This window comes from Streptococcus sp. CL9.43 (assembly GCF_049737935.1).
In the GTDB taxonomy this organism is placed as follows: domain Bacteria; phylum Bacillota; class Bacilli; order Lactobacillales; family Streptococcaceae; genus Streptococcus; species Streptococcus infantis_I.
The window spans coordinates 516,983-627,644 of sequence record NZ_JBKOTS010000001.1; the positions used below are offsets into that span (position 1 = coordinate 516,983).

Here is a 110,662-nt window from a genome sequence, read left to right on the forward strand (position 1 = left end):
TTTTCTTTTTAGCCTCTAGGGCTTCTGCATTGTCTAGCTTGATATAAGCGCCCCGGCCATTAGCCTTGCCTGTCGGGTCGATAAAGACCTCACCTTCTTTGTTCTTGACAATACGAAGTAAATCTCGCTTGTCAATCACATCGTTGGAAACAACAGACTTGCGCAAAGGGATTTTTCTTGTTTTCATCTTTCCCTCCTCTAGCAGATCTTATTCTTCAGTCAATTCGTCTGTTTCAGCGTAATCCACTTGACCTGCTTCTTCCATAGCTTCAAATTCACTTGCAGACTTGATATCAATACGGTAACCAGTCAAATGTGCTGCTAAACGAACATTTTGTCCACGACGACCGATTGCAAGAGATAGCTTGTTATCTGGAACAACCACCAAGGCACGTTTGCTATCATTTTCATCAAAGATAACTTGGTCAACTTCGGCAGGAGCAATGGCATTGTAGATAAACTCAGCTGGATCTGCTACCCATTCGATAACGTCGATGTTTTCTTCTACCGGAATCATGCGGTCGCTCTTAGCATCGTAGCGAGCTGGGTGGAATTTGCTAGTGATTTTCTTGATGTTTGCACCACCACGTCCAACGATTGTTCCGATAGCATCCACGTTAGGATTGTGGCTACGAACAGCAACTTTCGTACGATCACCTGCTTCACGGGCTACGCTCATGATTTCAACAGTTCCATCATATACTTCAGGAATCTCTTGTTCCATCAAACGTTTGATCATCTCTGGGTGGCTACGGCTGACAAAAACGTTAACTCCACGAGGGTTGTCTTCCACTTTGTAGACATAAACTTCGATACGATCGTGGGAAGCAAACACTTCTCCAGGAATTTGGTCTTGTTTTGACAATTGGGCTTCAATGCTGCCAAGATTGACATAAATGAAGCGGTTATCAAAACGTTCAACTGTACCTGACATGATTTCTTGTTCATGCTCTTTGTAAGTATTATAGGTAATGGCACGTGTTTGCTTACGCATTTTTTCCATGATTGTTTGTTTAGCAGATTGGGCTGCTACACGACCAAACTCTCCTGGTGCTTCTTCAAATTTGATTTTGTCACCAAGCTCATAGGCTGAATTAATAGCAAGGGCATCTTTTAAACTGATTTCCAAACGGCTATCAAATACTTCATCAACAACTTCACGGACAGTATAGACAGTAAAGTCCCCTGTCTTTTCGTTAAAATCAATAGCTACACTATCAGATTGACCATAGCGTCTACGGTAAGCAGAACGAAGTGATTCTACTACTGCGTCGATGATATCTTCTTTCTTGATTCCCTTGTCTTCTTCCAAAATGCGGAAGGCCTCTAGCATTTCTTTACTCATGTTCTTTTTACTTTTGAATTCTCAAAAGCTATCCTTTCTTTCTATAATTTTACTGCTAAACGTGCTTTTGATACCAAGTTATATGGAATTTGGACTGTTTTCTTGCGAGTTTTATCCATATATTCCATAGTCAACTCATCCTCTTCAAAGGACAACAAGGTTCCTTCAAAAACCTTTTGCTTATCGATGGCTTGATAGAGCCCGACATGGATGTATTTCCCAACCGCTCCAGCGACTGCTTCCTTGGTTTTCAAAGGACGCTCCAATCCTGGACTTGTAATTTCTAGGAAATATTGTTCTGGGAAGGGATCCGGCTTGATAGTATCTAGGACCGGACTGATAATTTCAGTCAAGTCTGCCGTATCATTCAAGGTGATTCCTTCAGGCTTGTCTACAAAAATACTAAGAATCATGTCACTGCCAATCTTTCCGTACTCGATATCTACGAGTTCAAAAGGAGCTTCAATAACAGGTTCTACGACTTCTCTGACTAATTCAACGATAGTTGCGATTGCGTCCACCTCCTCATAAGCAAGAGGCGAAGATATCTCCCCGCCTCTCTTTCTTATATTCTTATTATTAAGTATAGCACTTTTTAGTAATAATGTAAAGCATAAGCACTCAAATAGCCTGACTTCAAGCTTTTTCTTAAAATTCTGCTTCAACTCGGTAGATGACTTGACCCTTGCTTGAGAACTTTTGCTCATACTCAGTCATGACATTTCCCTCAAAGCCACTGGCATGTAAATCTAACCAAACACCATTGAGTTTCATGCCATATTGTGAAAAGCTCACCAAGCTATATTCAAACAAGCCACGATTATCTGTCTTGAAATGAATTTCACCATGTTCAGGCAAGATTCGTTTGAAAGTATCCAAGAAGCTCTTATAAGTCAAACGACGCTTCGCATGGCGTTTTTTAGGCCATGGATCCGAGAAATTCAAATACAAGCGATCAATTTCACCATCTTCAAAATAATTGGTCAATTCTGAACCATCAACCCATAGAAGTTTGATGTTGGGAACTCCAACTTCTAATACCTTGTCCAAAGCATAGCTTAATACAGATTTCTGAATATCAATCCCGATATAGTTGATGCCAGGGTTTTGTTTGGCCATTCCTGTTACGAAAGCACCTTTGCCACTACCAACCTCTACATGGATTGGATTGTCATTGCCAAACAAATCTCGCCACTTACCTTTAGCTTCTGCGGGGTTTAAGACAACATACTGCGGATTAGCCTCTAACAGTTCTGTTGCCCCTTTACGATTTCTAACTCTCATTTTTTCTTTCCATACTTATCTCGGAAGCTACGCAAAGCATAGATTTCCCGATTTACATTATCCAAATCTTGATTTTCATAGTATTTGGTAATGAGGCTCAAAAATGACAGTTGAGCATACCAATATAACTTATTCAAGACAGTTTGATTATACTTATAGCCATAATTAGTTAGCCATTCTTGCCACTGATACTCTGGAATATAGTGACAGAGCAGATAGGCCACATCAAACATACGATCAGTCAAGCGAACAGAATCCCAATCTACCAAATAAATCAAGCCACTCTCTGTCTCAAACCAGTTGCTATGACGAACATCCCCATGGACTATGGTTGCATAGTCTTCCCTAAAGCCAGGAAGATTCTCACGCAAATCACCTAAAACCATACGTAGATACTGGTTGTTTTTTAAAGCATCCGGAGCCTTGTTTACCCATGACTGAAGTAAATCCGAAGGTGTTTCCATTGCATATCCCAATCGTGTCAACTGGGTCATTAAGGGACGTGAACAGTGTAAACGTGTCAAAATATCGATAATTTGTTTACGGTTCATATCACTTGGCGTCAAAATTTTTCCTGTCAACCATTCCTGAGCGGACATATCACGGCCGTCTGGTAAACGACGGCTCCAGAGCAATTGTGGTGCAATTTGCTCTCTAGCTAAACCAGGCAGGATTGGAGAAGTATTCATTTTTATAAAAACACGTTTTCCATCAGGATAACTTCCCATATAAGCTTTTCCGCTCTTCCCAGATATCGGGGTTAGCGTTAGCTCAATATCACCCAAGTCCATTTCTTTCCTCCGAATAAAGTTTCCTTATTATTCTACTAATTTTTATACTATTCGTCAACCAATCTTCTCAGTTGATACGGCAAATAAAGAAATTGCAAGACAAGACTTGCTCCCACAAGTGCTAGAACAAGAATTTTGTCCTTAAAAACAAGCAATCCTATGAGACTTTCCAAGATTAAGACAAATATTCCAATCGCTCTCAAAATTTCCTTCAAGCCTTTCTCTTTTTGCCCCGTACCTACTGGGAATAATTGCGTCAAATATTGATAGTCAAAGGCATGATAGAGAGCTAGAAGCTGGAATAACAAAAGATAATTGAATAAAATTACAATTGCGACTGCAATCCAAGATTGCTCAATGAAGATGAGAGCGGTCAAAGATAGGATTATGAGTCGCAGACTAAGGGCAAATAAATCTCCATTTCTAAGATAGGAGCGGAGATAAAGATTCTGCCAGATTTTTCCTGGCACTTTCTGAACTCCCTTGAGGATAAAGTCCAGATAAGCTCGACGCTTAACACTATTTGAAATTCCCTTGACCTGGGTAAAGAGAGCAAAAAATCGAAGCAAGAACTGCTTACGTTTACTTTCTTGTGCAATGACATAATCCCAGTCAAGTCCATTTCCAAGGAAAAAGTTGCTAGACTTTTGGCGAAAAATCACATATTTTACTATCCCCAAGACAAGGAGATAGACTCCAAAAATCGGCAAACCAAGACCCATGGCTAAGAATAAAGGCGCAAAAAGGAGCAAAAAGAGAGTCTGTACACTGACCCAAAAGATGAAAGAAATCAGACTTTGCTTCTGGATGTGTTCTCTCACTTCTTCTTCAGCAACTAAAAGAAATAGTTTGTCAGGTGCTTCTAGATAGGTCGCAATACCACCCCAAAGCAAAAGTAAAATAGATATCATCCCAATCAAAATTAGGATTGGGAAATGATTCTCAGGAAAGTGTTGGAGCAACTGGTTGTACTGGTAGGCCAAAAATCCTAACAACACCAACAAAAATAAGACAAAATGATCATTGAGCACATAACGGAGATAGCCCAAGCATTCCTTGCGAAATTCCTGCTTTCGTTTTAAAAACAAGTCCTTCATAGCTCCTCCTCTTTGGTCAGAGCCAAATAGATATCATTGAGGCTTGCTTCTGGCATATCAAAGGCTTCTCGGAGTTGTTGGAGATTTCCTTTGGCTCTTACTTGACCTTTGTGAAGAATGACAAAAGAGTCACACATCTTTTCAGCAGAATCAAGAACGTGGGTACTCATAAGGATAGACTTTCCTTTTTTCTTTTCCGCTTCTAGAAGTTGAATCAAATCTGAAATCGCTAAAGGATCAAGACCAAGGAAAGGTTCGTCTACGATAAAGAGACTAGGATCCACGACAAAGGCACAGATAATCATAACCTTTTGCTTCATCCCTTTGGAAAAATGAACCGGGAACCAATCCAATTTTTGATCCAAACGAAACATTTTTAAAAGCGGCTCTACACGTTCAAAAGCTAGATTTTGCTCGATACCATAGGCCATAGCAACCGTCTCAATATGCTCTCTGAGGGTCAATTCCTCGTACAAGCTAGGAGTTTCAGGGATATAACCAATTTTCTTACGATAGTTCGTAGCATCCTCTCCTAGAGTCAATCCGTCAATCTTAATCTCCCCACTATATGGCGTCAAAAGACCAATAATCTCATTGATAGTCGTAGATTTTCCCGCACCATTCAAACCTATCAAACCTACCAACTGTCCGCTCTCAACTGTAAAGGACACATCTTTCAAGACAGGGACATGAACATAGCCTCCTGTCAGATTTTTAATTTCTAACATATTTTCTCCGAATCTGGTATAATGTAGCTATATTATATCAAAATTCAATACACTAGAGGTGGTTTTTATGTCAGATTGTATTTTTTGTAAGATTTTAGCAGGAGAAATCCCTGCAGCCAAGGTTTATGAGGATGAGCAAGTCCTTGCCTTTCTTGATATTTCTCAAGTAACACCTGGACATACCTTGGTCGTACCTAAAGAACACTATCGCAACCTTTTAGAAATGGATTCGACGAGCGCTAGCCAACTCTTTGCAAGGATTCCAGTCATTGCTCAAAAGGTTATGAAGGCTACCCAAGCTGAAGGCATGAATATCATCGCCAACTGCGAAGAAGTCGCTGGACAAACCGTTTTTCATACCCATGTCCACCTTGTTCCTCGTTATAGTGCAGATGATGACCTAAAAATTGACTTTGTTGCCCATGAACCTGACTTTGACAAACTTGCCCAAGTCGCTGAAACGATCAAAAACGCTTAAGGAGTTCCTATGAAACTATCAAATTTACTACTTTTTGCTGGATCAGCAGTCGGATCTTACCTCCTCGTTAAAAATCGTGAAGTTATCACTGAAGAAGTTATAGATACAACTGATCGCGTTGAAGCAATCAAAGGTGATTTAGATGTTATCCAAAATAGCTTACAAATTATCAATCAACAAAAAGAAGTCATCAAGGAATACCAAGAAGACCTAACCTATAAATTTAAAGTCTTAGAGAAAGACCTCCAAGCAAGACTTGCTGTGATAAAAGAACTACGAGAAACTGAAGAAAACTAAAAAAAGAAAGCATCCAACTTTCCTTAAATCCATTTTGGGTTACTAGATTCGAACAGAAACGGGAGGGAATGAAAATGAAACAGTTTTTAAAAGTCATCTTGATTATTTCTGGTTGCTTCTGTCTTTTTGTAACCCTAGCATTTCTACTAGTGGCCAATCTTTTCAAGGCTTCACCGAGTGACATCCGAGAGGGGAAGGAAGCCTTAAAACAAATCTTTATCTCCATTGACCTCCCTCCTGAAAAAGTAGAATCAAATGGTAGCTATCAATTCGAAGGGGGAGGATTGGATTTTTATGTGACTTTCTCAGATGAGGTCATCAATAGCCACCCTGTCCTTAAAGAAAGTCCAAACCTCACTAAAAATCGACTCAAAGTCTATGTCCTACAGACAGGAGATATTTCTTACTATAAAGTAGGGGATAACTTGTTCAATCACGGTTTATTGCAATTTTTAGAGAAAGAAAGTAGGAATTATTTACAAGAAATCGGAAAGAAACCAAATCCTAATTACTCAATTTTATATTGGAAGGATCAGGAGAGCCTAAAAAAGGGTGTCGCATTCTATGAAAAAGCGTTAATCTTGGTAGATATTCAGGATAATTCGGCGATTAAGCATATTGATACTGTCACCGTGAAACCTGGTAAAGAAGCGGAAATCAAGCAACTCATTCAGGAAATGGATGAAGCCGGCTTGCTCACTCAAAAGTATAAATAGTAGACTAACTGGAAAATGATTTTCTGAAGCTAAATTTTTCAAGACAACACAAAAAGAGCCAATCGGCTCTTTTTGTTTTATTCACCCTCAAAGGCATCTTTTATATGGTCAAAGAAGCCTTTTTTCTTTGGATTGACTTTCAAGTCACCTGCAGCTGCAAATTCTTTCAAGGCTGCTTTTTGGCGATCGTTCAAGCCTGTAGGCGTCACGACATTAACAGTGACATATTGGTCACCAACAGCACCACCACGTAGGCTCGGAGCTCCCTTACCACGTAGGCGGAATCGTTTACCAGTTTGAGTCCCCTCTGGAATCACCAATTCAACATCACCGTGAACGGTTGGGATATCGACAGTATCACCAAGAGTTGCTTGGACGATATTGAGGTTTAACTTGTAGAAAATAGTTGTTCCTTCACGTTCAAATTTGTCGCTCGGTTCAACATTAACAACAACATACAAGTCTCCATAAGGACCACCGTTAAAGCCTGCCTCCCCTTGACCAGCTAGACGAATTTGTTGACCAGTTTCGACACCTGCTGGAATTTTCACATGGACACTGTGGGCTTGTTTTTCATGACCTGTTCCATGACATGTTGTACATGGATCTTTGATTTCTTTTCCGCGACCATGACAGACATCACAGGTTACTTGGCGACGCATCATACCAAGCGGTGTTTGAGTATCGACGTTGATAACACCAGAACCGTGACATCGTCCACAAGTAACTGGACTTGTTCCAGGCTTAGCACCTGATCCGTTACAAGTACGACAGCTTGATTCACGATTATATTTGACTTCTTTTTCAGTACCAAAGATGGCTTCTTCAAAAGTCAAATTGACGCGATACTGGAGGTCATCACCTTGACGAGGAGCGTTTGGATTGCGAGAAGAACCGCCTCCGCCGAAAAAACTTGAGAAGATATCTTCAAATCCACCAAAACCGCCTGCACCATCGAAACCACCGAAACCACCTGCACCACCAAAGCCACCGTTGGCTCCAGCCGCACCGTATTGGTCATAGGCAGCCCGTTTCTGTTCATCGCTCAAAGTCTCATAGGCTTCTTGAACTTCCTTGTACTTGTCCTCAGCACCAGGATCCTTGTTAATATCTGGGTGATATTTTTTAGATAATTTCCGATAGGCCCTCTTGATCTCATCTTGAGATGCATTTTTCGAAACGCCCAAACGGTCGTAAAATTCAGTATTGTTCATACAAGATACTAAGAGCGAACAGAAAGCGACTGAAATTTAGGAAACCGACAAGAAATCCTGATTTCTTAAGCGGTTTATCTAATTTCCAAGCTTTCCGCTCGAGTTCAATTCCCCGAACGCTCTTTGTTCCTTTCTTTTATATTAAATTAGAAACTTTGGAACCCATGTTCAGTTGCGAACACTCTTTGTTCCTTTCTATTGTTATTGTGAATCAAACCACGATTTAGGTCGGGTTCAGTTCCTTTCTTTCATATTGAGTAAGAAACTTAAGAGCTCGAGTTCAATTTCTCGAACACTCTTTGTTCCTTTCTATAATTTTCATGTAAAACTTTAGAGGATGTTTTCTATACTTTGCTTCACTTGATCAAACTCTACATCTGATAGAGTAAATATCAAATCCTCTTCTGCATACTCGTTTTGTTCTTTAAAATAGTTGTCCGTATTCTCTGCCAGCCCTAAACTTAGAATCACTTTTCTTGCAAACTCTTGATGTGCAAAACCGATAGCCGTAATGATTTGTTTATCTTGCACAAGAACTTTCGGTTTGAAATTTTCTCGTGGAAGAAATTCAAAATAGTCAAAGAAGTTTTGCCAAATCCCACCTGTGAATTTCGTGTCCTTCAACAAGCCTGCTTTCGCCAATAAAAGGGGCGCTGAAGAAATAGCTGCAATTAGGATATCTTGCTCACCAAGGTCCCTCAAAAACGAAATCAATTTCTCATCCTGTAGAGCAGGCCCTATATTGACCATTCCTGGCAAAATCACACAAGAATACTCTTCTATACAGATTTGATCTAGTGTTTTCGTCGGTTGACAGGGCAAACCATCCTCAGAGACCACTATCGAATGCTCAGAAGCAACATAATCAATCGTGATATCAAAAGACAGAGCTAAAGTACTCGTTAAAGCAGTTATCTCATAAAGAGAAAAATTAGGATAAATCAAGCAAAGTACTTTTTTCATACGTAACATCCTCTATTTTACCGAAAAACAGAGGCTGGGTTGCAACCTCTGGATTTCTTCTTATCATTACGACGTTCTAAAACAAAGTCGATTATATTTTGTTTTTGAACTAGTAAGGCTGAATTGAGTTTCGGCTAAAAACTTCGGAAAAAAGATAAGCCATCTTTTGTGCATCGCACAAGGCGATGGCTTCCTATTTTTCTTTCGTTTTCTTAACGCCTCAACATCTTACTTTTCAGTAAACTCTCCGTCTACGACGTCATCGCCTGCGTTTCCTGTTGCTTGTGCGCCTTCTGCTCCTGCTTGAGCTTGTTGCGCTGCTGCGGCTTGTTCGTAGAGTTTAACCGCAAGTCCTTGAGCTTTTTCGTTCAAGGCTTCAAGTTTTGCTTTCATTTCGTCCAAGTTGTTGTCTTCTTGAGCTTTCTTAAGATCATCAAGGGCAGCTTGTGCAGCATCACGTTCTGCATCGAAGCCTTTGCCTTCAGTTTCTTTGATTGTCTTTTCAGTCGCAAAGATAGCTTGGTCTACTTCGTTACGAAGGTCTACTTCTTCTTTACGTTTCTTATCTGCTTCAGCGTTTGCTTCTGCATCTTTCATCATGCGGTCGATTTCTTCGTCTGTCAAACCTGAGTTAGATTGGATAACGATTGTTTGTTCTTTTTGAGTTCCAAGGTCTTTAGCCTTAACAGATACGATACCGTTCTTATCGATGTCGAATGTTACTTCGATTTGTGGGATACCACGAGGTGCAGCTGGGATATCTGTCAATTGGAAACGTCCAAGAGTCTTGTTATCCGCTGCCATTGGGCGTTCCCCTTGAAGAACGTGGATATCAACAGCTGGTTGGTTGTCTGCTGCAGTTGAGAAGACTTGTGATTTAGATGTTGGAATCGTAGTGTTGCGGTCGATGAGTTTTGTGAAGACTCCACCCATTGTTTCGATACCAAGTGACAATGGCGTTACGTCAAGAAGGACAACGTCTTTAACATCACCAGTGATGACACCACCTTGGATCGCAGCACCCATAGCAACTACTTCATCAGGGTTAACTGATTTGTTTGGTTCTTTACCAGTTTCAGCTTTAACAGCTTCTACAACGGCAGGGATACGAGTTGAACCACCGACAAGGATAACTTCGTCTATTTCTGACAAGCTCAAACCTGCATCTGAAAGGGCTTGGCGAACTGGAACTTTTGTACGTTCTACAAGGTCACGAGTCAAATCGTCGAATTTAGCACGAGTCAAGGTCATTTCCAAGTGAAGAGGTCCAGCCTCACCAGCAGTGATAAATGGCAAGCTGATTTGAGTTGAAGTCACTCCAGAAAGGTCTTTCTTAGCTTTTTCAGCTGCGTCTTTCAAACGTTGAAGAGCCATCTTGTCGTTTGACAAGTCGATACCATTTTCTTTCTTGAATTCTGCTACTAAGTAGTCGATGATTTTTTGGTCAAAGTCGTCACCACCGAGTTTGTTATCCCCTGCAGTTGCCAATACATCAAAGACACCATCACCGAGTTCGAGGATAGATACGTCGAATGTACCACCACCAAGGTCGAATACCAAGATTTTTTCTTCTTTGTCAGTCTTATCCAAACCGTAAGCAAGAGCTGCTGCAGTTGGTTCGTTGACGATACGTTCTACTTCAAGACCAGCGATTTTACCAGCGTCTTTAGTTGCTTGACGTTGAGCATCGTTAAAGTAAGCTGGAACTGTAATAACAGCCTTGGTTACTTTTTCACCAAGGTATTCTTCAGCATAACCTTTCAAGTATTGAAGAATCATAGCTGAGATTTCTTGTGGAGTGTATTCTTTACCGTTTGCAGAAACTTTTTCAGAAGTTCCCATCTTAGATTTGATAGAGATAACTGTATCTGGGTTTGTTACTGCTTGACGTTTTGCAGCGTCACCAACGATGATTTCACCGTTTTTGAAAGAAACTACAGATGGAGTTGTACGGTTTCCTTCTGGGTTTGCGATGATTTTTGATTCAGTTCCTTCAAGAACTGCTACTGCTGAGTTTGTTGTACCTAAGTCAATACCGATAATTTTAGACATGTGTTTTTCTCCTTAAATTTTATATTCTATTTTCTATTTTTCTTTTTGATACTCTTCTTAGGTGGCGGCGCCGTCAGAGCTTAACTTCGTTAATCTCTTTGATTAAACTTTGTGCCTAAGGTCTCAAAGTTTGTGCAAATAGCGCCACGGTGAAGAGTATCGCCAATGGTTCGCTTCGCTCACTATTGCAAAGCTGAATAATTTTTTATCTTTCTTCATAGTTTAGTGTCGTTTCGGACAAGGTTTTTAAGTTCTCTAGCCTAGTTATATACAACCACCATGGCTGGGCGTAGGATGCGGTCATGGAGTTTGTAGCCTTTTTGGAAGACTTGTGCGATGGTGTCTGCTGGATGCTCATCATCAGCTGGAACTGTTTGAATAGCCATATGGTAGTTATGGTCAAATTCACCGTCCGCTGGAATCTCTTCGATTCCTTCTTCTTTCAGAGCGTGAATCAAACTTTCTTGCACCATCTCCAAGCCCTTCTTCACATCATCTGTCAAACCTTCGACAGCAAGAGCACGTTCTAGGTTGTCAAGTGACGGCAAAATTGCTTTTGCCAAATCTTGGCTGCGATAACGTTGCAAAAGTTGGCGTTCTTCATTGGCACGACGCTGAATGTTTTGCATTTCTGCGTGGGCACGAAGATATTTGTTTTCAAATTCTTCGGCACGTTCATTGGCCAAGTCCAATTCAGACTTCTCAGGAGTTGTTTCATCAGCTGTTTCCACAACTTCCTCTTCTTTTACTTCTTCATTTTTTATATCTTGGGCCATTTTCGCCTCCTTTAATGATTTCAATCTTAATTCACTTCATAGTGATTACTGCTGAGATAGCGGTAAAAATCCGTCAACTTCATGGTTAGAACTCGATTGACAACATTGAGTTGATTGACCAATTTTTGATAATCCAGATTAACCGGACCTATAATCGCAAGGATTCCAAACCCACGATAGGGAATCAGGAACTTACTGCTAATTACTGCTAAGTCAGCAAGACAAGATTCTTGGCTATCCGCAACTCGGACACTTTGCATCTGGTCGCCAATCAGATTCTCTCGAATTTCCAAAGCTACCTTTTGTGGCTGATCAAAAAATTGATAGGCCGCTAAATTAGCGAAATTCAAAAGATTGACTTTGCCAGAAACCACGATATTTTCATTGAACATTTCTTTGAAGATATGCTCAATAAGATCCATAACGTTATCCGTTGTTGTGAAGTAACGTTGGATAATTTGCGGAATCTCTGTCCGAATCTTGTAGTGAATATCCAAAACAGTCTGATCCAGGAAACGTTCTTGAATCATGGTCTTGAGGCGATTTAAATCCTCCTGCAAGAAATTTCTCGGAATCAAAAACTGACTGGTAACTGTTCTAGACTCATCAAGCGTAAAAACAGCAAGAGCTGTATGTTGCCCGAGGACAACAATATCAAAAGCTGTTAGCTTCTGCCTACTTGGTTCTACATCCAGCGCTACAACCGTACAACCACTCAAGTCTGACAAAATTTTCGTTGCCTCTTGAAGAATATCCTCAAGCTTGAAGAATTCTTGATCAAAGGCTTTTACAATCTCATAAACTTGATTTTCAGCTAAACGGTCAAAGGATAGGGAGTGTTTGACATAGTATTGAAAACCAGCCACACTCGGCATCCGACCACTGGAAGTATGAGCCTTTTCAAGTAAACCTTGCTTTTCTAAAACTGCCATATCATTTCGAATGGTAGCACTACTAGAGTTGATAGACTCTTGCAAGGCCTTAGATCCAACAGGTTCGTGCGTTTTGGTAAAGATGTCAATAATCAGATTTAAAATATTCTGCTGACGTTCTGTAACCATCTCGCTACTCCTCTCTGATAGATCTTTTTAGCACTCGACACATCCAAGTGCTAACTTATGATTCTATTATACACCCTTAGTAAAGAATGTCAAGACAAAAACTCAAAAAATTAGCACTCTTTTGCCAAGAGTGCTAAAAATCAGTCTGAGGACCTAGAAAATCATCTTACATTCTCAAGATATTTCTTTTTAAGTCTGTAAAAACTATAGATTAGGTAAGAAATCATGAGGGCATAAAGGGCAAAAATAAGGAAGAAAGATTGAGAGAGACTTTCGCGAAACAAGCTCATACAAATAACTAGACCGCCAGAGATAGAAACTGTAGATGTACGAAATCTAGATTTCACATCAGCCCATTGAAGACGATTGTCCATGAAAGATTGATCATTTAAATCTACATCACAAGTTGCTTTTCTAAAAACAGTATAAGAACAATTTTCCACAAATTCCCATTCTCTATCCTTCATACTTTGTAAATCTACATCATTTTTTCTAAGGTAGCTAGTATTCCACACACGGTAAATCACATCATCTGGTTGGCATGGTTCAAAATAGAAAAAGCCAAAACGATTCGATTTAAATTTCCAACCTTTCAAATGCATCTCATGCAAATAATCTTCTACCTTATCCAAATCAAAAATGGTAAACATTCGAAATTGTACATTGCTTTTCATTGTCTAACCTCCAAAATGGTTTTATTTATCAGATAATTCTTTCCACTTTTGAAACAATCTCCAAAAAACATATGAAATCTGAATCGCAAAAACTATCAATAAAACACAATCTATTATGACAATGAAAAACATTCCCCAACTGAAATGACTACCTCCACTGACAAACTTTGATAAAACCGGTAGTAGAGCTAAAAAGAGAAGCAAAATAGGAAGCATCCGCATTGTTAAAATCTTCTTGACCATTGCTAATTTCCCAGCCGCGTCATTATAAATTTCAAACTCGGCATCCAACTCAACACCAGAATAAGGCTTTCTAAAGTAGGAAAAACCATTAAAGTCTGTAATATGTTCCCACCCACAATCTTTAAATAGTTGTAAATAGGAAGCTCTCTCTGACTTTTTCATAGGATAAAAGTCCAACTGATAAACCACCTGCTCCGGTTGGCACTTTTCAAAAGTATACTTAACTGCAACTACTAAGTTAGAATAACTTACTTCCTTAAGTTTCCAACCCTGAGCATGCATTTCTCCGAGATAGAGAGCCTCTCTATCATAATCTGCAATGGTAGCAATTCTATAAACAACTTTCTTTTCCATCAGAGTTCCTCCCGACTATTTCTGTAGAGCCGCTCAATACGTTTCAACTCAATCTCTAAAACTTTTCGACCCAAGTCTGTTATCTGATAGATTTTACGCTTTTCCTCTTCTCGGACAAAGGAAACCAAACCATCCTTTTCCATCTTCGATAGGGTTCCATACATAGTTCCAGGACTAATGGATACTTGCGAATCTGTCATCTCTTTGACCTTTTGTGTAATACCATAACCATGGTTCTCCTTTTGCAGACAGAATAGAATATAAAAACCCGTTTCAGTCATGGGAAGGTAGACACGCCTAATCTTATCTGTTAATTCCATTTAATCAGACCTCCTATTTAGTTCGATATATCGCACCTCGTTATATAAAATATATCACACCTCGATATAAAATGCAAAAAAAAAAAGATCGTCCTCACGGACAATCTTTCTGATTTATCATTAGTATAGATCTAGGTAGTTATCAATTTCCCATTGTGAAACGAAGGTTGCATAGCTTGCCCACTCAATTCGTTTGGCTTCAAGGAAGCTAGTGTAGATGTGTTCGCCTAGAGCTGCTTTAACCACTTCGTCTTCTGTCATGGCCTTCAAAGCGTTGTGAAGAGTTGATGGAAGATCTGTGATACCAGCCTCTTTACGCTCTTCTGCAGTCATGATATAGATATTTTCTTCGATTGGCGCTGGTGCTTCGATTTTGTTTTCAATACCGTGCAAACCAACTTCCAAAAGAACAGCCATTGCGATATATGGATTTGCCATTGGGTCTACTGAGCGCAATTCCAAACGTGTTCCCATTCCACGAGTAGCAGGAACGCGGACCAACGGTGAACGGTTACGACCAGCCCAAGCGATGTAAACTGGTGCTTCGTAGCCTGGAACCAAACGTTTGTATGAGTTAACTGTCGGGTTCATGATAGCTGTGTAGTTGTAGGCGTGCTTGATCAAACCACCAAGGAAATGATAGGCTGTTTCTGACAATTGCATTCCTTTTGGATCATTTGGATCAAAGAAAGCGTTGTTCCCTTCATCATCAAACAAGGACATATTACAGTGCATTCCTGAACCAGCGATACCAAATTTAGGTTTAGCCATAAAGGTTGCATACAAACCATGTTTACGCGCAATTGTCTTTACAACAAGTTTAAAGATTTGAATCTTGTCACATGCACGAAGAACTTCATCGTACTTAAAGTCAATCTCATGTTGACCTACGGCAACTTCGTGGTGACTGGCTTCTACTTCAAATCCCATTTTAGTCAAGACATTTACAATCTCACGACGGGTATTATCAGCAAGGTCTGTAGGCGCCAAATCAAAGTAACCACCCTTGTCATTCACCTCAAGAGTTGGGTCTCCATTTTCATCAAGCTTGAATAGGAAGAATTCTGGTTCCGGACCAAGGTTGAAAGATTTGAATCCAACTTTCTCCATGTGATGAAGAGCTCGTTTAAGGTTGCTTCGAGGATCTCCAGCAAATGGCTCTCCTTCTGTTGTATAGACATCACAAATCAATCCTGCGACACTACCGTTCTCATCTCCCCAAGGGAAGACAGTCCATGTGTCCAGGTCAGGGTACAAGTACATATCTGATTCATTGATACGAACAAACCCTTCAATAGAAGATCCATCAAACATAGCCTTGTTTGACAAGACCTTGTCTAGTTGTTCATCTGTAGCAGGAATTTCGACGTTTTTCATGGTTCCCAAAATATCTGAAAACATGAGACGGATAAAGGTTACATTTTTTTCCTTAACTTCACGACGAATATCTGCAGCTGTGATTGGCATGGTTTTTCTCCTTATATATGACGACTTGCGGTTGCCTAACCGCGACCAAAAGGTGATTGTTGAGAAGCAAAGCGACTTTGTTGAAGAACTTCATTCCGAAGTGCTCGGCGCACCTCAGTTTGACTAACTGGTTTCTTGGCTTTCGCCTCACGTTCGGCATATTTTTTCTTGATAGCAGCAATGTTCAGACCTTCAGAGATATAGTCCTTAATCTCAAGTAACCGATCCATATCATTTAAAGAATACATCCGGCGGTTACCTTCGTTTCGATCAGGTTTTATCAACTCCTGATCTTCATAATAACGAATTTGACGCGCCGAAAGATCGGTCAGCTTCATAACACTACCAATGGGGAAAACTGCCATATTGCGACGAAATTCTTTTTCCTTCATGTGCACTTCCTCTTCTTTCTGTCTATTATAGTCTAAAAAAATTCAATCGTCAATTGTTTATGTCATATCTTGTGACATAATTTTTATTTTTTCTGCAAAAGGCTCCGTAAACGATCGATATCGTAATTGACTAGAATTGCCACGAAAACACCCATAAATGTTTCAAAAACTCGGGCAAATACGTACAAAACGGTCTCACCAGTTGGGATTGATAGGGTAATAATCAACATAGCTGCAACTCCTCCAATGACCCCTGACTTGTTGTTCATAGCAACATTTGTCATAATGGTTAACATGGTGCAAATCGGAACAACAAGAAGGGTTACCCAGAAGGCGCCGTGAAAAAGATTATTTAAGAGAAAGAAAATCAAAGCAAAAAAGCCACCAATACTATTTCCCAGAATACGAGATGTACCAAAGTGGACACTCTTATCAAAGTCCTCTCTCAAGCTAAAAACAGCTGTTAATGCTCCGATTTGAAGTCCCTTCCATCCAAAAAAGCCAAAAATCATGAGAACCAAAAAAACAGCAATTCCTGTTTTAAAGGTTCGCATTCCTAATTTAAACTTAGATTTGTCAAATGTATATTTTTTAAAGTAACTCATAATCTCATCTTTCTTTTCTCCATTTTACCATAATTTTACTTTTTTGAGAAAAGGATTCATCAATTGAAAATAATAGGAAATAAAAAGAGAAGGATCTAAGTCCTTCTCTTTTTATTGCAATATTCTCTTTTAGAACAAATACATGAAAGCTAAAGTTAGGAGACTGGCAAGTAAACCCACGCCCCAGAAGAAGAAATCGACTTTCCACTCACTCCAGGCTTGACCGTTACCAGAAAAGCCACCCAACTCAAAATGGTGATGAACTGGTGTCATTCGGAAGATACGTTTGCCACCACTCAACTTAAAGTAGGTAACTTGCATCATGACAGATGTTGTTTCAAAAACATACACTATCCCAATCAAGAGCAAGGTCCATTCTTGGTGTAACGCCATAGAAATAGCGGCCAACATTCCTCCAAGAGCAAGACTTCCGACATCTCCCATAAAAACTTTAGCAGGCTTATGGTTAAAGACAAAGAAACCAAGAAGACCACCAATCATGGCAAGAATCACTAGGAGAATATCCAATTGGTTTTGTACATAAGCAATGACTCCATAGGCAGATAGGCTAATCACTACTGAGATACTTGCCAAACCATCAATCCCGTCAGTCAAGTTAACAGCATTTGAAAAACCGACTAGCCAAAAGAGAGCAAAAAGGATGTAAAGAACGCCTAAGTGTAAAGGATAACCAAATACATTTAAGATATCTCCTCCTCTTTCATAAAAGAAATAGAAAATAACCCCTCCGACCAACTGAAGCAAGAGTTTTTGTTTAGGATTGAGTCCTTCATTGATTTTACGGAAAACCTTGAGGAAATCATCTAAGAAACCGACCAAACCATATAAGACTAGGATAAAGAGGATCATTCCAACATTATTGGTTAGTTGATTGGTCAAAAGAGCAAGAACTAAACTAACTAAAACACTTGTTATAAGGAAGACGATTCCTCCCATTGTCGGTGTCCCAGCTTTAGCCTGATGTTGTTTCACATCCTCATGCATCTGCTGACCGGTAATTTGTGCTTTATGATAAAAACGGATAAATGCTGGAATTCCTACTACTGTAAGAACAAAAGTAAGAACTCCAGGAAAGATAGAAACTAACATCCTAATCTCCTAATGTTATTTTTATTTTCTGTAAATCTTTTAAAGCCGTATTGGCACGAACACTTTGTTTTTTAACAGTCTGTCCTGAGCCTTCAAATTCGACTTCGATATTTAACCATTTTGCAAAGGTTTCAACGTTCTTCTTAGACCAACCATACAAATCAGGCATCTCTTCTACCTTATCAGTGAGTAATAGAATTTGTTCATTAGCATCGAGATTAGTTCCTTCTGATACTGAACTTTCTTTAATTTTTGTTCCTGATCCGATAACAACTGGTTGAACAAGATTACGTCGCAGTTCCTCTGCCATATCTCCCGGACTATAGTCCTTGGTCGCTGGCATTGCATAACTAGTTGTTGTTGTAACTTGATCCAGATTTTTAGCTGTAGACTGAAGATTAAGAGATTCTTTCATGGCAGAAGCTCGTTCAAGAATAGGATTAGCAAATTCTCCAAACCAAGGGTTAGAAAAGTGTTCTGGCTGTTGAACTGTTACGTAAAGAATAAAATCAGGATTTTCAGAAGGATGCATGGTTACTACAGAAAAGATATAATTGGTTTTCCCAACTAAATATCCTCCGTTTTGCTCATCGGCAATTTGAGCTGTTCCTGATTTTACAGAAACAGTCTGACCAGGTACAGTAACGATTGGTTTACCGGTAAGTTTATTGTACATTGTACCATAAACAGGATCTGTACCAACCAAAATCATATTTTCTCGAGTCAGACTAGCCGCTTCTTTAGAAACAGGATTCCCTACAACCTCCCTCTGCGATTTACGAACAGTCTGATCATTTGGATCATAGAGGGCACTAATAAACTTCGGCTCTAGCATGACCCCATCATTAGCGATTGCTGTAAAGGCACGAAGCATCTGGGTCTGAGTAACAGAAATCCCTTGACCAAAAGAACTCATGGCAATATCGACAATATTATCTGCAGGCAATTGACCTGAATACTCATCAGTCAGACCAAAACGCGTCGGCACCCCAAACTTAAAGCGATTGAGATAATCCAACCAAGTGGCATCCCCCATTTTTTGCTGGAGCAAGGTCATACCGACATTACTCGAGTGATCAAAACCTTGTGAGTATGTCATTATACTTCCAGCTGATAAGCCATCATTCACATCCCAGTCCTTAATAGTTGCATCTGCTATTTTTAATTCGCTACTATTAAAGTATTCTCCACCAGGGAAGGTGTTGTTATCTATAGCTGCTGCTAAGGTCATGACCTTCATGGTTGAACCTGGTTCATAGTTACTTTGGTAAAGGATATCACGCCAGACAAAGTCCTCTGTAATCCCTTCTTTGGTATCAGCATCAAAGGTCGGTCTTTGAGTCGTGGCCAGAATTTCTCCTGTCTTGGCACTAACCAAGGTCGCAGTCATATACTTGCCTTTTAGTTTTCCTTGGAAGGCATCCATTTGACTTTCCATAAAGGACTGCAAAGGACTAGATAGGGTCGTATAGACGTCTTTCCCGTTTACGGTCTGTTGGGTGACTTGTTCTGTACCAGGAACAATATTACCTAGACGGTCTTTTTCATAAGTAATAACACCATCTGTCCCTGCCAATAAACTATTTAAGGAACTCTCGATACCCGATGTCCCAATTAGACTTTTCGTGCCATCTTCATTTTCATGTAACTGTGCTAAACCAATAAAGGATGAGGCAAATTTCCCATTTGGATAACTTCGATTTGGACTAGTCGTAAAATTAATACCCTCAACCTTAGCAGATTCTAAGTCTTGTTTAATGGACATCATATTAGCATAGGTAATCCCATTCCCTTTAGCACCAAAAGAAACCTGTTTGAGATTTGGTTGAGAGAGTTGATTTTTGACGTAAGTCTCCTCCATATCTAAGTATTTATGAAAAATTTCTGCCACTTTGTTGTACTGAGATTCTTCTACATAAAGAACGTCACCATTAGCTGACTTATATTCTTTATCTATAACAGCATAGACATTATAGGAGGTCGCATCTTCTGCTATGGGAGTTCCATTACGATCATAAATGGTTCCTCTTTTAGCAGGAACAGTCAGAGTCGTTTGATGAACTTTTTTTGCTTCTTTAACCAGATTGACCCCAAATTTTGTGCCTGTACCAATAATCACCGCAAAATTAACCAAAAAAACAGCAAAGAGAAAGACGGCCAAGAGGCTCAGACTCTTCCCCACTCGTCTGCGGTTTTCCATTGGAGATTTACGATTCTTAATGGCAAAGCGTATGATTCTTTCTTTCATAGTTTTCATCTACTACTCCGCCGATCGAATATTTTCATTATTCAATTGCAAGTCTTGTGAATTTGCAATTTCGGTCAAACGTTCTGATCGGATCAATTCATTAACTTCTTGTTTAGCATCATCCAGCTCTGTCTTTTTTTCCTCGATTTGTGCATTGACTCTTGTCAAATCACTCTGAACCTGAAAAAGTTTTGTCTGCATATAGACTACACTGATCGCTAAGACAAGGGCTGTGATGGCAATTGAAAGGTAAAAGGCCTTTTCAACACGTGAAAATTTTTTTATACGAGCTTGTAGCAATTGGCTCGTTGTTCCTCTGTTTTCTACCATGGTTTCCTCTTACTTGTGAATTTTTCTTGCCACTCGAAGCTTGGCTGAGTGGGAACGATTATTGGCTTCCAATTCTTCCTTGCTTGGTAAAATCGGTTTACGAGAGACTAATTCCATCTTGGGCTTGAGATCGTCTGGGATGAAAGGCAAACCTTTAGGAACTTCAACTGTGGAAGCTTCCTTAAATAACTGCTTAGTCAAGCGATCTTCCAGCGAATGAAATGTGATGACTGAAATTCTTCCATCAAGAGCTAGAAGTTCAATCGCCTGCTGGATTGATTCATCCGCAGCCCCCAGTTCATCATTGACCTCTATACGGATAGCTTGGAAAATTTGTTTGGCTGGGTGACCCTTTTTCTTGAGCTCCTTAGCCGGTTTGGCAGATTTAATAATCTCTGCCAATTCCGTCGTGGTCTCAATCGGTTTCTGTTCACGCGCCTGTTCAATTTTTCGAGCAATCTGTTTGGAAAACTTGTCCTCTCCATATTTGAAAAAGATTCTTACCAAATCATGGTAGTCGTAGTGATTAACGACTTCATAAGCGGTCAAACTAGCTTCCTGATTCATGCGCATATCCAGTGGTGCATCCTTCTTATAGGAAAAACCACGTTCACGCTGATCTAACTGCGGGCTTGACACACCTAAATCATAACAAATTCCATCAATTTCAGTCACACCTAAGTCATGTAAGCGGTCCTTCAAATGACGGAAATTATCCTTGATGAAGGTGACCATGCCCTTTTCAATGTAAGGCGCCAAACGTTTTTGTGCATTATCAATAGCGTTTTGGTCCTGGTCAAAGGCATATAAATGCCCCTTCTCACTTAACTTACTTAATAAATACTCGCTGTGTCCTGCTCCTCCCAAGGTCGCATCAACGTAAATACCATCAGGTTTTACATCTAGCATATCAATGGTCTCATGGAGCATGACCGTTACATGATGAAATTCTTTTGTCATATCTTATCTATTTTACCACAAATCCGACTAGCTTGCACTCACTAAAGCTAAAACATTCCACTGTTGCTTTATTCCTTATACTCGACAGGCTTCTCAGCTACTTGAGCTAGCCCTGAGTCTACTTCTGGATTCAGGTGATGATGAACTGCCTCTGCCACTGCTCTTGGTATACCAACAGCGACAATCTCATCCACACTGGCTTCCTTGATTTTTGTCAGAGATTTGAAATATTTCATCAAATTCTGCTTGCGTTTTGGACCCAAGCCTTCAATTCCATCCAATTGAGAGGAGAAGGAATTTTTAGAACGTAGTTGTCGGTGGAAGGTAATGGCAAAGCGGTGGACTTCATCCTGAATGCGTTGCAGGAGGAAAAATTCTTGAGAATTGCGAGACAACTCTACCACCTCAAGTGGGTCTCCAAAAAGCAATTCATGGGTTTGGTGCTTGTCATTCTTTTGCAGGCCTGCGATCGGAATATCTAACCCCAACTCTTCTTGAATGACCTGTTTAGCGATATTGACCTGACCCTGACCACCATCGATGACGATTAGATCTGGCGGTGTCAAACCGTCACGCTGGACCCGTCCATAACGTCTACGAATAACCTCTCGCATACTTGCATAGTCATCTGGTCCGACCACAGTCTTGATTTTATACTTGCGGTAATCCTTCTTACTCGGTTTTCCGTTGACAAAAACAACCATAGCAGAGACTGGACTAGTCCCCATAATATTAGAGTTGTCAAAAGACTCGATACGGACTGGGGTTGGAATTTGTAGAAGTCGCCCAAGATTTTCAATAGCTCCTTGAGTCTTTTCAACTGATTTTTCCAACAGATTAAACTTCTGCTCTAAACTAACACGAGCGTTTTTGATAGCCAGATTAACCAGTTGCTTCTTCTCCCCTCGTTGGGGTTTGAGAATTTTGGTATCCACCAAGGCCTTAACGGCTTCTTCATCAATATCCTGAGGAATCAAAATCTCATTGGGAACCAGATGAGATTTTTCTTGATAAAACTGTCCTACATAGGTCAAAAAATCCTCATCTGGATCATTGTAGTAAGGAAAGAGATTGACATCGCGTTCAATCAGCTTACCCTGACGGACAAAGAAAACCTGTACACACATCCAGCCCTTATCCACATAATAACCAAAGACATCACGGTTTTGGAGGTCTTTAGCCATGACTCGTTGCTTAGTCCGAAGGGTGCCAATAGCCTGAATCAAATCACGGTATTCTGCGGCACGTTCAAACTCCATACTTTGGGCTGCTAAAGCCATCTTACTCTTGAGTTCATCAATGATTTTATCGTCTTGTCCCTTAAGAAAATCAGAGACTTCTTGCGCCATAGCTTTGAAATAAGCCTCGTCTTTCTTACAGATGGTGTGAGCCATACACTGGCCGATATGGTAATAAAAACAAACCTTGGAAGGAGGATTGGTACACTTGCGAAATGGGAAAATCCGGTCCAATAGCCGTTTGATTTCATTGGCCGCACCAACGTCTGGATAAGGACCAAAATAGAGACCTCCGTCTTTTTTGACCTGACGTGTGATAATCAAGCGAGGATAGCGCTCATTGGTGATTTTGATGAAAGGATAGGATTTGTCGTCCTTGAGCATAATATTGTACTTAGGCTTGTTTTCCTTGATGAGATTAATCTCTAAAAGAAGGGCCTCAATATTAGACTCCGTAACAATAAACTCAAAGTCTACAATTTCAGATACCAAGGCTTCTGTCTTTGTATCATGACTTCCACGAAAATAGGACCGTACACGGTTACGTAGATTTTTTGCCTTCCCTACATAGATAATAGTGCCGTTTTTATCTTTGTGAATGTAACAACCAGGGCTAGTCGGCAAAAGCTCTAGTTTTGATTTAATCAAGTTATTCATAGTTCCATTATAGCAAAAACCCCGTATCATTGCTGACATCAAGGAGCTACAGTTTCGTTTAAAAACACTTATTCTCCAGATCTGTAAAGTTCCTGGACTGCTTGAACATCTTGAGCCTGAATACCATAGTATGACCCTGCTGGCTGCATGACCGAAACTTCATTGGTATGTTCCAAACCAATGGCATGCCCTAACTCATGTTCTGCCGTATGCAAAATGCGATCGTAGGTATAGCCATAGTTTGTGTTGGATAGATAATAATGATTTAAACGAACCGTTACTGAAGTAAATTGTTTGGTTAGGAGATTTGTTTGACTCTCCGCTTCGCCCGCAACGGCTGTCGAACCATCATTCATTTCGGTAGCGAAAATATTGGCCTTATCCGCTTCTGTTACAAGCTCAAAGTTAAAAGACCCTGTCTGATTCCAGTTAGCAATAGCTTCACGGTAGGCCTTTTGGAAAGTGGCATCCATTTGAGGATCAATATAGATAGTTGCTTGCGCCTTTGACCATTTTGCTCCTGAATCTTGATGATGATCTGTCTGAGATAAACCTTGCAACTTGCCAGTTTCTTGCCATTGATCCCAACCTGCTTGGCCGACTTGAACCACTTTGCTAACTTGATTTAAAGTAGCAGGTAAATCACCTGTCACATACCAGAGAATCCCAAAAGTGATGAGAATGAAGAAGATAAGCGTCCATACAAGGCGCCAAAACATACGTAAAATCCCTAGTAAAAACCGACATAACACACGAATAATCCAGCCCATAATTGCCCACCTTTCTAAAAAAATAAGAACCCATCTTTAAGCCATGGATTCCCATTCTAAAGATAGATTCTTTATTCTACTAAAACAAACTGAAAGAAAGCTAAAATTAAGACAAGCGTTCTTCCAACACAAAATCAATTGGCAAGGTAGTTAAAAAACGTTCCAATTGCTTTTCCCAATAATACCACTCATGGGTTCCTGCACTATGGCTATAGGTCACATCGAAACCAAGTTTCTTAAGATTTTTAACTGCTAGATTATTGGCAGAATAGAGATAATCTTGTTCGCCACACCAAACCCACAGTTTAGTCTCCTTGTCTGACTTTTTGGCAAGGGTCTCCAGCGAGTAAGGGCTATTCACCCAATCATTAACTTTGCCAAAAACACCTCGCCAGTAGGCACGCGTTCCTAAATCTTGACTCTCAGGAGAAAACTCCTCGAAGCTAAGCGCTCCAGAAAAGCTAGCCGCATGAGAAAAACGGTCAGTTGACAGTGCTAACTTAAAGGAACCGTAGCCACCCATTGATAAACCAGCAATGAAGGTTTTATCTCGCTCGTTGGTCATATTGGGGAAGAAGCGTTTGAGCACCTTAGGCAATTCTTCTGCTAGAGCTGTGTAGTAGTTATAGCCATACTGAGTATCTGTATACCAGCCGTTGTTTGTATTTGGCATGACAACTATCAGATTGGTCCCACGTAGCAAGCGCTCCACATTGGTTCGCTTGAGCCAGCTATTATGATTTCCTGACATCCCGTGAAGGAGATAAAGAACAGGGATATCTGTTGAATCTGGCTCCTCAACTCGAGACGCATCGGGGTAGAGAACATTCACACCCCACTCCATATCTAAAATTTCTGAGTAGTACTCAATCTTCATTACTGCCATAACTTGCTCCTTATTCGTTTGAGATAAGAAAAAGCCGAAACTCGACTTTCTCTCTTGCTATTTAATCCTTATTTTGCTTCCATGACTACTGGTAAAATGGCTGGACGACGTTTCGTTTGTTCAAAAAGGAATTTAGCCAAATTGTCACGAACCTTACCTTTAAGATCAGCCCAGTCAAAGTCCTCCCCTTGGAGATAGTCTTCAACTGTTTGGTTCACCAACTCTGTACTTTCGCGCAGAATATCTCGACTCTTCTTGAGGTAGACAAAGCCACGTGTATGCACTCGTGCTTTGGCAATGATTTTCTTCTCGCGACGGTTAACAGTGATAGCCACGATGAAAATACCATCTTCTGACAAGACCTTACGGTCACGAAGAACAACATTACCAACATCCCCAATGGCATTTCCGTCAATCAAGACATCACCTGCAGCAACTGCACCAGACGGGACAAAGTCCCCATGTTCATAAGACATGGTTGTGCCCTTTTTCGGGATAAAAATGCGTTCTGGCAACAACCCAACAGCCATAGCAGCCTTGGCATGAGCGTCCAACTCACGGTATTCACCCTGGATTGGGAAGAGATACTGAGGTTGCAAAAGATTAATCATCAATTGCAGATCACGCGCATTCCCATGTCCTGATACACGCAAGCTTTGAGTGATCGGTTTAACGACACCACCTGCTTGGTAGACCATATTTTCTACACGTGCCATAACAGCTTCTTTAGCGATTGATGGCGTTGTAACGATATAAACCAAGTCTCCATCCTTGATTTCAACATAGCGGTGACGACCGATTGACATTTTACGGAGTCCATTAATTGGTTCTCCCATACGACCGGTTTCAAGGATGATTAACTCGTGGTCTTCAAAACGAGACATATCTTTAGGTTTAATCAAGAGACTTTCGTTAGCCAATGACAATTTTTTCAAGCGAATAGCTGTACGAACGATATTTTCAATATCAAATCCAGTCAAAACAACACGACGTCCTGTCTCTGCAGCAGCATCAAAGACTTGCTGAATGCGAGAAAGGTTACTTGCAACAGCAGCTACAATGATACGTCCATCCCAGTCAGAAATGGTTTGTGTAATTTCATCACCAACTTCACTTTCGCTAGCTACTTGAATATTACTGTCTGCGTTTGCTGAGTCGCTTAGAAGAGCTAAAACTCCTTCGCGACCAATTTCTGCTAAACGACCAAAGTCAGTTGCATATGATTCGCTAGCCGTTTGGTCAAATTTGAAGTCCCCTGTATAAACGATACTTCCTTCAGATGTTTTCAAAACGACACCCAGACTCTCTGGGATAGAGTGAGTTGTGCGGAAGAAGGAAACCTCCGTACCGCCAAAGTCGATTTCTGTATTTTCATCAATAACATGGAAATCATCGAATTTTTTAGCACTATCATTTCCTTTAACAAAAAGCTTAGCAAGCTCAATTGTCAACTCTGAACCAAAAACAGGAACTTTCACTTCTGACAAGAGATAAGGAAGTGCTCCAATCGCATCCGCATGTCCGTGCGTTAAAAAGACTCCTGCAATACGGTCGCTGTTTTCAAATAGATATTCCATATTTGGAATAACGACATCGACACCCAACTGTTCATTTTCAGGATATTTCAAGCCTGCGTCTAAAACGAAGATAGAGTCGTTAATTTCTGCGATGTACATGTTCTTCCCGTTTTCACGAACACCGCCCAAAGTTGTTAATTTAATATTGGTCATTTTCCCTCCGAAGCATTACTATAACGTGTTTGTAGAGTTTTCACAACTCTCTTTTTTTAAAAGTTCAATTTACTTTTATCCGAATCTTTTCCTCTCATTATACCATTTTTTTACTAATTTTCAAAATGAAGATAGGATTTTAGCTAGAGTTCATTCACCACTGATAAAGGAAGTTACTCAGAAATAAAAAAAGATTTAGAAATTCTAAATCTTTTTTTATTTTTAGTTTGGATAAATGTATCTTACAGTACCTTTTGAAGCTGTTGGATTAAACCATCCACGGTAATTTCCGATTGGTTGAGTACCACTACCATCATAGTTTGCTTCCAATACCTGGATAGAATTTTCACTTTGTACATCTGTCACATAAGCAACGTGTCCATATTCACCACCGTCCCAAACGGCGATTGCGCCTACTACTGGAACATCTCCTACACGATAACCTTGAGCACTAGCATAAATCGCCCAAGTATTAGCATTTCCCCACCAGTTGCTAGCCCAAGGTGCCAATTCTTTTACGCCCCATGTACACTGACCAATAGGGTATGAGTTCCCGTAGTTTGTAGGAGTATTTATGACAACATCATCAGCTGCTACCCCATTCACAGTACTTGTTGCTTCATAAGCCGGAGCATTGTATGAATAGCTAGCTTGAGTTAGACCACTCACTTCTAGCACATCACCTGGGTGGATGGTGTCAAAAATGCTTTTTCCATTATTTGCCGCCAACACATAAGGATCCATACCACTTGCAGCAGCAATACCAAAAAATGAATCACCATCTTGAACAACGTAAGAGTCTGCGCTAACAGTCTGAGCACCAACTGTAGCCAAAATAGCTGTAGATGTTAAACCAAGAGTCAGTTTAGCAACTGTTTTTTTCATAACAATTTTCTCCTAAAATTTTATTGATAATTTTTAATTTTTATGTTGATAAGAGAATCATACCTGATTTACATGTCAGTTGTTTTAGATTTATGTTGTAGTCATGTTACAAATCTGTATACTTTTACTACATAAAGTTAAAAATCACTTACAAAAAGAGACTGAAATAGGTTACTTCAGCCTCCTTGTATTTATTTTTTCATCAAGAAATCATAGATTTCCTGTACTGTACCTAGTGCCATCATTTCTTGGTCTTTAACAGTTTGCTTAAGATTTTGATAAATCTGACTTTCAGCAATATCCCGTTTAGTCGCATCTTTATTAACCCTCATTACACCATTCTCAATTGTGACAAAACCAAGTTCTTCAAAAATCTGAATCATTTTGACTAGCAAGATCTGTTCTATCTTCAAATAAGCTGATAAGTCCTTGAGCTTATAACGAATATCAAATTCTGGGAACTGGTAGATTGTCTTATAAAGCTTAGCGAATTGCTCTCTTGTACCATAACCTGTCAAATAGTATGCTTTAGAGATATCATTTTTAAAGTAAATAGCAGAGAAATCCTGTTCTTGCAACACTTGTTTGAGAAGACTGAGATCCTCGGGAATATTTTTTACAACGATTGCTGGGCTAGAAAGCATTTCTGGTAAATCACTGGTAAAATCTAGGACAGGCACTCCCTCTGGTAGCTCTACACTCTTACTACGGATGTTAAAAAGTTGAACACCGTCCACACGGGCATCTACCATCATCAACTGGAGGGTTGTTTGCCCATTCCATTGGTTAACAGAAAGGGTAACTGCCAATTCCAGTTGTTTTACCTGAGAAAACTCTGTAGTCTTTGATCCTTGACCAAAAGCTACTACCTCAAAGCTCGCGGTCCCTTTGGCAATCTTTAATTTTAGATGACTATCTCCCGCTCCCATAGAACGAGCATTTTCAACTTGAAAATCTCGAATATAAAAAACAGGTTTTTGGTTATCCATTCCAAAAGGGGCTAATCGTTCAAAGCTTTTAACCGTCTCTAAACTTAGGCTTTCCAAATCTAATTCTTCATCTAGATATAATGTATTCTTGCCCTTGGCATCTATCCCTTTGTCTTTTACATAGGTTTCTAAAATTTCCGATAAGGCGTCTAGCTGTTCCGCTTCAAGTGTCATACCTGCAGCGCCTGCATGCCCACCAAAGGCGATAAAAAGTTCCCGATGCGGATCCAAGGCTTCAAAGATATCGACTGCTTCAATACTTCGAGCACTCCCCTTGGCACGGCCATCTTCAATATTCAGAACAATAACTGTCTGCCCTAATTCTTCCAACAAGCGACCAGCTACAATCCCAAGAACTCCCGGGTTCCAACCTTCTTTGGCTAAAACTTGAACACTTTTGTTAGAGTCTACCAAACTTTTAGCTTCTTCATAGATAGCCTGAACAATTTCCTTGCGTTCTTCGTTTTTAACTTGAATCATGAGGGCAATCTCACGCACCTCTTCATCATCAAAGCCAGTTAGTAAGTCAATAGCAGGATTAGGATCATCCAAGCGTCCTAGCGCATTCAAACGAGGAGCTAGTTGAAAACCAACCGTCTCTTCTGTAACATCACCGCTAGAAATCCCTGCTATTTCAAATAACTCTTGGAGACCAATTCTTTGGGTATTGCGTAAAACTTCTAAACCATATTGAACCATGATGCGATTTTCATCTGTCAAACTGACCATATCGGCAATGGTCCCAATGGCAACCAAGTCTAGTAATTCAACCTGCACCTCTTCCAAGAGGGCGCAAGCTAGTTTAAAAGCAACTCCACAACCTGCCAAATGTTTAAAAGGATAATCTGCTTCTTGGTGTTCAGGATGGACAATCGCATAGGCATCTGGCAAAACCTCTGGCATAGAATGGTGGTCGGTCACAATGACGTCCACTCCCATAGACTGGGCCAAGTCAATGGCTTCATGCCCTGCAACTCCATTATCTACGGTTACAATCAAAGATATCCCTTGTTGCTCAATGAAGTACTTGTAGACACTGGCATTAGGACCATAACCATCTGTAAAACGATTAGGAAGATAGACTAAACACTCGGCTCCTAATTGTTCTAATGTTTCTTTAAGGATAGAAGCTGATGTCATCCCATCTGCATCGTAGTCTCCATAAACGAGAATAAATTCCCCCTGCTCTATAGCACGACGAATGCGATTCACTGCCTTATCCATATCGTGGAGAAGATAGGGATCATGTAAATCATCTAGACTTGGTGCTAAAAAACGTGTCAGACTATCTTCATCCTTAATACCACGGCTAAATAATAAACGAGCAGCTTCAGGCCCTAGCCCAGCTTTCTTGGCGATTTTTGTAAAATCTGCATCCTCAACTTGAGGTGCAAATTGCCAATTATAAGTCGGAATAATCAAAATTCATCCACTCTTTCTTACGATTCTTTCGTTTTATTATAACATGATTTTTAGTTTTTCTCTTGCTAATCTAACCACATTCCTTGCTAAATTTTCAGGCCACTTCAGCTAACACCCAGCATATTTAATTACGAAAAAAGCACCTAAACAACCAAGCTTTTCAGCTTAGCAATTCAGGTGTACCTTATTTTAAAATTTATTCTTTTATTCTCGCTTCTGCATCTGCCACTACTTGAGCAAGACTGGTTTTGCTCAGCTCCTGCTCCATAGCTAGCTGAATCTTTTGTAATTTCTCATCTAAAACACCATGGATATTGGCTCCTACTGGACAGTCAGGATTAGGATTATCATGGAAACTAAAGAGTTGTCCTTTCTTCCCTAAACACTCAACTGCTTGGTAAACATCTAAAAGACTGATGTCCTCTAAGTCTTTGATAATCTCCGCTCCACCAGTTCCACGCGCGACTGAAATCAAGTCTGCTTTTTTCAGTTGGGACAAAGTTTTTCGGATAATAACAGGATTGACTCCAACACTACTAGCTAGAAAATCGCTAGTCACCTTGCTTTCCTTCCCTTTCAGGGCAATGACTACCAACGTATGTGTCGCAATGGTAAATCGGCTTGAAATTTGCATGCAGTCCTCCTTTATTATCAACAAAGCTCATTCTTCTCTTATATTTATTATATCTCCTAGAGTTGTAATGTCAAGAGTTACGACTAAGCCAGTCATCCAATTCTACGTCGTGTCCCTGACTTTGAGCAATTTCGTGCAACAAGTCCTGATTATGGGTATGGTGAATTCCATTGACTAAGCTTTCATAGTATACCTCATAATAGGGCAATTTCAAATCTCTAGCCAATTGTAATTCTGACTCAACATCGTAATCAACGCGACGAAAATCTATATCCTTCAAACCTTTGTTATCAAATTCCAAAATCATATATTGGGCTCGCAAATCCTCACGTAGATTTGCAGATAAAAAGAATGGTTGCCCAATCGAACCTGGATTTAAAATAAGTTGCCCACCACTTCCATAGCGAAGAAACTGCTGATGAATGTGTCCATAGATTGCAATATCACAGTCAGGATTGGTTACCAAACGGTCAAAATCCTCCTGCTTGCCAAGATGGATCAGTTCTCTTCCCCAATTTTTATCCGGCAAATGATGGCTTATCCCTACCTTCAGATTTCCAAACTGGCGGTGTGTGTGCATGGGAAATGCCTGTAGAGCTTCAATATCATCTAGACTAATTTCTTCCATAATATACTGGCATTGGCGCAAGAGGTAGCGATGGCTAGGTCTACTTGTATCTAATTTTCGATGAGCAGCCCGCCACAAACTCTCTTCCCAATTCCCCAAAACTCGAACCGTTATTGGCAAGTCCTCTAATCGTCTGAGAATATTTTTTCGTCCTGTTCCTGGCATGAGAATATCGCCCAAGAGCCAATATTCTTCTACTCCTGCCTTCTCAGCATCTGCTAAAACAGCTTCCAGTGCTCTTGTATTTCCATGGATATCTGAAAGTACCGCAATTTTTGTCATATAATCCCCTCTTGCCTTCTCTCCTTTAATTATAGCACTCTCAAAACTAAAGTCAAAAGCATCTTGTTTGCTATCATTTTTTACTTTACTTTTTTAGTGAAAAGGATTACAATGAAGGTGATAAGAAATGAGGAGGTTTTTGATATGACACAACGTTACGAAAACATCATGGTAGCAGTCGACGGTTCTAAAGAAGCTGATTTGGCTTTTATCAAAGGAGTTCAGTCAGCATTACGTAACCAGGCTAAATTAACCATTGCGCATGTAATCGATACTCGTGCTCTTCAAAGCATTTCAACATTCGATGCAGAAGTTTACGAAGAGTTACAAGTCGAGGCACAAGAGTTGATGGCAGAATATGAAAAGCGTGCAAGAGACGCTGGTCTTAAAGATATTCAAGTTGTCATCGAAATGGGAAATCCTAAAACTCTTTTGGCTAAAACAATCCCTGATCAAGAACACGTTGATTTGATTTTGGTTGGAGCAACTGGGCTTAACGCCTTCGAACGTTTGCTTGTCGGATCTTCATCAGAATATATCCTACGCCATACAAGTGTTGACCTTCTCGTTGTTCGAGACAAGGATAAAACTTTATAATGAGAACAAAAGAGGTCGGGAAAATCCCGGCCTCGCTTTTTATTAGTGATAGCCTTTTATACAGCGAGGACTATATTCGTCAAAAAATCCTAAACTAATCTGTAAAGTAAAGGAGAGGATGTTCAAAATTGACGGCGCTTTCAAAAAATGCTATACTAAAAACAACTGAGAATGTAATCACAGTTTAGAAAAGGAGACCCATTGTTTTGCCACTTGTTATAGACAACTTGGCATTTTTACGTCTAAGGGTATCATACATTTTGTTTTGAAACTACTTACTCCATTTTCCTAGTTCTCTATTAACAATCCCTCGGGGAGATGAGCCCTTCGTTAACTAAATTAGCTAACCTCATCTATCATAGTAGCACTTTTCAAAGTCACTAATTCCGTATTCTTCTATCTTGAAGATGATAGATTGTTGTACACCTGCCTAAACTATTACAATAATCTATGAGCTTAATTCGAAAGGATTGTATATGTCAAAAACAAAGAAAATACTTTTACTTATTTTCTGTATTCTTATCTTGACAGTCTTTCTCCCCATCTTGGTTGATTACCAACAAGCAAGTGACCTAGGCATTCAATTGTTTAGCTGGAGAGAATGGAGTTTTGCTGCATTCATTTCTAAATACATCTTTTGGGGGACATTAATCCTATCAGTATTAGTTTTATCATCAATCCTAGTTATACTATTTTATCCTAAGCAATATCTGGATATTCAATTAGGTACTAAAGATGATAAGCTTAAACTAAAAAATTCAGCTATTGAAGGGTTCGTTAGATGTGTTGTTGATGATTATGAGTTGATTAAAAATCCAACTATCCGTGTAAATGTCAGAAGAAATAAATGTTTTGTTTACGTGGAAGGTAGAATAATTACATCAGACAACGTCTCTACTAAGTGCCAGTCAATTCAAAATGAAATAACTCAAGGATTAAGGCAGTTTTTTGGTCTTGACCGTGAGGTAAAACTTGAAGTTTTGGTTAAAAACTATCAACCTCCAACTCAACACAAAAAAACTACAAGTCGTGTAGATTAAGGAAGTGAAAAGATGGAATTACTTAAAAAGTATCAGTATCCAATTTTATCAGGCTTAATAGGTATTATTCTAGCTTGTTTAATTATTTCCTTTGGTTTCTTCAAAACACTATTTGTTTTGATTTTCGGAGCTTTAGGAATTGTAATTGGATTATATATCCAAAAAAACTATATAAATAAATAATAAGGAGTCGCATATGTCAAACTTGGAAAAAAACGTTTCTACAGAAAAAAATGAATCTACTGCTACTACTCATGAAGTAAAAGGAAGCCTTACTTATGAAAATAAGGTTATCCAAAAAATTATTGGTCTAGCATTAGAAAAAGTACCTGGTCTTTTGGACGTTGATGGAGGATTTTTCTCTAATTTAACTGAAAAAATTATTAACACAGATAATGTTACTCGCGGAGTTAATGTTGAAGTCGGTAAGACACAAGTTGCTGTCGATTTGAATGTTGTTGTAGAATACAAAATTAACGTTCCTGAACTATACAACAAAATTAAAGAAGTTGTCACTTCTGAAGTTTCACAAATGACAAATCTTGAAGTTGTTGAAGTAAACGTGAACGTTGTTGATATCAAAACAAAAGAACAATTTGAAGCAGACTCAGTGAGTCTTCAAGATAGAGTAACTGACGCAGCAGAGTCAACAGGTGAATTTGCATCCGAACAATTTGAAAAAGTTAAAACTGGTTTCAGTAGTGGTGTATCAACTGCTAAAGAAAAAGCAAGTGAAGGTGTCGAAGCTGTAAAAGATGTAACATCTAAAGAAAAAAGTCGTGTAAACTAGCTCTAAAATCTAATATGAACAAAAATACCTATTGAATAAATCCAATAGGTATTTTAATTTTTCATCTTGGAGCTTCTAACTCATTCTATTTTCTCTTTCCTTATGACGTTCATAAGCCTTGATTTGGCGCTCTATTTCCTTTTTGATTGCAGGCTCTGGAGCGTACTTTTCTTTCCAGTTATCTGGTTTCAAGATTTTGTGGGTTACTGGATCAAAATGAGCCTTACCATCTGGGAAGATTTTACCCATGTTTGCTTGATGGACAATCTCAAAAATTCTCTCTGGGTCTACCCCCATTAAAACGAAACTTCCATAAGTAAAGTAGAGTGTGTCAATCAAAGCATCCACTTGACCAACGAGGGTTTTCTCAGCTGGTGTTGACTGAGATACTTTTTCGGCAGCTATATCAAGTGCTTGGTGTAAATCCTGCACAGCTTGTTGGAATTCCTCTTCAGAATTGCTGGCAGCACGGACAAATTCAACTAACTCTTCAATCTTAAAGCCAGCACGGTGGGTCGCCCCTTCTAAATCCCAAGCTATAGGTTCTTCTTGAGTTCGCTCATCCATCATACGATGGAAGGTCTTAACCTTGTTGAAATGATAGTCACGACTGACAAAGACTTTTTCAGAAGCCAAGACTCCAAAATATTCCAAAGCCTTGTGAATCCCATCATCTTGGTTACTGGCAGTAATATGCTTAGCAACTTCTTTTACACTGCTACTACCATTTCCCATGGCAACAGACATACCAACACCAGCCAACATTTCCAAGTCATTATCCGAGTCCCCAAAGGCCATGACTTGATTGAGTTCAAAACCATACTCTTTTCCGACACGACGAATCCCCTCTAACTTGGAATTCCCTTGATTGATAATATCGGCCGCGAATGGATTACTTCTGGTGAACTTCAGATTGTTTAATTCTTCAGCAGCATGGTTAGTCTCCTCAGGCGTCATCAACATAAGCACCTGATAGATCGGTTGATTGATTAAGTCCAACAAATCATCTTCCTTCTGAGGAAGGGCCTTACTGACCATACGATTAAAGGAATGACTAACAGTACGAGTCAAAAATTTAGGTACAAATCGACTAACTAGCTGTGAAAGAGGGCTGAGTCCAAAGGACATAATCCGAGAACCGACAACGTCTTGTCGCGTTCCCATGGCAATCTCTTTTCTATTTTTCTTAGCATAAGAGATGATTTGTCTGAGGCTTCTCTTATCAATAGGGCTAGCAAAAAGAACACGATCTTTGTTAAAGATATATTGGCCATTGTAGGTCACTGCAAAATCCAGATCCAAATCATCCATCAAATCCTTAACAAAAAAAGGTCCTCGCCCTGTTGCTACACCAACAAGCACCCCTTGTTCTTTCACAATCTTGATAGCTTCCTTTGTGGACTTCAAAACACTCTTACTGTCATTTACAAGCGTTCCATCAATATCAAAAAACACAGCTTTGACTTCCATTCTATCTCATTCCTTTCTTTTATGATACAATGATTATACCACATTTCAGAAAAAGTGAGTGAATCATGACTAAGAAAATCCTTGTTTTACATACTGGTGGCACGATCTCCATGCAGGCAGATGAATTTGGAGCTGTAAGAACTAGTGCTGATAACCCTATGAATCATATCTCTAATCCTCTCGAAGGTATCGAAGTCCATTCCTTGGATTTTTTAAATTTACCTAGTCCCCATATCAAACCTAAGCATATGTTGGCCCTCTACCAAAAAATTAAACAAGAGGCATCGGCCTATGACGGTATTGTCATTACACATGGGACAGATACACTAGAAGAAACGGCTTATTTCCTCGACACCATGGAGGTACCTCATATGCCTATCGTCCTGACAGGTGCTATGAGAAGTTCCAATGAACTGGGAAGTGATGGTGTCTACAACTATCTTAGCGCCTTACGCGTTGCGAGTGATGATAAGGCTGCAGATAAGGGTGTGTTGGTCGTTATGAACGATGAAATTCACGCCGCCAAATATGTCACAAAAACGCATACTACTAACGTTAGTACCTTTCAAACACCAACTCATGGACCACTCGGACTCATTATGAAGCAGGAAATTCTCTACTTCAAAACGGCAGAACCTCGTGTTCGTTTTAACCTTGAGAGCATTCAAGGGTTGGTCCCTATTATCCCTGTTTATGCGGGCATGACCGATGAACTTCTCGATTTACTTCCTGTTGACCAACTAGATGGATTGATTATTCAGGCTTTTGGTGCTGGAAATGTACCAAAGGAAACAGCTGAAAAATTAAAATCTCTCAGTCAAGCAGGACTTCCTATTGCACTAGTCTCACGTTGTTTCAATGGAATTGCAGAACCTGTTTACGCCTACGAAGGCGGTGGTGTTTGTCTTCAGAATGATGGTGTATATTTTGTAAAAGAACTAAACGCTCAAAAAGCACGACTGAAGCTTCTTATTGCAATCAATGCTGGACTTAAGGGCGATGAGCTCCAAGCTTATATGGAAGGATAAAAAAATCCTAGGAAATCATCTGACTTCCTAGGATTTTTTTAGTCTTTTCGGGTTGATTTGCGCTCTGTCAAACCATGAGGTAGGAGGACTTCACGTTCTTCTAATTCCTCTTTATGCATAATTTTAGTTAACATACGCATACTAATCGCACCTAAATCATACAAGGGTTGTGCGATAGTTGTAAGGCTTGGTCGAGTAAAGCGAGCGATTTGAGAATCATCACTCGTAATGATTTCAAAGTCTTCTGGTACTGAAACTCCATGATCAGCCAAGCCGTTCAAGAGACCAGCTGCCAATTCATCACCAGTCACAATCGCTGCAGTTGCTTTTGAAGAAACTAAGCGCTCTGCCAGAGCATAACCATCATCATAGCGATATTTAGATTCAAATACAAGTCCTTCACTATAGTTGACTCCTGCTGCTTTCAAAGCTTCTTTGTAGCCAACCAAGCGAATTTTACCGTTAATATCATCTACCAACGGGCCACTCACAAAGGCAATTTTTTTGTTACGCTTCAACAAATGGCGAACAGCATCCGCAGTAGCATTCTTATAATCAATATTAACACTTGGAAGCTGGTGTTCTACATCCACTGTTCCTGCAAGAACTACAGGGGTACGTGAACGTGAAAACTCTGAGCGAATTTTCTCTGTTAAGTGATAGCCCATAAAGATAATACCATCAACTTGTTTTGAAAAGAGTGTATTCACTACTGCCACTTCTTTTTCATCGTCCTCATCACTATTCGCAAGGACGATGTTATACTTGTACATCTCTGCAATATCATCAATCCCTTTTGCTAGCGCAGCAAAATACGTGTTAGTGATATCTGGGATGACAACCCCAACAGTTGTTGTTCGTTTGCTTGCCAAGCCACGAGCTACTGCATTTGGGCGATAGTCTAGGCGATCAATCACCTCTAGAACTTTCTTACGAGTGTTTTCTTTGACATTCTTGTTGCCATTGACTACACGACTGACAGTTGCCATTGAAACTCCTGCTTCTCGGGCAACGTCATAAATTGTTACTGTATCATCTGTGTTCATACCGTTTCCTTTCTAATGTTGAAAATTTTGTTTTCATGTTTACACCACTACTAGTTTACCACTAATTGTAAGCATTTTCAAGGACTAATTAGACTTTCTTTGAAAAAATTTCACATATAATCATATTTTTGTAAATTAGTTTACTTTTCTTGATTTTTAGGCCAGTTTGCAGTATGATAATAAAAAATTAAGTAGGAGGCATGGATGGCTTTTACGGATTCACATAGACGTTGTGCCAGCTTTGGTGTGGTAACAAATCTTCCAGACGATGTGATTGACTCAATCTGGTACATTATCGATCATTTTTTAAAGCATGTTTTTGAATTAGAAGATGAGTTGGAATTTCAGCTCTTAAACCATGACGGCTCCATCACCTTCCGTTTTTCAAGTCAACATCTACCTACAACGATTGACTTCGATTTTAGTCACCCCTTTGATCCATTATATCCACCAAAAGTACTTGTCATGGATATGGACGGCAAGGAAACGATCCTTCTCCCTGAAGAAAATGACCTATTTTAAAAACTCTAGTCTCCTGACTAGAGTTTTCTTTTTCTAATAAATGGAGCGACTAACAACCAGACCATTGGGTTTTGTATACTCTAAGTCAAGGTAATCCTGGTAAGTCCCTGGCACAATGAAACCTTGGGGACTCAATATATCAGTCCCAGCTTTTCCCACGATAGAGTCTGCCAGTAAAACACAATTGGTACTGAGAACAAAGTAGGTTTTAAATTTAGATGATGTGAACTTATAGAGGGTTGCATCAACCTCGTGTTTCAGCTGATAAGAGTAGGTATGTTTGACTTCTCCTTCCCTTCTTTTCAACAGTTGTGAACTTGGCTCCCAAGGTATCAAGAGGCTTTCTATCTCTCTCAATCGTTCTTCGATGGCCTTTTTCTGTTGTTCAGACAGGCTTAAACCATAGGCGAATAGGGTTTTCTGGCTTTCTCTCTTACAAAGTTCAATATATTTTTCACGATTGGCCTTAAATAAAACCCCGTCGCCGATTGTCCCAAGTAAGCGCTCTGAGTGAGGGTCATAAGAGCCGTAGGAAATAACCTGACCTTGATAGCAGATATCTACATGACCCATTGCCAAGAAGAAGGATGATTCTGAAGCATGGATAAAAATTTCCAAATCAACTGATTTTTCATTTTTTCTCTCCAAATGAACTTGGTTTTCTTCCGTCTGATGGGTAGCTAAGGTTTCATTCCATCTTCGTAAGGTACTAATGGGAATCAAAGCCGTCACAAATATAGGCAGTGTCATTCTAATTCTGCGCTTCAGCTTGGGATTACTTCTCCCTTTTTCAAAAAAGAGTCCATCTCTGAGGTTGCTTGCCCCCAACATAATTAAGTAAAAACCTAGCAGGATCAACTCAAAATTTGTTGCATCATGAAAAGGGGAGATACTATAGAGACCAAATCCCATCATCCACAAAGCATCAAATAAGTAATTAATCCTTGGATGAATATGATTTTTTCGGTATAGCAACCAGGTAATCAGGCTAATTAAACCTGTAAATAATTGATAACTTCCAATAGCAACGACTAAGACATAGAGGGCAATCCCCTGCAAGATAACAGAGTCAAATAGGATAACTGCAATCGAGAGCTTGGCTAGAGTTACAAAAATATTTTCTCTCCGGGACTTTTCTTGAAACCATCGTGTCAATAAATGCCAAACGGCAGACAAAGAAAAATAACCCATTAATAACTGGTAACCTAACCTCGGTACCAACTGCCCAAAACAAATCAGGAGAAGACCAAGGATAATAGCTAGCGCTCCCTCCCCTAGACTTCTCCATTTACTATAAGTTTCGGAAAACTTAGGCATTTTCTTTCTCCAATTGACTATATAAGTGACGAATCGGTTGTCCTAGGACTGGATGGATGAAATGAGGTGCAATTTCCTGCAGCGACTCTAAGACAAAGAGTCGCTCAGCAACATAAGGATGCGGCAAGATGAGATTATCGTTATAAATGACCTGATCCTCCATAAAAAGCAAGTCCAAATCAATCAAACGAGGTCCCCAATGCACTTCTCTGACCCGTCCCATTTCAGACTCAATAGCTAATAAGTTTTCTAATAAAATTGGAGCTGGCAACCAGGTTTCTACTTCAATGACCTGATTAGCAAAATTATCTTGCTCTACCCCGCCCCAAGGCTCAGTCGTAATTACGCTAGACTGTTTGAGAATACGAATCCCTCGAGTACACATCTTGTCAAGAGCTAGTTCGAGATTAGCCGTCTTATCCCCCATATTGCTACCTTGAGCAATAAAGGCTCTTTGTTTGCGGCGATGGATGGCTACTGAACAGGTGTCTAGTGGTAGATGAATAGGCGCCCATGGTTTTTTGAGTTCCAGTTTAATTTCTTGAACTATTGGATAGGTTTCAAAAGTGCGCTCTACTAGTTTGTAGGCAACTGTTTCAATCAAGTCTTCAGTGGTTTCCTGAAACCAAGTCGTCCATTGCTGACAGAGCTCGCCATAATGGACAGAAGCTTCTAAATCTAGGTCCGTAGCAGCCTTGGTCATATCATAGGATAAGCTTGCATCAATGATAAATTTTTGGCCCAGTTCCTTCTCACTCGGGAAAAGACCATGATAGGCAAAAATTTCCAAGTCCTTAATGCGCAATTGATCCATAACTAGTCCTTTCTAGAAAAAATTGTTTGAATCGATTTTTATAACCCCATGAGACGGTATGCTTGATCTCGAAGATCTTTGTCTGTCTCAAATACTCCACGAGCTACTGTTGTCAAGGTTGCAGTTCCTGGTTTTCGAACACCACGCATGCTCATACACATATGCTCTGCTTCAATAACAACGAAAGCACCTTTGGCACCTAGATATTCCATCAAAGCATCTGCCACTTCGATATTCAAGCGTTCTTGAATCTGTGGCTTTTTAGCATAAACTTCAACTGTACGTGCCAGCTTTGACAAACCTGCCACGCGTCCATCTGGAATGTAGGCGATATGAGCTTTCCCATAAAAGGGCAAGAAGTGATGTTCACACATAGTATGGAAAAAGATATCCTTTTCCACTACCATATTATCGTCGATAATTTCAAAGGATTTTGACAAATGCTCCTCCGCAGTTTGACCAAGTCCTGAAAAAATCTCCTGGTACATGCGAGCTACACGAGCAGGAGTCTCCTGTAATCCTTCGCGGTCAACATCTTCACCGACCGCTTCGATAATCATTTTTACAGCCGTCTCAATTTTTTGTGTATCCATTCTCTAGTTTTTCCTCTCCATCAGATAGGCTCTCACCTGGCTCAAGAAATACAAGGAGCCCGTAACTATCCTAACTGTTTTTTTCTCTTCATTTTCTGTCATTTTTTGATCTAGAAATTCCTTCCAACTTTGATAGTTGAGATTTCTAGAACGGGCTTCTTCTTTTAGCACCTCTTCGTCGGTCGCTCGACCATCATCAAAGTGAGTCAATGTCAGCTCAGTATCTGGCAAAGTTCCTAACAAGTCTAACATATCCTCCAAGGCCTTGGTTTTGATACAAGTAAAGAGGATTTCCTTATGGTAGTCGGCAAATCGTTCTTCCAAGGTAGCTAACAAAGCCTTGACAGCATGGGGATTGTGAGCCCCATCTAAAATCATCAAAGGTCTTCTAGAAACAACTTCAAAGCGTCCTGGCCAACTTGTTTCTTCTAAGGCTTGAGCCAACAAGTCATTTTCTGGTAATTCTCGTCCACTCTCCTGGCAGTACCTATCTAGTAAAGCTAGTGCCATCCCAGCATTCTCTACCTGGTGCAAACCCAGCAATCCTGTCTGAAAGCAACCTTGTCTAAGCGGGCTTGTATAGTCAAAGACTTCTCCCGTCCCCACACTCCCTTGATGACTGACTTGATAATCTTCCCCATAAACAAGCCTAGGAGCCTCTTTCGCTTTCGCGATTTGGTTGATAACTGCTAAGGCTTCTGGGACAATATTTCCTGTTACCAGGGGAACTCCTTGTTTGATAATTCCAGCTTTCTGCTCTGCGATGGCTTCCAAGCTATCCCCTAGTAAAGCTACGTGATCCAGGCCAATGGTCGTAATACCTGTTAAGATAGGCTGACAAACATTGGTACTATCCAAAAGTCCACCCATACCGACTTCCATAATGGCCACATCGACTTGCTCAGAAGCAAAATAGTCATAGGCTATAGCAGTAATAATTTCAAACTCTGTCGTCCCCTGCAAATCATGAGCATGCTCCCCCTTAAGTAGTGAGCGATAGTCTACCATCAAGGTCTCTAATCTTGCTTCTGGGATAGATTCCTCATTAATGGCAATCTGATCGGTATAATGAATCAGATAGGGTGAGCTAAAGACTCCAACTCTTAGCCCCATCTTTTCCAACATATTCTTCAAAAAGGCTATAGTAGACCCCTTACCATTGGTTCCTCCGACATGGATAACCTTGAGTTTCAGATGGGGATTGCCACGTAGGGCTAATAGCTTCACCATCCTCTCCAAACCAAAATGCGGTTGGTCTGTCCGATAGTTAGCTATCCACTGATTCGTTTCGTTTTTATTCATCTTATTTATACTGTTTCAAATTTAAATTTTCCGCATCATCTGCCAGACGGATGGCTGATGCGATTTCAACTGCCATCTTGTGGCTGGCTACATCGTGTACACGCACCACTTCTACACCCTGTCTAGCAGCGATACTAGTCACATGAGCTGAAGCCGTATCACGATTGCGGAAACCTTCTTCAGTTTCCGGGTTTACTTCAAAACCATTTTCTTCCAGAATATTGATGACAAAGCGCTTGCGAGAGACTCCTAAAAAGATAGGATAGCCCATCTCGTGTAATTTATCAAGGTCACGTAGAAGTATGAGATTTTCCTTTTTGGTCAAGCCAAAGCCAATCCCAGAATCTAGCATGATCTTTTCTTTCGAAATTCCTGCTTTTTCCGCTCTTACTAGAGCACGGTCAAAGAAAGCTGTCATCAATTCTTCTACTGGTAGTTTTTCAAACTCATCTAAGTCTTCCTTTGTAAAAGGCTCTCCAAAGCCAAAATGAGGGAAGATAAGTGAACTAGGATGCTGAGGGCGTGCCATTACTGGATTAAACATGATGACTACCTGAGCTCCAGCTTTGGCAACAACTTCCGCCATCTTCTCATCCCCCATAAGACCTGTAATGTCATTGACTATATGGGCCCCAGCCTTTAGAGCTGCTTCTGCAACTTGACTTTTCCAAGTGTCTACCGAAATCAAAACATCACTTTCTTGACGGATAGCCTCAATGACTGGGACGACACGTTGGATTTCCTCTTCTATCTCAACATAGCTACTACTTCCAGGCCGAGTAGATTCACCGCCGATATCTAAGATAGTAGCACCTTCAGCTATCAATTTTCGAGCCTGTTTTAAGGCTTCTTCAATAGCAAAGAATTGGCCTCCATCAGAAAAAGAATCTGGGGTGACATTGATAATACCACAAATAGATGTTTTAGTAAGATTCCCTCTTTTTTCCACGATTATCACTCAAATTTCATTTAGATTTGTATTCCTCTATTTTACTATTTTTTTTGGATTCTGTCCAATTATCCATCGGTACTCCCAAACTTTAAAAGAGCGCAAAAAAAGGAGAACTTAAGTCCTCCTTTTTCTATGTTCTTATTTTTCAGTCAAAGCTGCAAGACCTGGAAGTTCTTTACCTTCGAGGAGTTCCATTGAAGCTCCACCACCAGTAGAGATCCATGAGAATTTGTCTGCACGACCAAGGTTGATCGCAGCAGCAGCTGAGTCACCACCACCAATGATTGATTTAACGCCTGGTTGTTTCACGATAGCATCCATCACACCGATTGTACCAGCTTGGAAGTCAGGGTTTTCAAATACACCCATAGGACCATTCCATACAACTGTTTTCGCACCAGTCAATTCTTGGTCGAATTTAGCGATTGATTTAGGACCGATATCAAGACCAAGGAATCCTGGATCTACTGCTTCACCTTCAGTGTCTTTCACTTCAGTGTAGTCAGCAAATGCGTTTGCTTCTTTTGAGTCAACTGGCAAAATCAATTTGCCGTTTGATTTTTCAAGAAGAGCTTTCGCCACATCCAATTTGTCTTCTTCTACAAGTGAGTTACCGATTTCGATACCTTGAGCTTTGTAGAATGTGTAAGTCATCCCACCACCAATAAGAACTTTATCAGCTTTTTCAAGCAAGTTTTCGATAACACCGATCTTGTCAGATACTTTTGAACCACCAAGGATAGCTACGAATGGACGTTCTGGAGCTTCAACTGCTTCTTTGATGTAAGCAATTTCGTTTTCAAGAAGGAATCCAGCAACGGCTTTATCAACGTTTGCAGAGATACCAACGTTAGATGCATGTGCACGGTGAGCTGTACCGAAGGCATCGTTTACAAAGATACCATCTCCAAGTGATGCCCAGTATTTACCAAGTTCAGGATCATTTTTAGATTCTTTCTTGCCGTCAACATCTTCGTAACGAGTGTTTTCAACCAAGAGAACTTGTCCATCTTCAAGAGCGTTAATCGCTGCTTCCAATTCAGCACCACGAGTAACACCTGGAAGGAAAGTAACTTCTTGACCCAATTTAGCAGCCAAGTCAGCAGCTACAGGAGCAAGTGATTTACCTTCTTTGTCTGCTTCTTCTTTCACACGTCCAAGGTGAGAGAAGAGGATTGCACGTCCACCTTGTTCAAGGATGTACTTGATTGTTGGAAGAGCAGCAGTGATACGGTTATCGTTAGTGATCACGCCATCTTTTACAGGTACGTTGAAGTCAACACGAACGAGAACTTTTTTCCCTTTCAAGTCAACGTCTTTAACAGTCAATTTTGCCATTAGATATGACTCCTTCTTTTTTTTTACGTGTTAATTATATCACAAAATCAATAAAAGAGATAGCAAAACCTTAAACTTTTCTCTTTCTCGATTAGTCTGTTACTTTAAAAATAAGAGTATAAAACTAGTGATTATTAGATAATCGGAACTCTCACTAATTTTAAATTTTCATCCAAAAAATCATTAAATGCTTACTAGTTGGAATAATGATATCCCAACTAAATGATACTTTTTAATAAAAGATTCATTACATTTTTATTAAAATTTACTATTTACTACTTGTTAGATTGCTTAGAATCCTTTAAAATAGAATGGGAGAAATTCCGCGATTAGTTTTCGGAGGGAAAATAAAATGTCCATTAATTGGCAGGAAATTGCATTTCACTTTTTAGGTGGCCTGGGACTATTCTTATATAGTATCAAAACCATGGGGGACGGTTTGCAACAAGCAGCTGGAGATCGTCTTCGATATTACATTGACAAATATACTAGCAATCCTTTCTTTGGAATTTTAGTTGGAATTGGGATGACTGCCCTGATTCAATCGAGTTCAGGTGTTACGGTTATTACAGTTGGTCTGGTTAGCGCTGGACTATTGACCTTACGTCAGGCCATTGGGATTGTTATGGGAGCCAATATTGGAACAACTGTCACATCCTTTATCATTGGTTTTAAATTGGGAGACTACGCATTACCTATGCTCTTTCTCGGAGCAGTCTGTCTCTTCTTCACAAAAAATAGAACCATCAATAACATCGGACGGATTGTCTTTGGTGTCGGTGGTATCTTCTTTGCCCTCAATCTTATGAGTGGCGCCATGGAACCCCTTAAGGATTTACAAGTCTTTAAAGACTACATGGTAGAACTTAGTAAAAATCCAATCTTGGGTGTTCTTGTCGGAACAGGTTTAACCCTTCTGATTCAAGCCTCCTCAGCGACCATCGGGATTCTACAGAATCTATACGCTAGCAATCTGATTGACCTTCAGGGTGCCCTACCAGTTCTCTTTGGAGATAACATTGGAACAACCATCACTGCTATTATCGCTTCCTTGGGTGCTAATATTGCTGCCAAACGTGTGGCGGCAGCCCATGTGGCCTTTAACGTTATCGGGACTGTTATCTGTATTATCTTCCTCGTTCCATTTACAGGCTTAATCCAATGGTTTGAGAGCTTCTTAAATCTAGCTCCAGAAATGACCATTGCCTTCGCCCACGGAACCTTCAACATTACCAATACAATCATTCAGTTTCCATTCATCGGAGCTCTTGCCTTCTTGGTAACCAAACTTATCCCTGGAGAAGACGAAGTTGTCAAATACGAGCCACTTTACCTTGATGAGCAACTGATCAAACAAGCTCCATCTATCGCTCTTGGAAATGCTAAAAAAGAACTTCTACACTTGGGTAATTATGCTGCGAAAGCCTTTGACCTCTCTTACGACTATATCATCAATTCTAATGAAAAAGTTGCAGAAAAGGGACATAAGACTGAAGAAGCTATCAATACCATTGATGAAAAATTGACTCGTTACCTCATTAGTTTATCTGGTGAAGCTTTGAGCCAAAAAGAGAGTGAAGTCTTAACAAATATCCTTGACTCTTCACGAGACTTGGAACGTATCGGAGACCACGCAGAAGCCCTGCTCAATCTTAACGATTATTTGCAACGCAAGAATGTTCAATTCTCTGAGGCTGCCTTAGAAGAACTAGCAGAGATTTATCTTAAAACTAGTGATTTCGTCAAAGATGCTCTTGAGAGTGTGGAAAACAACGACCTCGAGAAAGCTCAAGCTCTTATCGAGCGACACGAAGACATCAACAACATGGAACGTGTCCTTCGTAAGACTCACATCAAACGTCTAAATAACGGAGAGTGTTCTACCCAAGCAGGTGTCAACTTTATCGATATTATTTCACATTACACTCGTGTATCAGACCACGCTATGAACCTTGCTGAAAAGGTTTTGGCAGAACAAATTTAAAACGAAAAAAATGCTTTGATTCTTTCGAATCAAAGCATTTTAAATAGCTCTCCAATCATAATGGAAGATGCGGCTGCGCCCTTGTACCTAGCTTCTTCCTTTTTGATAAAGCGGGCCAGATTGACTAACTCAGGTGAAGGTGTTCTAGGATTCTTGAGTAGTTCAAGTGTGACTAGCCCTGAAAGTCGGACTGCTAGCAATCGCTCATTGGTACTGGGTAATTTCTTAGCAGTCTCTAGCAGTGCATTCACTAGATCTTCACTCAGGTTTTGACGGGCATGATTGTAAAGATCCCGTATCAAGGTTTCTAGGTTTGGTTCTTCCATACCTATCACCTCCATCTTTTATGTTTAATAATTTTTGATTAAATCTACTGTAGAACGATCCAATTTTTTAACCAAGGCTTGTAAGAAAGCTTGAGCTTCAAGGAAATCGTCCATAGCATAAAGGGTTTGGTGAGAGTGGATATAACGGGCACAAACACCGATTGTTGTTGATGGGACACCACCATTTTTCAGATGAGCTGCACCTGCGTCAGTTCCACCTTTTCCACAATAGTATTGGTATTTGATACCAGCTTCTTCGGCAGTTGTCAAAAGAAAATCTTTCATGCCTGGGAGGAGCAAGTGACCTGGATCGTAGAAACGAATCAAGGTTCCATCACCAATTTTACCCTGACCACCATAAACATCACCAGCAGGTGAACAGTCAACTGCCAAAAATACTTCTGGATCAAATTTGGTTGTTGAGGTATGAGCACCACGAAGTCCAACTTCTTCTTGGACATTAGCCCCAAGATAAAGTTCATTGCCTAGTTTTTGGCCTGACAAGTTTTCTGCCAATTCACTCACCATGAGAACTCCGTAGCGGTTATCCCAAGCTTTGGAGATGATATTTTTTTCGTTAGCTGTTAGGATTGCGCTACTATCTGGAACGATTGTGTCTCCAGGGCGGATACCAAAACTTTCGGCCTCAGCCTTATCCGCAAAACCACCATCAAAGACGATATCTGAAATAGCTGGCATGGTTGGCCCGCCTGTCCCACGAGTCAAATGTGGAGGTACTGAACCTGAGATGACTGGAATTTCACGTCCTTGGCGCGTAAAGAGTTTAAATCGTTGGCTGCTGACAACCATCGGGTTCCAACCACCGATTTCAACTACTCGGAAGGTTCCATCTGGTTTGATTTCACTCACCATAAAACCAACTTCATCCATGTGAGATGCTACCAAAACACGAGGTGCATCGACTGCTTCTGAGTGTTTGATACCAAAAATACCACCTAGGCCATCAGTCACTACTTCATCCACGTGAGGAGTTATCTTCTCACGAAGATAAGCGCGTACAGGTGCTTCATGACCTGAGATAGCAGAAAGTTCTGTTACTTCTTTGATTTTAGAAAATAATGTTGTCATTTCTATCCCTTCTTTCTTTCAACCATTTTACCACTTTTTATAGGAGAAGTGTAGTGAAAATCATCAATCTATAGATCTATCTACACCAAAAAAGAATCACGACTGTGATTCTTTTTATTTTGAATTTCTCTTTAAAGAAAAGTGATCTGGTACGGGGTCTTTACCTATTTCAGACCAAGGATGACATCGTAAAATCCGTGCCAATCCCATCAGAACCCCCTTAAATCCATGCTTTTCAATAGCCTGAATCATGTAATTTGAACAAGTAGGCTCAAATCTACAAGAAGGTGGGAATGCAGGGGATATAAAGCGTTGGTAAAAGCGCACAGGCGCAATTAAAATTCGTTTCATTATTTATTAGTTGTTACAGCCATGGTGTGTAGTTGGCTGATTTCTTTTTTGTTAAGACGACGGGATTCTCCTGGACGGAGACCTGTCAAGTCTAAGTGTCCAAAACGTGTCCGAGACAACTTATCCACTTGAAGCCCAACTGCTTCAAACATCTTTTTAACCTGGTGGTTACGTCCTTCATGGATGGTCAACTGTACAACAGAACGGTTTTTAACAGGATCTACTTTGAGAATTTCGTAGACGGCCGGCTTAGTCTTCTTACCATCAATCTCAAGACCACGGGTCAAGGGGCGGAGATTTTCTTTGTTAGCAATTCCTTTCACACGCGCCACATAGACCTTGTCAATCTCATTTCGAGGGTGAATCATCTCGTCTGTAAAGTCACCATCATTGGTCAAAATCAAGACACCTGATGTATCCCAGTCCAAACGTCCTACAGGATAGATACGCTCTTTCACATTAGGCAAAAGATCAACAACCGTCTTACGTCCCTTATCATCTGTTACACTTGAAATCACACCGCGTGGTTTGTTAAGTAGATAGTAGACTTTTTCTTCGTTATAGATGGGTTGGCCTTCAACTTCGACCTTATCACCAGACTTGATAGTTGTCGCAAGTTCACGTACTACCTGACCGTTAACAGTCACCAAGCCTTGCTTGATCAACTCTTCTGCTTTTCTCCTACTGGCCACACCTGCGTGGGCAATATATTTATTGATTCTCATCTTCTTCTATCCTTTCACCAAATAATTGGCTTTCTTGTGCTTGAATTTCAAGCTCGTCAATCACAGGCAATTCTTCCAAATGGTTAATACCCATGTAATCTAGGAAATAATCCGTCGTTACATAGAGATTAGGGCGACCAAGAACTTCTTTCTTTCCATCTTCTCGTATCAAGTCAAAGGCCTGTAACTTTGCCAAAGCTCCACTCGAATTAACCCCACGAATAGCATCGATTTCTATACGTGTGATAGGTTGCTTATAAGCAATAATGGACAAGGTTTCAAGGGCAACTCGAGATAGACTCTGGTTAATGGGCGCCTTAGAATATTCCTTCAAAACATCAGCAAATTGAGGCTTGGTTACCAATTTGTAAGCCCCTCCTGTCTCAATCAGTGCTAAACTGGAATCCTGGTCTTTTTCATACTTGTGGGTTAACTTTTCTAAGCTTTGCTGGATCCCAGTCGGTGGAAGCGATAGGACCTCAGCTAGCTGACGGACTCTAATGCCATCCTCCCCCGCTACAAACAGGAGTGCTTCTATTTCTGCTAAAGTACTCATATTTCCTCTCTATCAAGCTTGACTCTGCTCTACTTGATTTTCTTCATTCTTTTTCATGAGATAAATATCTCCAAAACTCTCTTTTTGAATCAAGAGAATTTCTTGGGTTTTAATCAACTCCAAGGTTGCTAAAAAGAGTGTAATGACCTCGTGTAAATCCTTGGTTTCTTTAAACAAATCCTGCAAGCATAATTGTTGACCTTCAACCAAGGCTTCTCGAACGATGACCATCATATCTTCAATCTTATACTCATCTCGTAAGATTGTTGTGTGACTTTTCGAGAATTCTTCCTTTTTCTTGGTCAGTAAGGTTGAAAAGGCTAAGAAAAGATCAATCGTCGTCTTATCATGCACAAGTTCTGCATCTTCGTAAATTAACTCTGTAGGTGCTTTTGAGTAATATTGAGCTCGTTCCTGGTGCTTCACTTCCAACTGCTCTCCCAGAAGTTTAAATTTACGGTATTCCTCAATCTGAGAAAGGAGATCCTGCTCTAGGTCATCCTCTAAATCCGTCACTTCTGCAACCTTTGGCAAGAGCTTGCGACTCTTAATCAGCATCAGTTGGCTAGCCATCACCATATATTCACCTGCCACTTCTAAACGCATGGCTTGTAAGGTTGATATGTAGGCTAGATACTGCTCAATAACTTCTGTAATCGGTACATCATAGATATCCATCTGATACTTTGAAACCAAGTGTAAGAGCAAGTCCAAAGGCCCTTCAAAATCTTTTAATTTAATATCCATTATCTATATTTTTCTAAGGTCATGACTGTTTTTAATCCCAATTTTTTGGCGATTTCATATAAGTCAACCTTCTCTTCAATTTGTCTCAGTATAAACTGTTCTCTCAATCCTTGAGCCGATAAATCTGCAAAACCTTTTTCCTTTAGAAAGGCTTCTAACTGACGAAAGGCCCATTGACGAGAGTATGACCTACCAGCTTTTTCAAAGAGGTAGGTCTGTCCCATCAAGGGTTCTAACTCTGCAAGTAATTTTGTGGGAAGACTCAAGATTCTTTTTTGAGAAGCTTTATTGATTCTCAACACTTGAAAATCTAGATTCACATCACTTATTTTTATGGCTAGAATTTCACTAGGCAAGAGGCCCAATTCAACTATCAATAAGGCTATTAAACGCCCTTCTGGATATGTACTTTCTTGCCAGAAAGAACTTAAGTCTAAAAGCTCTGACTTGACTTGTTTTTTCTCAGCCTGTTTCGGCAATTCCAAACGATAAAAGGCGCCAATCTTTCCTTTCTGGTATAAAAAGTAAAGAAATTGATTGCAGGCAGAAACTTTACGCTTTTGGGCACTGATTTTAAAATTTGATAGCTGGGCTTGGTAAATTTTTAAACTTGTCTCAGAAATTCGTTCTCCAATAAGATCTAAAAACTGCTCCAAGTCATATTTATAAGACTGTTTAGAATTACTAGATAGATTTTGCTTTTCTTCTAAAAATGTTAAAATCCATTCTCTCATTTGCTTCGAATCTCATATTCCTTACTAAAGTCATGCAGGAGGGCATTGACAGCCTTGAGAATTGACTTCCGCGTGATAATCCCTTGGAAAAGGCCATCCTTACCAACGACTGGCAGGAAAGACTCATCCACTAGCTTATGTAAAACATCCGTCAATGTATAGTCTGGATTAACTACCGCGACATCCTTCTTTGTCATGTGAACAATATCCATATCCGCCATGACTTCCTGACTCAAACCCTGCTCCATTTGATATGCAAAGATATCTCTAAGCCCTATGGTCCCAACAAATTTTTTCTCAGCAGTCACTACTGGAACTCGTGTATAAGTCATCTGGCTAAGGAGGAGAATTGCATGATCTGCATTGTGAGTATCAATGAGCACAGCCAAATTTTCAGCAGGAGTCAAAAAGGTTTCCTCTTGCTCCAGCAAAAAGAGTTCAAATTCTTTGGCAATCATCGAGCAAACTCCTTGGATAAGCCAGGATAAACCTCATGATTACGTGTCAAAAAGTCCACTTTGAAATAGCTGTCATCAATCTCTACACGAGCGTAAAGACATTCTCTGATGGTTCCACGTGGTTGGCTGATAGAACCTGGATTTAGAAAGAGGGTCTTCCCTTCCATCCAAGCATTTGGCACATGTAAGTGACCATAGAGACAGATATCAGCATCTTCCTCTTGGGCCCAGAAATCTAGTTTTTGGAAATTGAAGTTAATGTCAAATAAGTGTCCGTGAGTCTGGATAATCTTGGTAGGACCCAGTTGAGTCACTAAGCGTTCTGGATAATCTGAATAGAAATCCATGTTTCCTCTAACTACCTGAATTCCTTCCCAGAGTGGTGAATCTGGGCGAAGCTCCGAGTCACCATCGTGAAAAATGGCATCAACTTTCCCAAGATAGCGATCACGTATTTCTTCTACAATCAAGCTATCTCCATGGGAGTCGCTCATTACAATGATGGTTTGCTTTGCCATGATGGAAATACCTCCAAAAGTTTCTTAACGGCTAAGGCACGGTGAGATTGACTATTTTTTTCTTCAAGAGTTAATTCAGCTGATGACTTGCCTGTTTCTCCTACTAGGAAAAGAGGGTCATAGCCAAAACCATTTTCACCCTTAGGTTCAAAGTTAATGTAGCCTGGCCAATCGGCTTCGACCACCAAGCTTTCCTTACCTGGGCTAGCCACAACCAAAGTGGTGTGGAATTGTGCCGAACGATCCTTGAGTTCAAAGACCATGGCTAATTCGTGCAAGAGTTTAGCATTGTTTTCCTGGTCAGTGGCTCCCACTCCTGCAAATCGAGCTGACCAAACGCCTGGCAATCCACCGAGGACATCGACTTTAAGACCTGAATCATCTGCTAGAACCATCTTGCCTGTCAATTTGGAGATGGTTTCAGCCTTAAGGCGAGCATTTTCTTCAAAGGTCATACCAGTTTCAGCAACTTCAGGCAGATCTGGGTAATCATTGAGATTCTCCACATCATATCCAAGTTTATCAAATATAGCACGAAATTCCTTGGTCTTCCCTTCATTACGAGTCGCTATCAACAAGGTTTCTCTGACTTTGCTAGTTTCAAAGAAGGCTTCAACATCTACTCCTTCTTTAGGTAATTCCACATGCAAGAGTTGTCCATTTTCAACTAAGAGCAAGGCACCTTGGCGTTGAATGACTTCCAAGTTTCGACCGGCTTCTGCATTTAAAATCTCAACGATAAAAGAGAGTAAACGGACGTTGGAAGACCAACGCATTACCGTAATCGTGATTGGAAAACCATTTTCCTCATCACTGAAAATACGAGCCAAATCCATAAAATCGAGATCAAGAGGATCTTTTATGAGGCTATAGATTCCACCGTAGACGTCCCAGACACCTACATACCAGTCCTGGTCATCCTTGTATTCATAAATTTTGTTTGTCATAATGTTACATGCTCCACATGAATCTCTTTTTCTAGCCATTCCGCTCCAATCTGAGCAAAACTATGGCTATTTGCAGTCGTATAAAAACGGTGTTGTAGAGGGCCGGCATCCCGGCTACGATTAATCTCGAAATAATTAAGTAATACAGAAATATCCCGTACACACTCTGCTCCACTATCAATCAGTTTTACCTCTGGTCCCATCACATTTTGGATAATGGGTCTGAGGAGCGGATAGTGGGTACAGCCCAGAATCAAGCTGTCTACCTTGCCCACTAATGGACGCAAGGTTTCATAAACTACTTTCTTGGTCACACTGGTTGAAAGGGCACCAGACTCAACCAAGGGAGCAAACTTAGGGCAGGCCAAACTTTCAACTTGCAAATTTGGATCTAGGTCATGAATTTTTTGACGATAGATATCTGATTGCACTGTCATCGGTGTTCCAATCACACCGATTCTCCCACCCTGACTTGCTTTGATAGCAGCTGAAGCACCCGGTAAAATCACTCCAAGAGCAGGAATATCGAGTTTGGATTTAATTTCTTCCCAAACAACTGCTGTTGCTGTATTACAAGCGATGACAATCATCTTGACATCCTTAGTCAAAAGAAAGTTGACCAACTGCCAAGTATATTCACGAATTTGCTCAGCAGGACGAGGCCCATAAGGTGCCCGTGCCGAATCTCCAATATAGACGATTTCTTCATGAGGAAGCTGGCGCATGAGCTCACGTACAACGGTCAAGCCTCCAACGCCCGAATCCAAAAAACCAATTGGTCGATTATCCATACAGTCTTCTTTCTAGTCTTATTTTTCTGATTGATAGTTCATTATCATTACATTTCTCGCTGAAATTTCTGATAGACTGGTAAACTCCAGACTATCTCCCTCTTAATCATAATCAAATATCAATAGAATGCAAGGAAAAAGTCTTATCCTTAAATATCAGTTGAATATAGTGAGAAGTCTGGAATTTTCATCCCAGACTTTTCCTATTTATTTCTTTTTATTGTTAGCAAGGGCTGCTTTTTGTTGGCGAATGATTTGGTGGTAAACTTGTTGTACCTTAGCTTCGCTTGGTTTTTGACCATTTGCACTCAACAGAGTACGAACTGCTTCTGCATTCAAACGTGGGTTATCAGCAAATTCTTTTTCGATTTGCTTACGTACCAAGTACATTCCTCCAAGTGCTCCACCAAGAAAAGCTAAAACAATCAAGACAATTGCTAAAATAAGGTCCATAATATTTCTCCTGTTTCTTTTTGAATCTTCTATATTATACCATAAAGTCCCACGCCTGACTAGTTTGATTTACGCTTTCAAAAGGGTAGGGTATTCCTCAGATTCTTTTTCAGCTCTAATCTTTTTTAATTCAATAAGATTAAAAAAAAATAACTAAAATATGGTAAAATAATTCAGTTTTTCCTAAAAAACCTTGCATTGGATTGATTTATTTGCTATATTAAGATTATACAAAACAAAGAAACAGCTTTTTGCAAGACTTATTTTTTTACAGAAAAATGTATGCGCTTACAGAATCGAGAAAGGAGTTTTTATGGAGAAGAGCTATTGGGAAAATCCTGTAAGTATAGCATCCGAAAATTGACCGTTGGAACTGCTTCTGTTTTTCTAGCGACACAGAATGTAGCTTCCGATGGCATCGAAGTGAAAGAAAATCAAGCAAGTGTCAGTGAGAATACGGTTCAAGTGAATACAAAAGTAGGGGAACCCACTCAAGAGGATAAGAAAAATCAACCAAGCACAGAAAATCAAACTTCTACTGAATTAGCTGCCAAAGAGGTAAAACCTGAAAAAGAAACACCTCAAATACATCATCAATCAGAGACTAACGCTGTAGTTGAACCTTCTGAAAATAAGGAGAGTGAAAAACCAGAACTTCCTATGACTAAGCAAGAAAACTATCAACTTCATTACGACCAACCAACTGCCCCTTCTTATGACGGCTGGGAAAAACAAGCCCTGCCAGTCGGAAATGGAGAAATGGGGGCAAAAGTTTTTGGGCTCATCGGTGAAGAAAGAATCCAATACAACGAAAAAACTCTCTGGTCTGGAGGACCTCAACCTGATAGCACTGACTACAACGGAGGGAACTATCAGTACCGCTATAAGGTTTTGGCAGAGATACGTAAAGCATTAGAAGAAGGAAACCGCCAAAAGGCTAAACAACTAGCAGAGCGTAACCTAGTAGGACCAAACAATGCTCAGTATGGTCGTTACCTATCTTTTGGTGATATCTTCATGGTCTTTAACAACCAAAAGAAAGGCTTAGAGAACGTTACCGACTATCATCGTGACTTAGATATCACCGAAGCTATGACGACCACTTCTTATACTCAGGACGGGACAAACTTTAAACGTGAAACCTTCTCTAGCTATCCTGACGATGTCACTGTGACTCACTTGAGTAAAAAAGGAGATAAAACACTTGATTTTACACTTTGGAATAGCTTGACAGAAGATTTACTTGCGAATGGTGACTACTCTTGGGAATATTCGAAGTATAAACAGGGAGCAGTCACTACTGATTCCAATGGTATTTTGCTCAAGGGTACTGTCAAAGACAACGGCCTGAAATTTGCTTCCTATCTTGGCATTAAAACAGACGGACAAGTCACTGCTCAAGATGGCTACTTGACTGTTACAGGGGCCAGTTATGCAACCCTTTTACTCAGTGCCAAGACCAACTTTGCACAAAATCCAAAAACCAATTATCGCAAGGATATTGATGTAGAAGCAACTGTCAAGTCTATCGTCGAAGCTGCCAAGGCCAAAGACTATGAAACTTTAAAAAATAACCACATCAAGGATTATCAAAGTCTCTTTAACCGTGTTCAACTAAATCTTGGCGGTAGCAAGTCTAATCAAACGACAAAAGAAGCTCTTCAAACCTATCATCCCGAAAAAGGGCAAAAACTAGAAGAACTCTTCTTCCAATACGGCCGTTACCTACTCATCAGTTCTTCTCGTGACCGGACAGATGCCCTTCCTGCCAACTTACAAGGAGTCTGGAATGCAGTAGATAATCCACCTTGGAATTCTGACTACCACCTCAATGTCAACCTACAGATGAACTACTGGCCTGCCTACATGAACAATCTTGCAGAAACGGCTAAGCCAATGATCAATTATATCGATGACATGCGCTACTATGGTCGTATCGCTGCTAAAGAATATGCAGGTATCGAGTCCAAAGAAGGCCAAGAAAACGGTTGGCTGGTTCACACCCAGGCGACACCATTTGGCTGGACTACTCCTGGTTGGAACTACTATTGGGGCTGGTCTCCGGCTGCCAATGCTTGGATGATGCAGAACGTCTATGACTACTACAAATTCACCAAGGATGAAACTTATCTTAAAGAAAAGATTTATCCAATGCTCAAGGAAACAGCCAAGTTCTGGAATTCCTTCTTGCACTACGACAAGGCTAGTGACCGTTGGGTTTCTTCTCCATCTTACTCGCCAGAGCATGGAACCATCACGATTGGGAACACCTTTGACCAATCTCTAGTTTGGCAACTCTTCCATGACTATATGGAAGCAGCTAATCATCTCAATGTCGACCAAGACTTGGTAACCGAAGTAAAGGCTAAATTTGACAAGCTCAAACCACTTCATATCAACCAAGATGGCCGAATCAAGGAATGGTACGAAGAAGACAGTCCTCAATTCACTAATGAAGGAATTGAAAACTATCACCGTCACGTTTCCCATCTAGTTGGGCTCTTCCCAGGAACTCTATTTAGCAAGGATCATCCGGAATACCTGGAGGCTGCACGCGCAACCTTAAACCATCGTGGAGATGGGGGGACTGGTTGGTCCAAGGCCAATAAAATCAACCTCTGGGCTCGTCTCCTAGATGGAAATCGTGCCCATCGTTTGTTGGCTGAACAGCTTAAATCTTCAACTCTAGAAAACCTCTGGGATACACACGCGCCTTTCCAAATCGATGGGAACTTTGGTGCCACTAGCGGGATGGCAGAAATGCTCCTTCAATCTCACACAGGCTACATTGCTCCATTACCAGCTCTTCCGGATGCCTGGAAAGATGGGCAAATTTCAGGTCTAGTCGCTCGTGGCAACTTCGAAGTCAGCATGAAATGGAAAGAAAAAAATCTTGAGTCATTAGCTTTCCTTTCCCATGCTGGGGGAGATTTAGTGGTCGATTATCCAGACATCGAATCGAGTATTGTCAAGATTAATGGCAAGGAAGTTCAAGCTAGTCGCCTCAAAGATAACCGTATCCAGCTTGCTACTCAAAAGGGAGATGTCATTACCTTTGAGAACTTTCCTGTGCCTATACCGTCTGAATTTGATTAGACTAAATCTAATCTATATCATAGACTCTCTACGAATCTATTATTTGCATCAGCTTTTTAAAACTTCGCCTTAATCTTATTGCTATAAACAAAAAAGATGGAATATCTTCCATCTTTTTTGTGATAATAAAGTTATATATGAGTATATATATGTACGTACTTCCAATTTCTAGTCTCTAAAATAAACTAAAAAGCCAGTTATAAATCCAGTTAAAAATCGAATATAACAAATTCAAAAGGAATTCATAAAAAAATAAACAAATGTGATACCAAATAAATTCTACAATCGTAATCAGTGGCTTGACTAGGATATAAAATAAAATATCCCAAATAAATTTCATTTTTTATCTTCCTTTCTAGGAAGTCCCGCAATCCAAGGCAGAGCAGATAACATTTTATAAGCCGCAAGAAATTTAGCAACCTCTAGGGCTTTTGGCTCAGATTCCTTCTTCTCAGTCAGTACTCCCATTCCTCTTACCCAGAGGCATGTTCCAATAATTCTAGCCATTCCTGTAAAAAAATTTGGTTGGTTGTCCATATGATTCTCCCGTAGTTCATATCATTTCTAACAGATTAGTTCTTATTGTATTCAGTATATCAAATTTATATAGTTTATCAAGTTTTTATCTGCAAAATAAAAAAGTTTCATAACCTTTCTAGAATAATACTAGGAAGATTATAAAACTTTTCATTAGTTCATATCTTTTTTATAGCGTTCCAATTCTGCTTGGTTAGCCCAAACATAATGTCCTGGACGAATTTCAACCATAGACGGTTTATCAGTTTCGTAGTCGTGTTGGTCTGGATCATAGACTTTCAAAACTTTCTTACGTTCCAAGATTGGATCTGGAATCGGTACAGCTGATAAAAGTGCTTGTGTATATGGATGAACTGGATTGTTAAACAATTCTTCAGTTTCAGCCACTTCAACAATGACACCCTTATAAATTACCGCGATACGATCAGAGATAAAACGAACTACTGACAAATCGTGGGCGATAAAGAGATAGGTCAAGCCCAATTCTTTTTGGAATTTCTTGAGCAAGTTCAAAACTTGGGCACGAACAGAAACGTCCAAGGCTGAAATTGGCTCATCCGCGATAACGAAATCAGGTTCCATAACCAAAGCGCGGGCAATCCCGATACGTTGACGTTGTCCACCTGAAAACTCATGAGGATAACGCGTCAAATGCTCAGACAAAAGTCCAACTTCACTGATAATCTTTTTAACTTTTTCTTGTCTTTCTTCCTCATCCTTAAATAGGTGATAGTTATAAAGACCTTCAGAAATAATATAGTCAACTGTTGCACGTTCATTCAAACTAGCAGCAGGGTCTTGGAAAATCATTTGGATTCGGCGGACTAATTCTGACGCTTGAGTACGTGATTTTTTACCATTAATTTTTTGACCATCAAAGATGATATCACCTTTGCTGGTATTATTCAAACCGATAATTGCACGACCAATTGTTGTTTTACCACTACCTGATTCTCCAACAAGTGAGAATGTTTCACCTTTGTTGATAAAGAAGTTAGCATTTTTAACAGCTACAAACTTTTTACTTCCTTCACCGAAGGAAATCTCTAAGTCTTTAATTTCTACTAATTTTTCAGACATTTCCTTCCTCCTAGTTTTCCAGATGAACAAGACCCATTCTCTCACGAATCTTGTCATGTAAATTTGCAATTACTGCTGGTTTTGCAACTTTTGGTGCTTGCTCATGAAGTAACCATGTTTTAGCCCAATGAGTATCTGAAACAGCAAATTGGGGTGCTTTTTCTTCGAAATCAATTTTCATTGCGTAATCTGAACGAAGAGCAAAAGCATCTCCCTTCAATTCTGTATAAAGTGATGGAGGTGTTCCCGGAATTGAATACAATTCCCCTTTATCGTCAGCCAACTGTGGCAAACTTGATAAGAGGCTCCATGTGTATGGGTGACGTGGATCGTAGAAGATTTCCTCAACTGTACCATACTCAACGATTTCACCAGCATACATAACCGCAACTTTGTCAGCAATACTTGCTACCACACCAAGGTCGTGTGTGATAAAGATTGTTGTAAAGTGGTATTCATTTTGTAGAGACTTCAACAAGTCAATAATCTGAGCCTGAATCGTCACATCAAGGGCAGTTGTTGGCTCATCACAGATAAGAACATCTGGACGACACGCAAGAGCAATAGCGATAACGATACGTTGACGCATCCCTCCAGAATATTGGAATGGATACTCCTCAAAACGCTTTTCAGCATCAGGAATACCAACCTTATTCATGTAGTCGATAGCCATTTCTTTTGCTTCTTTTGCTGTTTTACCTTGGTGTTTAATGATAACTTCAGTAATTTGGCTTCCGATTGTTTTGATTGGGTCCAAACTAGTCATAGGATCTTGGAAGATAGTTGCAATCTTGGCCCCACGAATTTGTTCCCAATCTTTGTGAGACGAAAGTGCTGTTAGGTCTTGTCCACGGTAATCGATGCTCCCCTGAGCAATACGCCCGTTTTCTTCTAACATTCCTGTAAAAGTTTTTGTCAAAACTGATTTACCCGAACCAGATTCTCCAACCAAGGCAAGAACTTCTCCTTCAATCAACTCAAGAGAAACTCCGCGGATAGCGGTCAAAACTTTGTCACGAACATCAAATTCCACGACAATATCTTGAGCAGATAAAATTACATTTTTATTATTTGTCATTTCTACTCCTATCTGTGTGTACGTGGATCACTAGCATCGGCTAAATTTTGTCCAACAATGAAAAGTGATAAGGAAACCAAAACCAAAGTTGTCAATGGAATCCAGAAGAGGTAGGCATTTGTAGTTACGTTCTGAGAATAATCTGAGATCAAACGTCCCAAACTTGGAACTGTAATCGGCAATCCGAGTCCAAAGAATGAAAGGAAAGCTTCATATGAGATAAAGGCTGGAAGCATTTGCGTCAAAGTCGTTACGATAACAGATACCAACTGAGGCATAATATTTTTTACTATAATTTTATATGTCGGTGTCCCCAGTGTCTGAGAAGCAAGGTTATATTCCAAATCACGATAACGCATGATTTGAATACGGATAGAATAAGCAATACCAATCCATGTAGTTACACTCATGGCGAAAATCAAGTTCCAGAAACCTGCACCGATAGAGTAAGTCAAAACGATAACGATCAATAACGATGGAATATTGTTGATAACGTTGTAGACTTCCATCATGATACGGTCTACTGATTTTGAAATACCCCAAATTCCACCTACAATCACACCGATAACAAGGTTTATAAAGGTCGCAATTACAGAAATCAAGATAGAGTTACGAGCTCCAAACCAGACACCATCAAAGAGAGATTTCCCGTTACTATCTGTACCAAACCAATGTTCACCATTCGGTTTGATATAGCGAGCACTAAAATCATTTACCTTACTTACATCGTTAAAGTCAAAATCTGAGAACATTGGATAGATGAAACTCATCAAAACGATGGCAATCAAGATACCGAGCATGATGACTGTTGATTTTTTCTTCAAAAACTGTCTAAAGACAGAACCCCAGTATGAATAGGCAGGAGTATCAATTGCTTCAGAGGCATAATCATCACGTTTTACAAATTGAAATTTATCATTACTAATTGTAGACATTATTTGCCTCCTTTCTCTGTCAATTTAATACGTGGGTCAATCATAGTCATCCAAATATCCCCTACAAATAATGAGAAGATAGAGATACATGTAAAGATAAAGACAAGACCAACAACCATATTGTTGTTTGATGCTTTTACAGAGTCAATCAGCATTTTACCCATACCAGGGAAAGCGAAGACTGTTTCTGTAAGAGTTGCTCCACCGATAACACCAATAATAGAACCTGGAATACCTGAAACGAGCGGTACCATAGCGTTCTTAAAGATGTGTTTATTTGAAATTTCTTTCTCAGATAGACCTTTTGCACGTGCAAAACGAACAAAGTCTTGAGATTGTAAGTCAATCATGTAACGACGAATCCAAATTGCCATACCAGGTGCACCCAACAAGCCCAAAATCACTGCAGGAAGGACATAAGAACGCCAATCTCCAGCACCCAAAATTGGGAATGAATCAGGAAATCCGATAGATGAACCAATCAAACGAATGATATAAACCAAGGCAATGGTTGGAAGGGCAAGCAAGAAAGTCAAAATTCCTGTAGAGAAACTATCAATCCAAGTATTTTTGTAACGAGCCATTGCAGAACCAAGTGGAATTGCAATCGCGTATGAAATAGCAAGACCAATCAAACCTGTGATAGCAGAACTTGCAATCATTGATGGATACTGATAGTTACTTTCAGTAGCTGTGTATGGATCATCCTTACCATAGTTTGCTACTTCACGTGCATCTGCTTGACTTGGAGATTTATAAGTTCTTGAGTAGATATTGACTGATGATGTTTTCTTACCAGTTGGGAATTGAACTTCAGAAGTCTTGGTTTGTCCTTGTCCTTGTGTGATAACTTGAAGCACAGGAGTATTGGCATAAGTTGGATAAGAATCTCCTAAGTTTAAGTTCACAAAGTTTTGATGAACAAATGGGAATTGACTGTTGAAGTACAAGAGGTATTTATGTTTAGTCCCTGAACCTACCAAAGACCATCCAATAGCTGGATCGTTTTCAAATCGCAAATAACGCTCTAAATTAGGATTTTCTGGATCTTGAATCTTGTTTGTATGGTCAATATCAAGCAAGTTTGCATAGAATTTGAACACACGCTCAAAAATAGGAATTTCACGAGTCGCATAGAATTGTCCGCTCTCTGTGAATACACCCAAAGTCCAACCGTTACCAAGTTGTTGGATATATTTTTCGTAGATAGCTTTATTTGTATCGTTTGCATCAACGGTTACAGAAGGGTCAATGCTACTAGCTTTTTCCTGCAACTCTTTCGTATCGTAATATTCGATATAACCCATACGCTCAAAAACGGTATTTTCATAGTTATCACGTTTATCAGCTGTTGTTGCAATTTTATTGTAGTTAGTATCTTGTTTGAAGATCAACTTCCGTGGAACCATCGTATAGATGATTGTGTAAATCAAGGTCGTTACTAAAAAGATAGAAACTAACGACCGCAAGATACGCATAAAAACATATTTTTTCATATTATTTCCTTTAAAATCCCAAAAGAACCTTCTCCTTTTGGAGAGAAAGTTCTGATGAGCATTATTTATTTCACGTGGCTCGCTAATTCTTTTTGAGCTTTTTCATTTGATTCAGCTTTTTCTTTGAGCCATTTTTCACGAGCTTTTTGGTATTCTTCTTTTGTAATAGGTTTTTCACCAACTTCAGTGTACTTCAAGTAACCTGAGGTTTCTCCTTTAAGACCCGCAACTGAGTATGAAGAAGTAAATGGAATAACTTTAGATACAAATGATACAGCAGTTTCTTTCGGACCTGCCATTACAGGAATTGTCAAACCGTTGTCTGTTAACCAAGCTTGTGCAAGGGCATATTTTTCATAACGTTTTTGAACGTCTTGATTTTCTTTGTTTGCTTCATCAAGTAATTTTTCATAGTCAGACAAACCAAGTTTTTGGATAACTGATGCATCAGTATCTTTATCGATACCCATAATCAAACGAGTATTACCACCTTTAATCGTGAACTGGTCTAAGAAAGTTGATGGATCTTGGTAATCAGGATTCCATCCAGTCAAGGTATGAATATCCCAGTCTTGTTCTTTAGCTGTTGGAGCACTAAATGAAAGTGGTAAAGCTTCTGCTTGGGTCATTTGTTGAAGATCGATGACAACATTGTCAGCTCCAAGTACGTTTTCAATAGACTGTTTAAGTGATTGAACACGGTTTACAACTGCTGTAGACTCTTGGATTGTTAGAGCATCCAAGTGAATTGGGAATTCTACCCCTTCTGCTTTCAAGCTTTCTTTTGCTTTAGCAAAGGCAGCTTTAGCTTTTTCTTCGTTGTAAAGACCATTTTGCGAATCAGCAAGCGATACGTTTGACCATGTGCTTGAGTTTGTCTTCGCAAGACTTTCTTCTACAAGTTTACCAAACTGTTTGTCTCCAACTTGAAGATTATATGGTGAGAATGTATTACGGATTGCAACTGCAGCACCATCTGTACCATTTGTCTGAGCTGAGTAAGAATTACGGTCTACCGCAAAGTTAAGGGCTTGACGGAATTCTTTGTTTAGCAAAGCTTTTCTTGTAGATTCTTTTTGGCTATCTGTTGTTTTTGAGGTATGGTTATAAGTTGTACGACCATAGTTCACACTTACAGTAGCGATAGCTGATCCTGGTTCGTTAAAGAAGATATTATCTTTGAACTCAGAAGCATATTTTTCATACGTTGAGCTAGTAGGATAGATCCGAGCTTTACTGTATTGTCCTTCTGAGAATCCTTTAGCAACGATATCTTGGTCTTTCCCATCCCAGTAAGTAAATTTGATGTTTTGAATTTTAACAGCGTCTTTATCCCAATAAGCATCGTTCTTAGCCATCTCAATCGAAGACTTAGCAGTGATTGATTTCAAAACAAACGGTCCATTATACAAAATAGATGATGGATCTGTAGGTGCACCAAAGCCTTCCCCTTTTGATTTAAGGAAATCTTCGTTGATTGGCATCATCACGCCATTTGTTGTTTTGTCATTCCAGAAAGTCTCTGGCTGATTCAATGTATACTCAAGAGTGTTATCGTCAACTGCTTTTATACCAACAGTTGAAAAATCGTTTGTTTCACCGTTAATGTAAGCACTAAGTCCTTTGATTGAAGAACTAATAACTGACAAACCTTTTGATTTGCCTTCTACCGCGTGTTTCAAACCTGTCACAAAGTCTTGGGCTTTAACTGGAGCATATTCTTCTCCTTCAGCAGTAACCCACTTAGCATCCTTACGGATTTTATAAGTATAAGTCAAACCGTCTTGTGAAACTGTCCATGATTCAGCAATCGATGGTACAAGGTTTCCATATTTATCGTTAGCAAGCAAACCATCTACCGCATTTGTCGTCACAAAAGAAGTAGAATCAACGTTGTTAACAACGTAATCCAATGTTTCAGGATCAACTGAATAAACGTATTTATAATCTGATGCTAATTTTGTATTGCTTGAGCCTGCATTTGAATTTGAATTTGAACATGCAGCAAGTACTCCGACTGCAAGCAAGGATACTCCCGCTACCGCAAGAATCCGACTTTTTTTCATTTTTTAAACTCCTCGTTTTAAATAGTGGATATTGAAGATTATACCACAGTTTTTTTAAAAAGTAAACGAATTTTCAGAATATTTTGTCGCATGTTTTTTTACACATTTGAATCTTATGTTTTCAGAAAAGAAAACTATTGACGAGAAACAATTTTCAAGGTATAATAATAAAAGTTAAGGCGGTATAGCCAAGTGGTAAGGCACGGCTCTGCAAAAGCTTGATCGTCGGTTCAAATCCGTCTACCGCCTTTTTTATACTATTTTATAGGAATTTATCCGAAAAAAAGCCCATTTTTATGGGCTTTTTTATTTTTATTTTCGTATAAAAAAGATAACTTTAAAAACTTTTGGGGCGAGGGTGTTTTTTAGAGCTTGGATTTAAAATCCAAGCTCTCAGGGTAAACAAAAAAAGACCGCTCAAAAAAGCTTTATCAGTTTTCTCTGATAAAGCTTTTGTTTTATTCAGTTTCTTCTTCTGATTCAAGTTCTTGAATTTGAACCTTAAGCTTGGTGACACGACCATTTTTGACCTTGTCATTTGTCAAGGTGATATGCTTGTTGCCACTATCTAACTCATAACTGAGTTTCTCAGATGTTGGAATAGTTCCCACACCAGTCAAATAGTACCCAGCAATGGTATCTACATCGTCACTTTCAAGAACAACATCAAAATAGTCATTGAAATCGTTCAAATTCATTGTCCCTTGGACAATATGAGTGTCCTCGCCGATAGTATGAACATAGACTTCAGCACGGTCAGTTTCATCATCAATCTCACCAACAATCTCTTCAAGGAGATCCTCAAGTGTTACCAAACCAGCCATTCCTCCGTATTCATCAAGAAGAATTGCCATCTGTCTTTGTGAATTTCTTAGTTCTTTTAACAAATCGTCCACAAAAATAGTTTCTGGTACAAATAGAGGTTCCTGTAATATCTTTCTCAATACAATATTATCAAAACCATCGGTAAACCCTGCTTTTAGCAGACTCTTTGTATGAATCAAACCAATAACATTGTCCTTATCGCCGTCATAAACAGGAATTCGAGAAAAATTTTGTTTTAAGATACTTTCGATAATAGTCTGAGTGTCATCTTTGATATCTACCATAAAGGCATCTGTTCGAGGAACCATGACTTCACGCGCCATAAGCTCATCTAGTGAGAAAATCCCCTGCAACATCTCGATTTCATCAGCATCCAAAGTTTCTTCGCTCTTAGTCAGCATGTACTCAATCTCATCACGAGTCATTTTTTCGTCTGCATCGTCAAATGTCATCGGCGTTAAACGGCTCAAAAGATTGGTTGATGCAGATAGCATCCAAACAAAGGGACTCACAATCTTACCGAGAGCAATAATAAATGGTACAGTTCGGATTACCAAGGCATCCTTAAGATTTAGAGCAATGCGTTTAGGATAAAGTTCACCAAAAACGATAGAGATATAGGTCAAGAAAGCAAGTGACAGGAAGCTTGCGATTGCGTGCGCAGTTTCGCTATTTCCCATCCATGAGGCTATCAATTGTCCTAGAGAGTCTGCTAGTTTAGCCCCTGACAAGATTGTAATTAAAGTAATACCAACTTGAATGGTTGATAAAAAGTGATTGGGGTTTTCAAGTACCTTTAGCAAACGGATATAGCGTTTATCCCCCTCTTCAGCCTTTTGTTCAACACGTGAGCGACTAAGAGAAACCATAGCCATCTCTGTAGCAGAGAAAAAAGCATTTAAAAAGGTCAAAACAACTAATAATACAAATTGCAGTAACAAATCCTGACTGCTCGGGTCTTCCATTTTCCTTCTCCTAAAAAGTATAATTGTGACTATTATACCATATTTTTCAACTTCTACACATTAAATTGTGATTTCTATAGTAAATCCCCTACCGAAACAATAAGGGACCGACTATCTATTAGTTCTTTGTAACAGTTACTTTTCCTGTTCGGTAATCTAACTGAATTCCCTTTTGAACGTTAGGAACTACGACGTTAAACTCCAATTCACCATCAGATGATTTGGCTTCAATCTGAGATGCAGAAGGAACCAAATCTTCTTCTGTAGCGTAGAGCAATGTGACACGGTAACGCACGCGCTTATTTTGATCCAAAGCCTTTCGAACTAAACTTTCATAGTAGTTTTGTCCAGTCGAATCTTCTGCGCGTGCTTGGTTGGCCCAGGCTGTTTGTACAGCGATATTTTTGGGATTGCTAGTAGATGCATCAAAACCATCTAAACCACCAATCAAGGCATAGCCTAATAAATGTCCTCTATCTACAGCGTGATTATAAGTCCCTTTTAGGTTTTTGACTTGATGCCATCCTGCTGGGGTCCAAGAAGTTGAACCATTACCGGTTTCTTCACGGTCTTTGTACTGTCTTGTTGCTTTTGACATAAGGGCATTAGCCACAGTTGGAACCGTCTCCCCACCTACAGTTTTTGTCTTGTTATCAGCATAGGGTTTACTTGAAACCTTTGCATCTAAGTTCGTTTTGTTCCCATTTACGATAAAGGCACCTGCTCCATTCCACTCAATAGTACCCTTTATTTGTTTTTTTACCGAATCAGTCAGTACACTCTCGGCCAGTTCTTGACTTGGAGCATCAGACGACTGGGATTTTTCTTTTACTCGTGTTTGTGGTGCAGTGTTGGAATACTGCATTTGTTTAATATAGTAGCTTCCTGCTGACAAGAGCAAAAAGAGCAAGAGACCAATTAGGGCCTGCCTTGTTTTTTTGTTCATACTTTCTCCTTCATTTCACTTCCTAGAAAAAGACTGGTCTCCCAGCCTATTTTCCTGTAAATTTCGCAATTAACTCATGCCATTTTTCTGGAGCTAAAATCGCCCATGGATCTTGCCCCTTGCCTAAGATACCGTAGCCAATCATCAAGCCAATTCCAAGTGCTAAGAGACCTAAAAGTAAAACAATGATGACTAAAAGAAATCGACGCAGCACATAAGCTACTTCTTTATTCATCTTCATCTTCATCAGCTTCCACACTTACCCGTTCAATATTAGCTCCTAACTGAGCTAACTTTTCATGAAAACGATAATAACCTCTATCCAAATGGACAAGTTTTCCAACAACAGTCTCACCCTCGGCCACTAAGCCTGTCAATATCAAGGCTGCACTTGCACGAAGGTCCGTAGACAGCACTTCTGCCCCTTGGAGAGGTTGCCCGCCAACAATACGAGCAGTGTCACGGATAATCTCAGAATGCAAGCCCATGCGACGCATTTCCTCTAGATGTTGGAAACGATTCTCAAAAACTGTCTCAACCATAGTTGATTCTCCTTGAGCAACCGTCATAAGAGCAGTAAACTGCGCCTGCATGTCCGTAGGAAACCCTGGATGTGGTAAGGTCTTGACATGAACTGCTTTTAGTTTGTCCCGTTGAGAACGGATGCGGATACCTTCATCCTCATCGATGACTTCAACACCCATTTCTTGTAATTTCGCCAACAAGGGACGGTTGTGTTCCCAGATAGCATCTTGAATCAGGACATCTCCACCTGTCATTGCAGCAGCAACCATGAATGTCCCTGCTTCGATGCGGTCTTGAACAACGTTATGGGTTGCACCATGCAAGTTTTCAACACCAGTGATGGTAATGCTCTCTGTTCCTGCGCCTTTGACTTTAGCTCCCATTTTATTCAAGAGGACAGCCAAGTCTACAATTTCAGGTTCACGCGCAGCATTTTCGATAACAGTTACGCCATCAGCTAGCGTTGCAGCCATCATCAAGTTTTGGGTTGCCCCAACACTAGGAAAGTCCATATAGATATGGGCCCCATGCAAGCGTTCTGCCTTAGCTTCGATATAGCCAGCTGTTTGGGTAATCTTAGCCCCCATTGCTTCCAAACCTTTAAGGTGAAGGTCAATCGGACGACTACCAATTGTACAACCACCTGGCATCGAAACTTTAGCGTGACCAACCCTAGCTAGGATTGGACCCAAGACTACAATAGAAGCACGCATCTTGCTAACATACTTATAGGGAGCTTCTTCTGTGATATCATCTGTCGCATCCACTTCAACAATGTGTGCATCTTGATCAAAATTAACTTTCGCATTTAATCCACGAACTACTTGGTTCATGGTAAAGACATCCGATAGGATAGGAACATTTTTTAAAACTGTTTTTCCTTCGCTTGCTAAAATTGTCGCCGCAAGTAGTGGCAAAACTGCATTTTTCGCGCCCTCAATGGTAACACTTCCGACAAGGCGATTATCGCCACCTCGAACTACAATTTTTTCCATAAATATTTTCCTTTACTTTCGAATTTAGAATAATGTCCGTACAGCTTCTTGCCATAATTGGTAGAGATTTAGGAAAAAAGAACTGATTAGATATCCTAAACCGATACTACACAATACTACCAAAAGTCGTACCTTCCTCGCATTGTCCTTGGTCACCTTCAAAATTTGATCCCATTTGACTAAATCTTTCAAAAGTTGAAAAACTAGGTAGACAAAAAACATATGACTACTGAGAGTAAAAAACAATTGAATCATCTGCCTATTATACCATCTTCTTTTTTTCTACGCTAGTCTATGGACTTGCACTATATTCTATGGGTTGTTTTTCAAGTAATCAATTGCATCCTGAAGTGTTTTTACAGGAACAATCTTCATGTCTGTTTTAATCATTTCAGCCGCTTCTACAGCCGTGTCATAATTACTTTTAGCATTAGGATTGGCCTTTTTAGCTTCTTCAGTTACTGGATTGTTAGGAGCAAAGAATACAGTAGCTCCTTTTTTTGCAGCAGCAACAACTTTTTTGTCAATTCCACCAATATCACCAACATTTCCATCTCTGTCGATACTTCCTGTACCAGCAATGATACGTCCATTTCGAAGAGTTGGATCTGCAATTTGCGTATAGATGGATAAACTAAACATCATTCCAGCACTCGGACCACCAATGCCAGCAGTTGAAAACTTGATTGGCACGTCACTTGACACTTCTGTGCGGTCAATCAAACCGATTCCAATACCGTTTTTCCCATTTTCCAGAGTAATGATTTTTCCTTCAGCGGTTTTGACTTTCCCGTCTTCTTGGTAAGTAACCTTAACCTTGTCACCTAGCGTTTGAGAATTAACGTAGTCGACCATCTCCTTAGAACTCTCAAAAGTCTTATCATTGACAGCCGTTACTGTGTCAGCGATATTGAGAATACCCTTGAAGGTTGAGTTATCTGTTACGGTCAAAACATAGACTCCCAGGTATTTGAGTTCTATCTCCTTGCCCGCTGCCTTCAGACCTTGATATTTGGCCATGTTCTGCGAAGTTTCCATGTAAAACTGGTTGATTCGCATAAATTCCGCATCTGACGAACCACCAGTCATCTCTTTAGCACTATGTATGTCCGTAAAAGGTGTTAGCCAAGCATAAACCAAGTCAACCAGTCTAGCGTGCTTAACTCCAACTGTTACAAATTGGTAGGAACCTTCTTCTTGGTCAGATTGGTTATTTACTTGTAAAACCTTTCGAATATCTTCTGAAGTCCCTGGCACCTCAATGTAATAAGGAAGTGGTACCGTAAAAGATATAAAAGTGATAATGAGCCCGATGATTAAATATATGGGCCATCTAGTTTTTTTCTTCATTCTTTAACTCCTCTAAGACAGCATTTGGTACATACTTGCTAATATCTTGACCAAACTTCAATAGTTCTCTCACAGCTGAAGAGCTGATGTAAACATGCTCTGGGCGACTATGGAGATAGACTGTCTCAATCTCTCCTGCTAATTGATGGTTGTAAAAATCAAAACTGGCTTCATACTGAAGATCCGCAGCGTTACGCAAACCACGAACAAGAACATGGACACCCAGTTTTCTAGCAACATCAACGACTAATTCATCATGAGAGGCAATGACTTGGACATTTTTAAGGTGTCCCACCGCTTTTTCAACCGTCTCTAGCCGACTTTCTATCGGTAAAAATCCATTTTTGTGTGGATTATAAAAAATTCCCACATACAATCTATCAAAGAGCTTACTTGCGCGTTCAATAAGGTCCAAATGACCATTGGTAATTGGATCAAACGAACCTGTAAATAGCCCAATTTTATCTGACATAAACCGTCACCTTACTAATCCCATATATTTTTTCCTTCCAGATGCCTAAACAGGCGATTTCTTCTGGAAGCTCTACTGATTTATCGGTCTCGCAGACCACCATGACATCTTCTGAAAAAAGATTTCTCTCAGCCATTTTTTCAATGTCGGATACGATCTGTTCCTTTGCATAGGGAGGGTCCAAAAAGATGAGATCAAAGACACCATCCACTTGCTCCAATGCGCGACTGGATTCCATTTTCAATAATTGAAATTTAGAGGTTTCCTTGGTCATCTGAATGTTTTCTGCCACAATATTCTGTGCTCGGCGATCCTTCTCAACTAGGACAGCGCTGGACATCCCTCTTGAAACTGCTTCAATGGATAAGCCCCCACTACCAGTATAGAGATCTAGCACACGCCCTCCTTCAAAGTAAGGGCCAATCATATTGAAAATAGCCCCTCGGACCTTGTCCGATGTCGGCCTCGTTGTTTTCCCGTCCAAGGTCTTTAAAGGACGTCCTCCGTAGATTCCTGATACGATTTTCATAAGGTATATTATACCAAATTCTGATGAAATAAGAAAATCGAACCTCTCGGTTCGATTGATTAAAGAATATTCTCGTAAGTATCTCTAACTTCTTGTGGCCAAACACTGGTTTGAACTTCACCGATGTGCTTCTTACGAAGTAAGAACATGGCCATACGAGACTGTCCAATTCCTCCACCAATTGTCAATGGGAAGAGTCCATTCAAGAGAGCCTTATGCCATTCAAGAGATAAGCGGTCTTCATCTCCTGTAATAGCTACCTGACGACGAAGAGTGTCTTCATCGACACGAATCCCCATTGAAGACAACTCAAAGGCTGCACCAAGATTCTCATTCCAAACTAGAATGTCCCCGTTCAGACCCTTATAGCCATTTTCAGATTCTGTTGTCCAGTCATCATAGTCCGGTGCACGTCCGTCATGAGGTTTTCCATCTGACAATACACCACCGATACCAATCAAGAAGACTGCACCGAATTCCTTACAGATAGCATTTTCACGTTCTTTAGGTGTTAAGTCTGGATAGCGTTCAACCAACTCTTCAGTATGGATAAAGGTAATTTGCTTCGGCAAGATTGACTCAATATCATAGCGGGCTTCGACTGCCAACTCTGTCAAACGAATGGCCTTATAAATCTTTTCAACTGTCTCTTTAAGATATGCAAGATTGCGATGTCCGTTTGGAATGACCTTTTCCCAGTCCCACTGGTCAACATAAACTGAGTGAGTCGCATCTAGTGAGTCTTCATCTGGACGAAGAGCCTTCATGTGAACGAAGAGACCTTCTCCCTCACCAAAACCAAAACGAGCCAAGGTATGGCGTTTCCACTTAGCAAGTGAATGCACCACTTCATAGGTCTCATTAGGAATCTGCAAAACCTTAACTGAAACTGGATGTTCAATACCTGAAAGGTTGTCCTGCATTCCATCACCAACCTTACTCAAGATTGGTCCTTGCACTTCTACTACTTCTAACTTATCTTTTAAATATTGGGTAAAGGTATTTTTTACAAAGGAAATCTCTTCTTGCTGATGGATAAAACTTTTCTTCATACGTTCCTCCTTTTGAATAATAAAAAGATTATACCTTTTTGTTATTAAAAATGAAAGTAAAAATTAAAAAAGAGCTCATTTGAGCTCTAAAAGTATTAATCGTCACGTCCAAAGATTCGTAGGAAGCTAAGGAAGAGGTTGATAAAGTCGAGGTAGAGGCTAAGTGCTAAAGAAATTGCCCAACCTGTAGCGACCTGACCATCTGACTCTTCGTAAACATAACGAATTTTTTGATTATCCCAAGCAATGAGACCTGCAAAAACAAGCACCATAACAATACTAATAATGTAATCCATTAGGTCACTATTTAAGAAGATATTGACAACCATAGCTAGTATCAAACCAAATAGGGCTGCAATCAAAGCACGACCGATTCCACTCAAATCCTTTTTAATGACTACTCCTATGATAGCCATCACGAAGAAGAGGGCTGCACTGGAGATAAAGGCTGTCAAAACTGTCCCAGGAAGATAGAGCGACACAATGAAGCTTAGTGAAAAACCATTGACCGCTGAATAGAGCAGGAATATTGGAAAGGTTGCTGGACTATTCTTTATCGCTAAACCACTCGCAAAAATCACTAGAGCTACTTCTACAATTCCTGTGACAATTAACCATATGCGGGCGTTAAGCATTAACTGAACCAGAAGATCTTGGAAGGTTGTTAACATCAAGGCTGAAACGATTGCAGATAAAGCAATCCCGATCCCTACAAAAGCATATACTTTTGCATAAAATTGATTCAGACCAGAACGTTCTTGAATAATTGTTTGATTCATATCTTTTTCTCCTTATGAAATCTTTTTACTGATTATAACAAAAATAAACTATTTTAACTCAAATAAAACATGAGTATGCCTGCAGCAATGGCAACGTTGAGACTTTCCGCTTGCCCTTTCATGGTAATATGAACCAGTTGGTCTGCCTGGTCTGTCATGAATTGACTGATTCCTTGACCTTCATTTCCCATGACCAAGGCGAAATCTTCTAGCTGAGCAAGCTCACGATAATCTTTAGAGTTTTGGGACAAAGTAGTTGCCAGAATTGGTAAATTGCTCTTTTTAGCCTCTTCAACAAAAGTTTCAACAGGCATCCGATAAATCGGCAAATGAAAATGGCTGCCCTGCATGGATCGGAGAGTCTTCAAGCTATAAATATCTGCTGACTTGCTTGAAACAATGACTCCAGAAAAACCTGCCGCATCTGCCGTTCGGATCATTGTGCCAACATTTCCAGGATCCTGCACGTCTTCCAAGAAAAGATATTTTCCAGAGGTGAAATCCGGCAACTGCTCTTCTTCCTTTTGAACAATGGCTACAATGCCCTGAGGAGTTTGTGAATCTGCTAAATCAAGCAAGATTTCTTCGGCCACAAAGACGGTCTGAGGATAGTCCGTTAATTTTTCACCATACTCTGACAGGGCAAATATTTTCTCTATAATTGCACCTGCTTGAACAGCCTCTTCAAACAAATGCCATCCTTCAATTAAATAAGAAGATTTTCGATATTTTTTTTGATGCAATTTCTTGGCATTTTTTACCACAGAATTGGCTTTAGAGGTTATAATAGTCATAGGAGTATTATAACACAATCAAGGAGGTTTGGTATGCAAAAGGTCAAAATGATCGCACAGGGTCGCGTTCAAGGCGTTGGTTTCCGCTGGGGCGTCTATACCCTTGCCCTCGAAATAGGTGGAATCACTGGTCGTGTCTGGAACAACGATGACGGAACCGTTGAAATTCTTGCCCAAGCAGAGTCTTCAGCTATCATGGCTAAGTTCATCCAAGAAATCCGAAAAGGACCTACTCCCTTCTCAAAAGTAACTTATCTAGATGTTCAATTGAGCAACTTCCCATCCTATTCAGATTTCAAAGTAGCAAATTAGGTCTCTAGAACTATTGTATATTTTCAAAAAAAAAAGTAGAATAGAAAGGTATAATTTTTAAAGAAGGAATAAAAACAGTGAAATCAATTAAACGAATCGCCCTCTCTATCATGGGAGTGGCTATGCTATTAGTCTTGACAGGCTGTGTCCAGGTTGATAAAGCAACTGGACAACCAACAGGATTTATTTGGAATACAATTGGAGCACCTATGGCTGAAGCTATCAAGTACTTTGCTACTGATAAAGGGCTAGGCTTCGGGGTCGCTATTATTATCGTAACCATTATCGTCCGCTTGATTATTTTGCCACTTGGTATCTACCAATCATGGAAGGCAACGCTTCATTCTGAAAAGATGAACGCCCTCAAGCATGTTCTTGAGCCACATCAAACTCGTCTGAAAGAAGCAACGACTCAAGAAGAAAAACTTGAAGCCCAACAAGCTCTCTTTGCTGCTCAAAAAGAGCACGGTATCAGCATGTTTGGCGGAGTAGGATGTTTCCCTCTCCTCATCCAAATGCCTTTCTTCTCAGCGATCTACTTTGCTGCTCAACATACAGAAGGTGTTTCTGAAGCTAGCTTCTTAGGAATCGCACTTGGTTCTCCAAGTTGGATTCTTATCGCCTGTGCAGGTGTTCTCTACTACGTCCAATCGCTCCTTTCACTACACGGAGTTGAAGACGAGACTCAAAGAGAACAACTTAAGAAGATGATTTACATGAGTCCAATGATGATTGTCATGTTCTCAATTTTCTCACCAGCCAGCGTTACGCTTTACTGGGTTGTCGGTGGTTTCATGATGATCCTTCAACAATTCATCGTCAACTACATCATTCGTCCAAAACTTCGTAAAAAAGTACGCGAAGAATATGCCAAGAACCCACCACAAGCAAGCAAAACTTCAGCTACTCGTAAAGATGTAACTCCTGAATCAGCTGCAGTTATCTCAACTTCTGCTAAGAAGAAAAATAAAAAACGCAATTCTGGAAAACAACATTCTAGATAAAGCTACGTGTGCTATCCAATAATTAAAAAAACGAATGAATGACAATTAGTTTTCATGAACTAGGTATCATTCATTCGTTTTTATTATCTACTTTCACATCTTAATTTATTTAAATCCTATGACAACAAATTAGTAAGTAAATCACTTTGATTTAATACAATTAAGAGCCATTAAAACTTCTGCTCCCTCGTCTCTATTTCTAAGCTCAACTCGGCCTTTGTGCAGTTTTGCAACTCTACATACAAAACTAAGTCCAATACCAAAATGTTGCTCTTTAACCGTTCTAGCTTTATCCATACGATAAAAGAGCTTCCCAAAATTAGTTAAAACTTCATCTGGAAATTCAGAGCCATTATTCCATATCCCTATTTTCAATTCCTTCCCCTCTTGCTCTACCCTAATTTTAATTTTAGGATTCTGTTTATCTGCATACTCCAAAGCATTTGTTAAAATATTTTGTATTGCACGAATCAGAAGAGATGGATTTATATAATAGCTTTCAGTTCCTTTCAAATTTTGTTCAAAAGAAAACTTCATCTGATTTTTTATCAAAAAAGAGACTTCTTTCTCTAATTCATTGATAAAATCTGAAGAAGAATACTCCGTCCAACCTGTCTCATCATCATAGTAAGTTTTAGAATAATGAATCAACTGATTAAAATAATCAAGCAAGCGTTGACTAGCATGAACTATATCCGCTAAACATTCTTTAGACTGCTCATCTTTAGTGGAAATGTGCAAAAATTCTGCATTCCCTTTGATGATAGTTAGAGGTGTCTTTAAATCATGAGAAGCTGCTGAAACCTGAAACATCAAATCTTCTTTCTGTTGCTTCTCATCATCTAATAGCTGTCGAATACGATTTTGCATCACAATAATGCGATTACCAGTCTCACGAAACTCCTTAACCGTTAATCTTTCTGTACATTCGCTTTCAAGCCACATACTATTTTCATAAATCAAATTCATTTCATAACTTAGTTTTTTCAACAATTTACCAATGTGATAACTTATTAGAATAATCAATAAAACACAAATATATATCCATGATGACACATTAAAAAAAATTGATTGAACATCATTATTTTTAAGAGGCTTCCCATCTTCATTTATTTGTATAGATACTGAAGCTAAGGGAATAAGATAGGCCATTAGTAAGCCAAGACTAAACTGCCAAATAATTCTCCAGCAGGTTTCTCGAATTAATTGTCTAAAACTTTTGATTCTACCCATTGATATCCTCCACCGTACAAGGTTTTAATTGGATTTAATTGATAAGGTTTCAGCTTTTGACGAATTTGATAAATGTACTCTGAAACCGAACGTAAAAGAGCTTCTGAACTTTGTGGATATAAATAATTATAGATTTCCTCTATAGAATATATTTTACTTGGGTTACTTGCTAAAAGATTCACTATATCAAATTCCCTCCTTGTCAAGGCAATCTTATCTTCGTTTACAAATAGTTCCTTACTATCCGTATATAGTATAAGCTTCCCAATCTTTATTTGATGAACATTTCCTTTAGTCCGTTCTTCACGACGTAAGTGCATTTTAACACGTGCTAAAAGCTCTGGCATACTAAAGGGCTTGATAATATAATCATCAGCTCCTGCATTGATTCCAGCCACCAAATCTTCATCCATATCCTTAGCAGTTATAAAACAGATAGGAACAGATATCTGCTCGCGAATCATCTGACAGACTTCTAAACCACTAACAGGCATCATAATATCTAATAAAATCAAGTCAAATCCTGTAAAATCACAAAGATCAATCTCTTCTATGTTATCTCGTATGACTACTTCATACTTTTCATACTCTAGTACCTTCTTTATTAGGCGAAGAATAGCAAGATCATCATCTACAACTAAAATTTTATAAGCCATAACTCACGCTCCTAAGTTATATTATATCATTAACTGAGAAAAAGACAGGATAGCCCCTGTCTTTAGCGTACATTTCTTCCTATAAGTATCAGTGTAGCAACTACAAAAACAATTAATAACCAAACTATTTGTATCCCCAGACCTTGCCAAACTGGGTAATAAAGTGATAAAGGATGGATATAGTAACAGTTCATACTAGCTAGTAATGGTAAATTTCTAAAAAAAGAACTGAATTGTAGTAGCATTTGTCCCAAGCCCAATAAAAGAGATAAACTTATTCCCAAAATTAAGGTAAAAGATCGGAAAATAAATACAAAAATACCACTTAAAAGAGAGAAGGTTAAAATAGAAATACAAACTGGAAATAGGATTGTTAGAACATTTTTAATATTGCTCAAAAGATTGATATTGTAGTATCCTTGGGCAATTAGTATACATACTGATATTAAAGCTAGCAATAATACAATTTCCACACATAACACAATAGCTAGTTTACATATTATAAATTTTAAACGATTTGGACATGTAAGAAAACTTGTACGAAGGCTAGAACCTGTAAATTCTTGACCTATAAATAGTATAGCTAGACTAATAAAACCTGCCTGTCCTAAATAGAGACTTTGCAGTAGCTGTTCCAAAACAAAGTGTAGGGTCAACTGATCTGGTTTACTATTTAAAAAAATAACCATCGGCGGAACACAAAGTAATAGAGCACCTATAATCAACCAATGCCAAGGATTCATAATAAACTTGAGATACTCACTTTTAAATTGCTCTTTCAACTCATTCCCCTCCTCCAACATCTGACTTAAGTAACCGGTAAATTGCCAAAACCAAGAATGACAAATTCCAACAAAGTAAAAGCAAAATATTTTGTAAACTATTCTGTTCTAACATTTGAGGAGATGTAGCAATCAGTCCATAGCTCAATGAAACTGGAAGAAATTTCGCAATTGATATATGATCGGCTAAGAATGTTCCTAAATTGTAGACTTGAGGAAGCAAAAACAATAGGGGAACAAGGGCTTTTTTAAATGTTAAAGCCAGAATATAGGCTAAAAGCCCCAACAACGTCCAAGCTATACTGTCCAAAAACATATAGAACCAAACTGTCCCATTTAGTGAAAAAAGTAATAAACCATCTTGTCCTAAAACATAATGTGTCATGTTAATCGTCAGAAATATTGATAGGAAGGAAATGACAAAAGAAAATACCAGCCAAACTAATGTTTTTGAAACTAGGAAAGTACTTCTACTCGTATTAGAAAGGAGGCTTGTGCGAATAGCAGAGCCTTTATACTCTTCAGCTCCGTAGATTGAGCCTAAGATAATCATAAAAAAAACGCCAACTAAAGTAACATCAAAACCTAAAAATTCAATAGGGGGAATAGCTTCTACTAACTCTGGGGTTGTCTCTGGGGTAGCATGGATACCAACTGAAACAATTTGAGATGCACCAATATTTGCTAAAAACGTTTGAAATACTAGTATCAAGAATAGTACAACATGAGTAGCTCTCTTATAAAGTAATTTCAATATTTCAGAATGAAGAGAGTAAATAAGTGCCATGTCACTTTCCTCCCTCTGTTAATCTAAAGAAGACTTCCTCCAGTGAAGAAAGATTTTTCATCACTTCTTGTAAAGTCCCTTTTATAAGAACTTTGCCTTTATTTATGATGACCACATCATCTGTCACTGCTTCCACTTCCGATAATATATGAGATGATAGCAAGACGGTCTTTCCTTCTTGAGCTTGTTTTTTTATAAACTCTCTAAACCACCGAATTCCTCTTGGATCCAACCCATTTGTCGGTTCATCCAATATCAAATACTGAGGATCCCCTAATAGAGCTGTTGCAATTCCCAAGCGTTGTCCTTCTCCTAATGATAATTTTCCTATTTTAGATTTTTTCTTATGGCTAATATCCACCATATCCAAGACTTGCTCAATTCGCTGGCTGGATATTCCATTACTAGCAGCAACAATTTTCAAATGTTGATAAACAGTCCGATCATCAGGAGCTCCGACACTGTCAAATGAAGCTCCTACAGTCTTTAGAGGAAATTTTAATTCCTTATAAGTTTGATTTCCAATTTTGGTAAGACCAGATGTTGCTTTGTCTAATCCTAATAAGATACGTAAGGTTGAACTTTTACCAGCTCCATTTGGACCAAGGAAAGCAGTCACTCTACCTGCTTTTGCTTCAAAAGAAATATCTTTTAAAATTTGAGTGTGACCATATGACTTACATAGATTTTTAATGGTAATACTTTGTTCCATAGATGTCTCCTGTTCAATTTTTTGTTTTATCGTTTTAAACAAGTATATATTAACCAATAATTTTCGGATTTTTTTCAGAATTTTAAATCTTTATAAAATCTGTATTGTCATATAAATCATAAAAATTTTGTTTAATTTAATCTTATTTGTATTTATTTGTGTAAACTTAAAAGCCCGATGTTTCCATCAGGCTTCTTTTTATCCATGTACACGTTTCATGTAATCTTGATAGCTTTCTGTATCCATCAATTCCTTAGCGTTCTTCACACGATCTGCTGTTGGAGGTTTAACCCCTTCAAGTGAATACGGAATCCCAAGTTCACGCCATTTGAATTCTCCCATAGTGTGGTAGGGTAGGATTTCAAACTTATCAACGTTTTTAAGAGTTTTTACGAACTTCCCAAGTTCAATCAAATCTTCATCACGGTCTGTCAATCCAGGCACAAGAACGTGACGAATCCAAACAGGTTTCCCAATATCTGACAAGTACTGAGCACAAGCCAAGATGTTTTTATTGGTTTGACTGGTTACAATCTTGTGTTGTGCTTCGTTGATTTCCTTGATATCAAGAAGAACCAAGTCTGTCACGGCCATTAGTTTGTTGAATTTCTCTAAATAACGTGGTTTATTACGGAATGGAAGGGCACAAGTATCCAAGGTACAGTGGATTCCTTTTTCTTTTGCTTTTGTAAAGAGAGCAATCAAGAAATCAATCTGCAAGAGAGCTTCTCCTCCACTGACTGTGATACCTCCCTTGTCTCCCCAGAAACCACGATAACGAAGCGCTTCTTCTAGAACATCATCTACTGTTCGTACACGAGATTTATTGGTTTCCATCGCCCATGTGTCAGGGTTATGGCAATACTGGCAACGCATCTGACAGCCCTGCAAAAAGACAATGAAACGAATTCCAGGGCCATCTACCGCCCCAAAACTCTCTGTCGAATGCACCATTCCTGTCACTTGTCCATAGTCAATTGTTTCTTCAGACATCACGTCACCTTCCTTGAAACCGTTTTATAGCTTTATTATATCATGCCTGAAAAGAAAAACCACAGATTTTGTCTATTTTTTAGAAAACAAACTGTTTTTCACTTTCAACTTTCATGATTTTCAAAAATTCTTCTAATCCTTGTCAAAGTCGAATCCATAGAGAGTCGCAAAATAGTCCTCAGGTCGCTCTGCTCTGCGGATTAGTCGTGCACCACCGTCCTCTGTGTAGAGAATCTCTGCTGAACGAAGTTTCGCATTGTACTGGTAACCCATAGAGAATCCATGCGCACCTGTATCATGAATGACTAACAGATCACCAATTTCTGTTTGAGGTAGTTCACGATTAACTGCAAACTTGTCGTTGTTTTCACAAAGTGAACCAACAACATCAACGACTTCCGTCTGACCGTCAGGATTCATCATATTGGTGATGTGGTGATAGGCTCCATACATAGCCGGTCTCATAAGATTGACAGCTGATGCATCTACTCCGAGATAAGTTCGGTAGGTTTTCTTTTTATGGGTTACTTTAGTCACTAGAATTCCATGAGGCGCTAACATAAAGCGACCTAGTTCTGTAAAAATCTTAACTTGACCGAGACTTGCTGGCGTAAGAACTTCTTCATAAACCTGACGAACCCCCTCACCAATTAAAGCAATATCATTTGGCTCCTGGTCCGGACGATAGTTGACCCCGATTCCTCCCGAAAGATTGATGAAGTCCAGCGAAATACCTAACTTTTCCTTGATTTCTACAGCCAGTTCAAAAAGCTGGCGCGCCAATTCTGGATAATAGAGATGAGTCACAGTATTAGAAGCTAGGAAGGAATGAATCCCAAAAGTTTTTGCTCCCTTTTCTTTCAAGATAGCAAAGGCTTCAAAGAGCTGTTCCTTAGTCATCCCGAACTTAGCTTCACCAGGATTATCCATAATATCCGTTCCGAGTTCAAATACGCCACCGGGATTGTAACGGCAAGAGATGATCTCAGGAATCCCCGCAGCGCGCTCTAAATGGTCGATATCTTCAAAGGCATCCAAGTTGATAGTCGCCCCTAATTCACGGGCATAAGCGTACTCCTGGTCTGGTGTATTGTTAGATGAAAACATCATCTCCGCCCCTGTAAACCCAAGCTTATGACTCATCAAGAGTTCTACATAACTAGAACAATCCACTCCACATCCTTCTTCTTGCAAAATCTTCAAGATAGCTGGAGTTGGGGTTGCCTTAACTGCGAAGTATTCTTTAAAGCCTTTATTCCAAGAGAAAGCCTCATTAACTGCGCGTGCTTTCTCGCGAATACCTTTTTCATCGTAGAGATGGAATGGAGTTGGAAACTCTTCAACAATCTTTTCTAAGTCTTCACGTTTAATAAATGGCGTCTTCATAGGGCTCCTTCATATTCATTATCAAAGAAAGGCTGGGACGAAAGTTCCAACCTTTAAGCATCTTATTCTCTCTTATTTTTCTGTTTCGAAGATGTTCCCAACTTCAACTTCAATTTGTTGGTTCTTCACATCAATATTGGTAACTTTTAAGAGCGATTTATAGTCGAACTGCTGTTCACGATCTTCCTGCGCATTATCAGCAAAGACAGCTACACCAGCTAGCTCAGAATCAAACTCTGTTAAAAGGCTAATCATACCGTTAATCGTTCCTCCGCCTTTCAAGAAGTCATCAACAATCAAGACACGACTTCCTGCTTTAAGGCTACGTTTTGAAAGGAACATTTTTTCAATACGGTCACTAGAACCTGAGACGTAGTTAACACTCACAGTTGAACCTTCTGTGATTTTCAAGTCACGACGGACAATGACAAAAGGTACGTTGAGAACATTTGCTACTGCATTTGCAAGTGGAACCCCTTTGGTCGCTACCGTCATAACAGCATCAATCTTTTGGTCCATAAAGCTCTTAGCAATAATACGTCCAATATTTTTCAAAATAGCTGGAGTGCTAAGGAGATCAGACAAATAAATGTAGCCTCCTGGCAGAATGCGGTCGCTCTCTGAAAGTTTATCGCGAAGCTCTTGGATGATTGTTTTAGATTCAAGGGTAGAGATAGAAGGTGTGAAAATAACCCCACCACCAGCACCTGTCACCGTTTGAATATGGCCGATTTCAATTTCTTCAAAGGCGCGCTTAATAATGACAATATCTTCTGAAATAGAAGATTTGGCAGATTCATACTTTTCCGCAAAGGTATTGAGACTGGTTAATTTGTATGGATTGTTAATCAAATAATTGGAAATAACAACCATCCGATCACTTCTTCTTAATTTCATTAGTTATTCACCATTCTTTTTAATTAGTCTTTTTCTCATTATAACACACTAAAGCAAAAAAAACGAACTTTATTGTCTAAATAAAGCTCATTTTTTTAGTTTCTAGTCTAATTTTGGCTTGTAGAAGGAACGATTGTCCATAGCAAAGACTTTATTGGTCATTTCACCCTCATCAACAAGAGCCAGAGCTGTTGACATCATCATCATACTCGCATCCAAATTATCAATCATATGAATAATTTCAGCTTCCATCACACGAGGACGAACAGGACTACCATACTCGAGTAATCCATGGTGGCTGAGAATCACATGGCGCAGAAGCACCACTTCTTCTCGAGTATCATCAATGCCAAGTTCCATAACCGCTTTGGTAATCTCGCTATCAATCAAGGCGATATGTCCGATAAGATTCCCTCTCACTGTATACTCTGTCTGATCCGGACCTGTTAACTCAATAACCTTAGCCAGGTCATGAAGCATAATTCCTGCATAGAGCAAGCTCTTATTGAGTTGTGGGTAGACATCTGCAATTGCCTCTGCTAAACGAACCATAGTCGCTGTATGATAAGCAAGCCCTGTTTCAAAGGCATGGTGGTTGGTTTTTGCAGCTGGATAAGAATAAAATTCTTTATCATATTTGGTATAGAGGGCCCGAACGATTCGTTGCCAGATGGGATTTTCAATCTTGAAAATCATCTGTGCCATGTACTCACGGATTTCTTTAACATCCACTGGTGATTTGACCTTGAAGTCTGCTGGGTCATTGGGTTCGCCAGGCTGAGGTAAGCGAAGGGTAATTTGATTTACCTGTGGAGTGTTGTTGTAAACTTCACGACGCCCTTGCATGTGGACAACCTTTCCTACAGTAAAGGCCTCAACGTTATGAGGTTGGGCATCCCAGAGCTTTCCTTCGATTTCCCCACTATCATCTTGGAAGGTGAAAGCTAGGTAGTTTTTCCCAGCACGCGTCTGTCTCAGATCGGCTGATTTGATTAGGTAAAAGCCTTCGAACAGTTCATCTTTTTTCATGTGACTAATCTTCATATTCTTCCTCATCTTCTTGGAACTGGAGCAAATCAAGCATAGGCTCACCTTCTGACAATTCAATATGTCGGAGAGTTCGCTCAATAGCTGAAGTACGTCGGTTTAACAATTCATCAATATTACCAGTGGCATGTTGGAGGTGTTTTTGCGCTTTAACCAAAATGCCACCAAACTTGCCAAATTCGGTTTTGACGTTGGCTAGAGTTTGGCTAATATGGTCAGCACTCTTTTGGATATTCAGAGTCTTGAAGCCGACCGATAGGGAGTTCAGAAGGGCTGACAAGGTACTTGGTCCCGCAACGATAATCTGCTCCTCCCGTCTCAAACCATCAAAGAAAATCGGATTTCTAACGATTTCTGAGTAAAGACCTTCTGTCGGAACAAACAGAACTCCAAAATTGGTCGTCCTTGGCGGTGCTATGTACTTGCTCTTGATATCTTTGGCAAAACGCTTAACGCTTGTTTGGAGGGATTTGCGACAACTTTCGATTTCATCCTTATCACCTGCTTCATAGGCTTCTTCCAGACGGTAATAATCTGCCAGTGGAAACTTAGAATCAATCGGTAGATAGACATATTCCTGGTCACCTTGTCCAGGTAACTTGATGGCGTATTCCACACGTTCACTAGAGTTTTCAACCGTTGCAAATTCTCGTTCATACTGGGCAGGTGTCATGATATCTTCAATAATCTGTCCCAGTTGTAATTCTCCTAGAATTCCTCGAGTTTTTGTACCAGATAAGACCTTATTAAGAGCGCCGACATCACGGGCAACCGTCTGCATTTCTCCAAGGCCGCGATTGACAGATTCCAGTTGTTTTGAAACTGTCTCGAAAGACGCTTGCAAGCGTGTCTGCAAGGTCTTTTCTAACTTTTCCTCGACCGTTTGGCGCATCTGCTCTAAACGTTGCTCATTTGACTCCTGCAAGGCCTGTAGTCTTTGGTCAGTCTTATCTCTGGTTTGGAGGAGGTTTTCATTCATCTCCTGTCGAACCTGAGTCAGACCTTGGTGCAACTCGATTCGCACCTCCTGCAAACGGTCGCTAACAACCACTTCAAGATTTTTTTGGTCAAGCTGACTAGACTGTCTGGCTTGCTCAAATCTATAATCTAACTGATCTGAAAGGTTATCTGCCTGGTCTTCTAAACTTTTGGTCAGGTATTTCTCCTGCCTATCCTGCCTTTGCCAAATAAGAAAGAGGCCGGCTAGGTTAGCAATTAGTAACAGTAGTAATATAATCTCCATCCTATCTCCTGTCCTTGCTATGCAGTACAACCACATAGCCATCTGGGCAAGTCACCGAAACTCCCCTATCTATATATTCGTTAGAAGCGTAAACTTTCTTAAAGAAAAAATTCGCCTCCGTCAGTTCATACTTGGCTCCGATAATAGTCAACTGACTATCCCGAACCGGCATAAAGGCCAGATAATCGTAGTCCGAACGTGGCTCTAGTTGACTGGTCCCTTCTGGGCAATAGCTAATCAAGTTTTGCCCATCCTCAATCTCTATTTGGCGCATATAGGGCGCCAATTTGGGATTGCTGGGTAGAAAGACATTAGCCAGCATATGATCGATGCGACCACCTAGGGCACCAAAAATGGTCACCTGAGCCTGAGGATTTTTTTCAAAAATCGTTAAAAGTGCTAGTTCCAGATCGGTATCATCCTTCTCTGGCTGAGCTTGGACAAAGTGCTGGGCACGTTCTTGAATCAACTGACCTTCTTCTACAGTCACAGAATCAAAATCCCCAACTGCTAAAGCAAGAGGAAGTTCTTCTTCCAATACCCAGAGTGAGCCTCGATCCACACCGACAAAACAGTCAAAATCTGTCCGGTAGTGACCGCGGTCTCCCCCTGCAAAAACTGCAGCTTTAGTCCAGTTGATTTCTGAGAGCTTGCACTCGTTCATTGACATCTCCCTTAAAAACATAGGATCCTGCTACAAAGACTGTAGCACCAGCTTCTTTGGCTTGAGCAATCGTTTTATCATCAATCCCGCCATCCACTTCAATCTCAAAGTTCAGTCCTTTTTCTTCACGAAGGGCAACTAACTCACGAATCTTATCCATGGTTTCAGGTAGAAAGGCTTGACCACCAAAACCAGGGTTAACCGTCATGACCAAAACTTGATCAACTAAGTAAAGAACGTACTTGATAGCCTCAACGGGCGTTCCAGGATTAATGACAACCGAAGGTTTAACACCGAGAGAACGAATCTTTTGAAGAGCGCCATGAATATGAGGTGTCGCTTCAACATGGATGCTGATGATGTCAGCTCCTGCACGCGCAAAATCCTCTAAATGATGTTCTGGGTTAGAGACCATCAAGTGACAGTCAAAGACCATCTTACTATGAGGTCGAAGACTTTCGACTACACCTGCACCAAAGCTGATCTGAGGTACAAAGTGACCATCCATGATATCGATATGGGCGTATTCTGCCCCAGTTGCTTCAAGGCGTTTAATTTCACGTTCAAAGTTGGCATAATCTGCTGCCAGAATTGACGGAGCAATCTTGTATTGAGACATAGGTTTCTCCTTATTTTGGAATTTTTTTGCTGACTTTTTTATAGGTTTCTCTGCGATTTTCAATCTCACTGAGGAATTGTAGATAGTTGTCGAAACGGAAGTTTGCAATGATGCCCTCTTCTACTGCTGGTTTCACTGCACAAGATGGTTCATGAGTATGCGTACAAGTACGGAACTTACAGTCGCGACTGACACTAGCAATCTCTGGAAAGGCCTGGTTCAGCTCTTCAGCACTTGATACTTCATAATCTAGCGACGAAAAACCTGGTGTATCTGCGATTTTGCCTCCATTTAGGTTGTAAAAACTAACAGCTCGAGTGGTATGACGACCACGGCCTAGACTATCAGAGATTTCTCCCGTCTCTAGATTGAGGTCAGGAGCAATTTTATTAAGCAGGGTTGACTTCCCAACACCTGTCTGCCCCATAAAGACTGTCACTTTGTCTGTCAACAAGGGTAAAAGTTCTTCTTTACTCGTCACAAAATCGTAACCAATAGCACGATAGGTTTTCTCGTAGAAATCCAGTTCTCTCCTATCCTCTAGTAAGTCCATTTTGGAAATATAGACGATAGGATGAATGTCCTTGTGCTCTAAAAGAACCAAAAAACGATCCAACAAGTTGCTATTAAAGTCAGGTTCTTTAACGGACATAATGACAACGGCTTGGTCAATATTGACAATGGGTGGACGAACCAGACTATTTTTTCGTTCATGAATCTTGAGAATATAACCTTCAGAATTTTCCTCCGCAGAAAAATCTACCCAATCTCCAACATAGGGTGTGTGGCCTTTTTTACGAAAATTCCCACGCGCGCGTGTTTGATAAACCTGACCATCACTTTCCACATAGTAGAAACCCGCTAAGGCTTTAATGATTTGTCCCTGCATCTTAGAGCCCTTGTCCTTTAAGCGCATCTGCTAGACTAGCAAATTCTGCCAAGCTGAGAGCTTCACCACGTACAGATGGTGACAAGCCTGCTTGGTCCAAAGCCTTGGTCAATTTATCCTTGACTTCTTCAGACTTCCCAAAGTAACCTGTCAAGTTGTTCCACAAGGTCTTACGACGATGAGTAAAACTAGCCTTGGAAACTTTAAAGAAGAAGTTCTCATCTTTTACTGCTACAGCAGGTTCTGGACGGCGTACCATTTTTAAGATAGCTGAATCTACGTTGGGCGCTGGCACAAATACTGTACGAGGCACGATAAAGGCAACCTTGGCCGTCATGTAATACTGAACTGCAATTGACAAGCTACCGTATGCCTTGGTATTTGGCTTAGCAGAGATACGATCTGCCACTTCTTTTTGCATCATGACCACAAACTCACTAAAAGGAATACCACTTTCAATCAAGTGCATGAGAATAGGCGTCGTGATATAGTAAGGCAAGTTGGCTACTACCTTAATAGGCAGGTCAGGATTTTTAAAATTTTGGATATGTTGCGCTAGGTCAACTTTTAGAATGTCCTCGTTGACTACGGTCACATTATCAAAATCACGCAGAGTATCCGCTAGAATTGGCACCAAACGGTGGTCAATCTCAAAGGCCATGACTTGAGCTGCACGCTCAGCTAAAAATTCCGTCAAAGCACCAATCCCTGGACCGATCTCGATGACATTGACCTGGTCATCAATTTCAGCCGTATCCACAATTTTTTGAAGGATATTGGTATCGGTCAAGAAATTTTGTCCGAAGGATTTTTTAAAGGTAAAACCGTGACGCTCCAGCACTGCCTTGGTCACGCTATAATCTGCAATTCTCATTTATTCTCTTTTCTAATATTAAAGAACTTTCTAATCTTGAGCTCTTCCTTCTTGTTCCTCACTAAGCTTTTGCATGTCTCTAAAAGCTGTTAGGCTAACATAGGCACCCGCTTCATAGTATTCCGTTGGGTTAATGGCATAGTCAAAAACTTCAATCATGCCTCCTGCTTCTTCTATCATGCCATTCCACTTTTCATCAAAGACCATTCTCAGACGTTTCCAATCAGTAAATACTGGAACAGAATTTCTGCCATTTTTTCCTTCTTTGACTGGAATGTTAAAACTGGAATCTTTTTCCAAGACAAAGGAGTTCCCTTCCTGACTCTCTCCCTTAAATTCCGAAGCTGCATCTAAAGGCAATAGGAATTTTGCTTTAGGCATAGCTTCTGAGAAGAACTTATAATAGAGTTTATAAAGTAATTCTTGCTCTTCCGTAATCGGATAATCTAGTTGCCCCATCAACAGCATCCATCTTACCAGGTCAGGATTCATGACAGGCACTTGTATTTCTGGTAAATCAGAAAAATCTGGTTTTTGAACCAAGGCAGAGGCACTGATGCTGACTTCCTTGGAATTAAAGATTGCTCCCAAGGCACCATTTAGGTAAAAGGCTGTCCCTAGGAAATTTTCAATCCCTTTTTTATCTTCCGTATTTTCAATCAGTTTTACGACTGAATTTGGTCGACTATCAATGGTTTCCTTGAATTGGCGATACCAAGATGGGGTCAAAAGCATGATCATGGGATCAGTACACAGATAACCTTCCTCACCTCTGTCATAAGTAGTTGAAAAGAGATAAGGTTCGCCTGTTTTTTCAGAATAAACTGCATAAATAGAATCTGCTACTAACAACTTGTCTTTGACGATTTCCGCGAGACGTTCCAACTTGCGAGTGTTGGCTTGATAGCTTTCTTCACTTTCAGTTTCCTGATTTTGACGGCATTTCCATAAAAAGAGACGTAAAATCTCTACACTGTCATCAAGGCTAGCTGCCAAATAGTCTTCATTTGTTAACTGACCCTCTTGGATGGCTACAAAAGCACGATAAAGAGCATCTGAATAAGCAGACAAGCGAGTCTCTTCATCCACACCTGGGCTATAAAGTACACTTCCTTTTTTCAATTTATCCAAAGAAGGATTCCTATCAACCACTAGATGGGCAAGAACTTCATCAGTTAGACTATCTGCATCTTTGTTTTGACTGCTGAGTTTTTTAACCTCTACAGTACCAAGACTTTCCATTCCTTGGTCGGGATTGCAAAACTGCAACTGATCTCCAACCTTGATACTACCTTCTAGACTCCCAACAATCAATAATTGGTTCGTTTCCTTCATCGGGAACAGATCTAGAACACCCACGCAAGCATTGCCTTTCGCCTCTTCTACTTCCTTATTGGATTCATTTGTTTCAGTAGGTTTTGTTGCTTCTGTCTTTTTTAAAAAATCAAAGATTCCCATAACTTTTCCTCATCATCTCCACTTAACTCAATTCCTATGGAGTCACTTTTCTAATGCTTGCTACCAAGCCTGATTAAACCGTATATGATTACTTCTATTGTATCACATTCCCTCCACATTTTGGGGGAGTTTCTCAATTATCATAATATTTCATGGCCTCTTCAATTTCTGCCAAACTGATACCAAATAACTCTAAACGTTTAAGAAGTTGTTTCCCATTGGAATAACCGATGCGAAGATTCTCTCCTAAATATTCTCTGCGTTTTCGGCTATCTGCTCCAGCTAGAAAACCAAGGCGAATCAAGTCACTACGGCTAATATCAAAGTCGCTTTCTACTTCAAACTGCTCAGTTACTTGTTCCAGCGCTGTTCTCAAGTCTTCGTAGCTAGCATGCTCAATTCCTAGAGAACGTCCCTTGGTCTTAGATTTTGGCACTGCCTCATCACGTTTGAGAAAGGCGTGCTGAACTGTCGGAATGGCCGTCATAATCATCCGACGAATGCGTTCCCCGTTAAAATCAGGATCCGTAAAGACAATCACCCCATAACGTTGGTGTAGACGTTGGATTCGTTCAAGGTCCTGTTCATTGATAGCCGAGCCACGAGTCTCATAGGTCTCCACATCAAAATAACGTTTGAGATTGGCCGTATCATCGCGTCCTTCTACCACGATGACTTGGGAAATTTTCTCTTTCATGATTCACGTTCCAATCCAAAGATGCCTTCTGCATTAGCACTTGTCACTTCTGCCAATTCTTCTGTCGTCATACCACGCAAGTCTGCAATAAAGTCTACTACATAGCGCGTGTAAGCTGTCTTGTTTTCACGACCACGCTTGGGTACTGGGGCTAAATAAGGGGCATCTGTCTCTACCAAAATCTTATCCAAAGGTAAACCTTTAGCTGCCTCCTGTATGTCAGTCGCTTTTTTAAAGGTTACTACTCCAGAAAAGGAAATGGTCATGCCAAGCTCCACAAACTTCTCCGCCCAATCCAAAGAACCTGAAAAGGAGTGCATAATCCCACCACGTGGACCGACTCCCTCACTCTTAATAATTTCATAGGTATCTTCGAGCGCATCACGGGTGTGAACCACAAAAGGTAAATCTAATTCCTTAGATAGCTGAATCTGACGACGAAAAACCTTTTCTTGAACTTCCTTAGATGCCGTCATCCAGTGGTAGTCCAAACCAATCTCGCCCAAGGCAACAACTTTTGGATGTTTTAGTTTTTCTAGCAAGTAATTCTCAACATCCGTTGTATAGGTTCCTGCTTCCGTTGGATGCCAGCCAATCGTCGCATAGAGTTGGCCATACTTATCCACTAGTTCAAGAGCACGCTCAATAGTCGGTTTGTCAAAACCAACAATATTCATCCGAGTTACGCCCATTTCAGCCGCTAAGGCAAGTTCTTCTTCTTCGCGTCCCAAAAATTCTTCCACATTCAAGTGGGTATGAGTATCAAAAATCATTTATATTTCCTCGTTTTTTCTACCTTCTATTATACCAAAAAAACTAGCCTCATCCTTATAGGAAAAAATATTTTGAAATCATTCATTTTTTCTTGACGACTTTTTTTCATAGCAGTATAATAACTCTTGTTGAAATTTTCAGAAAAGGAAAGAAAATGTTTACAAAACTAAAATATACCTTTATCGGTCGTCCCCTTAAATCCTTAACTGAAGGCGAGGGAGGACTACTTGGAAAAACGCAGGCACTCGCAATGCTATCAAGTGATGCCCTATCTTCTATCGCTTATGGACCTGAACAGGTCGTTCTCGTATTGGCTAGTCTTTCTCCGCTTGCTATCTGGTGGAGTCTCCCTATTGGCATTTTTGTCCTCTTACTATTAGCTAGCCTGACCATTTCTTATAGACAAATCATCCATGCCTACCCTCAAGGTGGAGGTGCCTATATGGTTACTCGAGAAAACCTCTCTCCTGAGTTAGGTTTGATTGCTGGGGGAAGTCTGCTTGTCGACTATATGCTAACAGTAGCCGTATCAGTGGCTGCAGGTGCGGATGCAATCACTGCTGCACTTCCCGCACTCCATCCTTACAACCTCCACATCTCCATTTTTCTGGTCTGTTTGCTCATGCTTTTGAATCTGCGAGGCTTGAGGGAATCTGCTAGTTCTCTGATGATTCCGGTCTACCTCTTTATCTTTAGTACAGTCTTCCTCTTATTGTTTGGTATCTTCCAACTATTGACAGGTTCTCTAAGCTATCATGCAACTTCTGCAATTGGTCAAACTGTCCCAAGTCTCTCAATTGTCCTGATTTTAAGAGCCTTTACCAGCGGTTCAGCTTCATTAACTGGGGTTGAAGCCATCTCAAATGCTGTTCCATTTTTCAAGACCCCTAAAGAAAAGAACGCAGCTCAGACACTGACCATCATGTCTCTGATTCTTGGATTTCTCTTTGCAGGAATTACTTTCCTAAACTACTGGATGGGGATTACACCTCAACACGGAGAAACAATCCTCTCACAAATGGCTAAAGGAATTTTAGGGGATTCAGCTCTCGGTCAGGTTGTTTATTATCTCTTCCAATTTTCAACAGCTCTCATCCTTGCCGTAGCTGCAAATACTGGTTTTTCTGCCTTTCCGATGTTGGCTTACAATATGGCTAAAAACAAGTACATGCCCCATCTCTTTATGGAGAAGGGAGATCGCCTAGGTTACTCAAACGGTATCTTAACACTAGCCTTTGGCGCTATGATTCTTCTGCTCATTTTTAACGGAAATACGGAACGCTTGATTCCTCTCTATACTATCGGAGTTTTCGTTCCTTTTGCACTTTCTCAAACAGGGATGATTCGCCATTGGAAAAAAGAAAAAGGCTCTCATTTCTTAAAATCTGCCTTTGCAAATATCCTCGGTGCCATCATTTGTTACGCTATCGTTCTTATTCTACTCCTCTTCAGACTTGGAGATATCTGGCCATTCTTCCCAATTATCCTGGTCCTAACCTTCCTATTTCTGTCCATCCACAGTCATTACCAAAAAGTGGCCAAGCAACTTCGACTTTATGAAGGGATTCAAAAACAAAGCTACGATGGCAATGTCGTCCTTGTCTTAGTAGGAAATGTTACTCGAGTCAGTGTTGGAGCGATTAATTACGCTCAAAGCATAGGAGATGAAGTTTTGGCTATGCACATTTCCACCAAGGAAACTGAGGAAAAAGACCAAGAAATCCTCCAAGAATTTGCCGACTACTTCCCAAATATTACTCTTAAAAACATTAATACCAGCTATCGCGATATTATCACACCTACAGTTCGATATGTTCGAAAGATTTCTCAAGAAGCCAAGAAAAAGAACTACACGGTTACAGTTCTTGTACCCCAATTTATCCCTAACAAACCTTGGCAAAATATCCTCCACAATCAAATGAGCCTTAAATTAAAATATGCTCTCAGATGGCACGAAGATGTCGTCGTTGCTAGCTACTCTTATCATTTGAAAGAATAAAGAAAAGCTCAAAATCAGAGAAATTATCTTCTGATCTTGAGCTTTTTCTATATGTGATTTTTTCAAGACGTCTTCTAAAATGTTTATTCTCAATCAATAACTTTAGAAAACAATCTTTTTAAATAAAAGAAAAATCAGTAGGCTCGAGTTCCTACTGACTTCTTTGTTTCATTTGTTTGGATTATGCAGCCAAAACTTTGCGTCCTTTACGACGACGAGCTGCCAATACGCGACGACCGTTTTTAGTTGACATACGGTTACGGAATCCGTGTTTGCGCGCACGACGAAGTTTACTTGGTTGATAAGTACGTTTCACGATGAATACCTCCTCATAGATTTTGTATTCGTTTAGCCGGCTATAAAGTGATCAGTTACTAAACATACTTTACTATTCTATCTGATTCTTACGTATTTGTCAATAGCTCTGACAAATGTTTCCAGCTTTTTTGCTATGAAAGCCTTATCTACGATACTGCTTCAAGAAGCGAGTCATCTTTTCCTGTATTTGGGCCAACTCATCGACACGTGGTAGATAAACGATACGGAAGTGATCTGGTTCTTTCCAGTTAAAGCCACGTCCATGTACCAAAAGCACTTTTTCTTGTTTCAAGAAATTAAGGACAAATTGTTCATCGTCATCGATACGGTACATATTGCGGTCGATTTTAGGGAAGATATAAAGACCTGCTTTTGGCTTAACAGCTGATAAACCAGGGATATCTTGAATGGCATTATAAATAAAGTTTCTTTGCTCATAGATACGACCACCAGGAAGAAGCAACTCATCCACTGACTGGTGACCACCTAGTGACGTTTGAACCACCTGTTGAGCAAGGACGTTCGAACAGAGACGCATGTTTGAGAGCATGTTGAGACCTTCAATGTAGCCCTTTACATGATGTTTAGGTCCAGACAAGACCATCCAACCAACACGGAAACCAGCGATACGGTGAGATTTAGACAAACCATTCATGCTGACACAGAAAAGGTCTGGAGCCAAACTAGCGACTGGTGTGTGGACATTGCCATCCATCACCATACGGTCGTAAATTTCATCCGCAAAGATAATCAAGTCATTTTGACGAGCAATCTCGATGATATCTAGTAAGAGTTCTTTAGGATAGAGAGCCCCCGTTGGGTTATTCGGATTGATCAAAACAATGGCCTTGGTATTTGAACTAATCTTAGACTTGATATCATCTAGGTCTGGATACCATTCCGCTTCTTCATCACAGACGTAGTGAACGGCATTTCCCCCAGCCAAGCTGACAGCAGCAGTCCAAAGAGGATAGTCAGGCATAGGAACCAAGACCTCATCGCCATTATCCAAAAGCCCTTGCATAGACATAACGATTAGCTCACTAACCCCATTTCCAAGGTAGATATCATCAATATCCACATTGGGGAATTTCTTCAGTTGACAATACTGCATGATGGCCTTGCGAGCTGAGAAAATCCCTTTGGAGTCAGAATATCCCTCACTATCACGCGCATTCATAATCAAGTCGTGGATAACCTCATCTGGAGCCGTAAAGCCAAACTCAGCTGGGTTTCCTGTATTTAGACGCAAAATCTTTTCACCATTTGCGCGCATGCGCATCGCTTCTTCCAAAACTGGACCACGGATATCATAAGCCACATGCTCTAATTTTATTGATTTGTTAAATTCTTTCATTTGAGTTCCTCTATTCATCAGGATAGTTAATATTATACCACTCCAAAAAGAAATCGTAAATCTCCCAGTACTATTCCACAAAAAAACCTTGCTTAACGCAAGGTAACAGGACAAATCCGATTTCTTTCTATTTTTGGAGAAGAAAGAGTAGATATACTTCTCTAAAAAGCTGGACAAATTGGACCAAAATCTTTGTAGAGAAACTCTGGTGATCGAAAACAAAGTCATTGTAAGGGATGGTAATTGCATGAACAAAAGAATTTCTACTTCTATCCAGCAAAACGCAAAGAAAAAATAAGTAGACTAACCAACATTAGGAATAATGTTAGACTATGCCGAGTCTAGCTGTAAAAATACCATCTCACTAACTTATTTCCTTGCCCTGTCAATTCATATTATACACTAAAATCTTTGCATTTTCAAACAAGTATACATATAAAAAGAACTCAATATTTGAGCTCTTTTTGTATGCTATTTTGCAATTTCTGCCAACATTTTCTCAATGTGTTGGATTGATTTTTCACGTCCAAGCAAGTAGATGGTATCTGGCAATTCAGGACCATGCATTTCACCTGAAACGGCGATACGGATTGGCATGAAGAGATTTTTCCCTTTGATACCAGTTTCCTTTTGGACTGCTTTGATTTGTGGGAAGATATTTTCTACCACAAACTCATCGTCTGACATGGCTTCGAGTTTGGCTTTAAAGGCTTCAAGTACAGTCGGAACGGTTTCACCAGCCATGACTTCTTTCTCTGCTTCTGTCAATTCTGGGAAATCTGAGAAGAAAAGGTCTGTCAATGGAACAATTTCGTCCACTGACTTCATTTGTGGTTTGTAGAGTTCCACCAATTTCTCAGCCTTGTCTGTCAAACGTCCTGCTTCTTCAAGGAATGGTTTTGCCATTTCAAAGATAGTCTCAAGATCCGCATTCTTAATGTACTCATTGCTCATCCAGTCCATTTTCTTCTGATCGAAGGCTGCTGGAGACTTGCTGAGACGGTTTTCATCAAAGAGGTTAATGAGTTCTTGACGAGAGAAGATTTCATCTTCCCCACCAGGATTCCAGCCAAGAAGAGCGATGAAGTTAAAGACTGCTTCTGGAAGGTACCCTTTCTTACGGTAATCTTCGATAAACTGAAGGGTGTTCGTATCACGTTTAGATAACTTCTTACCAGTTTCAGAGTTGATAATCAAGGTCATGTGACCAAATTCAGGTGCATCCCAACCAAGCGCTTCATAGACCATGAGTTGTTTTGGTGTATTGGCAATGTGGTCATCTCCACGGATGACGTGAGAAATTTGCATATCATGGTCATCAATGACAACGGCAAAGTTGTATGTTGGGTAACCATCTTTCTTTTGGATAACCCAGTCCCCACCGATATTGCCACCTTCAAATTCGATATCGCCTTTAACCATATCATGCCACTTGTAAATACCAGACTCATTCACTGCCAAACGAACCGTCGGGATAATCCCCGCTGCTTCACGTTCTGCAACGTAAACTGCTTTTTCTTCTTGGCTCATACCAAGGTATTCGTTAATGTAGCGAGGTGTTTCACCTGCTGCTTCTTGACGTTCACGTTCTGCTGCTAGTTCTTCTTCTGTAACGTAAGATTTGTAGGCTTTTCCTTCAGCTAAGAGTTGGTCGATATATTTTTGATAGAGTTCCAAACGCTCAGACTGGCGGTAGTTTTCATGAGTCTCTGGACTTTCATCCCAGTCCATGCCTAACCAACGAAGGTTTTCAAGCTGTGAACGTTCTCCGTCTTCGACATGACGTTTGCGGTCAGTATCTTCGATACGGATGATAAAAGTTCCACCATGGTGGCGTGCATACAAATAGTTAAACAATGCTGTACGGGCATTACCGATGTGTAATAGTCCTGTTGGACTTGGTGCGTAACGCACACGAATATCTTTTGACATATCTTCTCCTATAAAGTCTCTAGGCGTCTGCCTTTTTGCTCTCTATATTATATCACAAGTCTCGCCAGAGTCCAATTTCTCTTTTCGAGAAAAAGCAAAAAGAGTGGTAAAACCACTCTTTTTTATTCTATTATAGACGAGCGTTAAGTTCTTTGCTCAATTCTTCAAATCCTGGTTTACCAAGAAGGGCAAACATGTTACGTTTGTAAGCTTCAACACCTGGTTGGTCAAATGGGTTGATGGCATTCAAGTAACCTGAAAGGGCGATGGCCAATTCGAAGAAGTAGATCGTGTAACCAAGAGTGAAGGCATCTTGCTCAGGAAGAGTCACGTACATGTTTGGTACGTCACCGTCAGTGTGGGCAAGAAGAACACCGTCAGTTGCTTTTTTGTTTACAAAGTCAACGTCTTTCCCTTGAAGGTAGCCAAGTCCGTCAAGGTCTTCTTCCAAAGTAGGGATGATCACGTTCTTACGAGGTTTGTCAACACGGACAACTGTTTCAAACATGATACGAGTTCCTTCTTGGATAAATTGACCCAATGAGTGCAAGTCTGTTGAGAAGTTAGCTGAAGTTGGGTAAATCCCTTTTTGGTCTTTCCCTTCTGACTCACCAGCCAATTGTTTCCACCATTCTGAGAAGTATTGAAGGGATGGCTCGTAGTTTACCAAGATTTCAGTTGCATAACCTTTACGGTAAAGGATGTTACGAACAGCTGCATATTGGTAAGCTTCGTTTTCAGAGATTTTATCTGAAGTATAGTCTTTACGAGCTGCGTTAGCACCTTCCATAAGGGCTTTGATGTCTGCACCTGACGCAGCGATTGGAAGCAATCCAACTGCTGTCAATACTGAGAAGCGTCCACCGATATCATCTGGAACAACAAATGTTTCCCAACCGTTAGCATCTGCTTCAACCTTAACAGCACCTTTTTGGCGGTCAGTTGTTGCGTAGATACGTTTGTTAGCTTCTTCTTGTCCGTATTTCTTAACCAAAAGTTCTTTGAAGACACGGAAAGCAATCGCTGGTTCAGTTGTTGTACCTGATTTAGAAATCACGTTTACTGAGAAATCTTTATCTGAAACGTACTCTACCAAGTCAGCAAGGTAAGTAGATGAGATTGAGTTCCCAGCGTAAAGGATTTGTGGTGCTTTACGTTCTTCTTTTGTTTGCAAGTTTGCAAAGTGGTGGTTCAAGAAGTCAATGGCAGCTTTCGCTCCAAGGTAAGATCCACCGATACCGATAACCACCAAAACATCGCTGTCTGCTTTGATTTGCTCAGCAGCTTTCAAGATGCGGTCAAATTCTTCGCGGTCATAGTTTTCAGGAAGGTCCAACCAACCCAAGAAGTCGCTACCAGCACCAGTTCCTTTACGGATCAATTCGTCTGCTGCTGTAACTTGTGCTTGCATGTATTCCACTTCATGTGGTGCAACAAATTTGTCTAATACTTTTGAATAATCAAATTTAATATGTGACATAGTATTCCTCCAAAATTTCTTCTTTTCTATCATAACGCTTACTAACAATTTTTTCAAGTTTTTATACTAAAAATTTCCAATTTTTATCACAATTCAAACGTTTGCGTAAAAACACGATTCTATAAAGATTCGTAAATAATGAATAAAAAAACGACTAAGATTCTAGTCGTTATAATTCATTCAATAAATACTCAAATAATTCTAAGTTGCCATCTTCTTCATTGACCAAGAATTCTGGATGCCACTGCAAGCCGATAATGCGGTGTTCGTCGATAGATTCGATTGCTTCAACAGTTTGATCACGTGGATCCACAGCCGTCACACGGAAATTGGGTGCCAGATCTTTAATGCTCTGACGATGCACTGAATTAACCTGACTTTCTTTACCAAACAATTTAGATACTACACTGCCATCCACTGTCTCAATAGAATGTGAAGTCCCAAAAGGTAGACCTTGCCAATGACCTTCAATATCCTGATTGAGTGTCCCACCAAAGGCAACGTTGACAAGCTGAACGCCACGGCAAATGGCTAAGATTGGCTTGTTCTGACGCAAGGCTTCTTGTAGAAGAGCTAGCTCAAACTCGTCGCGAGTTAGGTTATAGTCGTCGCTATCAATTGTTTTTTCCTCACCATAAAACTGAGGATGAACATTTTGTCCCCCAGTCAAGATGAGTTTATCAATCATTTCTACATAGTCATGGACCACCGACTCATCACCAACTGGAATGACCAAAGGAAGTCCGCCAACCTGACGAATACTCTCAGCAAATTTACAAGAGACTGATGAATGAATATTTTTTCCTTCTGCGTCCACAGGACATAGATTTGCTGCAACTCCAACAACTGTTCTTGCCATCACTGATTTCCTTTCCTTCTCCATTGATAATCTTATCTTATCATCCTTGCCCACTCCTGTCTAATATGTATTTTTTAAGTCCGTGATAAAAATTTTTTATCAGAAAAAGTTGCCCAAAATTAGGACAACTTTTTTGCTTATACTCAATGAAAATCAAAGAGCAAACTAGGACGCTGACGTGGTTTGAAGAGATTTTCGAAGAGTATTATTCAAAGACAAATTGATTGTGATAAAGTTCGGAGTAAAAACCTCCAAGCTTGAGCAATTCGTGATGATTTCCTTGTTCGATAACCTCACCATCCTTAAGAACAATAATCTGATCTGCATTGAGAATAGTTTTCAAGCGATGGGCAATCACAAAACTAGTTCTTCCTGCTACAATTGCCTCCATGGCATTTTGAATCTTGCTCTCTGTTACAGTATCCACGTTTGATGTTGCCTCATCCAAAATTAAGACCTGAGGATCTGTCATCAAGGTACGAGCAATAGAAATCAACTGCTTCTGACCGGTTGAGAATACGCTCTGATCATCATTAATCAGAGTATCGTACTTATCTGGTAGACTTTCGATATATTCATGGATATGCGTAGCCTTAGCTGCCGCTTCTACCATTTCTTGACTAGCATCAGGGGCACCAAAGCGAATATTGTCTCGGATGGTTCCGCTAAATAAAACTGAATCCTGTAAGACAATTCCCACCTTGCTTCGCAAGCTATCCAAATCAAACTCGCGAATATCTGTTCCATCAAAGCTGATACTACCTGCATCCACATCATAAAAACGATTGATTAAGTTCATGATGGTTGTTTTCCCTGAACCTGTCGGACCAACTACCGCAATCATTTTCCCTTTTAGAGCTGAAATGCTGACATCTTTTAGAATCGGTTTCCCTGGCAGGTAGGAGAAGTCTACCTTGCGAATCTCTACACCCTCTCGCAATTCTGTGAAAACTGGAGCATCTTGAGGACGAATCTCTTCTTCTGCATCAAACATTTCTTGGATACGTTCTGCACCTGTAAAGGCCAGTTGCAAACTTCCCCAGCTCGCTGCCAATTGGATAATGGGTTGGTAATATTGCTGAGAAAACTGGGTAAACATGACAATCAAACCCAGAGCTGTCGCTGTCTCGATATTCTGATCATTCAGTAAGACAGCTGAACCGACAAAAATAACAATAGCTGTATTGACCAAGCTCATTCCGTTCATGACAGGAAAGAGAATTCCTGAAAACATTCTGCCCTTAAAAGTTGCTTTACGGACACGCTCGTTTTGCTCAACAAAACCTGCGATCACATCATCTTGAATACCCTGAACGATAACGGCTTTTTGACCTGAAATACTCTCATCCATGTAGGCGTTTAGCTTCCCAACCTCTTTTTGCTGAAGATTGGTATATTTTCTTGCCAATTTCAAAATGACAATCAAAATGATGACAGCTATCGGAGTACTAGCAATCGTAATCAAAGCCAAGGTCACATTTTTTGCGAACATGACAATCAGCAAGCCAATATAAAGGGCAATATTGGTCATCACAGACACCAGACTTTCGTTAAAAGCCTGTAGGATGTTATCCAAATCACTGGTAAAACGTGACAGGATATCACCATCTTGATGGCGGTCAAAGAAGGAAACAGTCAAGCGAGAAAGTTTGCCAAAAAGGCCCTTACGCATCTCATTTGTCGATTCGGCAATAATACGGCTCATCAAAACCATATAGATAAGACTCGACACCACGAGCACAATCAAAATATAAGCAAGATTGACCAGGAGTCCTAATAGACTTTGCCAAACCATATCAGGATTTCCATTTTGATAAGCTATAACCAAATTAGCCAGTTCTGTGACTGTTTGACCTGCAAATACTGGAAAGAGGGCTTGTGCAATCGTTGCAATGATAATCATAGCAATAACAACGACAAAGGATATCTTATAAACTTTAAAATAGTTCCAAAAGAATTCAAATGTCTTCATCCTACTCCTCCTTTCCTTTTTGCGTCTCGTAAATTTCACGATAAACTGGGTTTGATGCAACCAAGTCAGCGTGTTTGCCTTGACCAATCAAGCGACCTTGGTCAAGCACTAAAATTTTATCAGCATGCACAACAGAGCTAATCTTTTGTGCGATGATAATCGTAGTCGTCCCCTTCAAATCCTTGTTGAGGGCTTCTTGAACCAAACGTTCCGATTTGGCATCAAGGGCAGAGGTTGAATCATCAAAAATCAAGATACGAGGATTGCTGACAATCCCACGCGCAATAGACATTCTTTGTTTTTGTCCACCAGAAAAGTTAGTCCCACGTTCCTCAACCGGACTTTCAAAGGCCAAGTCCATACGACTAATAAATTCACTGGCCTGGGCGATGCGAGCTGCGCGTTCCATTTCTGAAACTGTCGCATCTCCCTTACCTTGTCTGAGATTATCTGCGATAGTTCCACTAAAGAGAATGGCTTTTTGTAGGACGATAGAAACTGTCTTACGAAGCGTCCCTTCACTAACTGTCCGAATATCCTTTCCACCAATCTTGATCGAACCTTGCTGAGGATCAAATAATCGTGGAATCAACTGAGCCAAGGTTGATTTCCCTGCACCAGTTGCTCCGACAACCCCAACCATTTCACCAGCTGCGATATCGAAGGATACATCTTTTAGGATAGGTTCTTCATCATTTGGATAGGTAAAGGTAACATTTTCAAAACTGAGACTTCCTTCCAATTCTTCATCTTCCACATCATTGAAAGTCATAGCTGGTTCTGTATCAAGGATTTCACGAATACGACGAAGGGAAATCATAGCACGAGTGACTGAATTCCCCAAAAATCCAACCATGACGATGGTAAAGATAATCTGACTCAGGTAGTTTACAAAGGAAGCAATGGAACCAACTACTGATGGATCTGACTCTGCCATACCTGCTACAAGCCAGATTGAGAGAAAAACAGCCCCGTAAGAAATCAACATCATTGCAGGTTGCATAACAGAAAAGGCATAACCGATATAAAGGTTTTCTCCCAACAATTCATCTGACACCTGCGTAAATTTATCAAACTGATCTTTTTCTCGGACAAAAGACTTAACCACGCGCACACCACGCAAATTTTCTTTAGCAATGGCATTGATACGCTCTAGTAAGGTCTGGAATTTTGCAAAGCGCGGTCCCACAACTCCCATCATAAAACCCATTATGGCAACAATCAGAACGACCATGAGAACTAGCACCCACCACAGCGAAGGCAGAGTGACAACGGCTAATATAAAGGAACCAATAAATAAAATCGGTAGTCGAAAGAGGATTTGGAAGGTCATCATAACGACGTTTTGAATCTGATTGATATCGTTAGTCATACGCACAACGAGGTTCCCTGCATTAAACTCCTCAATATTGGCGTATGAAAAAGTTTGAATCTTACGAAAGGCATCTTCACGTAAGTCAGACGAAACTCCTTGAGCAATGTAAGCTGCTAACACTACATTGATCCCACCTGCAACCAAACCAATCAAGGCAACAAGAATTAACCAAAAACCGATAGTATAAATAGCTTCATTATCACCTGTTAGTAGGGCCTCTAAAACCTCCTGCAAATATCGTGGTTGCAAGAGTGAACTCGTTACCATTAGACCTGTCATAATCAAGGAAGCCAGGACCTGCCATTTATAGGCTTTTATTTTCTGAAACAGCATATTTCCCCCTTATAAGATAGACAAAAGGGGACGACAGTTCTGTCAGTCCCTTCTTATGCTTTCATGTTGATACTATTCTAACAAAAAAGAATGCTATTGTCAAAGCACTCAGCTCTCGCAAGCTTGTGAATTATGACATTAGCATTCTATTAGTCGTTTTCATTTAGTACTGAATTTTATTGTTCTGAACTAGCTTGCTCGTCTAGCTTAACTCGTCCAATTTCACGGTAGCTACAGTCCCCAACAATTTTTACTGAAAACTGACCATCTTCGTACTCAAGAATCGTCACACTTCCGTTATCAAGACCATGTGGATGCATGCCGTTAATGAGGTAAACAATAGTTCCAATTGTCATTCCATGACTGACAACGAGAGCATTTCCTCCCCCATTAGCTTCCATTTCCTTGGCAATGGCTTCAAAACCTTCCCAGATACGACCACTTAGTTTTTCCCAGCCTTCAGCCCAACCTGCTGTGTCTACTTCTACCAGACCCTCAGCTAGCTCCGCATAGGACAAACGATGCACATGATCGACATTAAAGATACGAGGAATAATCCCCATAAATAAGTCCCCATCATAAGCACCATCAAAACTACCAAAGCACCATTCACGGATTCGCTTATCCATCCGATAAGGAATTTGCCCTGTTAAACCTAGTTCCTCAAGGATAATTCCCATAGTCTGGATGGTACGTCCTGAGTCACTTGAATAAGCACGCTCAAACTTTAAGCCTGATTCACGCAAACCAATTCCCAGTTCGTGAATGCCTCGCTCACCTTCAGCTGTTAAAGGAGTATCACTCCAGCCTTGAGCACGCCCAATCGTATTAAACATTGTTTTCCCATGACGCACTAGATACAATTTTACACTTGCCATTTTTGGTCCTCCATATGTATCTATTATAGCATGATTTCAGGTAAAAACCTCGTCCAAACTACTCTGTGCCCTTCTTTGAAGGTGCTAATTTTGAAGATCTAGCAGTCTCTTTTTTGCCCCCTTCTTCTTTTTTCTCCTCATTTCCTTCTTTGGGCTTGTTTTCTGTTTTCTCAGACTTTTGACCGGTCTTTTTTAAAGGAGAAAAGTGAAATTCAAACTTATTTTTTCCTGTGTCAATAGTCGTTGTGAAGAAATTCTCGTCATTTCGATAAGTTGACTTCCCTACATTAAATGACTGCTCTCCATTTTCAGAAGAAGCTTTTTCATAGGTTCTCTTAGCCATAGCAAATGCAAGAAGTTTTTCTTTATTTAAGGCATAATCCTGATGATGTGCTAGTTGCCGATTTAGATAAAACTGCAACAAAAGACTAAAAATTCCAGCAATAGTGACAGCGTATAGGAGAACTCCTGCTCTAACTTTTTTCTTTTTCAACACGATAGATAAATTCCCTCTCTAGTCCCTTTTCAAACTGAAAGTGAAAGTGCAACTCCTGCCCTTTTTCTTGAATTCGAGCTGATTTTAGACCGTAGACCATGGGTTGATAACCACGTCCACTGGCATCTGTTTTCCGGAAATCATTTGACTTTGATTTACCCATGGAAATGGGGTTACCTTCCTGTCTGAGGTAAAGCCTATCATTCTCCACTTTTTCAAATTGGGCTCGATTCAGCTCTGCTTCTAGCTGATCCACAAATAAAAGCCATTCTTTTTGCTCACTTCTCTGCTGATAGTGAACCTCTGAAACCAAGAGTTGGCTCATAGCTTGAAAAAGAAGTAAGCTACCACTAATAACGATAAGGGCAACCAAGGATTCTAAAAGTGTAAAAGCTCTGACCCTACTTGTCTTGAATCGCCAGTAATTTCTCCGTTCCATGGTATACCTCCAAACCTCGCTCATTCGAGACAACATGAACCGTAAGGCCATTGACAGTTAACTGCTTTTGTCCAGTCTGCAAAGCCATACGAGCCACTCGCAAAACTTCTTCCTGTTTTAGAAGTTCTACTTCTCTTTTTCTACTTTCTTGAATCTGTCCCAGCAAGAGGGTGGCTATACTGGCAAAAATGGCTAGTGAAATCACTGCCTCTAGTAGAATAACAGCCTTAATTTTTTGCTTCTTGAATACGTTTAATCTTTCCATTTCCTAGATATAGTTGGTAGCGAACCACTTCTTTCCTTGTTTGAAATCTCACGCTAGCTAGAGACGAATTCCCTCCAGCCTTATCAAAGGTAATTGACTGATTAGACTGCAATTGAATGCCTTTAGGAATAGCCAATTTCTGATAGCCATTCCCAATACTTCTCTCTTCTAGCATTAAGTTCATCTTCTGCTGGCTAGCCAGACTTCGCTTCTGGGTTTCTCGATAAAGTTCCTCAAACTCCATAAAGAAAATTTGCTCTTCCACAGCTGCAAAAGTTGATTGAACTGAACTCGACAAGCCCAAGGCTAACAGGCTGACTATTCCTAAGACCAATAAACTTTCTAGCATAGTAAAAGCCCTAATCCGAAACTGTTTGACTTGTCTTTTGTTTTGCATGATATTCCTTATAGGCTTTTGCTTGCTCAGCAGTAATGCGTCCATCTGCCTGTAATTTGCTTAGACTAGCATCTTCATTTTTATCCAGACTATACAGTTCTGCTTGGCTTTCTACCACCTTGACGACAGCTGCTTTCCCCTTATCATTGACTGCATCCTTTTGCTTAGTAAGATTTGGCACAAACAATAAGAGTAGGACGCTAATGATAAGAAGGACCACTAACATTTCTACCAGTGTAAAAGCTTTTGCCTTCGTTTCTTTTAATTTCATCATCATTTTTTTCATCTAAAAATTTACCTCCATATTTTGATACATCGGCAGCAACATAGCTGCATACAATAAAACGATTAGCAGGGCTACAAAAATAAAGACCAGTGGTTGAACAAGGTTCATGGTCCGATTAACTCGAGTAAAGAAGGATTCCCAGGTTTTTTCCGCATAGATTTCCAATTCGCTTCCCAATTTGGATTTAACCTCTCCATATTCAATGATTAATCCCAACTCCTTTCTAAAGAAGGGATAGGTCTGAACAACCTTAGAAAATTCCTGCCCATTTTGCAAAGATTGCTCTAAATCGTATCCAATTTCCTTAAAAAGAGGATTCCCTTGCTCCTGCATCATCTGGAAAATCTGTGCCAACTCTAAACCTTGTCCAATCATATTTCCCCATTCCCGAGCATAATAGGCAGTTAGATAATACTGAACAAACACACCTAGAAATGGAAATTTAGCCAGAAAAGAGAAGACTGATATCTTCCTAGATTTCCTGTAGAAAATCAGCCCTGTTAAAGATGCAAAACTTAGTACCACAGTAAGTCCGAGAAAAATCTGTGGTAGATTGCTAATCACTAAGGTAGCTATGTTACTACTATCCAGTTGGGGCAAGAGATAATTTCGCAACCCCAACATTATGAGCAGTAAGAAAGCTAGCAAAATAAGTGGGTAGGTCGCAACTTCAATTAACCTCTTCTTGACCTTAGCAAGATTATCCAAATATTCTTCAATTTTCCCCAAACTCAAATGGAGATTTCCATGAACTTCAGCCAATGAAAGTTGAGTGACAATCGCACTCGAAAAACCTAAATTCCCCATCATTTCCGAGAAAGATTTTCCTTTCGATAGTCCTAGGTGCATCTGCGAAACATATTCCTTCTCCAACAAAAGACTTCTATCAAGAAAGGAAATGATTTCTACCAAGTGAAAACCACTCGAAAACAAATTGTTAAAGAGAATGATAATTTTCTTCTGCTTACTGGTAGCTAATTTTCTCCGTTTCAGCTTGAAGGGCAGTGATATGTCCGTCTTTAAGAAGCTGATCAATTTGCTCATTCCACTTTTCTGCCTGGTGTTCTGAATAATTTTGGTTTGCAAAATCAATAATTCCTCCTCCCCCGATTAGTCTCTGGTAGCAAATACCTTGTAAAACAACTGCGAGTTCATCTTCACTGACACCCAGTTCTAAAAGACGCTCATAGACCCCACGAATACTCTTTGCATGTATGGTCGAAAACACTGTAGCTCCCGTTAAGCTCGCTCTTACAACAGCACGGGCTGTTTCGCTATCCCGGATTTCTCCAATGATTAAAAGATCTGGGCGGTGGCGCAAAGAAAGTTTTATCAAGTTTTCATAACTCAGTCCAATAGCTTCATTGAGTTGTAATTGCAGCATCTCTTTTTGCTTAATCTCGACTGGGTCCTCAATGGACATGACTTGTTGTCCCTTAAAAAATGACTTAGCTATTTCATGCATTAAGGTAGTTTTACCACTTCCTACAGGTCCTGCAAATAGATAAAGGCCGCGTTGCCTAAAGCCCTTTTCTAGTTCCTTAAGGTCTTGAAACCAGAAACGCAACTCTTGTTCTTCATCATGCAAAAGGCGAATAACTAAACTCTCATGACCACGATAATCTCCTACCGTCGATAAGCGTAGTGAAGAAACCTTGCCATCATGCTGATAATCACAGGACCCAAGCTGACTACGACGCTTTTCTCCAACATTCATCCCCGCAATAAACTTAAAATGACTAATCACTGCGCCCAACTTTTCAAAGTCATAGCTATTAATCAACCGCCTTTCATCACCTATTCGCATATGCAACTCATAAACCTTGTCCTTGGGAATAAAATAGATATCCTGAGCTCCATCCTTTTTTGCGAGACTAATCAATTCTTGTGCAAGTGCTTGTACCATATTCCCTCCTCAGTTAATTATTCGAAGAAAATACAAAAAAAGAACAACTTTATTAAAAAGTTGTTCCATCTTTTTTGATGCGACACGTCCGGTGGATTTCTAAACCAGTTTGTTTTTCATAACCCGGTCTGAATTTTTCATCTGGTATAACTTGACCATCTTCCAGTAAAGCCAAGGAATGATATTGCTGCAGAAATTCATCACATTCCTCACACCAACGCTTATCCTCCGGATTCCAAAATATGGTCATTAAGTCTCCTCGACTTTTATATAGTGGAATTTTCTTTTCCAGCTCAAACCAGCAAGATTTATAATACTTCAAGGCATCATAGTAATTTTCAAATTTCTTACTACTAATGACGTCTTCTTCCCATCCTTCTATGAACCACCAAGGTTCAAAATCCCCGTACATTTCTATCACTCGATACATAGTTTCATTTCCTTTGTATCGTATATTATAGCGAAATTTTAAGAACAATGAAAGAAATTTGCTTGCTTTCACGAATTATCTAATATTTTCAAAAAATCCAGCAATTCTAAAAAGAATAACTGGATTCAAAATTCGATTAACCTTCTGAAATATCGTTTTCAATGATAACCTTAATCGCATGATGATCTGCAGCCTTACCAAATACTTCATATGCCTTTTCAATTTCACTTAGTTTGAAGTAATGAGTTACCAATTTTTCTGGTTCAATTTTATGGCTTTCTAAAGCTTTCAAAAGCTGAGGAGTTGTATTGGTAGAAACCAATCCAGTAGTAACATTAATGTTACGAATCCAAAGAGTGTCCAAATCAAACTGAACTGGTTTACCATGCACACCACAGTTGGCTACTGTTCCATCTACACCGATAATCTTTTGGCAGAGATCAAACGTTTCAGGAATACCAACAGCTTCTATAGCAACATCCACACCTCTACCATCTGTTAAATCATAAATTTCTTGAATTGCTTTTTCAGGGTCTGAAGAATTAATCTTATGAGTAGCACCGAAAGAAATTGCAGTATCCAAACGGTTATCGTCTAGGTCTACCATGATCAATTTAGCAGGTGAATAGAATTGAGCAGTCAATAGAGCTGCTAAGCCAACTGGACCTGAACCAACGATAGCCACACTACAACCAGGCTCTACTTTCCCTTTTAAGACACCAATTTCATAACCAGTTGGTAGGATATCAGATAACATAACCAAGGCTTCATCAGACAAATCAGCTGGAGTGTGATAGAGAGTATTATCAGCATGAGGAACACGAAGATATTCGGCTTGCATACCGTCGATCAAATGTCCAAAAATCCAACCGCCTTCGTCTTCACAGTGGGCATAGATTCCTTTTTTACAGTAGTAGCATTTACCACAGGCACAAACACAAGAAATCAAAACCTTATCGCCTTTTTTGAAGTTTGAAACGCCTGCTCCAACTTCCTCTACAATCCCGATTCCTTCATGGCCAAGGATAGTTCCACTCTTACATGCAGGGACATCTCCTTTGATAATATGAAGATCTGTTCCACAAATAGTAGTTTTTACAATACGCACAATAGCGTCAGTTGGCTTGCGAATAACTGGTTTGTCAACATCAACAAATGAAGCAAGTCCTGGTTTAACATAAGTATAGGCTTTCATAAAGCTTACCTCCGTTTTTTTATTTGTATTGTTTATATCATAATTGTAAGCCTTTCCATAAATAAAATCAAGTAATATGTGAAAAAATTAACAAACTAAATTAAAAAAAGTAGAAACTAAATTAGTTTCTACTTTAGAGATTATGCTTGATAACGTTTTTCACCATCAAGGTAAGTTGCTACCAATTCAAAATCCTTATCAAGAACGATAAAGTCAGCATCGTAGCCTTCACGGATTTGTCCGCAAACATCATCAATATGAACTGATTTTGCTGGGTTGAGACTGGCCATCATAACTGCTTCATGAGGATTTGCAATGCCCCATTCAACAACATTTTTCAAACCGTCTTTAAGTTTGAGAATAGAACCTGCCAAGTTCCCAGTAGATTTGAGACGAGCAGTACCATTTGCAACCACAACTGGAAATTCTCCTAACATATAGTCCCCATCTTTCAAACCACCCGCTGTCATACAGTCAGTGATAAGAGCAATATTTTCAGTACCTTTTTGTTTAAGTAGGATGTCACAAGCCTTAGGATCAACGTGATGCCCATCGCAAATCAATTCAGCATAAGTATGTGGCAATTCATACATAGCACCAACCATACCAAGCTCACGGTGAGTTAACCCACGCATACCATTATAAGCATGAACCCAAACACTTGCACCAGCGTCAACAGCCTTCTTAGCCTGATCAAAAGTTGCATTTGAGTGACCTAAAGCAACAGTAACACCTTCACCAGTAACCGTACGTACAAAGTCCTCAACACCTTCACGTTCTGGTGCAAGAGCAATTTTATTTAGAAGACCATTAGCAGCCTTCTGCCAAGCACGAAATTCATCCATGCGAGGATCTTTCATGTAAGCAGGGTTCTGAGCTCCTTTAAATTCCTCAGTAAAGTATGGGCCTTCAAAGTAAATCCCACGAATTTTAGCACCAGAAGCCTCTTTATACCGCGCACCAATATTTTCAGTAACAGCTAATAATTGTTCGTATGATGATGTTAGAGTAGTTGGTAGGAAACTAGTAACACCTGTGCTAAGAAGACCTTCACTCATTGTATGAAGAGTACCTTCGATGTTATTATCCATAACATCAACCCCACCAAATCCATGAATATGTGTATCAACAAGACCAGGAGCAATACTATAACCAGTATAGTCAATAATTTCTGCGTCCTCAGATACTTGATCCACATGCTTACCAAATTTACCATCAACTAGTTCTAGAAAACCGCCACGGCGAACACCATGAGGATAGAAAAATTGATCCGCTTTAATATATTTAGGCATAATGATAACCTCCGTAATTCATTTTTCTAATATTTATTATGTCAATTACATTATAAACCTTTCTGTGTAATTTGTAAATGGTATAGACCTATTATAGTTAAATTTATAAAGAAATAAATTAAGATTTAGTAAACATATAGTAAAGTAATATTGAACATTCAGGTTTACAATAAAATTTAGAAAAAATATAAGTAATTTTAAGTAACTGCAAAAGAAAAAATTAGAAGAAAAAAAAAGACAAGGTCCGAAAACCTTGTCTTTAATACTATACCGGCGGCCGGGGTCGAACCGGCACGTCCTTGCGGACACTGGATTTTGAGTCCAGCGCGTCTGCCAATTCCGCCACGCCGGCAAATAGTAACTGGGGTAGCTGGATTCGAACCAACGCATGAGGGAGTCAAAGTCCCTTGCCTTACCGCTTGGCTATACCCCAAAAATATAAAATAGGCGAGTGAGGGGAATCGAACCCCCGAATGTCAGAGCCACAATCTGATGTGTTAACCACTTCACCACACCCGCCATAACGTTTAACACGGGCAGTAGGAATTGAACCCACACTGAAGGTTTTGGAGACCTTAGTTCTACCTTTAAACTATGCCCGTATAAGATGGAAGGGGAGGGATTCGAACCCCCGAACCCGAAGGAGCGGATTTACAGTCCGCCGCGTTTAGCCTCTTCGCTACCCTTCCGTGTAATATAAGAAATGGCGCGAGACGGAATCGAACCGCCGACACATGGAGCTTCAATCCATTGCTCTACCAACTGAGCTACCGAGCCAAATATTGCGGGAGT

Annotated in this window: 116 protein-coding genes and 7 tRNA genes (1 of these 123 only partly in view); 15 read left to right on the forward strand and 108 right to left on the reverse strand. The window is 39.9% G+C overall.

Features of this window, described 5'->3' with window-relative positions; translation table 11 throughout:
• From rnpM to ACLNCS_RS02535, 7 genes are all read right to left on the reverse strand, one after another.
• Positions 1-187 carry the 5' portion of an RNase P modulator RnpM gene (rnpM, locus tag ACLNCS_RS02505; protein WP_004251817.1) on the reverse strand. It extends 107 nt beyond the left edge of the window, so the window shows 187 of its 294 coding nt (coding positions 1-187); its start codon is at positions 185-187; its stop codon lies off the left edge, out of view.
• 21 nt (positions 188-208) lie between these two features.
• Positions 209-1,345 carry a transcription termination factor NusA gene (nusA, locus tag ACLNCS_RS02510; RefSeq protein ID WP_004251816.1) on the reverse strand — a complete coding sequence of 379 codons (1,137 nt, stop codon included), beginning with the start codon at positions 1,343-1,345 and terminating at the stop codon, positions 209-211.
• Between the two features lie 41 nt (positions 1,346-1,386).
• Positions 1,387-1,866 carry a ribosome maturation factor RimP gene (gene rimP, locus ACLNCS_RS02515; RefSeq protein WP_004251813.1) on the reverse strand — a complete coding sequence of 160 codons (480 nt, stop codon included), beginning with the start codon at positions 1,864-1,866 and terminating at the stop codon, positions 1,387-1,389.
• Between the two features lie 127 nt (positions 1,867-1,993).
• Positions 1,994-2,629 (reverse strand): tRNA (guanosine(46)-N7)-methyltransferase TrmB, encoded by a 636-nt coding sequence (gene trmB / locus ACLNCS_RS02520; RefSeq protein WP_004251811.1) that lies wholly within the window; start codon positions 2,627-2,629, stop codon positions 1,994-1,996.
• A complete protein-coding gene (gene ccrZ, locus ACLNCS_RS02525; protein WP_195183828.1) occupies positions 2,626-3,420 on the reverse strand; it encodes a cell cycle regulator CcrZ in 795 nt (264 codons plus the stop codon). The genes trmB and ccrZ overlap by 4 nt, the downstream gene beginning before the upstream one ends.
• A gap of 47 nt (positions 3,421-3,467) precedes the next feature.
• Complete coding sequence (locus ACLNCS_RS02530; protein ID WP_074324354.1) at positions 3,468-4,517, reverse strand: ABC transporter permease; 1,050 nt, start codon at positions 4,515-4,517, stop codon at positions 3,468-3,470.
• Positions 4,514-5,245, reverse strand: coding sequence for an ABC transporter ATP-binding protein (locus ACLNCS_RS02535; protein WP_074324353.1), 732 nt, complete (start codon positions 5,243-5,245; stop codon positions 4,514-4,516). Before ACLNCS_RS02535 ends, ACLNCS_RS02530 begins: the two co-directional genes overlap by 4 nt.
• Before the next feature lie 67 nt (positions 5,246-5,312).
• Between ACLNCS_RS02535 and ACLNCS_RS02540 the strand changes: the two genes are divergently transcribed.
• The 3 genes from ACLNCS_RS02540 to ACLNCS_RS02550 all read left to right on the forward strand — a co-directional run bounded on the left by ACLNCS_RS02540 (position 5,313) and on the right by ACLNCS_RS02550 (position 6,736).
• Positions 5,313-5,723 carry an HIT family protein gene (locus tag ACLNCS_RS02540; RefSeq protein ID WP_225750713.1) on the forward strand — a complete coding sequence of 137 codons (411 nt, stop codon included), beginning with the start codon at positions 5,313-5,315 and terminating at the stop codon, positions 5,721-5,723.
• 9 nt (positions 5,724-5,732) lie between these two features.
• Complete coding sequence (locus ACLNCS_RS02545; RefSeq protein ID WP_424847064.1) at positions 5,733-6,020, forward strand: hypothetical protein; 288 nt, start codon at positions 5,733-5,735, stop codon at positions 6,018-6,020.
• 74 nt (positions 6,021-6,094) lie between these two features.
• Positions 6,095-6,736, forward strand: a complete 642-nt coding sequence (locus ACLNCS_RS02550; protein WP_004251798.1) for a hypothetical protein — start codon at positions 6,095-6,097, stop codon at positions 6,734-6,736.
• A gap of 77 nt (positions 6,737-6,813) precedes the next feature.
• Here ACLNCS_RS02550 and dnaJ read toward each other — a convergent pair whose 3' ends face one another.
• The 23 genes from dnaJ to ACLNCS_RS02665 form a co-directional block, all read right to left on the reverse strand.
• Positions 6,814-7,950 carry a molecular chaperone DnaJ gene (gene dnaJ, locus ACLNCS_RS02555; protein ID WP_424847066.1) on the reverse strand — a complete coding sequence of 379 codons (1,137 nt, stop codon included), beginning with the start codon at positions 7,948-7,950 and terminating at the stop codon, positions 6,814-6,816.
• A gap of 330 nt (positions 7,951-8,280) precedes the next feature.
• The gene (locus tag ACLNCS_RS02560) at positions 8,281-8,913 is read right to left on the reverse strand and encodes a DJ-1/PfpI family protein (protein ID WP_424847068.1); all 633 of its coding nucleotides are present in this window, start codon (positions 8,911-8,913) and stop codon (positions 8,281-8,283) included.
• A 228-nt stretch (positions 8,914-9,141) separates the two neighbouring features.
• Positions 9,142-10,965 carry a molecular chaperone DnaK gene (gene dnaK / locus ACLNCS_RS02565; RefSeq protein WP_004251794.1) on the reverse strand — a complete coding sequence of 608 codons (1,824 nt, stop codon included), beginning with the start codon at positions 10,963-10,965 and terminating at the stop codon, positions 9,142-9,144.
• Between the two features lie 260 nt (positions 10,966-11,225).
• Positions 11,226-11,741 (reverse strand): nucleotide exchange factor GrpE, encoded by a 516-nt coding sequence (grpE, locus tag ACLNCS_RS02570; RefSeq protein ID WP_424847070.1) that lies wholly within the window; start codon positions 11,739-11,741, stop codon positions 11,226-11,228.
• Between the two features lie 26 nt (positions 11,742-11,767).
• Positions 11,768-12,802, reverse strand: coding sequence for a heat-inducible transcriptional repressor HrcA (gene hrcA / locus ACLNCS_RS02575; protein WP_424847073.1), 1,035 nt, complete (start codon positions 12,800-12,802; stop codon positions 11,768-11,770).
• Between the two features lie 161 nt (positions 12,803-12,963).
• Positions 12,964-13,476, reverse strand: a complete 513-nt coding sequence (locus ACLNCS_RS02580; RefSeq protein WP_424847075.1) for a DUF2812 domain-containing protein — start codon at positions 13,474-13,476, stop codon at positions 12,964-12,966.
• A gap of 21 nt (positions 13,477-13,497) precedes the next feature.
• Positions 13,498-14,073 (reverse strand): DUF2812 domain-containing protein, encoded by a 576-nt coding sequence (locus ACLNCS_RS02585; protein WP_254733634.1) that lies wholly within the window; start codon positions 14,071-14,073, stop codon positions 13,498-13,500.
• Entirely contained in the window at positions 14,073-14,393 is a 321-nt protein-coding gene (locus ACLNCS_RS02590) for a PadR family transcriptional regulator (protein WP_000423982.1), read from the reverse strand. The genes ACLNCS_RS02585 and ACLNCS_RS02590 overlap by 1 nt, the downstream gene beginning before the upstream one ends.
• A 120-nt stretch (positions 14,394-14,513) precedes the next feature.
• Complete coding sequence (glnA, locus tag ACLNCS_RS02595; protein ID WP_004251784.1) at positions 14,514-15,860, reverse strand: type I glutamate--ammonia ligase; 1,347 nt, start codon at positions 15,858-15,860, stop codon at positions 14,514-14,516.
• A gap of 35 nt (positions 15,861-15,895) precedes the next feature.
• Positions 15,896-16,252 (reverse strand): transcriptional repressor GlnR, encoded by a 357-nt coding sequence (gene glnR, locus ACLNCS_RS02600; RefSeq protein ID WP_000659542.1) that lies wholly within the window; start codon positions 16,250-16,252, stop codon positions 15,896-15,898.
• 83 nt (positions 16,253-16,335) lie between these two features.
• On the reverse strand, positions 16,336-16,857 hold the full coding sequence (locus tag ACLNCS_RS02605; RefSeq protein WP_263394026.1) for an FUSC family protein: 522 nt from the start codon (positions 16,855-16,857) through the stop codon (positions 16,336-16,338).
• 129 nt (positions 16,858-16,986) lie between these two features.
• Positions 16,987-17,967 (reverse strand): phospho-N-acetylmuramoyl-pentapeptide-transferase, encoded by a 981-nt coding sequence (gene mraY, locus ACLNCS_RS02610; RefSeq protein ID WP_424847079.1) that lies wholly within the window; start codon positions 17,965-17,967, stop codon positions 16,987-16,989.
• Between the two features lies 1 nt (position 17,968).
• A complete protein-coding gene (gene pbp2x, locus ACLNCS_RS02615) occupies positions 17,969-20,224 on the reverse strand; it encodes a penicillin-binding protein PBP2X (RefSeq protein ID WP_424847081.1) in 2,256 nt (751 codons plus the stop codon).
• A 3-nt stretch (positions 20,225-20,227) separates the two neighbouring features.
• A complete protein-coding gene (gene ftsL / locus ACLNCS_RS02620; RefSeq protein WP_195183813.1) occupies positions 20,228-20,545 on the reverse strand; it encodes a cell division protein FtsL in 318 nt (105 codons plus the stop codon).
• Between the two features lie 9 nt (positions 20,546-20,554).
• On the reverse strand, positions 20,555-21,505 hold the full coding sequence (gene rsmH, locus ACLNCS_RS02625; protein ID WP_414259569.1) for a 16S rRNA (cytosine(1402)-N(4))-methyltransferase RsmH: 951 nt from the start codon (positions 21,503-21,505) through the stop codon (positions 20,555-20,557).
• Between the two features lie 68 nt (positions 21,506-21,573).
• Positions 21,574-23,400, reverse strand: a complete 1,827-nt coding sequence (uvrC, locus tag ACLNCS_RS02630; protein ID WP_424847084.1) for an excinuclease ABC subunit UvrC — start codon at positions 23,398-23,400, stop codon at positions 21,574-21,576.
• Positions 23,401-23,468: 68 nt separating this feature from the next.
• Positions 23,469-24,170 carry a M57 family metalloprotease gene (locus ACLNCS_RS02635; RefSeq protein WP_424847086.1) on the reverse strand — a complete coding sequence of 234 codons (702 nt, stop codon included), beginning with the start codon at positions 24,168-24,170 and terminating at the stop codon, positions 23,469-23,471.
• Between the two features lie 106 nt (positions 24,171-24,276).
• On the reverse strand, positions 24,277-25,056 hold the full coding sequence (locus tag ACLNCS_RS02640; protein ID WP_254724548.1) for an alpha/beta hydrolase: 780 nt from the start codon (positions 25,054-25,056) through the stop codon (positions 24,277-24,279).
• A 68-nt stretch (positions 25,057-25,124) separates the two neighbouring features.
• Positions 25,125-26,786 carry a ribonuclease J gene (locus ACLNCS_RS02645; RefSeq protein WP_004251767.1) on the reverse strand — a complete coding sequence of 554 codons (1,662 nt, stop codon included), beginning with the start codon at positions 26,784-26,786 and terminating at the stop codon, positions 25,125-25,127.
• A gap of 222 nt (positions 26,787-27,008) precedes the next feature.
• Positions 27,009-27,671: a COG3942 and LysM peptidoglycan-binding domain-containing protein gene (locus ACLNCS_RS02650; RefSeq protein WP_424847089.1), complete on the reverse strand. Its 663-nt coding sequence runs from the start codon at positions 27,669-27,671 to the stop codon at positions 27,009-27,011.
• Between the two features lie 191 nt (positions 27,672-27,862).
• Complete coding sequence (gene recJ, locus ACLNCS_RS02655; protein WP_424847091.1) at positions 27,863-30,082, reverse strand: single-stranded-DNA-specific exonuclease RecJ; 2,220 nt, start codon at positions 30,080-30,082, stop codon at positions 27,863-27,865.
• Positions 30,083-30,278: 196 nt separating this feature from the next.
• Positions 30,279-30,716 carry an Rrf2 family transcriptional regulator gene (locus tag ACLNCS_RS02660; RefSeq protein WP_424847093.1) on the reverse strand — a complete coding sequence of 146 codons (438 nt, stop codon included), beginning with the start codon at positions 30,714-30,716 and terminating at the stop codon, positions 30,279-30,281.
• 70 nt (positions 30,717-30,786) lie between these two features.
• Positions 30,787-31,626 (reverse strand): metallophosphoesterase family protein, encoded by an 840-nt coding sequence (locus tag ACLNCS_RS02665; RefSeq protein WP_424847095.1) that lies wholly within the window; start codon positions 31,624-31,626, stop codon positions 30,787-30,789.
• A 144-nt stretch (positions 31,627-31,770) separates the two neighbouring features.
• Between ACLNCS_RS02665 and ACLNCS_RS02670 the strand changes: the two genes are divergently transcribed.
• The 4 genes from ACLNCS_RS02670 to ACLNCS_RS02685 all read left to right on the forward strand — a co-directional run bounded on the left by ACLNCS_RS02670 (position 31,771) and on the right by ACLNCS_RS02685 (position 34,053).
• Entirely contained in the window at positions 31,771-32,223 is a 453-nt protein-coding gene (locus tag ACLNCS_RS02670; protein ID WP_006155803.1) for a universal stress protein, read from the forward strand.
• 476 nt (positions 32,224-32,699) lie between these two features.
• Positions 32,700-33,263 carry an alkaline shock response membrane anchor protein AmaP gene (amaP, locus tag ACLNCS_RS02675; RefSeq protein WP_049494133.1) on the forward strand — a complete coding sequence of 188 codons (564 nt, stop codon included), beginning with the start codon at positions 32,700-32,702 and terminating at the stop codon, positions 33,261-33,263.
• A gap of 12 nt (positions 33,264-33,275) precedes the next feature.
• Positions 33,276-33,446 (forward strand): DUF2273 domain-containing protein, encoded by a 171-nt coding sequence (locus ACLNCS_RS02680; protein ID WP_006144923.1) that lies wholly within the window; start codon positions 33,276-33,278, stop codon positions 33,444-33,446.
• 13 nt (positions 33,447-33,459) lie between these two features.
• A complete protein-coding gene (locus ACLNCS_RS02685; protein WP_024054513.1) occupies positions 33,460-34,053 on the forward strand; it encodes an Asp23/Gls24 family envelope stress response protein in 594 nt (197 codons plus the stop codon).
• A gap of 75 nt (positions 34,054-34,128) precedes the next feature.
• Here the strand turns inward: ACLNCS_RS02685 and ACLNCS_RS02690 are convergent, their stop codons facing one another.
• Positions 34,129-35,523 (reverse strand): Cof-type HAD-IIB family hydrolase, encoded by a 1,395-nt coding sequence (locus ACLNCS_RS02690; RefSeq protein WP_049494131.1) that lies wholly within the window; start codon positions 35,521-35,523, stop codon positions 34,129-34,131.
• 65 nt (positions 35,524-35,588) lie between these two features.
• Between ACLNCS_RS02690 and ACLNCS_RS02695 the strand changes: the two genes are divergently transcribed.
• Positions 35,589-36,551 carry an asparaginase gene (locus ACLNCS_RS02695; protein WP_424847099.1) on the forward strand — a complete coding sequence of 321 codons (963 nt, stop codon included), beginning with the start codon at positions 35,589-35,591 and terminating at the stop codon, positions 36,549-36,551.
• A gap of 38 nt (positions 36,552-36,589) precedes the next feature.
• Here the strand turns inward: ACLNCS_RS02695 and ccpA are convergent, their stop codons facing one another.
• Complete coding sequence (ccpA, locus tag ACLNCS_RS02700) at positions 36,590-37,597, reverse strand: catabolite control protein A (protein ID WP_247921901.1); 1,008 nt, start codon at positions 37,595-37,597, stop codon at positions 36,590-36,592.
• A 204-nt stretch (positions 37,598-37,801) separates the two neighbouring features.
• On the opposite strand from ccpA, the gene ACLNCS_RS02705 reads away from it, so the two are divergent.
• Positions 37,802-38,119, forward strand: coding sequence for a DUF960 domain-containing protein (locus ACLNCS_RS02705; RefSeq protein ID WP_247921903.1), 318 nt, complete (start codon positions 37,802-37,804; stop codon positions 38,117-38,119).
• A 33-nt stretch (positions 38,120-38,152) separates the two neighbouring features.
• On the opposite strand, the gene ACLNCS_RS02710 is transcribed toward ACLNCS_RS02705, so the two are convergent.
• The 6 genes from ACLNCS_RS02710 to ACLNCS_RS02735 all read right to left on the reverse strand — a co-directional run bounded on the left by ACLNCS_RS02710 (position 38,153) and on the right by ACLNCS_RS02735 (position 44,435).
• Positions 38,153-39,436 carry a DUF308 domain-containing protein gene (locus ACLNCS_RS02710; protein ID WP_424847102.1) on the reverse strand — a complete coding sequence of 428 codons (1,284 nt, stop codon included), beginning with the start codon at positions 39,434-39,436 and terminating at the stop codon, positions 38,153-38,155.
• Positions 39,429-40,250 carry a dihydroneopterin aldolase gene (gene folB, locus ACLNCS_RS02715; protein WP_424847104.1) on the reverse strand — a complete coding sequence of 274 codons (822 nt, stop codon included), beginning with the start codon at positions 40,248-40,250 and terminating at the stop codon, positions 39,429-39,431. Before folB ends, ACLNCS_RS02710 begins: the two co-directional genes overlap by 8 nt.
• 38 nt (positions 40,251-40,288) lie before the next feature.
• Positions 40,289-40,843 carry a GTP cyclohydrolase I FolE gene (gene folE, locus ACLNCS_RS02720; protein ID WP_414275045.1) on the reverse strand — a complete coding sequence of 185 codons (555 nt, stop codon included), beginning with the start codon at positions 40,841-40,843 and terminating at the stop codon, positions 40,289-40,291.
• A 3-nt stretch (positions 40,844-40,846) separates the two neighbouring features.
• A complete protein-coding gene (locus tag ACLNCS_RS02725; RefSeq protein WP_424847106.1) occupies positions 40,847-42,145 on the reverse strand; it encodes a bifunctional folylpolyglutamate synthase/dihydrofolate synthase in 1,299 nt (432 codons plus the stop codon).
• A gap of 1 nt (position 42,146) precedes the next feature.
• Positions 42,147-43,094: a dihydropteroate synthase gene (gene folP, locus ACLNCS_RS02730; protein WP_424847108.1), complete on the reverse strand. Its 948-nt coding sequence runs from the start codon at positions 43,092-43,094 to the stop codon at positions 42,147-42,149.
• Between the two features lie 141 nt (positions 43,095-43,235).
• Positions 43,236-44,435, reverse strand: a complete 1,200-nt coding sequence (locus ACLNCS_RS02735; protein ID WP_225750738.1) for a phosphoglycerate kinase — start codon at positions 44,433-44,435, stop codon at positions 43,236-43,238.
• Between the two features lie 352 nt (positions 44,436-44,787).
• On the opposite strand from ACLNCS_RS02735, the gene ACLNCS_RS02740 reads away from it, so the two are divergent.
• Entirely contained in the window at positions 44,788-46,419 is a 1,632-nt protein-coding gene (locus tag ACLNCS_RS02740) for a Na/Pi cotransporter family protein (RefSeq protein ID WP_004251733.1), read from the forward strand.
• Between the two features lie 29 nt (positions 46,420-46,448).
• On the opposite strand, the gene ACLNCS_RS02745 is transcribed toward ACLNCS_RS02740, so the two are convergent.
• The 12 genes from ACLNCS_RS02745 to ACLNCS_RS02800 form a co-directional block, all read right to left on the reverse strand.
• Positions 46,449-46,745, reverse strand: coding sequence for a bacteriocin immunity protein (locus ACLNCS_RS02745; protein ID WP_424847111.1), 297 nt, complete (start codon positions 46,743-46,745; stop codon positions 46,449-46,451).
• A 24-nt stretch (positions 46,746-46,769) separates the two neighbouring features.
• Entirely contained in the window at positions 46,770-47,834 is a 1,065-nt protein-coding gene (pepA, locus tag ACLNCS_RS02750; protein WP_004251727.1) for a glutamyl aminopeptidase, read from the reverse strand.
• Between the two features lie 114 nt (positions 47,835-47,948).
• Complete coding sequence (yidD, locus tag ACLNCS_RS02755) at positions 47,949-48,185, reverse strand: membrane protein insertion efficiency factor YidD (RefSeq protein WP_025170542.1); 237 nt, start codon at positions 48,183-48,185, stop codon at positions 47,949-47,951.
• Positions 48,185-48,910, reverse strand: coding sequence for a pseudouridine synthase (locus ACLNCS_RS02760; protein ID WP_004251725.1), 726 nt, complete (start codon positions 48,908-48,910; stop codon positions 48,185-48,187). Before ACLNCS_RS02760 ends, yidD begins: the two co-directional genes overlap by 1 nt.
• Positions 48,897-49,466: an SMC-Scp complex subunit ScpB gene (scpB, locus tag ACLNCS_RS02765; RefSeq protein ID WP_424847114.1), complete on the reverse strand. Its 570-nt coding sequence runs from the start codon at positions 49,464-49,466 to the stop codon at positions 48,897-48,899. The genes ACLNCS_RS02760 and scpB overlap by 14 nt, the downstream gene beginning before the upstream one ends.
• Before the next feature lie 12 nt (positions 49,467-49,478).
• Positions 49,479-50,213, reverse strand: coding sequence for a segregation/condensation protein A (locus ACLNCS_RS02770; RefSeq protein WP_004251721.1), 735 nt, complete (start codon positions 50,211-50,213; stop codon positions 49,479-49,481).
• Positions 50,213-50,947, reverse strand: a complete 735-nt coding sequence (xerD, locus tag ACLNCS_RS02775; protein ID WP_004251716.1) for a site-specific tyrosine recombinase XerD — start codon at positions 50,945-50,947, stop codon at positions 50,213-50,215. The genes ACLNCS_RS02770 and xerD overlap by 1 nt, the downstream gene beginning before the upstream one ends.
• Positions 50,944-51,405: a cyclic-di-AMP-binding protein CbpB gene (gene cbpB / locus ACLNCS_RS02780; RefSeq protein ID WP_004251714.1), complete on the reverse strand. Its 462-nt coding sequence runs from the start codon at positions 51,403-51,405 to the stop codon at positions 50,944-50,946. The genes xerD and cbpB overlap by 4 nt, the downstream gene beginning before the upstream one ends.
• On the reverse strand, positions 51,402-51,923 hold the full coding sequence (locus tag ACLNCS_RS02785; protein ID WP_004251713.1) for a metallophosphoesterase: 522 nt from the start codon (positions 51,921-51,923) through the stop codon (positions 51,402-51,404). The genes cbpB and ACLNCS_RS02785 overlap by 4 nt, the downstream gene beginning before the upstream one ends.
• On the reverse strand, positions 51,899-52,909 hold the full coding sequence (locus tag ACLNCS_RS02790; protein ID WP_424847117.1) for a nucleoside-triphosphate diphosphatase: 1,011 nt from the start codon (positions 52,907-52,909) through the stop codon (positions 51,899-51,901). The genes ACLNCS_RS02785 and ACLNCS_RS02790 overlap by 25 nt, the downstream gene beginning before the upstream one ends.
• Positions 52,867-53,661: a glutamate racemase gene (gene racE / locus ACLNCS_RS02795; RefSeq protein WP_424847119.1), complete on the reverse strand. Its 795-nt coding sequence runs from the start codon at positions 53,659-53,661 to the stop codon at positions 52,867-52,869. The genes ACLNCS_RS02790 and racE overlap by 43 nt, the downstream gene beginning before the upstream one ends.
• Before the next feature lie 207 nt (positions 53,662-53,868).
• The gene (locus tag ACLNCS_RS02800; protein WP_004251708.1) at positions 53,869-54,114 is read right to left on the reverse strand and encodes a YneF family protein; all 246 of its coding nucleotides are present in this window, start codon (positions 54,112-54,114) and stop codon (positions 53,869-53,871) included.
• Positions 54,115-54,396: 282 nt separating this feature from the next.
• On the opposite strand from ACLNCS_RS02800, the gene ACLNCS_RS02805 reads away from it, so the two are divergent.
• Positions 54,397-57,210: a glycosyl hydrolase family 95 catalytic domain-containing protein gene (locus tag ACLNCS_RS02805; RefSeq protein ID WP_424847122.1), complete on the forward strand. Its 2,814-nt coding sequence runs from the start codon at positions 54,397-54,399 to the stop codon at positions 57,208-57,210.
• A 336-nt stretch (positions 57,211-57,546) separates the two neighbouring features.
• Here ACLNCS_RS02805 and ACLNCS_RS02810 read toward each other — a convergent pair whose 3' ends face one another.
• From ACLNCS_RS02810 to ACLNCS_RS02835, 6 genes are all read right to left on the reverse strand, one after another.
• Positions 57,547-57,747 (reverse strand): hypothetical protein, encoded by a 201-nt coding sequence (locus tag ACLNCS_RS02810; RefSeq protein WP_004251701.1) that lies wholly within the window; start codon positions 57,745-57,747, stop codon positions 57,547-57,549.
• Positions 57,748-57,900: 153 nt separating this feature from the next.
• Positions 57,901-58,827, reverse strand: coding sequence for an ATP-binding cassette domain-containing protein (locus ACLNCS_RS02815; RefSeq protein ID WP_004251696.1), 927 nt, complete (start codon positions 58,825-58,827; stop codon positions 57,901-57,903).
• A gap of 10 nt (positions 58,828-58,837) precedes the next feature.
• The gene (locus ACLNCS_RS02820; protein WP_004251684.1) at positions 58,838-59,905 is read right to left on the reverse strand and encodes an ABC transporter ATP-binding protein; all 1,068 of its coding nucleotides are present in this window, start codon (positions 59,903-59,905) and stop codon (positions 58,838-58,840) included.
• An 8-nt stretch (positions 59,906-59,913) separates the two neighbouring features.
• On the reverse strand, positions 59,914-60,840 hold the full coding sequence (gene oppC / locus ACLNCS_RS02825; protein WP_004251681.1) for an oligopeptide ABC transporter permease OppC: 927 nt from the start codon (positions 60,838-60,840) through the stop codon (positions 59,914-59,916).
• On the reverse strand, positions 60,840-62,336 hold the full coding sequence (locus ACLNCS_RS02830) for an ABC transporter permease (protein ID WP_004251679.1): 1,497 nt from the start codon (positions 62,334-62,336) through the stop codon (positions 60,840-60,842). The genes oppC and ACLNCS_RS02830 overlap by 1 nt, the downstream gene beginning before the upstream one ends.
• Before the next feature lie 65 nt (positions 62,337-62,401).
• A complete protein-coding gene (locus ACLNCS_RS02835; protein WP_004251676.1) occupies positions 62,402-64,402 on the reverse strand; it encodes a peptide ABC transporter substrate-binding protein in 2,001 nt (666 codons plus the stop codon).
• A 178-nt stretch (positions 64,403-64,580) separates the two neighbouring features.
• Between ACLNCS_RS02835 and ACLNCS_RS02840 the strand changes: the two genes are divergently transcribed.
• A tRNA-Cys gene (locus ACLNCS_RS02840) sits at positions 64,581-64,651 on the forward strand.
• A gap of 209 nt (positions 64,652-64,860) precedes the next feature.
• On the opposite strand, the gene ACLNCS_RS02845 is transcribed toward ACLNCS_RS02840, so the two are convergent.
• The 11 genes from ACLNCS_RS02845 to ACLNCS_RS02895 all read right to left on the reverse strand — a co-directional run bounded on the left by ACLNCS_RS02845 (position 64,861) and on the right by ACLNCS_RS02895 (position 73,634).
• On the reverse strand, positions 64,861-66,192 hold the full coding sequence (locus ACLNCS_RS02845) for a hemolysin family protein (protein ID WP_424847126.1): 1,332 nt from the start codon (positions 66,190-66,192) through the stop codon (positions 64,861-64,863).
• Between the two features lie 118 nt (positions 66,193-66,310).
• Positions 66,311-67,138 (reverse strand): DNA/RNA non-specific endonuclease, encoded by an 828-nt coding sequence (locus ACLNCS_RS02850; protein WP_247921919.1) that lies wholly within the window; start codon positions 67,136-67,138, stop codon positions 66,311-66,313.
• Positions 67,139-67,184: 46 nt separating this feature from the next.
• Positions 67,185-67,379 carry a DNA-directed RNA polymerase subunit beta gene (locus ACLNCS_RS02855; RefSeq protein ID WP_053092421.1) on the reverse strand — a complete coding sequence of 65 codons (195 nt, stop codon included), beginning with the start codon at positions 67,377-67,379 and terminating at the stop codon, positions 67,185-67,187.
• The gene (gene murA, locus ACLNCS_RS02860; RefSeq protein ID WP_049494507.1) at positions 67,366-68,658 is read right to left on the reverse strand and encodes a UDP-N-acetylglucosamine 1-carboxyvinyltransferase; all 1,293 of its coding nucleotides are present in this window, start codon (positions 68,656-68,658) and stop codon (positions 67,366-67,368) included. Before murA ends, ACLNCS_RS02855 begins: the two co-directional genes overlap by 14 nt.
• 24 nt (positions 68,659-68,682) lie before the next feature.
• Complete coding sequence (locus ACLNCS_RS02865; protein WP_033587493.1) at positions 68,683-68,913, reverse strand: DUF1146 family protein; 231 nt, start codon at positions 68,911-68,913, stop codon at positions 68,683-68,685.
• A gap of 57 nt (positions 68,914-68,970) precedes the next feature.
• A complete protein-coding gene (locus ACLNCS_RS02870; protein ID WP_004251664.1) occupies positions 68,971-70,008 on the reverse strand; it encodes a SepM family pheromone-processing serine protease in 1,038 nt (345 codons plus the stop codon).
• Positions 69,992-70,480, reverse strand: coding sequence for a pantetheine-phosphate adenylyltransferase (gene coaD / locus ACLNCS_RS02875; protein ID WP_004251661.1), 489 nt, complete (start codon positions 70,478-70,480; stop codon positions 69,992-69,994). The genes ACLNCS_RS02870 and coaD overlap by 17 nt, the downstream gene beginning before the upstream one ends.
• Positions 70,470-71,009 (reverse strand): 16S rRNA (guanine(966)-N(2))-methyltransferase RsmD, encoded by a 540-nt coding sequence (gene rsmD / locus ACLNCS_RS02880; RefSeq protein ID WP_254733654.1) that lies wholly within the window; start codon positions 71,007-71,009, stop codon positions 70,470-70,472. Before rsmD ends, coaD begins: the two co-directional genes overlap by 11 nt.
• Before the next feature lie 59 nt (positions 71,010-71,068).
• Positions 71,069-72,061 (reverse strand): aspartate--ammonia ligase, encoded by a 993-nt coding sequence (gene asnA / locus ACLNCS_RS02885; protein ID WP_004251655.1) that lies wholly within the window; start codon positions 72,059-72,061, stop codon positions 71,069-71,071.
• A gap of 95 nt (positions 72,062-72,156) precedes the next feature.
• Complete coding sequence (locus ACLNCS_RS02890) at positions 72,157-72,840, reverse strand: Bax inhibitor-1/YccA family protein (protein WP_004251653.1); 684 nt, start codon at positions 72,838-72,840, stop codon at positions 72,157-72,159.
• A 53-nt stretch (positions 72,841-72,893) separates the two neighbouring features.
• Positions 72,894-73,634 (reverse strand): TrmH family RNA methyltransferase, encoded by a 741-nt coding sequence (locus ACLNCS_RS02895; protein WP_004251643.1) that lies wholly within the window; start codon positions 73,632-73,634, stop codon positions 72,894-72,896.
• A 33-nt stretch (positions 73,635-73,667) separates the two neighbouring features.
• Here ACLNCS_RS02895 and ACLNCS_RS02900 point away from each other — a divergent pair, with 33 nt between their 5' ends.
• Positions 73,668-73,946 carry an acylphosphatase gene (locus ACLNCS_RS02900; RefSeq protein ID WP_004251635.1) on the forward strand — a complete coding sequence of 93 codons (279 nt, stop codon included), beginning with the start codon at positions 73,668-73,670 and terminating at the stop codon, positions 73,944-73,946.
• Positions 73,947-74,023: 77 nt separating this feature from the next.
• Positions 74,024-74,950, forward strand: coding sequence for a membrane protein insertase YidC (yidC, locus tag ACLNCS_RS02905; RefSeq protein WP_004251633.1), 927 nt, complete (start codon positions 74,024-74,026; stop codon positions 74,948-74,950).
• A 141-nt stretch (positions 74,951-75,091) separates the two neighbouring features.
• Here yidC and ACLNCS_RS02910 read toward each other — a convergent pair whose 3' ends face one another.
• The 17 genes from ACLNCS_RS02910 to ACLNCS_RS02990 form a co-directional block, all read right to left on the reverse strand.
• On the reverse strand, positions 75,092-76,183 hold the full coding sequence (locus ACLNCS_RS02910; protein ID WP_070677010.1) for a sensor histidine kinase: 1,092 nt from the start codon (positions 76,181-76,183) through the stop codon (positions 75,092-75,094).
• On the reverse strand, positions 76,153-76,839 hold the full coding sequence (locus ACLNCS_RS02915) for a response regulator transcription factor (RefSeq protein ID WP_004251628.1): 687 nt from the start codon (positions 76,837-76,839) through the stop codon (positions 76,153-76,155). The genes ACLNCS_RS02910 and ACLNCS_RS02915 overlap by 31 nt, the downstream gene beginning before the upstream one ends.
• A 62-nt stretch (positions 76,840-76,901) precedes the next feature.
• The gene (locus ACLNCS_RS02920; RefSeq protein WP_004251626.1) at positions 76,902-77,621 is read right to left on the reverse strand and encodes an ABC transporter permease; all 720 of its coding nucleotides are present in this window, start codon (positions 77,619-77,621) and stop codon (positions 76,902-76,904) included.
• Position 77,622: 1 nt separating this feature from the next.
• The gene (locus ACLNCS_RS02925) at positions 77,623-78,408 is read right to left on the reverse strand and encodes an ABC transporter permease (protein ID WP_004251625.1); all 786 of its coding nucleotides are present in this window, start codon (positions 78,406-78,408) and stop codon (positions 77,623-77,625) included.
• Position 78,409: 1 nt separating this feature from the next.
• The gene (locus ACLNCS_RS02930) at positions 78,410-79,120 is read right to left on the reverse strand and encodes an ABC transporter ATP-binding protein (RefSeq protein ID WP_004251622.1); all 711 of its coding nucleotides are present in this window, start codon (positions 79,118-79,120) and stop codon (positions 78,410-78,412) included.
• A gap of 198 nt (positions 79,121-79,318) precedes the next feature.
• Positions 79,319-80,113, reverse strand: a complete 795-nt coding sequence (gene pflA, locus ACLNCS_RS02935; protein ID WP_004251620.1) for a pyruvate formate-lyase-activating protein — start codon at positions 80,111-80,113, stop codon at positions 79,319-79,321.
• A 132-nt stretch (positions 80,114-80,245) separates the two neighbouring features.
• Positions 80,246-81,499, reverse strand: coding sequence for a diaminopimelate decarboxylase (locus tag ACLNCS_RS02940; RefSeq protein WP_004251617.1), 1,254 nt, complete (start codon positions 81,497-81,499; stop codon positions 80,246-80,248).
• A 72-nt stretch (positions 81,500-81,571) separates the two neighbouring features.
• On the reverse strand, positions 81,572-82,396 hold the full coding sequence (gene purR / locus ACLNCS_RS02945; RefSeq protein WP_006147832.1) for a pur operon repressor: 825 nt from the start codon (positions 82,394-82,396) through the stop codon (positions 81,572-81,574).
• A 102-nt stretch (positions 82,397-82,498) separates the two neighbouring features.
• Positions 82,499-83,440: a 3'-5' exoribonuclease YhaM family protein gene (locus ACLNCS_RS02950; protein WP_004251613.1), complete on the reverse strand. Its 942-nt coding sequence runs from the start codon at positions 83,438-83,440 to the stop codon at positions 82,499-82,501.
• The gene (gene rmuC / locus ACLNCS_RS02955) at positions 83,430-84,686 is read right to left on the reverse strand and encodes a DNA recombination protein RmuC (protein WP_247921925.1); all 1,257 of its coding nucleotides are present in this window, start codon (positions 84,684-84,686) and stop codon (positions 83,430-83,432) included. The genes ACLNCS_RS02950 and rmuC overlap by 11 nt, the downstream gene beginning before the upstream one ends.
• Before the next feature lies 1 nt (position 84,687).
• Positions 84,688-85,350, reverse strand: coding sequence for a thiamine diphosphokinase (locus tag ACLNCS_RS02960; RefSeq protein WP_004251607.1), 663 nt, complete (start codon positions 85,348-85,350; stop codon positions 84,688-84,690).
• Positions 85,313-85,969, reverse strand: a complete 657-nt coding sequence (gene rpe / locus ACLNCS_RS02965; protein WP_424847136.1) for a ribulose-phosphate 3-epimerase — start codon at positions 85,967-85,969, stop codon at positions 85,313-85,315. Before rpe ends, ACLNCS_RS02960 begins: the two co-directional genes overlap by 38 nt.
• A gap of 10 nt (positions 85,970-85,979) precedes the next feature.
• On the reverse strand, positions 85,980-86,858 hold the full coding sequence (rsgA, locus tag ACLNCS_RS02970) for a ribosome small subunit-dependent GTPase A (RefSeq protein ID WP_004251602.1): 879 nt from the start codon (positions 86,856-86,858) through the stop codon (positions 85,980-85,982).
• A gap of 1 nt (position 86,859) precedes the next feature.
• Positions 86,860-87,732, reverse strand: a complete 873-nt coding sequence (rsmA, locus tag ACLNCS_RS02975; protein ID WP_004251598.1) for a 16S rRNA (adenine(1518)-N(6)/adenine(1519)-N(6))-dimethyltransferase RsmA — start codon at positions 87,730-87,732, stop codon at positions 86,860-86,862.
• Between the two features lie 30 nt (positions 87,733-87,762).
• Complete coding sequence (locus tag ACLNCS_RS02980; RefSeq protein WP_004251595.1) at positions 87,763-89,190, reverse strand: SseB family protein; 1,428 nt, start codon at positions 89,188-89,190, stop codon at positions 87,763-87,765.
• A gap of 133 nt (positions 89,191-89,323) precedes the next feature.
• Positions 89,324-89,887 carry a ribonuclease M5 gene (gene rnmV, locus ACLNCS_RS02985; protein WP_004251592.1) on the reverse strand — a complete coding sequence of 188 codons (564 nt, stop codon included), beginning with the start codon at positions 89,885-89,887 and terminating at the stop codon, positions 89,324-89,326.
• On the reverse strand, positions 89,884-90,660 hold the full coding sequence (locus tag ACLNCS_RS02990; RefSeq protein ID WP_004251591.1) for a TatD family hydrolase: 777 nt from the start codon (positions 90,658-90,660) through the stop codon (positions 89,884-89,886). Before ACLNCS_RS02990 ends, rnmV begins: the two co-directional genes overlap by 4 nt.
• A gap of 155 nt (positions 90,661-90,815) precedes the next feature.
• Between ACLNCS_RS02990 and ACLNCS_RS02995 the strand changes: the two genes are divergently transcribed.
• Positions 90,816-92,660 (forward strand): APC family permease, encoded by a 1,845-nt coding sequence (locus ACLNCS_RS02995; protein ID WP_004251587.1) that lies wholly within the window; start codon positions 90,816-90,818, stop codon positions 92,658-92,660.
• Between the two features lie 181 nt (positions 92,661-92,841).
• Here the strand turns inward: ACLNCS_RS02995 and rpmH are convergent, their stop codons facing one another.
• From rpmH to ACLNCS_RS03115, 24 genes are all read right to left on the reverse strand, one after another.
• The gene (gene rpmH, locus ACLNCS_RS03000; RefSeq protein WP_000831905.1) at positions 92,842-92,976 is read right to left on the reverse strand and encodes a 50S ribosomal protein L34; all 135 of its coding nucleotides are present in this window, start codon (positions 92,974-92,976) and stop codon (positions 92,842-92,844) included.
• A 144-nt stretch (positions 92,977-93,120) separates the two neighbouring features.
• Positions 93,121-94,335, reverse strand: a complete 1,215-nt coding sequence (locus tag ACLNCS_RS03005) for a pyridoxal phosphate-dependent aminotransferase (protein WP_004251584.1) — start codon at positions 94,333-94,335, stop codon at positions 93,121-93,123.
• Positions 94,336-94,806: 471 nt separating this feature from the next.
• Entirely contained in the window at positions 94,807-96,267 is a 1,461-nt protein-coding gene (gene gltX / locus ACLNCS_RS03010) for a glutamate--tRNA ligase (protein ID WP_004251581.1), read from the reverse strand.
• A gap of 130 nt (positions 96,268-96,397) precedes the next feature.
• A complete protein-coding gene (locus ACLNCS_RS03015; protein ID WP_004251578.1) occupies positions 96,398-97,747 on the reverse strand; it encodes a glucose-6-phosphate isomerase in 1,350 nt (449 codons plus the stop codon).
• A gap of 169 nt (positions 97,748-97,916) precedes the next feature.
• Positions 97,917-98,606, reverse strand: a complete 690-nt coding sequence (locus tag ACLNCS_RS03020; protein ID WP_004251575.1) for a gamma-glutamyl-gamma-aminobutyrate hydrolase family protein — start codon at positions 98,604-98,606, stop codon at positions 97,917-97,919.
• A gap of 205 nt (positions 98,607-98,811) precedes the next feature.
• Positions 98,812-100,578 carry an ABC transporter ATP-binding protein gene (locus tag ACLNCS_RS03025; protein ID WP_424847141.1) on the reverse strand — a complete coding sequence of 589 codons (1,767 nt, stop codon included), beginning with the start codon at positions 100,576-100,578 and terminating at the stop codon, positions 98,812-98,814.
• A 1-nt stretch (position 100,579) separates the two neighbouring features.
• Complete coding sequence (locus ACLNCS_RS03030) at positions 100,580-102,286, reverse strand: ABC transporter ATP-binding protein (protein ID WP_424847143.1); 1,707 nt, start codon at positions 102,284-102,286, stop codon at positions 100,580-100,582.
• Between the two features lie 176 nt (positions 102,287-102,462).
• Complete coding sequence (locus tag ACLNCS_RS03035; RefSeq protein WP_414256260.1) at positions 102,463-103,164, reverse strand: histidine phosphatase family protein; 702 nt, start codon at positions 103,162-103,164, stop codon at positions 102,463-102,465.
• A 58-nt stretch (positions 103,165-103,222) separates the two neighbouring features.
• Positions 103,223-103,660, reverse strand: a complete 438-nt coding sequence (gene comGG, locus ACLNCS_RS03040) for a competence type IV pilus minor pilin ComGG (protein WP_225750749.1) — start codon at positions 103,658-103,660, stop codon at positions 103,223-103,225.
• Complete coding sequence (comGF, locus tag ACLNCS_RS03045; protein WP_424847146.1) at positions 103,638-104,099, reverse strand: competence type IV pilus minor pilin ComGF; 462 nt, start codon at positions 104,097-104,099, stop codon at positions 103,638-103,640. Before comGF ends, comGG begins: the two co-directional genes overlap by 23 nt.
• The gene (gene comGE, locus ACLNCS_RS03050; RefSeq protein WP_024053803.1) at positions 104,062-104,364 is read right to left on the reverse strand and encodes a competence type IV pilus minor pilin ComGE; all 303 of its coding nucleotides are present in this window, start codon (positions 104,362-104,364) and stop codon (positions 104,062-104,064) included. The genes comGF and comGE overlap by 38 nt, the downstream gene beginning before the upstream one ends.
• The gene (gene comGD, locus ACLNCS_RS03055) at positions 104,327-104,761 is read right to left on the reverse strand and encodes a competence type IV pilus minor pilin ComGD (protein ID WP_070460860.1); all 435 of its coding nucleotides are present in this window, start codon (positions 104,759-104,761) and stop codon (positions 104,327-104,329) included. The genes comGE and comGD overlap by 38 nt, the downstream gene beginning before the upstream one ends.
• Positions 104,724-105,047: a competence type IV pilus major pilin ComGC gene (gene comGC / locus ACLNCS_RS03060; protein ID WP_049494534.1), complete on the reverse strand. Its 324-nt coding sequence runs from the start codon at positions 105,045-105,047 to the stop codon at positions 104,724-104,726. The genes comGD and comGC overlap by 38 nt, the downstream gene beginning before the upstream one ends.
• On the reverse strand, positions 105,048-106,091 hold the full coding sequence (gene comGB, locus ACLNCS_RS03065) for a competence type IV pilus assembly protein ComGB (protein WP_424847149.1): 1,044 nt from the start codon (positions 106,089-106,091) through the stop codon (positions 105,048-105,050).
• Positions 106,012-106,953 (reverse strand): competence type IV pilus ATPase ComGA, encoded by a 942-nt coding sequence (gene comGA / locus ACLNCS_RS03070; protein ID WP_424847151.1) that lies wholly within the window; start codon positions 106,951-106,953, stop codon positions 106,012-106,014. Before comGA ends, comGB begins: the two co-directional genes overlap by 80 nt.
• Positions 106,954-107,005: 52 nt before the next feature.
• On the reverse strand, positions 107,006-107,383 hold the full coding sequence (locus ACLNCS_RS03075; protein ID WP_036752150.1) for a DUF1033 family protein: 378 nt from the start codon (positions 107,381-107,383) through the stop codon (positions 107,006-107,008).
• A 136-nt stretch (positions 107,384-107,519) separates the two neighbouring features.
• Positions 107,520-108,578 (reverse strand): zinc-dependent alcohol dehydrogenase family protein, encoded by a 1,059-nt coding sequence (locus ACLNCS_RS03080; protein WP_070460865.1) that lies wholly within the window; start codon positions 108,576-108,578, stop codon positions 107,520-107,522.
• 140 nt (positions 108,579-108,718) lie between these two features.
• Positions 108,719-109,870 carry an N-acetylglucosamine-6-phosphate deacetylase gene (gene nagA / locus ACLNCS_RS03085; protein WP_070460867.1) on the reverse strand — a complete coding sequence of 384 codons (1,152 nt, stop codon included), beginning with the start codon at positions 109,868-109,870 and terminating at the stop codon, positions 108,719-108,721.
• A gap of 268 nt (positions 109,871-110,138) precedes the next feature.
• Positions 110,139-110,222: transfer RNA gene (locus tag ACLNCS_RS03090), tRNA-Leu, on the reverse strand.
• A 9-nt stretch (positions 110,223-110,231) separates the two neighbouring features.
• A tRNA-Gln gene (locus ACLNCS_RS03095) sits at positions 110,232-110,303 on the reverse strand.
• A 13-nt stretch (positions 110,304-110,316) separates the two neighbouring features.
• Positions 110,317-110,389: transfer RNA gene (locus tag ACLNCS_RS03100), tRNA-His, on the reverse strand.
• Positions 110,390-110,401: 12 nt separating this feature from the next.
• A tRNA-Trp gene (locus ACLNCS_RS03105) sits at positions 110,402-110,472 on the reverse strand.
• Between the two features lie 6 nt (positions 110,473-110,478).
• Positions 110,479-110,559, reverse strand: a tRNA-Tyr gene (locus ACLNCS_RS03110).
• A gap of 15 nt (positions 110,560-110,574) precedes the next feature.
• A tRNA-Phe gene (locus ACLNCS_RS03115) sits at positions 110,575-110,647 on the reverse strand.
• Positions 110,648-110,662 lie beyond the last annotated feature (15 nt).

What these genes read in the sequence shown, in the direction of transcription:
- nusA (WP_004251816.1), bottom strand. Translation starts at nt 1,345, where the DNA reads ATGAGTAAAGAAATGCTAGAGGCCTTCCGCATTTTGGAAGAAGACAAG.
- trmB (WP_004251811.1), bottom strand. Translation starts at nt 2,629, where the DNA reads ATGAGAGTTAGAAATCGTAAAGGGGCAACAGAACTGTTAGAGGCTAAT.
- ccrZ (WP_195183828.1), bottom strand. Translation starts at nt 3,420, where the DNA reads ATGGACTTGGGTGATATTGAGCTAACGCTAACCCCGATATCTGGGAAG.
- ACLNCS_RS02530 (WP_074324354.1), bottom strand. Translation starts at nt 4,517, where the DNA reads ATGAAGGACTTGTTTTTAAAACGAAAGCAGGAATTTCGCAAGGAATGC.
- ACLNCS_RS02535 (WP_074324353.1), bottom strand. Translation starts at nt 5,245, where the DNA reads ATGTTAGAAATTAAAAATCTGACAGGAGGCTATGTTCATGTCCCTGTC.
- ACLNCS_RS02540 (WP_225750713.1), top strand. Translation starts at nt 5,313, where the DNA reads ATGTCAGATTGTATTTTTTGTAAGATTTTAGCAGGAGAAATCCCTGCA.
- ACLNCS_RS02545 (WP_424847064.1), top strand. Translation starts at nt 5,733, where the DNA reads ATGAAACTATCAAATTTACTACTTTTTGCTGGATCAGCAGTCGGATCT.
- ACLNCS_RS02550 (WP_004251798.1), top strand. Translation starts at nt 6,095, where the DNA reads ATGAAACAGTTTTTAAAAGTCATCTTGATTATTTCTGGTTGCTTCTGT.
- dnaJ (WP_424847066.1), bottom strand. Translation starts at nt 7,950, where the DNA reads ATGAACAATACTGAATTTTACGACCGTTTGGGCGTTTCGAAAAATGCA.
- ACLNCS_RS02560 (WP_424847068.1), bottom strand. Translation starts at nt 8,913, where the DNA reads ATGAAAAAAGTACTTTGCTTGATTTATCCTAATTTTTCTCTTTATGAG.
- dnaK (WP_004251794.1), bottom strand. Translation starts at nt 10,965, where the DNA reads ATGTCTAAAATTATCGGTATTGACTTAGGTACAACAAACTCAGCAGTA.
- grpE (WP_424847070.1), bottom strand. Translation starts at nt 11,741, where the DNA reads ATGGCCCAAGATATAAAAAATGAAGAAGTAAAAGAAGAGGAAGTTGTG.
- hrcA (WP_424847073.1), bottom strand. Translation starts at nt 12,802, where the DNA reads ATGGTTACAGAACGTCAGCAGAATATTTTAAATCTGATTATTGACATC.
- ACLNCS_RS02580 (WP_424847075.1), bottom strand. Translation starts at nt 13,476, where the DNA reads ATGAAAAGCAATGTACAATTTCGAATGTTTACCATTTTTGATTTGGAT.
- ACLNCS_RS02585 (WP_254733634.1), bottom strand. Translation starts at nt 14,073, where the DNA reads ATGGAAAAGAAAGTTGTTTATAGAATTGCTACCATTGCAGATTATGAT.
- ACLNCS_RS02590 (WP_000423982.1), bottom strand. Translation starts at nt 14,393, where the DNA reads ATGGAATTAACAGATAAGATTAGGCGTGTCTACCTTCCCATGACTGAA.
- glnA (WP_004251784.1), bottom strand. Translation starts at nt 15,860, where the DNA reads ATGCCAATCACAGCTGCAGATATTCGTCGTGAAGTTAAGGAAAAAAAT.
- glnR (WP_000659542.1), bottom strand. Translation starts at nt 16,252, where the DNA reads ATGAAGGAAAAAGAATTTCGTCGCAATATGGCAGTTTTCCCCATTGGT.
- ACLNCS_RS02605 (WP_263394026.1), bottom strand. Translation starts at nt 16,857, where the DNA reads ATGAGTTACTTTAAAAAATATACATTTGACAAATCTAAGTTTAAATTA.
- mraY (WP_424847079.1), bottom strand. Translation starts at nt 17,967, where the DNA reads ATGTTAGTTTCTATCTTTCCTGGAGTTCTTACTTTTGTTCTTACAGTA.
- pbp2x (WP_424847081.1), bottom strand. Translation starts at nt 20,224, where the DNA reads ATGAAAACTATGAAAGAAAGAATCATACGCTTTGCCATTAAGAATCGT.
- ftsL (WP_195183813.1), bottom strand. Translation starts at nt 20,545, where the DNA reads ATGGTAGAAAACAGAGGAACAACGAGCCAATTGCTACAAGCTCGTATA.
- rsmH (WP_414259569.1), bottom strand. Translation starts at nt 21,505, where the DNA reads ATGACAAAAGAATTTCATCATGTAACGGTCATGCTCCATGAGACCATT.
- uvrC (WP_424847084.1), bottom strand. Translation starts at nt 23,400, where the DNA reads ATGAATAACTTGATTAAATCAAAACTAGAGCTTTTGCCGACTAGCCCT.
- ACLNCS_RS02635 (WP_424847086.1), bottom strand. Translation starts at nt 24,170, where the DNA reads ATGGGCTGGATTATTCGTGTGTTATGTCGGTTTTTACTAGGGATTTTA.
- ACLNCS_RS02640 (WP_254724548.1), bottom strand. Translation starts at nt 25,056, where the DNA reads ATGGCAGTAATGAAGATTGAGTACTACTCAGAAATTTTAGATATGGAG.
- ACLNCS_RS02645 (WP_004251767.1), bottom strand. Translation starts at nt 26,786, where the DNA reads ATGACCAATATTAAATTAACAACTTTGGGCGGTGTTCGTGAAAACGGG.
- ACLNCS_RS02650 (WP_424847089.1), bottom strand. Translation starts at nt 27,671, where the DNA reads ATGAAAAAAACAGTTGCTAAACTGACTCTTGGTTTAACATCTACAGCT.
- ACLNCS_RS02660 (WP_424847093.1), bottom strand. Translation starts at nt 30,716, where the DNA reads ATGCAAATTTCAAGCCGATTTACCATTGCGACACATACGTTGGTAGTC.
- ACLNCS_RS02665 (WP_424847095.1), bottom strand. Translation starts at nt 31,626, where the DNA reads ATGACAAAAATTGCGGTACTTTCAGATATCCATGGAAATACAAGAGCA.
- ACLNCS_RS02670 (WP_006155803.1), top strand. Translation starts at nt 31,771, where the DNA reads ATGACACAACGTTACGAAAACATCATGGTAGCAGTCGACGGTTCTAAA.
- amaP (WP_049494133.1), top strand. Translation starts at nt 32,700, where the DNA reads ATGTCAAAAACAAAGAAAATACTTTTACTTATTTTCTGTATTCTTATC.
- ACLNCS_RS02680 (WP_006144923.1), top strand. Translation starts at nt 33,276, where the DNA reads ATGGAATTACTTAAAAAGTATCAGTATCCAATTTTATCAGGCTTAATA.
- ACLNCS_RS02685 (WP_024054513.1), top strand. Translation starts at nt 33,460, where the DNA reads ATGTCAAACTTGGAAAAAAACGTTTCTACAGAAAAAAATGAATCTACT.
- ACLNCS_RS02690 (WP_049494131.1), bottom strand. Translation starts at nt 35,523, where the DNA reads ATGGAAGTCAAAGCTGTGTTTTTTGATATTGATGGAACGCTTGTAAAT.
- ACLNCS_RS02695 (WP_424847099.1), top strand. Translation starts at nt 35,589, where the DNA reads ATGACTAAGAAAATCCTTGTTTTACATACTGGTGGCACGATCTCCATG.
- ccpA (WP_247921901.1), bottom strand. Translation starts at nt 37,597, where the DNA reads ATGAACACAGATGATACAGTAACAATTTATGACGTTGCCCGAGAAGCA.
- ACLNCS_RS02705 (WP_247921903.1), top strand. Translation starts at nt 37,802, where the DNA reads ATGGCTTTTACGGATTCACATAGACGTTGTGCCAGCTTTGGTGTGGTA.
- ACLNCS_RS02710 (WP_424847102.1), bottom strand. Translation starts at nt 39,436, where the DNA reads ATGCCTAAGTTTTCCGAAACTTATAGTAAATGGAGAAGTCTAGGGGAG.
- folB (WP_424847104.1), bottom strand. Translation starts at nt 40,250, where the DNA reads ATGGATCAATTGCGCATTAAGGACTTGGAAATTTTTGCCTATCATGGT.
- folE (WP_414275045.1), bottom strand. Translation starts at nt 40,843, where the DNA reads ATGGATACACAAAAAATTGAGACGGCTGTAAAAATGATTATCGAAGCG.
- ACLNCS_RS02725 (WP_424847106.1), bottom strand. Translation starts at nt 42,145, where the DNA reads ATGAATAAAAACGAAACGAATCAGTGGATAGCTAACTATCGGACAGAC.
- ACLNCS_RS02735 (WP_225750738.1), bottom strand. Translation starts at nt 44,435, where the DNA reads ATGGCAAAATTGACTGTTAAAGACGTTGACTTGAAAGGGAAAAAAGTT.
- ACLNCS_RS02740 (WP_004251733.1), top strand. Translation starts at nt 44,788, where the DNA reads ATGTCCATTAATTGGCAGGAAATTGCATTTCACTTTTTAGGTGGCCTG.
- ACLNCS_RS02745 (WP_424847111.1), bottom strand. Translation starts at nt 46,745, where the DNA reads ATGGAAGAACCAAACCTAGAAACCTTGATACGGGATCTTTACAATCAT.
- pepA (WP_004251727.1), bottom strand. Translation starts at nt 47,834, where the DNA reads ATGACAACATTATTTTCTAAAATCAAAGAAGTAACAGAACTTTCTGCT.
- yidD (WP_025170542.1), bottom strand. Translation starts at nt 48,185, where the DNA reads ATGAAACGAATTTTAATTGCGCCTGTGCGCTTTTACCAACGCTTTATA.
- ACLNCS_RS02760 (WP_004251725.1), bottom strand. Translation starts at nt 48,910, where the DNA reads ATGAGAATCAATAAATATATTGCCCACGCAGGTGTGGCCAGTAGGAGA.
- scpB (WP_424847114.1), bottom strand. Translation starts at nt 49,466, where the DNA reads ATGAGTACTTTAGCAGAAATAGAAGCACTCCTGTTTGTAGCGGGGGAG.
- ACLNCS_RS02770 (WP_004251721.1), bottom strand. Translation starts at nt 50,213, where the DNA reads ATGGATATTAAATTAAAAGATTTTGAAGGGCCTTTGGACTTGCTCTTA.
- xerD (WP_004251716.1), bottom strand. Translation starts at nt 50,947, where the DNA reads ATGAGAGAATGGATTTTAACATTTTTAGAAGAAAAGCAAAATCTATCT.
- cbpB (WP_004251714.1), bottom strand. Translation starts at nt 51,405, where the DNA reads ATGATTGCCAAAGAATTTGAACTCTTTTTGCTGGAGCAAGAGGAAACC.
- ACLNCS_RS02785 (WP_004251713.1), bottom strand. Translation starts at nt 51,923, where the DNA reads ATGGCAAAGCAAACCATCATTGTAATGAGCGACTCCCATGGAGATAGC.
- ACLNCS_RS02790 (WP_424847117.1), bottom strand. Translation starts at nt 52,909, where the DNA reads ATGGCTAGAAAAAGAGATTCATGTGGAGCATGTAACATTATGACAAAC.
- racE (WP_424847119.1), bottom strand. Translation starts at nt 53,661, where the DNA reads ATGGATAATCGACCAATTGGTTTTTTGGATTCGGGCGTTGGAGGCTTG.
- ACLNCS_RS02800 (WP_004251708.1), bottom strand. Translation starts at nt 54,114, where the DNA reads ATGGACCTTATTTTAGCAATTGTCTTGATTGTTTTAGCTTTTCTTGGT.
- ACLNCS_RS02805 (WP_424847122.1), top strand. Translation starts at nt 54,397, where the DNA reads ATGCGCTTACAGAATCGAGAAAGGAGTTTTTATGGAGAAGAGCTATTG.
- ACLNCS_RS02810 (WP_004251701.1), bottom strand. Translation starts at nt 57,747, where the DNA reads ATGGACAACCAACCAAATTTTTTTACAGGAATGGCTAGAATTATTGGA.
- ACLNCS_RS02815 (WP_004251696.1), bottom strand. Translation starts at nt 58,827, where the DNA reads ATGTCTGAAAAATTAGTAGAAATTAAAGACTTAGAGATTTCCTTCGGT.
- ACLNCS_RS02820 (WP_004251684.1), bottom strand. Translation starts at nt 59,905, where the DNA reads ATGACAAATAATAAAAATGTAATTTTATCTGCTCAAGATATTGTCGTG.
- oppC (WP_004251681.1), bottom strand. Translation starts at nt 60,840, where the DNA reads ATGTCTACAATTAGTAATGATAAATTTCAATTTGTAAAACGTGATGAT.
- ACLNCS_RS02830 (WP_004251679.1), bottom strand. Translation starts at nt 62,336, where the DNA reads ATGAAAAAATATGTTTTTATGCGTATCTTGCGGTCGTTAGTTTCTATC.
- ACLNCS_RS02835 (WP_004251676.1), bottom strand. Translation starts at nt 64,402, where the DNA reads ATGAAAAAAAGTCGGATTCTTGCGGTAGCGGGAGTATCCTTGCTTGCA.
- ACLNCS_RS02845 (WP_424847126.1), bottom strand. Translation starts at nt 66,192, where the DNA reads ATGGAAGACCCGAGCAGTCAGGATTTGTTACTGCAATTTGTATTATTA.
- ACLNCS_RS02850 (WP_247921919.1), bottom strand. Translation starts at nt 67,138, where the DNA reads ATGAACAAAAAAACAAGGCAGGCCCTAATTGGTCTCTTGCTCTTTTTG.
- ACLNCS_RS02855 (WP_053092421.1), bottom strand. Translation starts at nt 67,379, where the DNA reads ATGAAGATGAATAAAGAAGTAGCTTATGTGCTGCGTCGATTTCTTTTA.
- murA (WP_049494507.1), bottom strand. Translation starts at nt 68,658, where the DNA reads ATGGAAAAAATTGTAGTTCGAGGTGGCGATAATCGCCTTGTCGGAAGT.
- ACLNCS_RS02865 (WP_033587493.1), bottom strand. Translation starts at nt 68,913, where the DNA reads ATGATTCAATTGTTTTTTACTCTCAGTAGTCATATGTTTTTTGTCTAC.
- ACLNCS_RS02870 (WP_004251664.1), bottom strand. Translation starts at nt 70,008, where the DNA reads ATGAAGAAAAAAACTAGATGGCCCATATATTTAATCATCGGGCTCATT.
- coaD (WP_004251661.1), bottom strand. Translation starts at nt 70,480, where the DNA reads ATGTCAGATAAAATTGGGCTATTTACAGGTTCGTTTGATCCAATTACC.
- rsmD (WP_254733654.1), bottom strand. Translation starts at nt 71,009, where the DNA reads ATGAAAATCGTATCAGGAATCTACGGAGGACGTCCTTTAAAGACCTTG.
- asnA (WP_004251655.1), bottom strand. Translation starts at nt 72,061, where the DNA reads ATGAAGAAAAGTTTTATCCATCAGCAAGAAGAGATTTCCTTTGTAAAA.
- ACLNCS_RS02890 (WP_004251653.1), bottom strand. Translation starts at nt 72,840, where the DNA reads ATGAATCAAACAATTATTCAAGAACGTTCTGGTCTGAATCAATTTTAT.
- ACLNCS_RS02895 (WP_004251643.1), bottom strand. Translation starts at nt 73,634, where the DNA reads ATGACTATTATAACCTCTAAAGCCAATTCTGTGGTAAAAAATGCCAAG.
- ACLNCS_RS02900 (WP_004251635.1), top strand. Translation starts at nt 73,668, where the DNA reads ATGCAAAAGGTCAAAATGATCGCACAGGGTCGCGTTCAAGGCGTTGGT.
- ACLNCS_RS02910 (WP_070677010.1), bottom strand. Translation starts at nt 76,183, where the DNA reads ATGGGTAGAATCAAAAGTTTTAGACAATTAATTCGAGAAACCTGCTGG.
- ACLNCS_RS02915 (WP_004251628.1), bottom strand. Translation starts at nt 76,839, where the DNA reads ATGGCTTATAAAATTTTAGTTGTAGATGATGATCTTGCTATTCTTCGC.
- ACLNCS_RS02925 (WP_004251625.1), bottom strand. Translation starts at nt 78,408, where the DNA reads ATGGCACTTATTTACTCTCTTCATTCTGAAATATTGAAATTACTTTAT.
- ACLNCS_RS02930 (WP_004251622.1), bottom strand. Translation starts at nt 79,120, where the DNA reads ATGGAACAAAGTATTACCATTAAAAATCTATGTAAGTCATATGGTCAC.
- pflA (WP_004251620.1), bottom strand. Translation starts at nt 80,113, where the DNA reads ATGTCTGAAGAAACAATTGACTATGGACAAGTGACAGGAATGGTGCAT.
- ACLNCS_RS02940 (WP_004251617.1), bottom strand. Translation starts at nt 81,499, where the DNA reads ATGAAGACGCCATTTATTAAACGTGAAGACTTAGAAAAGATTGTTGAA.
- purR (WP_006147832.1), bottom strand. Translation starts at nt 82,396, where the DNA reads ATGAAATTAAGAAGAAGTGATCGGATGGTTGTTATTTCCAATTATTTG.
- ACLNCS_RS02950 (WP_004251613.1), bottom strand. Translation starts at nt 83,440, where the DNA reads ATGAAGATTAGTCACATGAAAAAAGATGAACTGTTCGAAGGCTTTTAC.
- rmuC (WP_247921925.1), bottom strand. Translation starts at nt 84,686, where the DNA reads ATGGAGATTATATTACTACTGTTACTAATTGCTAACCTAGCCGGCCTC.
- ACLNCS_RS02960 (WP_004251607.1), bottom strand. Translation starts at nt 85,350, where the DNA reads ATGAACGAGTGCAAGCTCTCAGAAATCAACTGGACTAAAGCTGCAGTT.
- rpe (WP_424847136.1), bottom strand. Translation starts at nt 85,969, where the DNA reads ATGTCTCAATACAAGATTGCTCCGTCAATTCTGGCAGCAGATTATGCC.
- rsgA (WP_004251602.1), bottom strand. Translation starts at nt 86,858, where the DNA reads ATGCAGGGACAAATCATTAAAGCCTTAGCGGGTTTCTACTATGTGGAA.
- rsmA (WP_004251598.1), bottom strand. Translation starts at nt 87,732, where the DNA reads ATGAGAATTGCAGATTATAGCGTGACCAAGGCAGTGCTGGAGCGTCAC.
- ACLNCS_RS02980 (WP_004251595.1), bottom strand. Translation starts at nt 89,190, where the DNA reads ATGGGAATCTTTGATTTTTTAAAAAAGACAGAAGCAACAAAACCTACT.
- rnmV (WP_004251592.1), bottom strand. Translation starts at nt 89,887, where the DNA reads ATGAAAGAGAAAATTTCCCAAGTCATCGTGGTAGAAGGACGCGATGAT.
- ACLNCS_RS02990 (WP_004251591.1), bottom strand. Translation starts at nt 90,660, where the DNA reads ATGATTTTTGATACTCATACCCACTTGAATGTGGAAGAATTTTTGGGA.
- ACLNCS_RS02995 (WP_004251587.1), top strand. Translation starts at nt 90,816, where the DNA reads ATGTTTACAAAACTAAAATATACCTTTATCGGTCGTCCCCTTAAATCC.
- ACLNCS_RS03005 (WP_004251584.1), bottom strand. Translation starts at nt 94,335, where the DNA reads ATGAAAGAATTTAACAAATCAATAAAATTAGAGCATGTGGCTTATGAT.
- gltX (WP_004251581.1), bottom strand. Translation starts at nt 96,267, where the DNA reads ATGTCAAAAGATATTCGTGTGCGTTACGCACCAAGTCCAACAGGACTA.
- ACLNCS_RS03015 (WP_004251578.1), bottom strand. Translation starts at nt 97,747, where the DNA reads ATGTCACATATTAAATTTGATTATTCAAAAGTATTAGACAAATTTGTT.
- ACLNCS_RS03020 (WP_004251575.1), bottom strand. Translation starts at nt 98,606, where the DNA reads ATGGCAAGAACAGTTGTTGGAGTTGCAGCAAATCTATGTCCTGTGGAC.
- ACLNCS_RS03025 (WP_424847141.1), bottom strand. Translation starts at nt 100,578, where the DNA reads ATGAAGACATTTGAATTCTTTTGGAACTATTTTAAAGTTTATAAGATA.
- ACLNCS_RS03030 (WP_424847143.1), bottom strand. Translation starts at nt 102,286, where the DNA reads ATGCTGTTTCAGAAAATAAAAGCCTATAAATGGCAGGTCCTGGCTTCC.
- ACLNCS_RS03035 (WP_414256260.1), bottom strand. Translation starts at nt 103,164, where the DNA reads ATGGCAAGTGTAAAATTGTATCTAGTGCGTCATGGGAAAACAATGTTT.
- comGF (WP_424847146.1), bottom strand. Translation starts at nt 104,099, where the DNA reads ATGGAACGGAGAAATTACTGGCGATTCAAGACAAGTAGGGTCAGAGCT.
- comGE (WP_024053803.1), bottom strand. Translation starts at nt 104,364, where the DNA reads ATGGAAAGATTAAACGTATTCAAGAAGCAAAAAATTAAGGCTGTTATT.
- comGD (WP_070460860.1), bottom strand. Translation starts at nt 104,761, where the DNA reads ATGCAAAACAAAAGACAAGTCAAACAGTTTCGGATTAGGGCTTTTACT.
- comGC (WP_049494534.1), bottom strand. Translation starts at nt 105,047, where the DNA reads ATGAAAAAAATGATGATGAAATTAAAAGAAACGAAGGCAAAAGCTTTT.
- comGB (WP_424847149.1), bottom strand. Translation starts at nt 106,091, where the DNA reads ATGAGCAAATTGATCAGCTTCTTAAAGACGGACATATCACTGCCCTTC.
- comGA (WP_424847151.1), bottom strand. Translation starts at nt 106,953, where the DNA reads ATGGTACAAGCACTTGCACAAGAATTGATTAGTCTCGCAAAAAAGGAT.
- ACLNCS_RS03075 (WP_036752150.1), bottom strand. Translation starts at nt 107,383, where the DNA reads ATGTATCGAGTGATAGAAATGTACGGGGATTTTGAACCTTGGTGGTTC.
- ACLNCS_RS03080 (WP_070460865.1), bottom strand. Translation starts at nt 108,578, where the DNA reads ATGAAAGCCTATACTTATGTTAAACCAGGACTTGCTTCATTTGTTGAT.
- nagA (WP_070460867.1), bottom strand. Translation starts at nt 109,870, where the DNA reads ATGCCTAAATATATTAAAGCGGATCAATTTTTCTATCCTCATGGTGTT.